Here is a 115,343-nt window from a genome sequence, read left to right on the forward strand (position 1 = left end):
TCACCCGTTGCCGCATCCCGCCGGAGAACTCGTGCGGATACTGCTCTGCCCGGCGGGCCGGCTGCGGGATGCCGACCCGGTCCAGCATCTCGACGGCGCGCCGCCACGCCGCCCGCCGACCCGCCTCCCGATGGTGCACCCGGTACGCCTCGGCGATCTGCCGGCCGACGGGATAATAGGGATGCAGGGCGGAGAGCGGATCCTGAAAGATCATCGCCACGTCCCGGCCGCGCAGCCGGCGACACTCGGCCTCGGGCATCCCGACCACGTTCCGCCCACCGACCAGGATCTCGCCGCTGATCTCCGTACGCCTCGGGTCGTGCAGGCCGAGCACGGCCAGGCTGGTGACGCTCTTGCCCGAGCCCGACTCGCCGACGATGCCGAGCGTGCGGCCCCGCCGCACGGCGAAGGAGAGCCCGTCGACCGCGTGCACGACCCCGTCCTCGGTGCGGAACCGCACCCGCAGATCCCGCACCCGCAGGTACGGGTCGGCCTCCGGGGTCGGGTCGGCCTCCGGGGCTGGGCCGGCCTCCGGGCTGCCGGACGACGCTGCCGTTTCCGCCGTTCCCACCAGCGCCCTCCTTCTCCTGCTCCGTCACCCGTTCCGCCGCTCACCGCCCCGGTTGATCTGCGCCAACCCGAGGGAGCGTGAAGGTAACCTACAGCAGAGTTTGGAGGCTGAAAATAAGCTCCATGTGTCGATCTCCGACCCGCCGGGCTCCCCCGGCCGGCGGTCCGGCACATCACCCCTATTCAAGTAGCTCCGGTCCGCCCCTGTCGACCCCGCCCGGCTCCCCGGCACCGTCCCGATCGCCGCGGATCCGGCCGGCGATCCGGCGTACGTCGTCGAGGGTCTTCGGGCCGGACGGCGCCGTCGCCACCGCGTCCTCGAAGAGGGTCACCGCCGCCCACTCCTCCGCCGGGCAGCCGTCAGGAGCACAGGCGGGACACGTACCGGCCCAGTGCGCCGCCAGGAGGCGGCGCGCCACGTCCAGGATCTCGGCCGACCCGCCACCCTCAGCGGGCATGGCGGCGCAGCACGTCGAGCCGGACCATCAGTTCGACGCAGGGCGGATGCGGCTCGACGGACTCCCACGAGCAGGTCGGATGGTCGTGCCCGGTGACCCAGACCCAGAGGTGGCCACCGTCCTCCCGAGTCACGCCAGCATGGACCTTCGTCACGGTCATGTCGCAGTACGCGGTGCAGGGCAGGTCGTGGAGGTGGTGCCAGTCCCCGGCCCGGAGCCGGAGCAGAACACCGGCCGGCAGTTCGGGGATCTCGGGCGGCGGGACGTGCGGCGGCTTCGTCATCGCGCCGTCACCGCTTCGGCCCCGGCACCCGCACCCACCGGCGACCGTCCCACCGGTAGTCATGCACCCGGCGCTGCCGCAACCAGATCCATCCTCGTGTCCTCGTCAACATCGCTCCTCCTTCGTCTCGAACGACAATGGCGCTGGTAGGCGGCCACCGATGTTCGGTAGTGGCGCGCCACAGCCAGCCAACTCCCCCGCAGCAGACGCCGGGAGAGCTCGAATGAGGACGAGTGGTGTAGCGACTCCACACTCCGTGTGAACAGCACACCGTTACCCTGTACTGGTCCTTTCGTAGAAGCGGGTGATGGATGGAGCCGAACATCCTGCTCAATGCGCTCATCCATGAGGCAGGCATGTCCCGTGCTGGTTTGGCGACCCGGATCAACCGGCTCGGACACAACAGCGGCAAGCCCACCCGCTACGATCACACGTCCGTAGGCCGATGGATGAAGGGGCAACGCCCACGCGGCTACGTTCCCGAGATCATTTGTGAGCTTCTCAGCGAGCGTCTGTCGCGACGGATCACCCTCGAAGACATCGGCATGGGGCGGCCGGACAGCACGCACGGTGCGCCGCTGTCGGGCTTCATCGCCCGCGCCACCGCACTCTGGCGCTCGGACCAGGAGGGCCGCGACCTTACCGACACACCGCTCATCGCCGGGCTGAACGCCGTCGCGCCCGTCTGGGAATGGGAGAACCCACCTGACGACACCGATGTATCGCGGCCGTCGGGTCCCCGCGTCGGAGCTGGAGATGTCACCATGCTCCGAACCGCCCGCCGACATTACGAATCGATGTATCGGCAAGTCGGAGGGGTCACCACCTGAGTTCGTGTGGTGAGGTTTCTGGTGGAGCACACCGTACCGCTACTGCACGGCTCCTACAGCGACCGGACAGGCCGCAACCTGTTCCGAGCAGCCGGCGGGCTGGCTGCCATCGCCGGGCTCTGCGGGTACGACTCTGACGCTCATGGCCTCGCACAGCGCTACTTCCATCAAGCGCTAAGGCTGGCCAAGGCGTCCAGCGATCGCCGGTTCGGCGGATACGTCGTCGCCCTGTTGGTCAACCAGGCGATGTTCCTGAGAGAGTACCGGCAGGCCATCGGGTTCGCCGAGGCAGGGCTCCGCAGCGCCGGCTCCCATATTTCTCCGGCGCTCAGGACCGATTTGTTCGTGATGAAGGCAAAAGCGTTCGCCGGCATGAAGGCCGTCAGGGACGCACACCACTGCATGGCGCTTGCCGAGCAGACGGCGACGCGGATCCGCCGAGAAGACGAGCCGCCGGAGACGGAGTACATGCAGCCCGGCCTCCTGGAGGCGCAGCTTGCCGAAGCGCTCATTAGCCTCGGAGACCTGGAACCGGCCCGGGAGTACGCCGAGGAGGCGGTCCGCCTGCGCACTCATGCGCGCGGTCGTGCCCACCGGCTGGCAACGCTCACGACGGTGGAACTCAAGCGTGGCGAGGTGGAACGGGCTGCGATGTCTGCTGTGCAGATGGTCGAGCTCGCCGTGGGCATGGAGTCCTGGCGGCTGCGCGACCGGCTCGGCCAGCTACGCGGGCGCCTCGCTCAACATCGCGCCGCCGTGGCGACGGAAGCTGTTGCCCGAATCGACGAGGCGTTGTCGATCTCGCTGTAGCCTGGCGAACCAGACAGACGAGAAGGGTGGTCGACGGCCGATGCGGTGGAAAAACCTTGGCGAGCACACCGTCTATGAAAACAAGTGGCTGACGGTCAACCTCGCGGACGTGGAACTGCCCAACGGCAAGCGCCTCGATCATTTTCTGATCCGGCAGCGCCCCGTCGCGCTCTGCGCCGCCGTCAACGATCGGCACGAAGTTCTGCTGTTGTGGCGGCACCGGTTCATCCCCGACACGTGGGGGTGGGAACTACCGGCCGGCGTAGTTGACGTCGACGAGACGGTCGAACAGGCGGCTGCCCGCGAGATGCTCGAAGAAACCGGCTGGCGGCCCGGGCGGCTGGAACGGCTCATCACGGTCGAGCCGTCCAACGGCCTGTCCGACGCGCAGCATCACGTGTACCTCGCCGACGGCGCCGAGTACGTGTGCGAACCCGAGGACGACTTCGAATCCGAGAAACGGGAATGGGTTCCGCTCGCCAGAATCCCCGACATGATCGCTAACGGTGAGATCCGCTCATCGAACACAGTCGCTGCTCTTCTCTTGCTCCACCACCGACTTCTGCCGCGGCTAACCCAGAAGAGCGACAACGGTATTGAGGACGACAGCGCGGCAGTGGCCGGCATACCCTGAATATTGCAGTGCCTCAGCGAGTGGCTTGAAGTTGGTGTCCGGACGTCGAAAACAAGCCATCGACGTCTTCCGCTGGCATACCAGCATCACGGGGAAGCCTGCATCGCAACTCCTCCGGGCACCCGGACGAGCCGGTACGAGCAGCTCTCCAGCGAACCCGGAAGAGACATCGTCGGCTAATCCTACCCTGTGGTGTTGCAGCACCGCGACCGACCGCGGTACGTAGCCTGCCAAACACGCCATCGAAGGTTAACTGACCATCGAGGCGCCACCTAAGCACCGGAAGATAGACGTGCCGCGTGGTAAACGGCACGCTCTTAGCTGAGCCAAGTCGGTCTTCAGGTTGTTGGATGTTCAAGCAGGCTGGGTGTTAGGTCCGTGATATTGGTGCATCGTTCAAACAGCACCGCGTCGCGTGAATCGTCGGCTGATCCTTGCTCGGAATGACTCGCCTACAGTAACTCTAGAGTTCCGGCCGCGCCCGGCGTCCTCGGTGCTTTATAATACATGGAAATTCTCGATCCGTCGATGACGGCGAATTTCCTGGCAACGTAACCGAACCTGAAAGATTCGAAAGGAATCCACACCTCGCATTTTCGTTCTCCGGCCAGCACTGGAATCCGAACCTCCCCCCAAGACGACTTGGTCCTTGGCGGTGCGCCGTCTACACGAACCATCGGCGTTAGCGTCTCGTAGATTGCGCGAGCGTCACTGTCGTAGCGAAGGTCCACAATCAGCTCGCCAAAGCCCGCCGGGATATCCGTTGCCATAGCACCTCTCTCAATTCCTTCGCCGGGGATTATTCGAACCTCACCGAGCATAGTACGTCCACCCCTTCGACCCTCACGATGTTGTAGTTTGGAGGTCACTCTGACGCCAAGTAACCCAACGAGAAACGCGACGGCCGATAGCCCAAGCCCACAGAAAAGCACCGCAACCGCGAGGATGCGCACAATTCCGGCCCACAGCGTCAAGATTAGGTTACCTGGACGCGCATAGGTACATTCTCGATGCTCGGGGAGCCGGCAGTATTCGACGATCTCAACCGACTTCGCCTTATCCTCGGGCGTCACGATAGACGCACTGACGGTCGTACGTACCGAGCGGCCATCGACAAGCTTTACTACAACGTCACACTCCCACCACATACCGACACCGTTTTTGGTCAATGGGCCCGCTTCCACGCAGTTGAGGACATCAGCCATACCCGTGGTGCGATACCCGGGACGCGTCACCATGTCACCGCTATAGAGGCTACGAACTGTAGTTAACGCAAGGGCGATCAACGACGTTACGGCGAGTACACCTACCCCGAAGAACAGGTAGACAGCGAGGGTCTTTACATATAATCCGAAGCCCTCCACAGGGACCCCCTCGCGGTCATCCAAACAAATTGGTCACGAAGCCTGAAAACACATTTTCTGGTCGAAACTTGATCTCATCGCCCACATTCCCAGGAAGGAATCCATTGATACCACCGGCAGCTGTTGCCGCAGGAGTTGCATCTTTCATGATACGCCCATAAAGACGGGCATCAGTAGTCGCTATTGCCTTGTGCATCTTCACAAGAGACTTCACTCCGGCCGGCGTAAATAGTTCACCGGTGTCCTTATTTGCAAGGTTCTTTGCCGTATTCCAGCCATTACGTCCAGCCGTGCCGATGACGTTTCGGCCCAAGTTCGTTGACGCTGCGAGCACACCTCTCTCAGCGATTTCGCTACCCATCCCTACGATGCTTTTGGCTAGTGTCACGTAATTGAGATCTTTTACGTGCCTTGGTGTTACTTCGTGGTGATTGACTCTGGCTCGTGGCGTTGACGCAGCAGCAGCGGGCTGAGCTGTCCAGTCTGGTCGGTGACCGGCGGGTGGACGCGGTGGTGGCGGGGCGGGCGCGGATGGTGTTGTGGCGCGACGAGGGCCACAGCGCGGAGGAGGTCGCGGCCTTGGCGGGGGTGTCGCGTCCGACGGTGAACACCTGGGTACGCCGCTACCACGCTCGTGGCGTGGCGGGTCTTGCCGATCGGCCCCGGCCGGGTAAGCCTGCCGAGGTTCCCGGCTCGGTGCGGGCGCGGATCCTCGCCCTGACCCGGATGACGCCACCGGCGGTGACTGGGCTGACGCACTGGTCGAGCCGGGAACTGGCGAACTACCTGGCCAGACACGAGAGCATTACGGTGTCGCACAACTTCATCGCCGACCTGTGGCGCCAGCATGGACTTGCCCCGCACCGGTCCGGCACCTTCAAGCTCTCCCGGGATCCGGCGTTCGCCGACAAGGTCGTCGACATCGTCGGCCTGTACCTGAACCCACCCGACGGAGCGGTCGTCCTCTGCGTCGATGAGAAGACACAGGTCCAAGCGTTGGACCGGACGCAGCCGCTGCTGCCGATCGACTTCGACCGCACTGAGAAACGCACCCACGACTACGTCCGGCACGGCACCACGAATCTCTTCGCCGCCCTCGACGCCGCCACCGGCCAGGTCACCGCCCGCTGCTTCCCGAAACGACGCGGCAGTGAGTTCCTGACCTTCATGAAGACCGTCGCCGCCGCCTACCCCGACCGCGAACTGCACGTGGTCGTGGACAACCTGTCCACCCACGCCACTGACGAGGTGAAAGCCTGGCTCGCCGCCAACCCTCGGATCGTCTTCCACTTCACCCCCACCGGCTCATCGTGGTTGAACATGATCGAGATCTGGTTCGGGATCATCACCCGGCAGGCGATCCGGCGCGGCACCTTCACCTCAGTCACCCGCCTGACCAGGGCGATCAACGACTACGTCACCGCGTGGAACATCGACGCGAAACCGTTCGTCTGGACCGCGACCCCCAGCGAGATCCTGGCCAAGGTCCGCTGGGTCCATACCGAGGTCCGCAAACTCCTCACCAACAACGACAAGTAAACGACCTCAATTACGCGACACTAGTGCACCCGCTCCCTTGGACACTATCGAACCTCCTACAGCTCCAAGCGCACCGCCGGCAGCACCAAAAACTGCCCCGCCAAGCGCTCCCAGCACAATATCTCCAACATCTCCGCCCTTCAGACCGGCTGTCAGACCTGCTCCGACCGCACCGGCGACGTGTTGGTCACCGAGCCCATCCCCCCGGAAGGCACCTCGATCCACTCGAACGTCCCGGTCAACGAGTCGCTCTTGTCTGCGTCCGGGAAGACCGCGGAGAAGGTGGGGCTCACCGTGCCCACGGTCAGCACGCCGGACGCCGGACAGACAACGCCGGCAACCTGCAGGCCGTTGGGCGGGCCGGGCTCGGTGTCGTAGTCCACATAGAGCTTCGCGTTGTTGGGGAAGAACTTTTCCACCTGTTCTGGGTTGACTCGCCGGAACCGTCCGAGGCCCGGGCGGTGAACCCGACCGTGATCGTCGACCATTTCTCGTTCGCAGCGGTCTGCAGCCGGCTGGTCACGGTCGATCCCGAAAAGTTCATGATCATGTCGGGTTGGATCGAGTCGCAGCCACCCGCCTCGTTCGCGTGGCCCCCGTGGTCGATCGATGACAGTGCGCCGATGACTGTACGGAGATCGAAGATCACGTGTAAAGAGCCCTTACAACTGGTAGTCACGAATCAGGCAAAGTTGTCCGACCATCGGAGGCCACCACGCATCGCAGCGTCCCGCCACCATGCGCCGGTCACCGGCGACATCGATTCCGACGAACCGGTCGTCGACGGTGCGGCGGTCCGGCTCGTCTGCGAGACCATCCCGCCGGCCGACGCCACCACCGACAAGGTGCTCAAGATGCACTACCACGCCACCGCCGGATTCTCCGCGCCGCGGAGATCCGGCCGGAAGGGCTGCTCGCCGGGCGCTGACCCGGACACCTCGCATAGGGTCGTCCCGTGATCGCCGTCCAATCCTGGCCGGACGGCGGATCGCAGATCGCGGACCGTGGACCGGGGCGAGCGCAGCGAGGAGATGTCGATGGCCGAGTTCGACGTGGCGACGGCGGCGGTGCAGGCCGCCCTCGACGCCGGGGCCCGGTACGCCGACGCGCGGGTGATGCACCAGCGGTACGAGTCGATGTCCGCCCGCAACGGCGAGATCGAGTCCGTCACCCAGGTCGAGAGTGCCGGAGTCGGCGTACGCGCACTGGTCGGCTCGGGGTGGGGCTTCTACGCCGTACCCGATCTCTCGGAGCCGGCGGCCCGGACGGCGGGTGAGCGGGCCGCGCGGATCGCCGCCGCGAGTGGCCGGGTCGCCGGTCCCGGCAGCAGCCTGCTGTCGGTGCCGGCCAGCACCGGGTCGTGGAGTTCGCCGTGTGCCGTCGACCCGCTCGCGGTGCCGCTGTCGGACAAGGGTGACCTGCTGGTCGGGGCCACCGGCACGTCCCGGGAGCACGGCGCCGACCTGGCCGAGGGGATCTACCAGATCTGGGACACCCGCAAGTGGTTCGTCTCCAGCGAGGGGCACCGGATCGACCAGCACATCCGGGAGTCCGGTGCCGGGATCTCGGCGACGGTGATCGGCGACGGCGAGACGCAGCGCCGCTCCTACCCCAGCTACCGGGGGCAGTACGGCAGCCAGGGCTGGGAGCTGGTCGACTCCCTCGACCTCGGCGCGCACGCCGCCCGGATCGCCGAGGAGGCCCGGGAGCTGGTCACCGCGCCGCTCTGCCCGGCCGGCGAGACCACGCTGATCCTCGGCGGCGAGCAGATGGCGTTGCAGATCCACGAGTCGGTCGGGCACGCCATCGAACTCGACCGGATCCTCGGCTGGGAGGCCGCCTTCGCCGGCACCTCCTGGCTCGACCTCGACCAGCTCGGCGCGCTGCGCTACGGCTCCGAGCTGATGAACGTCACCATCGATCCGACCATCCCGGGCGCGCTGGGCAGCTTCGGCTTCGACGACGAGGGGACCCCGGCGGCCAAGCGTGACGCGGTCCGCGAGGGGCGCTGGGTCGGCACGCTGGCCGGACGGGACTCCGCCGCCGTCGCCGGGCTGGACTACGCCGGCAGCGTCCGGGCCGACGGCTGGGCCCGGCTGCCGATGGTCCGGATGACGAACGTCGGGCTGGAGCCCGGCCCGCACACCCTGGACGAGATGATCGCGGCGACCGACGACGGCGTACTGATGGACCTGAACCGATCCTGGTCGATCGATGACAAGCGGCTCAACTTCCAGTTCGGCTGCGAGATCGGCTGGGAGGTCAGGAACGGACGGCGGGGCCGGATGCTGCGCAACCCCACCTACACCGGGATCGGGCCGCAGTTCTGGCGCTCGATGGACATGCTCTCCTCGGAGACCGTGGCCTGGGGTACGCCGAACTGCGGCAAGGGCCAGCCCGGACAAGTCGGTCATACCGGGCATCCCGCCGCGCCCGCGCGGTTCACCAAGGTCCGGGTCGGGGTCCGAGGATGACGGCGGCGAGGCAATGGAGGCAGTGATGAGAAGCCCACTCGATCTCGCCGGTCGGGTCGTCGACCTGGTCCGGCAGGTCGCCGGGCCGGGCGCGGAGGCCGAGGCCGGCGCCGAGCACGCCGAGCTGGCGCTGACCCGGTTCGCCAACTCCTTCATCCACCAGAACATGGCCGACGTCGCCACGGTGGTGCGGCTGCGGCTGCACCTGGACGGGCGTACCGCCACCGGGGTCTCGACGGTGGTCACCGACGAGGGGCTGCGTGGACTGGTCGAACGTACCGTCTCGGCGGTCCGGCACTGCCCGCCCGACCCGGGCTGGCCGGGGCTGACCCCGCCGTCCACGATCGACGGTGCCGGCAACGGCAGCGGCAGCGGCGTCAACGGCAGCGGCGTCAACGGCAGCAGCGGCAGCGGCAGCGGCAGCGGCAGCGGCAGCGGCTACTGGGACGGCAACTGGGACGAGGCGACCGCTGCCGCCGGTCCGGAGCAGCGGGCCGAGCGGGTCCGGGAGTTCGTCGAGGCGGCCGGCGGGCTGGAGACGGCGGGCTACTGCCGCAGCGGGCGCCGGGAGGCCGCCTTCGCCAACACCGCCGGGCACGCGGTGCGCGGGCGCAGCACCGAGGCGGCGATGGACGGGATCGCCCGGTGCGGCGGCGCCGACGGGGTCGCCCGGCTCGGCTCGTACCGCCTCGCCGACCTGACCGGCGGCGTGCTCGGTGCGCGGGCGTCGGTGAAGGCGCGGGCCGGGGTCGCTCCCGTCGAACTGCCGCCGGGGCGCTACGAGGTCGTACTCGAGCCGACCGCCGCCGTCGACCTGCTGCAGAACTTTTCGTTGTACGGCTTCAACGGCAAGGCGTACAACGAGCAGCGCTCGTTCGCCGTACCGGGGGCGGAACAGTTCGACCGGTCGGTCACGCTGCTGGACGACGCGCTGGCCGGGCCGGCGATGCCGTTCGACGCGGAGGGGACGGCGCGGAGCCGGGTCGCACTTGTCGAGGAGGGTGTCACCCGGAGCGTCGCGCACGACCGGCGGACCGCCGCCGAGGCCGGCACCGCCTCCACCGGGCATGCCGTGCCGGCCGGCCCGGTCGCCGGGGCGTTCCCGCTGTATCTGGGGCTCACCCCCGCGCCGTCGCCGGAGGGCACGCCGAGGGCGGCCGAGGCCTCCGGGCCGGCGGTCGACGCGGACACCGCCGCCCTGGTCGCCGAGGTACGCCGTGGACTGCTCGTCACCGACTTCTGGTACACCCGGGTCCTCGACCCGAAGAGCCTGGTCGTCACCGGACTGACCCGCAACGGCGTGTGGCTGGTCGAGGATGGTGAGGTCGCCGCCGCCGTGCAGAATTTCCGGTTCACCCAGTCGTATCCGCAGGCGCTCGCCCCCGGCGCGGTACTCGGGATCGGCCGGCACGCCGCGCTGCAGTCACAGACCTTCAGCAACGCCTGGTGGTCGGCGCCGCCGCTCCGGCTGGCCTCGTGGAACTTCACCGGCGGCGCCTCCGGCTGACCGGTGCCCGACCCGCCGAGTTGACAGACGGGTCGGGCGGGGATGCCCAGATCGCTTCGCGGTGCTTCACTGTGTGGCGTGACGGACGACGCGAGCACCCCCGCCGCCGACGACACGACGAGCGGCGCCCACCGGTCCGTGTCCGACCCGGCGGCACCGCAGCCCGAACCGGCGGCCCGGCAGCCCGACCCGGCCGCGCAGCGACGGCGGCGGCGGCTGACCATCGCCGTCATCGCCGGTGCGGCGGTCGTCGTCCTGCTGGTCTGCGGCTGCCTCGGCGCCTTCGCCGCCGGCCTGGGCCGGTTCACCCGGGAGTCCGACCGGGAGCGGACCGCGCAGGCGCGGGCCGAGTCCGCCTGCCGGGACCTGGAGAAGCGGCTCAACCGGTTGCTCCCGCCCGGCGCCACCGACAGCCCGGGACAGCGGGCGGCGGCGATCCGGGACGAGAACGCCGCGGTCCGGCCGTTCCTCTCCGACGTCGAGCGGCTGCGCGGCTGGTGGGACGCGGACCCGGACGACGACGAGCGGCGCGGTCGTGGCCAGTACTGGCAGCAGTTGGTCGATGCCCGGAGCAGCTACGCGGATGCCCTCGACCGGCAGGTGACCAACGGCGAGCCGGCGTTCTTCCTGGCGCCGCGCGATGCGCTCGGCCGGCCGGTGGTGGACCGGTTGCAGCACGGGCCGGAGGAGTGTGCCGCCTCCGCCAGGCGACTCGCCGCCCCCGATCTCTGAGCCGTGCCCGATCTCTGAGCCGTGCCCCGGGTGGCCCCGCCCGCACGACGGGGCGGGTCGCGCAGAGTGAAGTTCTGCACAACCGCACGACTATCCGCGGGCAGGACTTTCGTAATCGGCAGGAAACCCGCGAGACTCCCTTGCGCATGTGCCGGTAAGCGTGCGGCGTAACGTGTGCACCGACGCGGACGCAGGTAGCGCGGCTGCGGGTCCCCCCTGCCCCCGCGCGCCCCGCCGGAACACCATCCGTGCCCGTCAGCCAGACCGGGCCCCGTCAGGGAGACATAGATGACTACGAGGACGGCCCCACCTCCGGCCGGACTGCCGGGGAGCGTGCGCCAGCGCGCGTCCATCGCGGCAAGAACCCTGCGTACCGACCGCTGGTGGTTCGCACCACTGATCACGGTGATCGGACTCGGCGCCTGGGTCACGTACGCGACGGTGCGGGTATTCATGCACGACCTCTACTGGGTCCCGGACTACCACTACCTGACCCCGTTCTACTCGCCGTGCGTGACGGAGGCCTGCATTCCGGAGGCGGCGCACCTCGGCCGGGTGCTGCCCGGCTGGTGGATCATCCCGGATGCCGCGCTGACCCTGCCGTTCCTGCTGCTGTTCCGGCTCACCTGCTATTACTACCGCAAGGCCTACTACCGGTCGTTCTGGCTCTCGCCGCCGGCCTGCGCCGTCCCGGACGGGCACAAGACCTACACCGGGGAGACCCGCTTCCCGCTGCTCGGGCAGAACCTGCACCGCTACACCTTCTACGCCGCCGTGATCATCTCGCTGATCAACAGCTACGACGCGATCCTCGCCTTCCACAGCCCGGAGGGCTTCGGTTTCGGCCTCGGCAACCTGGTCCTGCTCGGCAACGTCGTGATGCTCTGGGCGTACACGCTCTCCTGCCACTCCTGCCGACACATCGCGGGCGGCCGGCTCAAGCACTTCTCCGCGCATCCGGTGCGCTACCGGTTCTGGACGTTCGTCTCCAAGCTCAACGTCCGGCACATGCAGCTCGCCTGGATCACCCTGGGCACGCTGGCGCTCACCGACTTCTACGTCATGGCACTCTCCGCCGGCTGGTTCGACGACCTGCGGTTCATCAACTAAAGGGCCTCTGACATGACTACCCGAATCGAACGACACCACTACGACGTCGTCGTCATCGGTGCCGGTGGCGCCGGCCTCCGGGCGGCGATCGAGGCCCGGCTCGCCGGCAAACGGACCGCGATCATCTCGAAGTCGCTCTTCGGCAAGGCGCACACCGTGATGGCCGAGGGCGGTGCCGCCGCCGCGATGGGGAACGTGAACCCCCGGGACAACTGGCAGGTGCACTTCCGGGACACCATGCGGGGCGGCAAGTTCCTCAACAACTTCCGGATGGCCGAGCTGCACGCCAAGGAGTCGCCGCAGCGGATCTGGGAGCTGGAGACGTACGGTGCGCTCTTCGACCGCACCAGGGACGGCAAGATCTCGCAGCGCAACTTCGGCGGCCACGAGTACCCGCGCCTCGCGCACGTCGGCGACCGGACCGGGCTGGAACTGATCCGCACCCTGCAACAGAAGATCGTCTCGTTGCAGCAGGAGGACAAGAAGGCGCACGGCGACTACGACGCCCGGATCAAGGTCTTCGCCGAGACCACCATCACCGAGCTGCTGCTCGACGGCGACCGGGTCGCCGGTGCCTTCGGCTACTACCGGGAGTCCGGCGAGTTCGTCCTCTTCGAGGCCCCGGCGGTGGTGCTGGCGACCGGCGGGGTCGGCCGTTCCTACAAGGTGACCTCGAACTCCTGGGAGTACACCGGGGACGGGCACGCGCTCGCGCTGCGGGCCGGCGCCACGCTGATCAACATGGAGTTCCTCCAGTTCCACCCGACCGGCATGGTCTGGCCGCCCTCGGTGAAGGGCATCCTGGTCACCGAGTCGGTCCGGGGCGACGGCGGGGTGCTGAAGAACTCCGAGGGCAAGCGGTTCATGTTCGACTACGTCCCCGACGTCTTCCGCAAGCAGTACGCGGAGACCGAGGAGGAGGCGGACCGCTGGTACACCGACCCGGACAACAACCGGCGCCCGCCGGAGCTGCTGCCCCGGGACGAGGTCGCCCGCGCGATCAACGCCGAGGTGAAGGCCGGTCGCGGTACGCCGGCCGGCGGCGTCTACCTGGACATCGCCAGCCGACTGCCGGCGGAGGAGATCCGTCGCCGGCTTCCCTCGATGTACCACCAGTTCAAGGAGCTGGCCGACGTCGACATCACCGCCGAGCCGATGGAGGTCGGCCCGACCTGCCACTACGTGATGGGTGGCGTCGAGGTCGACCCGGACAGCGGTGCGGCGGCCGGGCACGTGCAGGGGCTCTTCGCCGCCGGTGAGGTCTCCGGCGGTATGCACGGCTCCAACCGGCTCGGCGGCAACTCCCTGTCGGACCTGCTGGTCTTCGGCAAGCGGGCCGGCGAGCACGCCTCGGCGTACGCGGCGGCGCTGCCCGCCCGTCCCAAGGTGGCGGCGGCGGACGTGGAGGCCGCGGTGGACCGGGCGCTGGCCCCGCTGGAGCGCGAGGGCGGGGAAAACCCGTACACGTTGCAGCAGGACCTCCAGGCGGTGATGGGCGACCTGGTCGGCATCATCCGGCGCAAGGGTGAGCTGGAGGAGTCGCTCGTCAAGCTCGCCGACCTGCGCGACCGGGTGACCCGGGTGGCGGTGGCCGGCGGCCGTCGCTACAACCCCGGCTGGCACCTGGCGCTCGACCTGCGCAACATGCTGGTGGTCTCGGAGTGCACCGCGCGGGCCGCGCTGGAGCGCGAGGAGTCCCGGGGCGGCCACACCCGGGAGGACTTCCCGACGATGGCGCCGCAGTGGCGCACGGTCAACCTGGTCTGCTCGCTCGACGGCGACAAGGTGCGGCTGGAGCAGAAGCCGCTGCCGAAGATCCGGGCCGAGCTGATCCAGCTCTTCGACCGCGCCGAGCTGGCCAAGTACCTGACCGACGAGGAGCTGGCGGACTTCGACGCCCTCACCGCAGAGGCGCACGCTGAGGAGGCGGCCAAGTAATGGCGACACAGGACGCGCCGGGCACCACGGGCGCCACGACCGGCAAGGCCGGCACGACCCGGCACTTCAGGGTCTGGCGGGGCGACGAGTCCGGCGGTGAGCTGACCGACTACCAGGTGCAGGTGAACGAGGGTGAGGTGGTCCTCGACGTCATCCACCGGTTGCAGGCGACCGAGGCGCCGGACCTGGCCTGCCGGTGGAACTGCAAGGCCGGCAAGTGCGGCTCCTGCTCGATGGAGATCAACGGCATGCCCCGGCTGGGCTGCATGACCCGGATGTCCACGTTCGAGGAGAACGAGACGATCACGGTCACGCCGCTGCGTACCTTCCCGATCATCCGGGACCTGGTCACGGACGTCTCCTACAACTACGCCAAGGCGCGGGAGACGCCGGCCTTCGCCCCGCCGGAGGAGCTGGCGCCGGGCGAGTACCGGATGCAGCAGCTCGACGTCGGGCGGTCGCAGGAGTTCCGGAAGTGCATCGAGTGCTTCCTGTGCCAGAACACCTGCCACGTGGTGCGGGACCACGAGGAGAACAAGCCGGCCTTCTCCGGGCCGCGCTACTTCATCCGCGCCGCCGAGCTGGACATGCATCCGCTGGACACGAAGACCGACCGCAAGGAGTACGCCCAGGCGTCGCAGGGGCTCGGCTACTGCAACATCACCAAGTGCTGCACCGAGGTCTGCCCGGAGCACATCAAGATCACCGACAACGCGATCATCCCAATGAAGGAACGCGTGGTCGACCGGCGGTACGATCCAGTTGTGTGGCTGGGTAGCAAGATCTTCCGTCGTGGGCAGCAGCAGGACGGGGCCGCAGCGGCCCAGCCCCCGCGCGACCCCGATGAGCTGGGCAGGGTGCACTCGACCGCGGGCGGATCGCACGAGCCGGAGGCCGAGGCCGGCGCGGAGCACGGCGTGCACTGGGGCCGCCAGGTCCCGCACCCCACGGCGCCACCGGTGGATTCCCGGGGCCGGCTGCCGATCAGCGAGTTCACCTTCGACCGGGCGGCCGCACCGTCGCCGTTCGGCGAGGACGTGACGTTCCCGCTGCCGGCCGAGGGCCTCAACTACAGCCACCCGAAGCAGCCTCAGAACGACGACTGAGCCGTCCGTGTCGTGTTGCGGGTCGGGGTTGCCGGACGGCGATCCCGACCCGCACGTGCGGCTGCCGGCCTTTGCCCTCTCCTCGGCAGCAGGACGGTCAAGACGGCCGCCGCACGGTCAGCACGGGACGCAGCGCGGCCACGATCGGCTCGTCGGCCGGCAGCCACGGCACGCTGTCCAGCTCCTCCGGGCTCAGCCAGCGGAGCTCGGCATGTTCCAGCGGCTGTGGCTCGCCGGCGACGAGCCGGGCGAGATAGACCCGCAGCACCGAGCTGCCATGCCCCATCGGGACGTCCCGGCCGATCCGCTCGCCGATCTCGACGCGTACGCCCAGCTCCTCGGCGCACTCCCGGACCAGTGCCGCCACCTCCGACTCGCCGGATTCGACCTTGCCGCCCGGAAACTCCCACCGGCCGGCGGCCTCCGGAGGGTGAGATCGCGCACAGGCCAACACCCTTCCGGCGGCGACGATGGCGGCACCCACCACGACCTTCGGCGCCCGGCCACGGGGCCCGGAAAACCCCCCAGTCGCCCCATCACGGTCGTTACCGTTCGCCCTATCGGTCCGCACGAGGGTCCAGCGTGCCAGATCAATCGGGTTTTCGGGTAGCTGAGCCGGCCCCACCGGCCAATAGAAGACGGAAGGGTGGACGTGGACACACCCGCCGGCCGGAGACAGACTAGGGAGCACCGACCAAGACACGGGATGGCGACGATTTGGCCACAAGCCGGCAACGACGCCTGGGAGGTTTGGCGATGCGCGCTCTGTGGGGTGGCCGGATGGACCGCGACTACCTGAGCGACGCACTCACCCTACTGGGCGACTGGACCCGCGAGGGTCAGCAGATCAAGAGAACCCTCATCCTCGACGACACGCAGCACGCGGCGCTCACCGAGCGGATAAAGATCATCGCGGACGCGTTGCACCTCCGCCCCGAGATCCGCCGGCTGGACGGCTATACCCAGATCAGGATTGGCCCCCGTGACGACAGCGCGATCACGGAGGGCGAGGTAACCCTCGCCGCCCGTATCGAGGATGTCTACCGCGCCGTTACCGCCGCTCCGAACTGAGCTTCGCCGGACCGAGACCGGCCGCCGGCGGTGCTGCTGGACCGGGCTCCGCTGGCGGAGCCCTTCTACCCTCGGATCATGGCCAACGTCACCTATGACCGTCGCGAGCAGCTCAAGCAGATCGAGAGCGGCCTCCTCGACGGAGAGCAGGTCATCGCCGTCTACGACGCCATCGGCGCCGGCACCGGATTCATCGGCCTGACCGACCGGCGTGTGATCATCCAGGACAAGTCCTTCATCGGCAAGAAGTTCGCGATCACCAGCATCCCGTACTCGAAAATCACCAGCGTGAGCGTGGTCAGCAACAAGTCCTGGGGCGGCTCGTTCTTCTCCACCGGGGCCATCGCGATCAACGTCGGCACCCACACCTACGAGGTCGAGTTCCGGGGCGACCAGAAGAGCCACCACGTGCACAACGTGATCCTGCACTACATCTCGTGACCGCCGGTCGGGCACCGAACCGTCAGTCGCGTGCCCCGTCGTACGCCTGACGCGCCGTGAGGACGTCGTCGAGCCGGCCCTCGACCCAGCGGGCCAGCCCCGACACCTGCTCGGCGACCTCCCGGCCGAGCGGCGTCAGCGAGTAGTCCACCCGGGGCGGGATCACCGGCCTGGCTGCGCGGTGCACGAAGCCGTCGCGCTCCAGGGTCTGCAGGGTCTGCGCGAGCATCTTCTCGCTCACCCCTCCGACGTGCCGACGCAGCTCACTGAAACGGTAGGAGCGGTGCAGGAGTGCGGAGAGCACCAGCACACCCCAGCGGCTCGTGACGTGTTCGAGCACGCCCCGGGAGGGACAGTCCGCGCGGTTGACGTCGGGCAGGGGTGCGCCCGCACCCGCTCCGGTCGAGATCCGGGATCCGGACGCTGCACTGACACTCACACCAGTACCTTACCCAGAAGTGCGTACTCCCCGCCAGATAGGTACTGGAGATAAAGTTAGCTACGAGCCCAGGAGCTGGGCATATGCCATGACGGCAACCGTGTCACCAACGGAGGAAGCACTCGATGAGCATCGTCATCACCGGGGCCACCGGCCAGCTCGGCCGCTTGATCATCGCGGACCTGCTCGGTGCCGGCGTACCGGCGGGCGGGATCACGGCGGTCGCGCGCAGCAAGGAGAAGGCCGCCGACCTGGTGGCCCAGGGCATCGGGCTGCACGTCGCCGACTACGACGAGCCGGAGAGCTTCGCCGGGGCGTTCCGACCCGAGGACCGGGTACTGCTGATCTCCGCCACCGACGCCGGCCGGCGCGTGCCGCAGCACGCCGCGGTGATCGACGCGGCCCGGGACGCCGGCGTCGCCCAGCTGGGCTACGTCAGCGTCTTCGGCGGGCCGGCGGCCGACTTCCGGCTCGCCGACGACCACCGGGAGACCGAGCGGTTGATCGTCGCCTCGGGCCTGCCCCACACGTTCCTGCGCAACAACTGGTATTCGGAGATGTACGCCGTCAACGAGATCCCGGGCATCCTGGCGCAGGGAGCCATCGTCACCAACGTCGCCCCGGGGAGCCGGATCGCCACCGCCACCCGTGCCGACTATGCGGCGGCGGCCGCCGCCGTGCTGCGCGAGGACGGGCACCTCGGCCGGGCGTACGAGCTGAGCGGCGACACGGCGTGGACGTTCGAGGAGTTCGCCGAGGAGGTGTCCCGGCAGAGCGGCCGCACGATCGTGCACAGGTCGATCGACCCGGCCGAACGGGCGGCGATGCTGATCGGCTTCGGCGTGCCGGCGCCCTTTGCCGAGGTGCTGGTCGACGTGGACGACGCGATCAGCCGCGGCCGGCTCGCCGGCACGCCCGGCGACCTGTCCCGGCTCGCCGGCCGCCCGACGACCCCGATCGCGGACACGATCGCCGAAGGGCTGGCCGCCGCCCAGACCGCCTGAGCCGCATCGGCCGGCCCCGGAGAGCGTGCCGCGAGACGCGCGCTCTCCGCGGCCGGTGACGGCGACTAGCTGAGATCGGCGCAGACGTCCTGGGCGATCCGGTAGGCGCCGGAGATCGTGCGGAAGTTGTCGGCGCTGATGTCGAGGCGCCAGGCGACGCCGTCGACGACGTAGAGGCCGCCGGGCAGGTTGCTGCGGCCCTCACGGATGCCGAGCAGGAGCGGGCCGTGGAGCCGATAGGTCAGCGCCCCGTCGTCGTGGTGGGTGATCAGACTGCTCGAGCTCGCGTCGCCCTCGACGGTCGCCCCGGTGGAGACGTTGGTCAGCCGGTAGACCAGCGGCCCGACGGCGGCCTCGGTCCGGGCCGTACCGTCCGGTGTGGTGGTGAGGGTCCGGTAGTACACCTTGTCCACAATGGGCTCGCCGTGCACACCGAAATCACAGGTCAGTCCGGCCGGGTAGTCGAACGGCGGGCTGGGCACGTGCACCCAGCCGGAACCGCCCGGCCTGGCGGCCCGTGCGGGTGCGCCGAGCGTGAGGGCGATCAGGACGCCCGCCACGACGGCACCGAACAGTCGGCGCATTGGTTACCTCCTCGTCGAGTACCTGACGCAGGAACGCGATGTGCCTCGACGGAGGTTGCCCGGAACCGGATCTTCGGCCGCTGGAGGCCCCGCCTACCGGCCTACAGCCCGATGGCCCGGATCCGCTGCCCGCACAGCTTGACCATGTCGTCGACATCGGAGGTGTGGAGCGGAATCAGACGTTGAACCTGAACTCGACCACGTCGCCGTCCTGCATGACGTAGTCCTTGCCCTCGATCCGGACCCGGCCGGCGGCCTTGGCCGCCGCCATCGAGCCGGCGGCGACCAGGTCGTCGTAGGAGACGACCTCCGCCTTGATGAAGCCGCGCTGGAAGTCCGAGTGGATCACACCGGCGGCCTCCGGCGCGGTCGCCCCGACCGGGATGGTCCAGGCCCGCGCCTCCTTCGGCCCGGCCGTCAGGTACGTCTGCAGCCCCAGCGTGCGGAAGCCCACCCGGATGAGCTGGTCGAGGCCGGGCTCGGACTGCCCGATCGACTCCAGCAGCTCCCGGGCCTCGTCCGGGGGCAGGTCGGTCAGCTCCGACTCGACCTTCGCGTCCATGAAGATCGCCTCGGCCGGCGCGACAAGCTGGCGCAGCTCGTCCAGCAGATCCGCATTGCCCAGCTCCGCCTCGTCGACGTTGAAGACGTACAGGAAGGGCTTGGTGGTCAGCAGGTGCAGCTCGCGCAGCTCGGCCACCTCGATCCCGGCGTTCGCCGCGCCCGTGTAGAGGGTGACCCCGGTGTCGAGCAGCTCGGCCGCCTTCTTCGCGGCGGTGACGGCGGCGGCCCGGTCCTTGCGGACCTTCGCCTCCTTCTCCAGCCGGGGCAGGGCCTTCTCGATGGTCTGGAGGTCGGCCAGGATCAGTTCGGTGTTGATCGTCTCGATGTCGTCGCCGGGCGAGACCTTGCCGTCGACGTGCACGACGTTCGGGTCGGAGAAGACCCGCACGACCTGACAGATCGCGGCGGCGTCCCGGATGTTGGCCAGGAACGCGTTACCCCGACCCTGCCCCTTCGACGCGCCCCGGACCAATCCGGCGATGTCGACGAAGGAGACCGGCGCAGGGATGATCTTCTGCGAGCCGTGGATCTGGGCGAGCCTGCCCAGCCGTTCGTCCGGCAGGCCGACCACCCCGACGTTCGGCTCGATGGTGGCGAACGGGTAGTTCGCGGCCAGCACGTCGTTCTTGGTGAGCGCGTTGAACAGGGTGCTCTTGCCGACGTTGGGCAGGCCGACGATGCCGATGGTCAGTGAAGTCATGCGAACGCGACTGCCTCTCTCGTAGCCTCCCGCGATCCGGTGTACCCCACCGGCCCGGCCCGGGGTGAAGTCTACGGACGCACCCCGACCGCCGCCGCGACGGGCGAGACCCGTACAGCCAGGTCCGATTTCCGCGAGTCAACGGGGCCGCCACGCGGCACCATCGAGGGCATGGAGCTGGACTTCGAACGGTGCTACCGGGCGGTCGACAGCCGGGACCAGCGCTTTGACGGCTGGTTCTACACCGGCGTCACCACCACCGGCATCTACTGCCGGCCGTCCTGTCCGGCGACGACCCCCAAGCGGGAGAACGTCCGGTTCTTTCCCTCCTCCGCCGCCGCACAGCGGGCCGGGCTTCGCGCCTGCCGGCGCTGCCGGCCCGACGCCGCACCCGGATCGCCCGCCTGGAACGTCCGGGCCGACGTCGTCGGCCGGGCGATGCGGCTGATCGGGGACGGGGTGGTCGACCGGGAGGGTGTGCCGGGACTCGCCGGCCGGCTCGGCTACACCGAGCGGCACCTCAACCGGATGCTCGTCGCCGAGGTGGGCGCCGGGCCGCTCGCGCTGGCCCGGGCCCAGCGCGCGCAGACCGCCCGGATCCTGATCGAGACCACCGACCTCGGCCTGGCCGAGATCGCGTTCGCCGCCGGCTTCGGCAGCGTGCGGCAGTTCAACGACACGATCCGCGAGGTGTACGCGGTGGCACCGTCCCAACTGCGCGAGACCGCCGGCCGCTCGACCGGCACCCGACCCCGCCGCTCGGGCAGCCGGCCGGCCGGACCGGTGGACCCCGCCGCCCCGCCGCCCGGCCCCGCCGGCACCGGCACGGCGGAAACCAACGGCAGCGCCGGGACGAACAACATGCAGAGGACGAACAGCACAGCGGGGACGATTGCGCTGCGGCTCGCCTACCGGGCGCCGTTGCACGCCGAGGCGCTGCTCGACTTCCTCGCCCTGCGGGCGGTCCCGGGCGTCGAGCGGGTCGAGGCCGGGTCGTACCGCCGTGGCCTGCGGCTGCCGCACGGACCGGCCGAGATCACCATGACGCCGGTGCCCGGATACGTTGCCGCCACTCTCCGGCTGGCGGACCTGCGCGACCTGGCCCCGGCGGTCGCCCGCTGCCGCCGGCTCTTCGACCTGGACGCCGACCCCGAGGCGGTCGACGCGGTGCTGGGCGCCGATCCGGCGTTCGCCGACGCGGTGGCGAAGGAGCCGGGGATCCGGGTGCCGCGTGCGGTGGACGGCTTCGAGATGGCTGTCCGGGCCGTCGTCGGCCAGCAGGTCTCGGTCGCCGGCGCCCGCACCGTGCTGGCCCGACTCGTCGCCGCCGCCGGTCCGGCGACCGCCGCACGGGCGCATGCGGACGGCTCCTCCTCCCCCGGCGAGGCCGAGTCGTCCCTCGGCGGGGTCGAGCAGGGGCGCGGCACCCGGCCGTTCCCCTCCGCCGAGGAGGTGCTGGCGCTGCCGGACACGGCGTTCGGCATGCCGGCCGCCCGGCGTACCACGATCCGGGCCCTGGCCGAGGCGGTCGCCGCCGGTGGTCTCGATCTCGACCCCGGCGCGGACCGGGCGGAGCTGGTCGAGCGGCTCACCCGGCTGCCCGGGATCGGAGCCTGGACCGCCGGCTACGTCGCGATCCGGGCGCTCGGCGACCCCGACGTCTTCCTCCCCACCGACCTCGGCGTACGCCGCGGCGCGGCAACCCTCGGCCTGCCGGACGACCCGGCCGGTCTCGACGCGTACGCCGGCCGCTGGCAGCCCTGGCGGTCGTATGCGGTGACCAGACTATGGAGAGCGTGAGCTGAACGATGGAGAACGCAGTGAACGAGATGTTGAGCAGCCGGATCGAGACACCGACCGGCCCGCTGACCGTGCTCGCCGACCCGGACGGGATGGTGTACGCGGCCGGCTTCACCACGGAGAGCGCCGAGCTGCTCGCCCTGGTGCACCCCCGGTTACGCGGCCCGGTGCGGGACCGGACCGATCTCGGCCCGATCACCTCGGCCGTCCACTCCTATTTGGACGGCGACCTTGCCGCGATCGACGCGGTGCCGGTCCGGCAACACACCGACGGCGCGTTCCTCGCGCACGCCTGGGAGACGTTGCGGCAGGTGAAGCCGGGAGAGCCGATCACCTACACCGAGTTCGCCGAGCTTTCCGGCCGGCCCCGGGCGGTCCGGGCAGCCGCGATGGCCTGTGCGCAGAACGCGGCGGCACTCTTCGTACCCTGCCACCGGGTGCTGCGCACGGACGGCGGCCTCGGCGGCTACCGGTGGGGGCTGCCGGTGAAGACCTGGCTGATCGCGCACGAACGCCGGTCGGACCCCGGCCGGGACGAGGCGCGCGCCGCCGCCCGTTAGGCCGGCGCCCGCCGGGACGGCGCCGCGCCGATACGCGCCGTGGGTGCCCGCGCCGGCGCGCGCCACGACCGGGTGTGCCCGCGCGCCCGGTCACGGGTTACGCGTGACGTGGCGCGGGTGACACGGCGAAATATACTGACGTCCACCGATCAGGCGCCGCGCCGGTCCCCGAGACAGCAGAGTCCCGGCACGGACCGATCGGTCGGTCCATCTCGCCGGGAGCCACCATGACCCTGCTGCTCACCCTGGTAGCGATCGTTCCCGCCGGCCTCGTCGTCTGGGCCCGGCACCGGGCCCGGGAAGCACTGCACGGATGGCTGCCGCAGGTCCGGCGACGGCAGTGGCGACCGGCATCCACCGGAGATCCCCTCGCCGATCTCGGCCCGTACGAGATGGCCTATCTGATGGGCGGTTCCGGGCATGCCGTCGACACGGCGCTCGTCGCACTGCACCGCAGACGGTCGGTACGGATCTCCCGGGAGGGGGTGGTCAGCGCCGTCAGCGGCGAGCCACGCCCGTCCAAGCCGCTGGAACAGGCCATAGTGGACCGCCTCGCGACCGGATCGCAGCCGGCGCGGTCCGCGTCAGACCTGCGGTCGGCGCTCCGGCACACGCCCGAGGTGCTCGACATCCACCGGCGGTTGGAACGCCTCGGCATGCTGACCCCGGAGGACGCCGTCGCGCCGACCAGCAGGCGGCTCGCCGCGCTGCTCACCGCGTCGATCGCCGCCATCGTCCTCCCGTGGCTGCTGGCGGTGGTCTCCTTTCCGGTCGACGCGTGGCCCGCCCTCGGCGCGGCCCTGCTCGGTACGGTCGTCGGCGGGCTCGGCATCAACACCTACCTGGATGGCCGGCTGGCGCTTGAGGAGATCGGTGATCGCGGCGGCTGGCGTGGCGAGAAGTTTCCGTCCCACCGCGTCGCCCCGGCGCTCCGGGACGCCCTGCTGCGGAGGTCCGACGAGATCCGCCGTGGTCCGCAGCGGCGCCGCGCCCTCGTGCCGGTCGCGCTCGCCGTGGCGCTCGGCGGGCTGGTCACGCTCGGCGATTCCACCATCGAGAACGCGCTCCGCCCACCCGCGCCCGAGGGCAGTGGCACCGGCGCCGGGTGCGGCGGGTGCGGTGGCGGCTGCGGCTGCGGCGGCTGAACCCGGGCAGGCTGGCGTGCGGGCGGGAGCAGGGAGGTCGACGAGGATGTTGGGCATCGGGATCGGCTGGCGACCCGAGATCGACCTCACCGTGGAGCGACTGCCGGGGGTCGACTTCGTCGAGGTGATCGCCGAGCGGTTGCACCCGCCCCGGCTGCCGGAATCGCTCCGGCTGCTGCACGCCCGGGGCGTACCCGTCGTGCCGCACGGCGTGGGCCTCGGCCTCGGCGGCGCGGAGCCACCCGGGCGGGACCGGCTCGCCCACCTGGCCGCCTGTGCCGAGATGCTGGGATCGCCGCTGGTCAGCGAGCATGTCGCGGTGGTCCGGGCGGCCGGGGTCGAGGCAGAACACCTGCTGCCGGTGCCCCGCACCCGGGACTGCCTGGAGGTGCTGGTGGCGAACGTCCGGCTCGCCCAGGCGGCGCTGCCGGTACCGCTGGCGTTGGAGAACGTGGCGGCGCTGTTCGGGTGGCCCGACGACGAACTCACCGAAGGCGAGTTCCTGGCCGAGTTGGTCGGCCGGACCGGCGTACGGCTGCTCGTCGACGTGGCCAACCTGCACACCAACCGGCACAACCAGGCGGCCGATCCGCTCAGGACCCTGGCCGCGCTCCCGGCGGACGCCCTGGCGTACGTGCACGTGGCGGGCGGATACTCGCGGGACGGCATCTGGCACGACACGCACACCCGGGCGCCGTCGGAGGAGATCTACCGGCTGCTCGCCGAGCTGTGCGCGCTGGCCCGGCCACCCGGGGTGCTGCTGGAGTGGGACGGGGACTATCCCCGCGACCAGGTACTCGCCGACACCCTCGCCCGGATCCGGCGGGTGGTCGAGGACGGCTCTGCCGCGCACCCGCGCACCCTTGCCCCCGCCCCGGCCCCCGCCCCGGCCCCGGGGCCAGCGGGCGGACTGGACGCGGCCCGCACCCGGCTCGGCGATCGGTACGCCGGACTGCTCCGCGCGCTGGTACTGGCCGCACCGGCGCCGCCCGGCTTCGACACCGCGCGCCTCGGGGTGCAGGCCGAGCGGCTGGCGGCACGCCGCCGTCACCACCACCAGGACCGACGCCACGACCACGACCACTGACCAAGCGACCACGACCACTGATCAGGCGATTACGGGTGCTGACCAGGCGATTACGGGTGCTGATCAGCGGGTCAGCGGCGGTCCGGCAGGTGAGGGCGACGGGCGGCGGCAGGTGACAACAACACGACTCAGTCGTCGCCGGTATTTGCCGATACCGTCAGGGGATGGTGCCGGATCGTGACGACGAGCCCACGGTCCGGGACCGCCCGGGGCTCCGACTGGCCGCCCGGTTGCGGGTGCGTCCGCCACGCAGCCTGTCGCGGCCCGTCCGACGCGTTGCCGGGCGGCCGATCCGGCTGCCCGGCGGCACGCTGCCCCGCAACTCCTTGCCCCGCAACCCGCTGCCCCGCAACCTCTGGCGGCTCCGGCGCTACCTCCGGCCATACCGTGGACAACTGGTCTGGCTGCTCCTCGCGGCGTTCGCGGCGACCGGGGCGGGCATCTGCGTACCGCTGGTGGTGCAGCGGGCGGTGGACGGCCCGATCGCGGACCGCGACCCCAGCGGGCTGCTCCGGTTGGGCGGGCTGGCGCTGCTGCTCGGCCTCGCCGAAGCCGCGTTGATCTTCATCCGGCGGTGGACCCAGTCCTCCTCGGCGGTGGGGATGGAGGCCACCATCCGGGACGAGATCTACGCCCACCTGCAACGTCTGCACATCGGCTTCCACGACCGCTGGCAGTCCGGCCAGTTGCTGTCCCGGGTGACCAGCGACCTGTCGGTGATCCGGCGCTTCCTCTCCTTCGGTCTGCTCTTCCTCGTCGTCAACGTCACCACCTACCTCGCGGTGGTGACCCTGCTGATCGTGCTGCACCCCGGCCTCGGCCTGCTGGTCGCGGCGGGCGCGGTGCCGCTCTTCCTGGCGAGCCGGCGGTTCACCCGGGCGTACCTGCTCGCGGCGCGACGGCTCCAGGACGAGCAGGGCGACCTGGCCACGCTGATCGAGGAGTCCGCGCAGGGCGTGCGCACCATCAGGGCGTTCGGCCGGCGGCCGGAGATGACCCGCCGGTTCGCGGCCGGCACCCGTACGCTGCACGACACCGCCACCGGCAAGGGCCGGCTGCTCGCCCGCACCTCCGCCCAGTTCGACCTGGTGCCGAACCTGATCCTCGGCGCGGTGCTGGTCGCCGGCGCGGTGGCCGTCGCGGAGGGCTCGCTCAGCATCGGCGAACTGGTCGCCTTCGTCAGCCTGCAACTGATGCTCATCTGGCCGATCGAGTCACTCGCCTGGATCATCGCCAACGCCCAGGAGGCGATGACGGCCTCCGATCGCATCTTCGAGGTGCTCGACACCCGCCCGGCGGTCGTCGACCGGCCCGGCGCGGTGGCCCTGACTCCGGCCGGCAGCGCCGGCCGGAGCGGTGCGCTCCGCTTCGACGGGGTCTGCTTCGGCTATCCGCAGGGTCCGCCGGTGCTGCGCGGGGTCGACCTCGAGGTGGAGCCCGGCGAGACGGTGGCCATCGTCGGCGCCACCGGCTGTGGCAAGACCACCCTGCTGTCGCTGGTGCCGCGCCTGCACGACGTCACCGCCGGCCGGATCACCCTGGACGGGCGGGATATCCGGGACATCCGCCTCGACTCGCTCCGGAGCCGGGTCGGGGTCGCCTTCGAGGAACCCACGCTCTTCTCGATGTCCGTCAGGGAAAACCTCACCCTCGGCCGGGCGGACGCCGACGACGACGAGGTACGCGCGGCGCTCGCCGTGGCACAGGCCGATTTCGTGTACGACCTGCCGTGGGGCCTCGACACCCGGATCGGCGAGCAGGGCCTCTCCCTCTCCGGCGGGCAGCGGCAGCGGCTGGCGCTGGCCCGGGCGGTGCTCGGCCGGCCCGGGGTGCTGGTGCTCGACGACCCGCTGTCTGCGCTGGACGTGCAGACCGAGGCGCTTGTCGAACGGGCGCTGGCCCGGGTGCTCCGGGACACCACCGCGCTCGTGGTGGTGCACCGGCCGTCGACCGTCGCCCTCGCGGACCGGGTGGCGCTGCTCGCCGACGGGCGGATCGCCGCCGTCGGCACCCACGCCGAACTGCTCCGCGACGTGCCCGCGTACCGGTCGGTCCTCGCCGCCGAGGCCGAGGAGACCGGGCCCGCCGAGGACATGGAGCCCGTGGGTGTCATGGAGCCCGTGGGCGTCATGAAGTCCGCCACGGCCACCGGTGCGGCCGACGCGGAGGATGCGGCCGAGCTGGCCGGCGGCCGAGGGCTCGTCCGGTCATGACGGCAGGCGGCTCACCCGACCACGCGACGGTCGGCCCGGATCTGGCCCGATGGCGGGGGACCGCCGCCGACCCGGAGGCGGACCGTACCGCCGCCGAGACCGGCACCGTGCAGGGGCTCGCCCGGCTGCGCTCCCGCAGCCGCGCCCTGCTCCGCTCGCTGATCCGGCCGCACCGTCGGCTGATCGGTGTGGCGGTGGCCCTGCTGCTGCTCCAGAACGCGGCCGGGATGGCCGGGCCGTACCTGGTGATGCTCGGCATCGACCGGGCCATCGGACCGCTCCGGGCCGGCGACGCCGGTCCGCTGGTCGCCGTGGCGGCCGCATTCGCGCTCGCCGCCGCCGCCGAGTACGCCGGCAAGCGCGGCTTCCTGACCCTCTCCACCCGGATCGGCCAGGCCATCCTGCTCGACCTGCGCCGCCGGGTCTACGACCACTTCCTACGCCTGTCGGTCAGCTTCCACGAGAGATACACCTCGGGCCGGCTGGTGGCCCGGCTGACCAGCGACATGGACTCGATAGCCGAACTGGTCGACGGCGGCATCGACGACCTCGTGCTCGCCGTGCTCTCCATCGTCTCGGTGGCCGGCGTACTGCTCTGGTTGGATCCGCCGCTGGCCGCCGTCACCCTGCTCGCCTTCCCGTTCCTGTTCTGGCTCTCCCGCTGGTTCGCCCGCGCCTCCGCGTACGCCTACCGGCGCACCCGGGAGACCGTCGCAGTGCTGATCATCCACTTCGTCGAGTCGCTCGGCGGGATCCGGGCCGTACAGGCGTTCCGCCGCGAGCCGCGCAACCAGCAGATCTTCACCGCCCTCAACGACGACCACCGGCGGGCCAACCTGCGGGCGTTCCGGCTGATCTCCACCTACTCCCCGGGCATCAAGGTGATCGGCAACGTCACCATCGCGGTGGTGCTGGCCTACGGCGGGATGCGCGTGCTGGACGGGCACGCCGAGATCGGCGTACTCGCCGCGTTCCTGCTCTACCTGCGCCGCTTCTTCGAGCCGATGCAGGAGCTGAGCCAGTTCTACAACGCACTCCAGTCCGCCACCGCGGCGCTCGAGAAGCTGGCCGGGGTGCTCGACGAGCGTCCGGGGGTACCGGAACCGGTCCGACCCCGGACGCTGCCGGCCGGCCCGGTCCGAGGCGCCGTCGACCTGCGGGCGGTGGCCTTCGGCTACCGCTCCGGCACCCCCGTGCTGCCGGAGCTGACCCTGTCGATCCCGGCCGGCCAGACCGTGGCGCTGGTCGGCGCGACCGGGGCCGGCAAGTCGACGGTGGCGAAGCTGGTGGCCCGGTTCTACGACCCGACCCGGGGCACCGTCGCCCTCGACGGCGTCGACCTACGCGACATCGCCGACGCCGAACTGCGTCGCGCGGTCGTCATGGTCACCCAGGAGAACCACCTCTTCACCGGCTCGGTGGCGGAGAACATCCGGTTCGGCCGGCCGGACGCGGACGACGCCGCCGTGATGGCTGCGGCGCAGGCGATCGGGGCGCACGACTTCATCGCCGCGCTGCCCGCCGGCTACGCGACCGACGTACACCGGCGCGGGGGGCGGCTCTCCGCCGGGCAGCGGCAGCTCGTCGCCTTCGCCCGCGCATTCCTGGCCGACCCGGCGGTGCTGATCCTCGACGAGGCCACCTCGTCGCTGGACATCCCGAGCGAGCGGCTGGTGCAGCGGGCACTGCGGACCATCCTGGCCGACCGGACCGCGATCGTCATCGCGCACCGGCTCTCCACCGTGGAGATCGCCGACCGGGTGCTGGTGCTCGACGGCGGCCGGGTGGTCGAAGACGGGCCGCCGGAGCTGCTCGTCGCCCGGGGTGGCCGCTACGCGACCCTGCACCGGCAGTGGTGCGACTCCCTGCTCCAGGGCACCACCGAACTCCAGGGCACCACCGAACTTCAGGGCACCACCGAACTTCAGGGCACCACCGACCCTGCCCGCCGGAGCCGGCACGGCGAGCCCGTCCAGCCCTGAGTCCCGAGCGTGGTCTCCTGGCACCCAGCACCGAGCCGCCAGGACCGTCAGCCCAGCCGAGGCAGCAGCAGGCGGGCGACGTCCAGGGCACGGCTCGCCGGTGACCGGGCGCCCGGGGTCCAGTCCTCCGCCGTCCAGACGTCCGAGAGCACCGCCATCACGAAGCCCCAGCCGACGACCCGGTCGATCGGCATCGCCAGCAGGTCGGCGAGCTGCTCGACCCGCGCCGGGACCAGCGCGGTCAGCGCCGGATCCCGGTCCTCCGGCTCCGGGTTGTAGAGCAGCGCACCGATCTCGAACCCCGGATCGCCGACCACCCCGTGCGGGTCGATCGCCAGCCACGGCTCGCGCTCCGCACACAGGATGTTGTCGTGGTGCAGGTCGCCGTGCAGCACCACCCGCCCGGGTGCCGAGGCGCAGAGTTCACGCATCAGGCCGCCGGCCCGGCGTACGAGGTCGGCCGGCAGCGGCCCGCCGTCACCGTGCGCCGCCAGATACCCGTCGAAGCCCACGGCGTAGCCGACCAGGTCGGGAAGCGGGCAGTCCGGTGGCGGGGGCACAGCGAGCCGCCGTAGCACCCGCGCCGCCACGGCGGTCGCCTCGTCGTCCCGGCCGGGCACCAGGTCCCGCAGCCGGCCGCCCGGCTCGGCCCGCTCCAGCAGCAGGGCACCGCGATCCAGGTCGGCGCGGAGCAGGCGTACGGCGCCCTGGCCGGCGAACGCGGCCAGCGCCGCCGCCTCGGTACGCAGCGACTCCCCACTCGGCACCCCCAGCTTCAGCACCGCCGGCCGGCCGTCGGCACCGGTCACCGCGACGACGAAGTGGTACGACAGCTCGTACTGCTCGCCGACGGTCAGCTCCCAGTCGGCGGCGAGCTCCGCGAGCGCCCGGGGCAGCTCGGCGAGCCAGCGGGCGCCGGCCGCCCCCCACACCTGCACCGCGTTGCGGGCCAGCGCATCGCTGATCACGACATCCACCCACCCAGTCTGCGTGGCCGGTCCACCGCCCCGGAAACCCGGCGGCCGGGCGGCCCGCCCGGCGTACCATCGGCCAATGACGGATACCGAGCGGTACCAGCGCGCCGGGATCCCCGAGCGGCCGAGCCTGGACGGGCTGGCCGAGAAGTGGGCCGGACGCTGGCAGGAGGAGGGGACGTACGCCTTCGACCGGACGAAGAACCGGTCGGACGTGTACGCGATCGACACCCCGCCGCCGACCGTATCCGGTGAACTGCACATGGGGCACGTCTTCTCGTACACCCACACCGACACCGTGGCCCGGTTCCAGCGGATGCGCGGCCGGACCGTCTTCTATCCGATGGGCTGGGACGACAACGGGCTGCCGACCGAGCGCCGGGTGCAGAACGTCTACGGGGTCGCCTGCGACCCGAGCCTGCCGTACGACCCCCGGTGGCAGCCGCCGCAGCGGCCGGTCGACGAGGCGGCCCGCCGGCAGCCCGTCTCGATCTCGCGGCGCAACTTCGTGGAGCTCTGCGCCTCGCTGACCGCCGAGGACGAGCAGGTCTACGAGGGGCTGTGGCGGCGGCTCGGGCTCTCGGTGGACTGGTCGTTGACGTACACCACCATCGGCCGGACCGCCCGGGCCACCGCGCAGCGGGCCTTCCTGCGCAACCTGGCCCGGGGTGAGGCGTACAGCGCCGAGGCGCCGGCGCTCTGGGACGTCGGCTTCGGCACGGCGGTGGCCCAGGCGGAGCTGGAGGACCGGGAGCGGCCGGGTGCCTACCACCGGCTCCGCTTCGAGGTGCTGGCCTCCGGGCCGGGCAGCGCCGGCACCCCGGTCGGCCCGGGGCCGGGCCGCGACGACCGGTACGTGCGGATCGAGACCACCCGGCCCGAGCTGCTGCCGGCCTGCGTGGCGCTGGTCTGCCACCCCGACGACGCGCGCTACGCCGACCTGGTCGGCGGCACGGTCCGCACCCCGCTCTTCGGCACCGAGGTGACCGTCTACGCCCACCCGCTGGCCGACCCGGCCAAGGGCACCGGGCTCGTGATGACCTGCACCTTCGGTGACCTGGCCGACGTGACCTGGTGGCGGGAGCTGCGGCTGCCGGCCCGGGTGGTGATCGGCCGGGACGGTCGGCTGCTCCCCGAGCCACCGCCCGGGGTCGCCCCGGCCCCGTACGCCGAACTCGCCGACCTGCGGGTCAATGCGGCTCGGCGGCGGATCGTGGAGCTGCTGACGGCCTCCGGTGACCTGCTCGGCGAGCCGACGCCGGTGACCCACCCGGTGAAGTTCTACGAGAAGGGCGACAGCCCGCTGGAGATCATCTCGACCCGGCAGTGGTATCTGCGCAACGGCGGCCGGGACGTCGAGCTGCGGGCCGCCCTGCTCGACCGGGGTCGCGAGCTGAACTGGGTGCCGGCGCACATGCGGCACCGCTACGAACACTGGGTGGGCGGGCTGACCGGCGACTGGCTGATCAGCCGGCAGCGCTATTTCGGGGTGCCGTTCCCGGTCTGGTACCGGCTCGACGACACTGGCGAGCCGGACCACGCCCAGCCTCTCACGCCCGACGAGTCGGCGCTTCCCGTCGACCCCAGCACCGACGTGCCGCCCGGTTACACCGAGGCGCAGCGCGGCAGGCCGGGCGGGTTCACCGCCGACCCGGACGTGATGGACACCTGGGCCACCTCGTCGCTCACCCCGCAGATCGTCGGCGGCTGGCTCGACGACCCCGACCTCTACGCCCGGGTCTTCCCGATGGACCTGCGACCGCAGGGGCAGGAGATCATCCGTACCTGGTTGTTCTCCACGGTGGTGCGCGCGCACCTGGAGGCCGGGGTGCTGCCCTGGCGCGACGCGGTGCTCTCCGGCTGGATCCTCGACCCCGACCGCAAGAAGATGTCGAAGTCCAGGGGAAACGTGCAGACCCCGATGGCGCTGCTGGAGGAGCACGGTCCGGACGCGGTCCGCTACTGGGCGGCGAACGGGCGGCCCGGCACCGACCTGGCGTTCGATCCAGGTCAGATCCGGGTCGGCCGCCGGCTCGCCACCAAGCTGCTCAACGCCTCCAGGTTCGCGCTCGGTCTCGGCGCCGGCGACGCCCTGCGTGCGCCGGCCGGCGAGCCGCTGGACCGGTCGATGCTCGCGGCCCTGTGCGGCGTGGTCGCCGACGCCACCGCCGCCTTCGAGCGGTACGACCACACCGAGGCGTTGCAGGTCACCGAGGCGTTCTTCTGGCGCTTCTGCGACGACTACATCGAGTTGGTGAAGGAGCGTGCCTACGGCGAGGGTCCGGGGGCCGAGTCGGCCCGTGCCGCGCTCGCCGCCGCCCTCTCGGTGCAGTTGCGGCTCTTCGCCCCGGTCCTGCCGTACGTCACCGAGGAGGTCTGGTCGTGGTGGCGGTACGGCTCGGTGCACCGCGCGCCCTGGCCGACGACGTACGAGATCAAGCGGGTCGCCGCCGAGGGTGACCCGGCGTTGCTGGAGCTGGCCGGCGCCGCGCTGACCCAGGTGCGCCGGGCGAAGTCGGAGCGAAAGCTGTCGATGCGCACGGAGGTGCCGCTGGCCGAGGCGCTCGGCCCGGCGGCGATGCTGGAGCAGCTCGCCACGATCGCGGGTGACCTGAAGGCGGCGGGCCGGATCGGCAAGCTCGACCTCCTTCCCGACCGTACCCCGGAGCTCGTCATCGCCTGCGCCTTCTGATCGCGGCGGGGGCGGTGCACGGGCCAGGAGACTTCCCCTGGCGGAAATCTTCTGAGATCGTCTCTCCAGGTGTTCAGAAGTTTCACCCTGGGAGGTCGGATGCGTTTCCGCGTGGCAACTCTCGGCACGGTCGGCGTGATGCTGGCGGCCACGGTCCTGGTCCCGGCCTCACCGGCCGCCGCCGCGCCCACCTTCCGGGTGCCGTTCCCCTGCAACCAGACCTGGTCCGGCCAGACCCGGACCAACCACAGCCCGCAGTACGCCATCGACTTCAACCGGGCCAACGACCAGGGCGACCCGGTCAAGGCCAGCGCCCCCGGCACGGTCGACGTGGTCGCCAACCTCGGCGACACCAGCTACGGCAGGTACGTCCGGATCAACCACGGCAACGGCTACACCACCTACTACGCCCACCTGAGCGGCTTCAACACCTCGGTCGGGGCCAGCGTCGGCTACGGCAAGACCATCGGCTACGTCGGCACCTCCGGCGGCTCGACCGGGCCACACCTGCACTACGAGCAGCGGCACAACGGCAGCGCCGTCAAGGCCCGGTTCAACGGCAACCTGGCCCTCTATTTCGGCACGAAGAACTACACCCGGACGGTCGGCTGCTAGCTCGCCACGCGTCAGCGCTGATCGCCGCATCAGCGCTGGCCGCTGCATCAGCGCTGGCCGCTGCATCAGCGCTGGTCTGCCCGCCAGCCGGCGGCAACGAGTCCGGCCCGCAGTTGGCCGGCCACCTCGGCCGGCCGGCCGCGCACCGCCGAGGCGGTGAAGCGCAGGATTCGGTCCCCGGCGATCCAGATGTCGTTCTGCCGGCGCAGGTCGGCCTCCCAGTGCCGGGCATCCATGTGGTGCGCGCCGTCGACCTCGACGTGCAGCCGCCACTGCCGCCAGTACGCGTCCAGATAGCGGACGCGTCCGCTGGCATCGACCCGCCGTTGCTGGAGGTCCGGAGGAGGCAGCCGGAACCTGCGGCAGAGCGCCACGAAGTCGAGCTCCGAGAGCGCCTGGGCACCGCCGGAGATGTCGTCGAGGGTGCGCAGGAGCAGGAGCCGGCGTCGCAGTCTCGGCAGCTCGGTCACCACCGCACGGATCTCCTCGGCCGTCGTACGCCGCTGCTGGCAGCCGGCGGCAAGGATGGTCCGCGCCTCGTCGTCCGAGCGCGCCCAGCCCGCCCCGTCGGCCAGGGCCCGCGCCACCGTCGTACGCATCGGCCGGCCGACCTGCAGGTGCGACTCGGGCAGGGTCGTGGTGCGGTGCACCAGCACGGCCGGCATGTCCAGCGGTAGCCGGCGCAGGATGTCGGGCGCCTTCCGGGCAGCCGGGATGAGCACGTGCAGTGGCTCCCGACGGAGTCCTCGTACGCCGGCTTCGGTGGCGGCGGTGGCCCCGGCGAGTACGGCACCGCTGCCGGCGGCGAGCACCGCCACCCACAACTGCTGGTCGCGGGTGAGTCGGCCGTTGCCGGTCAGCAACACGTTGCGGCTGATCGAACGCCATCGGCCCGAGCTGACCAGCCCCCGAACCGTCCCCCGGCTCAGCAGCTCCGTCGCCTGCCGGCCGGTCAGCACGCCGGCCTGCTCGAAAGCCAGCCAGTCGAGCTCGGCCGCCCCGTCGCCGGGCAATCCGCCCAACCCGACCACACCAACCGGAGTCCTCCCCCACACCACCACCCCACCCACCCTGCCCAGCCCACCCTCCCCAAGCAATCCCACACCCCTCCACCTGTGGACAACCCCGGATTCCCCAAGATCTTCGGTAAGTTATGGCGCGCCCCGAACCACAGATTTCCAAGATCCTGGAACTGTCCGGCCCGGGGTCGTGTGTGATGGGTGGTTTGTGATAGATCTGTGTGTAAGCCGGTTACGGGTGCGGACCACCCTTTGAGGCCCACGTCGGGACAGAGCCCTTCGTCACCACCTGGAAGCTCCCTCCACGGCCACGCTCCACCAGGCCGTCGACTTGGAGCAATGACTCCCCGAGTCCTTTCGAGAGGTGACCCGTGTCCCGTCCCGCCCGCGAGCCCGCGCACCCGACCCTCCGCCAACAGTGGCTCGCCCACCAGCTCCGCGAGCTGCGCCAGCAACGCGGGCTCACCCTCGAGGAGGCGGCGGCCTACCTCGGGTACGACCGCTCCTACCTGGCCCGCTGCGAACGCTCCGAGTGGCCCTTCAAACGCGACATCGTCCTCGGTCTGCTCGACTGCTATCAGGTGTGGGATCCGGACAAGCGCGCCCGGCTGCTCCGCGAGCAGGAGGAGGCTTGGCGGGTCGATATCTTCGACACCGACTTCACCGGCTCGATCTACGACAGCTCCGGTGTCAACCTGACCTGGCTCGAAGAACGCGCCGAGCTGATCTGCACGTATGTCACCCAGATCCTCCCCGGCCTGCTCCAGAGCAGGGACTACGCCGCAGCGGTGATGCGACTGTATGACGCTTCCGATGACCCGGTCGACCGGTGGGTCGAACGGAGAATGACCCGGCAGCAGATCCTCAGCCGGGCGAAGCCGGCGCGGCTCTCCGCCGTCATTGACGAGTCCGCCCTACGTCACCCGATCGGCGGCCCCACGGTCATGCGCCGCCAGCTCGCAGCCCTCGTCAAGGCAGGCGGTGAACGAAACGTCGAGATCCGCGTCCTACCGCCGACGGCTGTGCGACCGGAGGGTGCCTGGGGCCAGTTCATGGTGCTCCAGTTACCCGAGCCGCATCCGTCGGTCGGCTACCTGGAAAATGTCGGAGGCCGGTTCTACTTCGAGTCGCCCAAGAGCAAGCGATTCATAACCGCCTACCATCGGCTTCGGGAGGCCGCCCTGTCGCCGGGCGAGTCGGCGGAGCTGATCGCGGCGGTCGCGGAGGAGTGGGCATGAGCACCATCAAGGCCGCCTGGCACATCAGCTCGAAGAGTGACGCCTCCGCGACCAGTTGCGTGGAGGCGGGGCCGCTGGTGGATGGGTCGGGGCGGGTCGCGGTGCGGCACAGTCATCACCCGGACGGGCCGGTGATCGTCTACGCCCGCGCCGAGTGGGACGCCTTCCTGGCCGGCGCCAAGGACGGTGAGTTCGATTTCCGATAGCAACGCCCTTCCGATCAACGCCTCGACGTGGTCCAGCCGACGGCGGTGAACCGGGCCGCGTCGGTGCCCTCGCCGGAGAAGAGCAGGCCGTTGGTGCCGACCACCAGCAGATTGTCGACGTAGACGCCCCGGCCCCGGGAGCTGACGTCGGTGGCGTAGCTCCAGCGCAGGTCGGTGGCGCCGGCCGGCAGCTCGGCGAGCGCCTGCCACCAGCGCCGGCCCCCGTAGCCGGTGACCGAACCCTCGGCGGTCCACCGCCCGCCCGGCCCGAGCAGGGTCACGTCGACCGGCGCCCAGGTCTCGCCGCCGTCGGCCGAGGTCTGGAAGTGCAGCACGTCGTAGCGCGGCTCGGTGTCGTACCAGAGGTGGAAGCTGGCAACCGCCGTGCGGCCGGCGGCGCGGCGCAGTGGCGCGGTGAGGGTGACGCCGCCGCCGTCGCGGTCGTCCGCGCGCCAGGCGGTGCCGCCCAACGGCGGCCGGACCGGGATCGCGTTCGCCAGGTCGGCGGCGAGCGCCCGCCGGGCCACGTTGTTGCTGCCCCAGTTCCGGTCCGGGTGCACCCGGTTGGTCAGCAGGACCAGGAAGGTGTGCGACAGCGGGTCGATCACGATCGAGGTGCCGGTGAAACCGGTGTGCCCGAAGGTGACCGGCGAGGCGAGCCCGCCCATGTACCAGTGCTTGTTCAGCTCCAGGCCCAGCCCTCGGTCGCTCTCCGGATAGCGGGCCTCCAAACCGGCGTTGTAGTTGACAAGCATGTCCCGCACGGTCGACTCGCGGAGGATCCGGGCGCCCCGGTATTCGCCGCCGTTCAGCAGCATCTGGCAGAAGATGGCCAGGTCGGCGGCGGTGGAGAAGAGGCCGGCGTGCCCGGCCACCCCACCGAGGGACCAGGCGTTCTCGTCGTGCACCTCGCCCCAGACCATGCCCCGGTCGGCGTACGGCTGGTATTCGGTGGCGGCGATCCGATGCCGCAGCGCCGCCGCCGGGTTGTAGCCGGTGTCGCGCATCCGCAGCGGCCCGGTCACCTCGGCGGCGACGAGCTGCTCCAGCGGGCGGCCGGTCACCCGCTCCACGAGTACGCCGAGCGCGATCAGCCCCAGGTCGGAGTAGACATACTGGTTGCCGGGGCTGGCACCGGAGGCGAACGGGGTGGCCAGGGCCGCCGCCTCCCGCTCCTCCGGGGTCGGATAGCTGCTCCACAGTGGCGCGAAGGCGGGCAGCCCACCGGTGTGGGTGAGCAGCATCCGTACCGTCACCGCCTCCTTGCCACCGGCGGCGAACTCGGGCAGGTAGTCGGCGACCGGTGCGTCGAGGTCGACGGCGCCGCGCTCGACCTGGCGCAGCGCCACCACCGTGGTGAAGAGCTTGGAGATCGAGGCGAGGTCGAAGATGGTGTCCTTGCGCATCGGAATCTGCTGGTCGGCCGGCAGCTCGACGCCGACCCGCTCCGGCGTCGGGCCCACGGACGCGTACCTGACCGCCGTGCCGACGGCCTCGTGCGCGACCACCACGCCGTCCTTGGCGGCGAGCAGCACCGCACCGGCGTACGTCGGAAAGCTCGGGTGGTCCGGGGTTGGCGCGAGGTACGCCTCGGCGTCGGCGCGCAGTCGATCGACATACTCGGGTAGCAGGCCGACCTGCTGGGGCCGGCCGCTCCGCAGGATGTGCCGGGTGAAGCGGACGTCCTCCGGGTCGACGGTCGGCGGCCCGGACTGCCGACCCGCCACCTCCCGAGCAGCCGACACCGGCTGACCCACCCTCGGCCTGGTCGACGCCCGCCCGACCTTCGGGCCCGCCAGCGCCTGCCCGACCTTCGGGCCCGCCAGCGCCTGCCCGACCTTCGGGCCCGCCAGCGCCTGCCCGACCTTCGGACCGGCGGTGGCCGGGGACGGCGCGACGAGCGCCGGCGCCAGCAGCAGCGTCGTGGCCAGCAGCAGCGTCGTGGCCAGCAGCAGCGTCGTGGCCAGCGCGGGCACGCCGGTCGGGCTCCCCGCCGCCCCACGCTCCGGGGCGCCACCGCCGAGCCCGATCGGGCCGATCCTCCGCCGACGCATCGGCACACCTCCCCGCATCGATGCCAGGTACCGACAAGCATGAAGCTTTCCTTCGCCTCTGGCAATAACAGGGAAGTTTCTTGCCTCGCACCGTGCGGGGCCACTAGCTTATGTAGACGAATCGATCCATGGAGGCGCCATGCGAGCCCGGCTACTGGCCTCGACCGTCGCGACCGCCCTACTCGTCGCCGGTGGCGCCGGTGGCGCCGGCACGCCCGCCCAGGCCGCACCGCCGCAGGCGGCGATCCCCCCGGCGTCGTGGGCCAACACAGCCACGGTGGATCGACTGGTCGCCCGGATGAGCCTGCCGGAAAAGGTCGGCCAGCTCTTCGCCACCTACGTCTACGGCGGGTCCGCCACCGCGCCGAGCGCGTCCGACGCCGCCGCCAACCGCCAGGCGTACGGCGTCGACACCGGGGCCGAGGTGGTCGCCAAGTACCACCTCGGCGGGGTCATCTACTTCACCTGGTCGCACAACCTCGACTCGGTCCGGCAGATCGCCACCCTCTCCAACGGGCTACAGGCGAGCGCCGCCGCCAGCGGCCCCCGCATCCCGCTACTCATCTCCACCGACCAGGAACACGGCGTCGTGCAGCGGATGCCGGCACCGGCCACCCTCTTCCCCGGCAACATGGCGCTGGGCGCCGGGCGGAGCCTGGTCGACGCGTACACGGCGGCCCGGATCACCGGGCGGGAGCTGCGGGCGGTCGGCATCCGGCAGGCCTGGGCACCGTCGGCCGACGTCAACGTCAACCCGGCCAACCCGGTGATCGGGGTACGCTCCTTCGGCTCCGACCCGTTGCTGGTGGCCGGGATGACCGCCGCGCAGGTGGTCGGCTTCCAGCAGGGCGCCGGGGTGAGCGTCGCGGCGAAGCACTTCCCCGGGCACGGCGACACCCACGACGACAGCCACACCGCGCTGCCCGTGATCGAGCACACCCGCGCCGAGTGGCAGCGGCTCGACGCGCCGCCGTTCCGGGCCGCCGTCGCCGCCGGGGTGGACACGGTCATGACGGCGCACATCGTCGTACCGTCGCTGGACCCCTCCGGCGATCCCGCCACGCTCTCCGCGCCGATCCTCACCGGACTGCTCCGCGAGCAGCTCGGTTTCCGGGGCGTGGTGGTGACCGACTCGCTCGGCATGGCCGGGGTACGCCAGAAGTACGGCGACGAACGCGTACCGGTGCTCGCCCTCAAGGCCGGCGCCGACCTGCTGCTCATGCCGCCGGACCTGGATCTCGCGGTCACCTCCGTGCTGGCCGCCGTCGCCTCCGGCGAGCTTCCCGAGGCCCGGATCGACCAGTCGGTGCGCCGGATCCTCACCCTCAAGCAGCGCCGGGGCCTCCTTGACGGCGTGCCAACGGTCGACCCGGCCGCCGCCGAGCGGACCGTCGGGCAGCCCGCCCACCAGGCCGCACTCCGGGAGATCACCGACCGCACCGTCACCGCGCTGCGCAACGACGCCAGGCTGCTGCCGCTGCCCCGCGCCGACCGGTCGGTCCTGGTCACCGGCTGGAACTCCAGCGCCTTCGACAACGTCGGCGCCCTCGCCGCCGCGCTGGCCGCCCGGGGCAACCGCAGCACCGCACTGCCGACCGGGCTGCCCAACGACGCGAAGATCGCCGAGGCGGTGGCGGCGGCCGAGGCCAGCGACCTGACCGTGGTGCTGACCCAGAAGGCCTTCGACACCACGGTCACCGACCCGAACGCCCGGCAGCAGAAACTGGTGCACGCGCTCGCCGCCACCGGCCGGCCGGTGCTGGTGGTCGCCGTCCGGGACGCGTACGACCTCGGGCACTTCGACGACGTGCCGACCCAGCTCGCCACCTTCGCCTACACGAAGGCGTCGATGGAGGCGCTGGCCCGGGTACTCACCGGCGAGGTGGCACCGCGCGGCAGGCTTCCGGTCGGCGTACCCGATCCGGCCGACCCGGCGACGGACCGCTACCCGTACGGACACGGCCTCACCTGGCGGCTCCCCCGCTAGTGCGTTGTCCATGAACGTTTGCCGGGTCTGAGTGGGTCAGGCGGCCTTGAGCCGGGGCCGTCCCCAGCGGTGTTGTCGTTCGCTGCGGACGCGGGCTCGTTCGCGGCGTTGGGCGGCGAGGACGTCGGGGTGGCGGGCGTTGGCGTTGCGCCAGCGCAGGTATTGCTGCAGCTTGCGGGTCAGGACGGTGTGGTTGGGGTGGTTCGAGTTCGCCATGGTGAACGTGCGCAGCGGTCCGAACTGCGCCTCGATCGGGTTGGCCCAGGACGCGCTGGTCGGCGTGAGACACAGCTCGACCTTGTTCCGGGCCGCCCAGGCCCGGATCGTCGGGGTCTTGTTCGCCGACAGGTTGTCCAGGATGACGTAGATCGGTGCGCCGTCCGGCCGCGTCCTGCGGATCGATTTCAGCGCGGACAGGGTGTGATCGGCGCCTTTGCGTCGCCGGTTCACACCCCAGAGCTGGTCGTCGCCGAGGCTGTAACAGCCGTGGAAGTAGCGGATGCCGTGCGTGCGGTGGTAGGTCGCCGGCAGCCGGTCCGGATGCGACCGCCGTGCCCAGCCGCGGCCGTGGTGCGGGCGGATCGACAGCGGCCCGAACTGGTCGAAGGCGAAACACCGGTTCGGGAACCTGGTGGTCACTTCCTCGATCCGGTCGAGTTTGGCATCGAAGTCCGGGTCCTTGGATTCCTTCCAGGTGCGGGTCCGCTGCCAGCTGACCTCGTTACGGCGCAGGATCTGCCGCAGCCGTTCCCTGCCTACGTTCACGGTCCGGGCAGCGTCGGTGGCGAGGTAGTCGGCGAGTTTGCGCAGGCTCCAGCAGGTGAAGGGCCGCCCGAGCGTGCTCGGGCGGGCCTTGGCCGTCGCGACGATGAACGCGATGTCGTCGTCACTGATCAGGCGGGGACGGCCTCCCGCCCACTGAGGGTCCAGTGCGCGAAGACCGATCTCGTTGAACGCGTGGATCACGTCACGGACGGTGTCCTCGTGCCCGGCGATCAGGTTCGCGATCGCCGGCACCGGTGTCCCGGACGCCGACGCCATGATGATCAGCGCCCGGCGCACCCGGACCGAATCATGCTTACCCCGGCGGACCAGTTGTTGCAGCTTGCGGCCCTCTTCCTGCGTCAGCCGCCGTGCCCTGACCGGCTCAGCCAAGCCGTCACCTCACTCTCAACAGCCAATATCACCGCCGTTGAGAGTGAGGCTTCGAAGACGACTACCGACGGACATGTCCCGGTGTGTCGCCGATCCGGTGAACGTTCATGGACAACGCACTAGCGTCGCCGGGCGGGGTTCAGAACGGCCAGTCGCGCAGGAAACGCAGCCCCAGCAGGAAGGCGACCACCGCCGGGCCGACCGCCAGGGTGACCGCCTGGGCCCGGTACGCGATCCGGTGCCGGAGCAGTTCCATCCCGTTGGCCAGGATGATCACCCCGGCGACCATCATGAACCCGCCCCACCAGCCGATCGAGCCGAAGTCGAGCACGTCGTTGACGAGCAGCAGGAAGGTCACCCCGAGCGCGGCGGCGTCCAGCGCCAGCAGCGCGACCGTGCGGTGGAAGGCCCGGGGCAGCGGATCCGGCGATCGCCAGAGATAGGTGCCGGCCACCGCCAGCGCCGGCAGCGTGATCATGAACGGCCAACCCCTGCCCATCACCCCGAGCATCAGCAGCGCCCCGACGGTGAAGACGAGCCCACCGACGCAGGCCAGCAGGTATCCGACGAAGCCGCGCCCGCCGCCGCGGACCAGCAGCGGCACACCGGAGGCCGCGATCAACGCCCCGGGTACCAGGACGAAGCCCGCCCACCAGTGGAACCGGTCGATCGACTGTGCGGTGGTGGTCACCGCCACCACCCCGAGCCCCGCCCCGGCCAGACCCGCCAGCCAGCTCCCGGCGGCCTGCGGCCGGCGCCCTCCCACGGTCTCCACGTCAACGCTCACAGGTGACGACTCTGCCGGCTCGCCGCGGCCGGGACCATCCCGTCAGCCCTACCATCCGCCGGACGGTTAGCCGGACGACCGCCACGATCGCGGAACAAGACGGGCCGGAGGCTAGAAATCGCCGCCGCCGAAGTCACCACCACCGAAGCCGCCACCGAAATCACCGCCGAAGTCGCCGCCGCCGAAGTCACCGCCGCCCGCGCCGCCGAAGTCGCCGCCGCCCGCGTCGCCCGCGCCGCCGAGGTCCGAACCGTCGGCGAAGCCCTCCTGATAGCCGGCGTCGTAGCCGTAGCCGGGGTCGGCGAACGCGGGCGAAAAGAGCGCGTCGGCGATCAGCATGCCGCCCAGCACCCCGGCGCCGGCCGCGAGGCCGGTCTTCCACCACGGGGTCGAGTACCAGCCCGCCGGCACCGGCCGGCCGCGCATCCGACCACCCGGGTAGTAGTAGGGCGTCGCCGCTCCCGGATTCGGGCCGGCCCGGAACGTCTCGCCCTGCACCTGCACCTCCCGTGGCACGGTGACCGCGCCGACGCCCCGGGCGGCGGCCAGCGGCGGCAGCTCCGGCCCGGGATCGATGCCGAGCGCCACCCGGGCCGCCCGGACGTACGCCAGCCCCTCCAGCGCAGTCTCCCGGGCCAACTCGTACTGCCGGGTCGTGCTCGCCTGTTGGAGCTGGCTGCCGGCGGCGTTGTAGCGCTCCCCGGCGTCGGCCAGCGCCTGCCGGACCGCCGGCTCGTCCCCGTGCAGGTGCATCAACTGCCCGCCCAGCCGCTCGTACCAGCGCCCCGCCTCGGCCCGCGCGTCGGCCAACTCCCGGGCCCGCCGGGCCGCACTTTCTCGTCGCCACCAGAGCAGACCGGCACCGAGCAGCAACACCAGCAGGAGGAACCAGATCACCTCGGCCATCACCCCACGGTACCCAGCCCGGGCGAGGGACCGCGCCGGCCGGCCGGGCGCCTGGCATGCTCTGTGAGGTGGACCTCTCGACCCTCGCGGTGGTGATCGTCTGCCTCGTCGCGGGCGGGGCGATCGGCTGGCTCGCCGCGACCGCCCGGTCGGGCGCGCAGATCGCCCGGCTCGACGCGACCCTGCGGGCCACCCGGGACGGCGAGAGCCGGCTGGAGCAGTCGATGCGGGCGCTCTCCTACGAGGCGACCGCCCAGTCGCAGGAGGCGGTGGCCCGGGCGGTGGCGCCGCTACACGAGACCCTGCGCCGCTACGAGCAGCGGGTCGCCGAGCTGGAGCACGACCGGGTGGACGCGTACGCGGAGCTGCGCGAGCAGGTGCGCTCGATGACGGCGGTCTCCGGCGAGCTGCGCACCGAGACCAAGCAACTCGTCGCGGCACTGCGCGCACCCCAGGTACGCGGCCGGTGGGGCGAACACCAGCTCCGCCGGGTGGTCGAGGCGGCCGGGATGCTGGAACACTGCGACTTCTCCGAGCAGGTCACGGCAAGCACCGACCAGCAGGGCGTCCGCCCCGACCTGGTGGTCCGGCTGCACGGCGGCCGCTCCGTGGTGGTGGATGCGAAGGCGCCCTTCGACGCGTACCTGACCGCGATGGAGGCGCGCGACGAGCACGGCCGGGACCGGCACCTGGATGCGCACGCCCGGCACCTGCGGGCACACGTCGACGCGCTCGCCGCCAAGTCCTACTGGGCCGCCTTCGACCAGGCCCCCGAGTTCGTGGTGCTCTTCGTGCCGGCGGACCCGTTCCTCGACGTGGCGCTGCAGCGCGACCCGACGCTGCTGGAGCACGCCTTCGCCCGCAACGTGGTGCTGGCCACCCCGGCCACCCTGGTGGCGCTGCTGCGTACCGTCGCGTACTCGTGGCGGCAGGAGGCGCTGGCCCGCAACGCGGTGGCGGTGCACGCGCTCGCCCGCGAGCTGTACGGCCGGCTCGGCACCCTCGGCGAGCACGTGTCAAAGCTGGGCGGCGCGCTCGGCGGGGCGGTGACCGCGTACAACCGCGCGGTCGGCTCGCTGGAGGCCCGGGTGCTGGTCAGCGCGCGTAAGCTCGCCGAGCTGGGGGTGGCCGGCGACGACCTGCCGGCGCCGCCGCAGGTCGAGGCCGCCCCCCGCCAGCCGCAGGCCCCCGAACTGCTCGACACCTGAAAGGAAGGGCCCCCGCTTATCGTTTTCTGTTGTAGCGGGGGCCCTTCCTAACGCCTCGGCCGTGAGACGCCTCGGCCGTGAGTGTCCGGTTCGGACCTCCGATCGGCCGGCCATCGACGCCGATCCGCGCCGGTGCCCCGCCGACCGGCTCGTTCAGGTCACGGGGAGGTCACAACGCGCAAGTCCATAGTGACAGGCACGCGTGCGGAGACCGAGGATTCCGGTCACGTGTGCCCTGCGTTGCCGGGCCCTCTTCCTCGCGGAGGACATGAACGTGAGCAGATCCCACATCTGGCGTCGACGGACATGTGCCGGGGCACTCGCCTCGGTGCTGACCCTCAGCGGCCTGACCCTGGCCAACGCCACCCCGGCGAGCGCCGATCCGACCGCCGCCCCCGAGACGCTGAAGACCGATCCCACCGACACCCTCGGTCCGCGCGACCTGGAACTGCTCGCCGAGGCGAAGTCCCGCGACGAGGCCCGGGTGACGCTGCTCATTGCGGCCGACAGGGGCCGGTCGGCCTCGGTCGTGACCGGGCTGCGGAAACTCGGCGGTGTCGTCGCCAAGCGGGCCGACGAGGTCGGCTACCTCCGGGCGAGCGTGCCGACCTCGGCCGTGCCGGCCGCCGCGTCGCTGCCCGGCATCACCGCGGTCGACCTGGACGACACGATCAAGATGCCGGACCCGGAGCCGACCCCCACCCCGGCGCAGGCAAGGGCGCGGGCGCAGGCCAGGGCGGCGGTGGCGGGTCCCGGTGCCGACACCCCGGCCCGGAACCCGTACATGCCGACGCACGAGATCGGTGCGGTGGACTTCAAGGCCGCCCATCCGAGCTGGGACGGTCGGGGCGTCACCATCGGCATCATGGACACCGGGGTCGACCTGGACCACCCGGCGCTACAGACCACCTCCACCGGCGAGCGCAAGATCGTCGACTGGTTCACCGCCACCGACCCGCTTTTCGACGGCGACGCGACCTGGCGCATCATGCGCGACGAGGTGACCGGCCCGAGTTTCAGCTACGCGGGCGCCACCTGGACGGCGCCGGCCGGGACGTACCGGATCAACCGCTTCTCGGAATCGATCACCGGGGGCAGCGAGCCGGGCGGTGACGTCAACCGGGACGGTGACACCACCGACCAGTTCGGCATCCTCTACGACCCCACCAGCCACGACATCCGGGTCGACGTCAACCAGAACCGGGACTTCACCGACGACGCGGTCATGCGCCCGTACGCGCAGCGCTACGACGTCGGCCACTTCGGCACCGACAAGCCGGAGACCCCGGTACGCGAGCAGACCCCGTTCGTGGTCGAGTTCCGCGAGGACGTGGACACCACCCCGGCCGGCCTGCCCGGGGCGTACGACTTCGTCAACATCGGCCTGGTCGAGGACGCGCACGGTTCACACGTCGCCGGCATCACCGCCGCCAACGACATGTTCGGCAACCGTGACCTGGATGGCGGGGCGCCCGGCGCCAAGCTGGTCTCCGGCCGCGCCTGCACCTGGGGCGGCGGCTGCACCTTCGCCGCGCTCACCGACGGCATCGTCGAGATGGTGATCAACCGTGACGTGGACGTCATAAACGTCTCGATCGGCGGTCTCGGGCCGCTGAACGACGGCAGCGACCTGCGGGCCGAGCTCTACGGCCGGATCATCAACGAACTCGGCGTGCAGCTCGTCTTCTCGGCCGGCAACTCCGGCCCAGGCGTCAACACCATCGGCGACCCGTCCACGGTCACCGACATCGTCAGCGTGGCCGCCGGGATCAGCCAGGAGAGCTACCTGGCGAACTACGGTTCCGAGACCCGTACGCCGTACCAGCTGCTCTACTTCTCCTCGCGCGGGCCACGCGAGGACGGCGGTTTCAAGCCGAACATCACCGCTCCGGGCTCGGCGATCTCCACCACCCCGCTCTGGCTGCCGGGCAACCCGGTGCCGGAGGCGGGCTACCCGCTGCCGCCCGGCTACCAGATGATCAACGGCACCTCGATGTCCGCCCCGCAGGTGACCGGCGGTCTCGCGCTGCTGCTCTCGGCCGCCAAGGCGAACCGCAAGCTGGTCACCACGGCCGCGCTGCGCCGGGCGATCTACTCGTCGGCGTCCTGGATCGACGGCGTGCCCGCGCACGGCCAGGGCAACGGCCAGCTCGACGTCCCGGCCGCCTGGCAACTGCTGGCCGGCGCCGCGATCGAGACCCGCGGCTACACCGTCGACGCGCCGGTCTGCACCCCGCTCTCGGACCTGCTGGCCACCCCCGACCGGGGCACCGGGATCTACAACCGGTGCGCCATCGGCGACGGTGGGCAGCGGCCGGGCGTGGTGAAGACCTACAAGGTGAAGCTCACCCGGACCAGCGGGCCGAAGGGTACGGTCCGGCACGCGCTGCGGCTCGTCGGCGACGCCGGCAGGGTCTTCCGCAAGGTGCCGAAGCACGTCGACCTGCCGCTGGGCAGGACCGTCGCCTTCACCGTCGAGGCAAAGGCGGGCGTCGGGGTGCACAGCGCGATCATCGAGGTCGACGATCCGGCGACCCCGGCGGTGGACTTCGAGTTCATGAACGCCGTCACCATCGCCGAGGTGCCGAAGAAGAAGGACTTCTCCTTCTCGGCCGGCGGCAACGTCGACCGCAACCTCTTCCGGACCTACTTCGTCACCGTGCCGGAGGGTGCCGGGTCGTTGCAGGTCAACCTCTCCGGCATCGCCCCCGGCTCGCAGACCCGGTTCATCGCGATCAACCCGTGGGGCATCCCGATGGACAGCACCGCCAGCACGGCCTGCTTCACCAACTTCTCCGACGCCGCCGCGTGCAAGCCGGAGGAGCGGTCGTACGACAACCCGATCCCGGGCATCTGGGAGATCGAGGTGGAGTCGCGGCGTACGTCGCCGCTGCTGGGCAACCCGTACCAGCTTCAGGCCCGGATCCAGGGCGTCGAGGTCGACCCGGCCGTGACCGAGCTGCCCAGCGTGGTCGCCGGAGAGCCGACCCCGGTCAGCTGGGAGGTGAGCAACTTCTTCGGTCCGGTCGTGGTCACCGGCACGGGCGGGCCGCTCGGCAGCACGCTCGCGAACCGGCCGAGCATCGGCCACCACGAGACCCTGGTCTACGAGGTGACGGTGCCGGCCGGGGCCAGCCGGTTCGACGTGGCGATCGGCAACACCAGCGACGTCAGCGCCGACCTCGACCTCTACGTCTACAAGGACGGTGTCCGGGTGGCGTACGACGCCGACGGGGACTCGGAGGAGTCCGTCTCGCTGACCAACCCGGCGGCGGGGACCTACGAGATCGAGATCGACGGGTACTCGGTGCCGGCCGGCAGCACCGAGTTCGACTACCGGGACGTGTACTTCTCGGCCGCCCTCGGCAACCTGTCGGTACCGGCGAACTACGACGCGCTGCCGTACCGGGGCGCGACCACCATCACCGGGTCGGTGACCGCGCGGGAGGTCCCGCCGGCCGGGCGGCAGCTCTCCGGCGAGCTGCGGGTGGTCACCGTCGAGGGCGCCGTGGTCGGCACCGCCCTGGTGACGATCGGCGAGGTGAACTGAGTCCGCGATCGGCGTGACCGAGACGGGGCCCGTCCCAGCCTGGGGCGGGCCCCGTTCCGTCGTCCGCACCGGGCGATTCGCGGTCACCCGGACGGCGCCGGGCCGGCAGGGTCAGTCGCGGGTCGCGATCCGCACCATGAACGGGGTGCCCTGCTGGCAGGTGGTCATCAGGCCGGCACGTACCTCGCCGGTCACCGTCACCCGCGCACCGGGGACGAGCACCTCCCGGGGCCCGCCGACCAGCAGGTAGTTCTCCAGTAGCACGCAGTTGGGCTCGACGCCGGCCCGGACGGTGCCACTCAGCGTGGTCGTACCGCTGGGCGGCGCCCCGCCGTGCGGAGGGCGGGTCGGAGTGACCGCCGTCGGATTGCCGGGGACCGTCGGGCCGGGGCCGCTCGAGCCGCCGGGGGTCGGGCCGGTGGCGGTCGGATCCGGCTGGGCGCTGGGAGTCACCGGGCTTCCCTCCGGTCCGTCGGACGGCGTCGAGCCGGAGTCCGCGCATGCGCCGAGGGCCAGCCCACCGGCGAGTACGACTCCGGCGATCCACCGCATCCGCATGCTGTGTTGGACGCCCACGACTCCTCGATCGTTCCGTGTCACGCCGCCCCGGCCGGTCAGCCGTTGGCGCCGCTCGCCGCGAGTGATTCCGCCCCGGCCTGCCCTGCGTCGGCCTGCTCCGCCCCGGCCTGCCCCGCGTCGGCCTGCTTCGCCGCCGCCCTGGCAGCCGCCGCCTTCATGTCACGCCTGAGTTCCTGTGGCAGGGAGAAGGTCAGCCGCTCCTCCGCCGTGGTCACCTCGGTGACGTCGGTGAAGCCGCGCGCGGCGAGGTGATCGAGCACCTCCATGACCAGGTCGTCGGGGACACTCGCCCCGGAGGTGAGGCCGACCGTGCCCGCCCCGGCCAGCCAGTCGTCGGAGATCTCCGAGGCGTAGTCGACCAGGTGGCCGGCGCGGGCGCCCGCGTCCACCGCCACCTCGACCAGCCGGACCGAGTTCGACGAGTTGCGGGAGCCGACCACGATCACCACGTCGCAGTCGGCGGCGATCTCCTTCATCACGTGCTGCCGGTTCTGGGTGGCGTAGCAGATGTCGTCGCTCGGCGGAGACTGGAGCAGTGGCAGCCGGCGCTTGAGCCGGGCCACGGTCTCCATCGTCTCGTCCACCGACAGCGTCGTCTGGGAGAGCCAGACCACCTTCGACGGGTCCCGTACGGTGATCTTGTCGGCATCCTCCGGGCCGTCCACGAGCTGGATGTGCGCGGGTGCCTCTCCCGAGGTACCGATCACCTCTTCGTGCCCCTCGTGACCGATGAGCAGAATGTCGTAATCGTCCGCCGCGAACCGCCGGGCCTCGTGGTGCACCTTGGTGACCAGCGGGCAGGTGGCGTCGATCGCCCGCAGGGAGCGGGTCTTCGCCTGCTCGTAGACCTCCGGCGCCACCCCGTGCGCGGAGAAGATCACGATGGAACCCTCCGGCACCTCCTCGTTCTCCTCCACGAAGATCGCACCCTGCTGCTCCAGGGTGGAGACCACGTGCTTGTTGTGCACGATCTGCTTGCGGACGTAGATCGGCGCGCCGTAGAGCTTGAGGGCCTCCTGCACGGTCTGCACCGCGCGATCGACGCCGGCACAGTAGCCGCGGGGCCTGGCCAACAGGACACGCTTACCGGTCTGGGATGTCTCCTGAGCCTCGGTCACCCGCCCAGTCTACGTTCCGCCGGGGATTCCGCCCGCGTGGCAGTTCCGCCGCGGGACGGCGGCGCCGGGGTGGACGGCGGCGGCCGTAGGCTGGCCGGATGACCGAGGCCGGGATTCCCCGCAGTACGCCTGACGAGCCCTGGCCGGTCCGGGTGGTCAGCCAGAAGCTGAGCGCCTGGATCGGCAAGCTGGGCTGGGTGTGGGTGGACGGCCAGGTAGCGCAGCTCAGCCGCCGCCCCGGGGCGTCGACCGTCTTCCTCACCCTCCGCGACCCGTCGGCCGACCTCAGCCTCACCGTCACCACCAACCGGGACGTGCTGGACGCCGGCGCTCCGGAGCTGGCCGAGGGAGCCCGGGTACTGCTGCACGCCAAGCCCGAGTTCTATGCCGCTCGAGGCACGCTCAGCCTGCGGGCCGACGAGATCCGGCAGGTGGGGCTGGGTGAGCTGCTGGCCCGGCTGGAGAAGCTGAAGAAGCTGCTCGCCGCCGAAGGGCTCTTCGACCGGGCCCGCAAGCGCCGGCCGCCCTTCCTGCCCGGCCGGATCGGGCTGATCACCGGCCGCGCCTCGGCGGCCGAGCGCGACGTGCTGACGAACGCCCGGCGCCGCTGGCCGGCGGTGCAGTTCCGGACCGTCAACGTGGCGGTGCAGGGGCCGACCGCCGTACCGCAGATCATCGACGCGCTCAAGGTGCTCGACGCCGACCCGGGCATCGACGTGATCGTGCTGGCCCGGGGTGGCGGCGGCGTCGAGGACCTGCTCCCCTTCTCCGACGAGGCGCTGTGCCGGGCGGTCTTCGGCTGCCGGACCCCGGTGGTCAGCGCGATCGGGCACGAGACCGACGCCCCTCTGGTCGACTACGTCGCCGACCTGCGCGCCTCGACACCGACCGACGCCGCCAAGCGGATCGTGCCGGATCTCGGCGAGGAGAGCCGGCTGATCCGGATGGCCCGGGACCGGCTCGACCGGGCGATGATCGGACTCGTCGACCGGGAGGCGCACCGGCTCGACGCGTGGCGCTCCCGGCCGGCGCTCGCCCGGCCGGAGGTCCTGCTCGACCAGCGGAGCGCCGACGTGACCGCGCTGCGGGACCGGGCCGCCCGGTGCGTGCAGCACCGGCTCGGCACGGCAACCGGCGAGCTGCGGCACACCCTGGCGCGGCTCCGGGCGCTCTCGCCGGCCGCCACCCTGCACCGGGGGTACGCCATCGTGCAGCGCGCCGACGGTCATGTCGTACGCGCAGCAGGCGACGTGGTCGCCGGTGACCGGCTGCGGATTCGCCTCGCCGAGGGTGGGCTGGCCGCCGTCGTCGAACCGTAGCCGGCGCACGGGCGCATGCGGGTCCGCCTCGGCGCGGGTGTGCTGAGATGGGGGCACCATGACTGACGAACGTGTGAACGGTCCGGGCGACGGACTCAGTTACGAGCAGGCCCGGGCCGAGCTGGCCTCGGTCGTCGAACGGCTGGAGGCCGGTGGCACCTCGCTGGAGGAGTCGTTGGCGCTCTGGGAGCGGGGCGAGCGGCTGGCCGAGATCTGCCAGGGCTGGCTCGACGGGGCCCGGCAACGGATCGACACCGTCCGCCAGGCCCGCGAGTCCGCGCCGGGCTGACCCCCGCCGGCCCACCCGGCTCGAGTCGACCCACCGGTTCGAGTCGACCCCGGCCAACCCGACCTGCGGGGTTCAGCACCCCTGCCGCTCGCCGCCTCGACCGGTGCTCACTTCTCGACCGGTGCTCACTTGTTGAACAGCTCGTACGTCTCCGGAGACGCCTCCACCACCTCGCTGGCCGGCGGCGCGGTGGCCGGGCTCGCCGCACCGTAGTCGGAGTAGCTGACCGTGAGTTCGTGCGCGGTGCCGCCGGCCACCGCCGGGAGCTTGATGGTCATCGTGGAGAGCCGGCCCTCCGCATCGAGCTTCGCCTCGAACGGCAACTTCGTCGCCTCGGCGCCGAGCAGCTGGACCGAGTCCTCGTTGATCATGCCGGCGCCGGTCGCCCTGGTCAGGTCGATGGTGCCGGTGTACGTGCCCTCGCCGGTCTTCTGCACGTCGACGACCGCCTTGGTCAGCGCCTCGCTGCCGGCCGGGTCGACATCCTTGAAGTTGAAGCCGAGGCCGGCCGTGCCCTTGATCTTGGACTGGTCGAGATGCTGGTATTTGCCGGAGTTCAGGCTCTCCAGCCCCGGCACACCCTCGGCACCGGTGATCTCGAGCTTCACCCAGCTGTCAGGCTCGAGGTAGATGATATCCATGTCCATGGAGAACTCGCCCTCGCCGGCCTTCATGTTCATCCGGGCGCTCTTGCTCGGCTTGTGTACGACGCCCTGGCCGTCGAGATCGGCACCCGTCATGCTGAACCTGAAGTTACCTTCGGTGATCTCCTTGGTCGACGCGAGCAGCGCCTCCTTGGCGTCCGCCGGCACCGCCGGCGCGCCGGAGCCCGATGTGCCCGGCTCGGCGCCATTGTCCGTGCAGGCCGTCAGAGCCGGCGCGAACAGGGCCACAGCAGCGAGCGTAGCGACGCCCCACCGTCGGATTGTCACTGTCGTTCCTCCCCAGAATGTGGCCCGGCAGGCATCGCGCGCCCACCAGGTGTCCAGGCACGCAGCGTACCGGCGGGGGACGGCTACCGCATGGCGACGACGATCCGCCGCAGCTCGCTCTCGGGTGCCTGGCCGACCACCAGCACGGTCCGGTCGGGCTCCAGCAGGACGAGTGCGGACTCGCCGGGGCGGGCCGTGTAGCGCTGCCAACTGCGCCCACCCAGCTCGACCACGCCTCGCGGCCGCCCGTCCCGGGTCAGCTCGGCCGCGAGGAGCCCGTCGGCGGGCAGACTACTCTGCACCAACTGCACCCCGTCGCCGTCCGGGCTCAGGTAACCGATCCGCAGGGTCGCGCCGGCGGCCTCCCGCCGGAAGTCGGCGGTGACGGTGCGCCAGCCCTCGCCCAGGCCGGCCGGCTCGCTGACCGGGAAGGCGGCGGCTGCCCTGGCCTGCTGCACCGCCGGCGCCGGATCGACCAGCACCGGCTGGTCCGCCCCGAGGACGAGCCGACCGAAACCGATCACGAGGGCGATCGGCACGAGCAGTACCAGTAGGGAGATCACGATGTCCCTGGTCGACCGCTGCGACCTGATCGCGGCCGGGACGACCTGATCGGCCACGGCTCGGGCGTCCGCGTCGGCCCGGGTCTCCGACTCGGCTCGGGCGTCCGCGTCGCCGGCAGGTTCGGCGAGCGTCTGGTTCTCCGGGGTACGGTCGGCGGGTTGGGCAGCGGAGTTCACCCCTCTATCTTGACAGCCCCCGTCCGGACAACCCTCCTGGTGCCGGTTACCGCGATCCGGGCCACCGACACCCCGAGCCGGCGTTAGGTTGACCAGCGTGTCAGGATTCTGACGAGGCCGGCGGCGCGCCACGCTGTGCCGGGCCACCCCGCAGTGCCGCGAGGAGGAGCCGACATGACCAACACCAGGACCCGGGTGCCGCAGAACCTGGACCGCAACCTGGCCCTCGACCTCGTCCGGGTCACCGAGGCAGCGGCGATGGCCGCCGGCCGGTGGGTCGGCCGGGGCGACAAGGAGGGTGGCGACGGCGCGGCCGTCGATGCCATGCGCAAACTGATCAACTCGATCCCGATGCGCGGAGTCGTGGTGATCGGCGAGGGCGAGAAGGACAACGCCCCGATGCTCTTCAACGGCGAGCAGGTCGGCGACGGCACCGGACCGGAGGTCGACGTCGCGGTGGACCCGATTGACGGGACCACGCTGATGAGCAAGGGGATGCCGAACGCCCTGGCCGTGCTGGCGGTCGCGGAACGCGGCGCCATGTTCGACCCGAGCGCCGTCTTCTACATGGAGAAGCTGGCCGTCGGGCCGGTCTACGCGGACGCCGTCGACATCAACGCCGGAGCCGTCGAGAACCTGCGCCGGATCGCCAAGGTCAAGGGCACCGACATCTCCGACGTGACGGTCTGCGTGCTCGACCGCCCCCGGCACAGGGAGCTGGTGCAGCAGATCCGCCGGGCCGGCGCCGGCATCCAGTTCATCTCCGACGGCGACATCGCCGGTGCCATCGCCGCCGCCCGGGGAGAGTCCGGAGTCGACGTGCTGATGGGCATCGGCGGCACCCCGGAGGGCATCACCGCCGCGTGCGCGCTGAAGTGCATGGGCGGGGTGATGCAGGCAAAGCTCTGGCCCCGCGACGACGAGGAGCGGGAGAAGGCGATCGCCGCCGGGCACGACCTGGACCGGGTACTCAGCACCGACGACCTGGTGACCGGGGACAACGCCTTCTTCGTCGCCACCGGGATCACCTCCGGCGATTTGCTGCGCGGGGTCCGCTACCGGGCCGGTGGCGCGTACACCCAGTCGATCGTCATGCGCTCGAAGAGCGGCACCATCCGGGTGATCGACTCGTACCACCGGCTGGAGAAGCTGGCGCTCTATTCGGCGGTCGACTTCGACGGCCGACCCCTGGCCGAGCAGGAGTGACCGGGGTCGGGCCCGGGGCAGCCCACGACCCGGGTCAGCCCGCGTCGGAGGAGTGACCGGGGAAGAGGTGCGCGGCCGGGTCGATGATCACGGCCGCGTTGTTCACCGCCGTCGCGGCCTCGCCGAAGCCGGTGGCGATCAGCCGGACCTTGCCCGGATATTCGGTGATGTCACCGGCGGAGAAGACCCGGGGCAGGTTGGTCAGCATGGTGCTGTCGACGCGGATGTGCCGCCTGTCGAGGGCCAGTCCCCACTCGGTGAGCGGGCCGAGGTCGGCGGTGAAGCCCAACGCGGCGACCACGGTGTCGACCGGGACCGTCTCGGTGGTGCCGCCCTTCACCACGATGTCGGCACCGGTCACCGCACCATCACCGTGCAACCGCGTCACCTCGGCGTTGACCACGATGCGGACCGGCAGGTCGCGTACCCGGTCGACGGTGGCGGCGTGCGCCCGGAACCTCTCCCGCCGGTGCACCAGGGTGACCGACCGGGCCAGCGGGTGCAGCGCGAGCGCCCAGTCGAACGCCGAGTCGCCGCCACCGACGATCAGCACGTCCTGCCCGGCGAGCTCGGCGAGCTGCGGTACGAAGAAGACGATGCCGCTGCCCACGAAGTTCTCCGCCGCGGGCAGCGGTCGGGGGGTGAAGCTGCCCAACCCGGCGGTGATGATGATCGCGCCGCAGCGCAGCATGTCGCCGTTGGCCAGGCTCAGCACCGGCCTGTCCTCCAGGTACGACAGCTTCTCGGCGCGTACCCCGAGCAGGTATTCCGGGCCGAAGGCGTCCGCCTGGGTGACCAGGTTGGCGACCAGGTCGCGCCCCTTGATGGAGGGGAACCCGGCAACATCGTAGATCATCTTTTCCGGGTACATCGCGGTGATCTGCCCACCCGGCTCGGGAAGCACGTCGACGAGCGCGACCGAGAGCCCTCGGAACCCGGCGTAGTAGGCGGCGAAGAGCCCGGTGGGGCCGGCCCCGATTATCGCGACATCGACCTCACGCATGTGCTCACCGTCGCTCTCCGACCACGGGCTGATCAACAGCTCTGCTGATCCGACCGTAGGCGGACAGCACGCATCGAAGCAATAGCCGTCCCACCGCCGGGTGGCCCCCTGGTCAGGGCAGGGTCAGGGTCGACTCCGACCGGTACGGGTCGTCGTCGCGGGGACGTCGCCGCCGGAAGATCACCGCGGCCACCAAGCCGCCGAGCAGGCCGAAGAGGTGTCCCTGCCAGGAGATCGGCTCGTCGGTGGGTAGCACCCCGAGCAGTTGCCAGCCGTAGAGGAGCCCGACCAGCAGCACGACGCCGAAGTTCCACCAGCTCCGTTCGACGATGCCGCGCATGAAGAGCAGGCCGAGATAGCCGAAGATCACTCCGCTGGCCCCGACCACGATGGTCCGGGGCGATCCGGTGATCCACACCCCGAGCCCGCTGACAAACATGATCAGGAGGGTGGAGTAGAGGAACCGCCGCGCTCCGGTGGCCAGCACGAAGGTGCCGAGGAGGATCAACGGGATGCTGTTGCTGTAGAGGTGGTCGAAGCCGTGGTGCAGGAACGGCCCGAAGAAGATGCCGTCGAGCCCGGCGATACTCCGGGGCATGATCCCGGCGGCGGTGTCGAATCCGGCGTTCAGCCAGACGTCGAGCGCCTCGATCACGAAGAGCACCGGCACCACGGCGCACATCGCCACGAAGGCACGGCCGAGTGCCGCGTAGAAGGCTTCGGTACCGAACCGGTTCGGGTCGTTACCGCGGGACAACGGATCGAACGTCACCCTGACGTTGCTATCAGCTTCCGCGGGCAACCGCCACCGAAGCAGGTCGAGAGGGCACGGCGACGGAGCGGGGTCGGGGGCCGAGAGGGCGGGCCCGGACCGGTGTCGGTCGGTCCGGGCCCGCCCCGCGCGGGCGTTCGGCTCAGTAGAAGCCCTCGTTCTGGAAGTACGTCCAGGCGCCGCACGGCGTGTCGTAGCGGCCCTTGATGTAGCTCAGCCCCCACTTGATCTGGGTCGCCGGGCTGGTCTTCCAGTCACTGCCAGCCGAGGCCATCTTGCTGCCCGGCAGTGCCTGCGGGATGCCGTAGGCGCCGGTCGACCTGTTCTCGGCCTTGTGGTTCCAGCCACTCTCCTTGGTGAAGAGCTTGTCCAGGCAGGGCATCTCGTCGAGCGCGAAGCCCCGGTCCAGGAGCAGGGCACATCCGATCTTGCGGTTACCGCTGTATTCGTTGCACGAAGCGGGGATCGGCCCGGTGTAGGGCTTCGTCGCCTCCTCCGCCTCCTCCCTCTCCTGCTTCTCGCGTTCGCGCTTGCGGCTGGCGGCCTCCTCCGCCTTCCTGGCGCGCTCCGCTGCCGCCTTGGCGACCTGGGCCGCCTTGCGCGCGGCCTCCGCCTCGGCGGCCCGCTGCTCGGCCGTGGCCCGCAGGTGCGCCGCATGCCGCTCACGGATCAGATCCCACTCGGCCTGCTGCGCGTCGAACGCCGCCTCGGCCTCGATGCTGTGTTGCTGCGCTTTCCGGTCTTCACCGAGGTAGTAACCGCCGCCGACGCCCCCCAGAAGCAGGGCGACGGCGACTCCCCGGACACCGAACCGGCTCCACAGCCGACTCACAGGTGGTCCTCTCGTCGGGGACAGGGACGCGGCGCCGCCCGGACCGGATGGCCCCGGGCGTGGGCGCTCGAAGGACACGATTGCGCAAGCTGGGACCGCGGGGAAACGAGTGGCAACCTTTGTGAATTGAGTCACGCCGCTAACCGCCCTAAAAGCCCCTAAACCTCCCAGAGGGTACCAGGTGGGCATCGGATCTTAAATCGACGGCCGCCCCACCTCGAGCCCCGCCTTCACGGCGCCGGGCCGCCTGCGCCCCACCCTGGGCTGCAAAAAATCAGCTTGGAAAGGGCACAGTTGGGCCAGACCCATTTTTCCACACGTCGTCGACAAACGACCCGCAGCGGACCAGCGGAGTCCGGACGAACACGGCCCATTGCGGCCTTCCACCTCACGACGGGACACACTCCAGGGGTCGCACCTCTCGGGCAAGAAGGATTGCTTTCATCCCGCCGGAACGGGGTAGAGTTTTTGGCCGTGCGCATGTTTAAATAGATGCCTATCGTTCCTGCCGAAAGGCGACAGCCATGCGCCACCGTGGATTAGTTCGTTGTCGTCTCGATTCGCCGACGACTGCGGTTCCTACGTGAACACCCAGGTCGGCGACCGACCCGCAAGCTGGTGAACCCCGCCCGAGAACAGCGGAAGCACTGGTCCGGGCGAGCGACGGCCTGGAGCCTGGTCGGTCAGTGCCCTGACCCGACGCCAGGGCCGGCGGGCAGCACCTTTGCGTGCTGGATTTGTCGCGGTTCAGAACACCTGGGCAGATTCGCAAACGCCGAGTAAATGGTCTATGGCCAGGTCACCCTGACCATGCCCGCGAACCCGAATGGGGATTTGCAGATGGCCAACTTGCGGGGTTACCTGGACTCTCTGGGTGCCACTAATCGAGTGCTGATCCCGGCGGATATCGACACGGTGCTGCGGTCGGTGGATCAGGTGATGGTCCGGCCAGGGACACCGATCACGCTCGACGGCCGAATCGTGGTCAACCCGGCGCTGCCCGGTTTCCTCAGTTTCACCATCGCTACCGGCCGCCCCGTGGTGGTGACTGTGCTCGGAAACCAGACCAACTGGAGCGTGGACATCGCCCTGCTGGGCACGGCGGACCCGCTGTTCCACCTACCGACCAGGCCGGCGCTCGCGCCCGCGGAGCCGCGTTCGGGCGGCACGGGCGCGGGCCGGCAGGAGTGGCTGGAGCCGGTGGCCGGACAGCTGCGGGTGGACGGCGAACTGGTCGTACGGGTGACGGGCGTCGCGGATCAGGCAGCGCGGGTGCGGTTGCTGCCCAAGGGGTTGGCCGAGAACGAACTGATCACGGTGCGACTCAACCCGCCGGCGATGCTCTTCGGCACCACCGGCGTCGGGATGTCGCTCACCGACGGCGTCATCCTGATCGACGACAACCCGACGGTGTCCCCGCCCGGCCAGGATCCGGCGTGGCGTGGCCTGTCGATTCCGGAGCTGAAGTTGTATGTGCCGCGGGGCGTTCCGCTCGCCGGCGGCACCACGGTCACCGCCAGCCTGTCGATGACCAGGCCGGCGGGAGTGGATGCGACGGCCACCGTACGGCTGCCGGCCGCCGATGGCCGCCCCGAGCTGATCGCCACGGCGGAGTGGCGAGACCCGGCCGCGACCGGGCTCGGTGATCTGATTCCGACGCTCATCGACATCGTGGCGTTTCTGCCGATCGACGGCATGACCGTGCCCGCCGTGGGCGAGGAACTGACCCTCGGCGGCGGTGCCCCAACCCGGATCCGGGTCCGCTACAGCCGCGATCCCCGGCAGAACCCGGTCGTCGTCGGGTTCACCGCGGCCCTCGAGTCCGACGGTGACCAGGGGCTGATCTCCGTACGCGCCACGCCGCAGTCGTCCGTGGCGCCCAAGGCGGTCGTCACCGCCGCGGCGCTGGCCACCGCGGTCATGGCCGACGCGCCGAAGCCGCCACCACGACCCGGTGACGACGGCAGCGGCGCGCTGGTGCACGGCCTGCTCGTCGCCGCGCTCGGACTCAGCACCGTGCTCACCCAGCAGGGTCAGGTCGTCGTACACGGGGTCACCATCGGCTACTCCACGGACTCGGTGTTCGACTTCACCGTCGACTACAGCGCCGACATCGTCGTCAAGCCGCTCACCGTCGGCGGCGGCAACGGGTTCGGGGTGAGCATGGACCCGGCCCGCCCGATGCGGGTGCGCTTCCACGGAGTGCGGCTGCGGGTCGACATGAACGCCACCGGGCTGGACCGCTACACCCTCGACTACCACTCGGCGCGGGTGGATGTCGAGGACCCGGGTGGCTGGCAGGTCGATCACCTCGGGTCGCTGTTCGACGTGCTGGGCACCCGGTCGGGCAAGGGCTCGACGTGGTTCGAGGTGGACCTGTCCTTCGCGCTGGACCTCGGACCGGTACGGGTCGAGGGCGCCACCATCCGGGCCACCGTGAACGGCGGCTCGCTCGACGTCACCCTGCGCGGCCTGGCGGTGACGCTTGCCTTCCCGGGCGCGGGCGGTGGTCTGGACGTCATCGAGGGAAGGGGCCAGCTCAAGATCCTGTCAGATGCCGCGACCGGCCGCCCGATCACCGACATCCGGTTGGCTGCGAGCATTCCGCCGCTCAACCTCGCCGCCGACGCGTACCTGATGACCGCCGACCACGGCCCCGACGGCAACCAGATCCTGGTCGTGTTCGGCATCGACCTGCCCGGACCGGTGCCCCTGGGACCGACCGGCCTCGGCGTGTTCGGCTTCACGGGTGTCTTCGGCGCCAACACCGCGATCGCGCTGCCACCCGGCGACGACATCGTCGCCCAGCAGTTGTCCTGGGACCCGCGCCGGAACGGACACACCCGGTTCGATCCGGGCAGCACGACGCTGGGCATCGGCGTCGTGCTGGGCACCGTACCCGACCTGGGATTCACCTTCTCCGCTCGGGCGATGTTCGCGTTGAGCGTGCCCGATGTGGCGATCAACGCCAGCCTCAAGGGCAGCCTGTTCGCCCCGAGGGCACAGCTCGGCGAGGTCGGGTCCCCGCCGGACGGCGACCTGATCAACTACCTGGGCATGCTGGCATACGGCGACGACGGGCTCACCATGGGGCTGCGCGGCAGTTACCGCGTACCGGTGCTGCTCGAGCTGACCGTGCCCATCGGCGCGCACTTCCCCAGGCACGGCAAGAACTGGTTCCTGCGGGTCGGCGGCGACGACAAGCACGGTCGGGGCGCCCCGGTGCTGTTGACCATCCTGCCGGACATCCTCGACGAGCACGCCTGGGCGTTTCTCATGATCGACGGCGCCGGCCTGCCCGACCTGTTCGAGGATGGCCGCGGCCTCGACGGCTTCGCCGTCGGAATGGGTGCCAGCTGGCACCGGAACCTGCGGTTCGGTCCGCTGGGTCTGGAGATGTCCGCGTCGCTCGTCGCCGGGATCGGGACCATGCCGTATCCCGACGAGCGGGGGCAGTCCCCGATCATCGCCGCCGAGGGCCGGCTGGCCGGCTCCCTGGACCTCGGGCCGGTGTCGGTCGCCGCGAGTACCACGCTGAAGGTGCAGGTCGGGCCGGGCGTCCGCTACCTGGTCGACTTCCACGTCTGCGGCGAGGTGGACCTGTGCTTCTTCTCCATCGGCGGCTGCGTGGACTTCCACCTCGGCGACGAGCCCGGCCCGCCGCCGGTCCCGATGGTCAGCCCGCTGACCGGGGTCGCGTTGATGGACCGCAACGGTCGTACGGTCGCCGAGGCGACCACCCACCCCGACGATGCGCCGGTGGTGTGGCCGGACGTGGTCCCGACGCTGGCCTTCACCGTCGGCACGCCATCCGAGACGTACTCCATCGGGCCGTTCCGGATCGTCGACACGTTCTCCGGCAGCGGTGAGGTCGGCACCGCCGACCTGCGGTACCGGTACCTGCTGAGACAGCTGTCCATGGTCAGCGTCACGGACGACGGCGAGGTACCGGTGCCGAACACCCCGGACGCCACCTGGTGGATCCCGGCCGTCGACCAGAAGTCGCCCAACCCGCTGACCACCGCACGGCATCTCAGCCTGCTCTCCACCGACCCGGTTCCGTGGATCCAGACCCTGGCCGACGGCGGTGAGAACCTGCCGGAGGATCCACTCGTTCCACTGCGCGACCTGTGCGGACCGGCGGTTCTCGCCCAGGCCGGATGGCTGCTCGGCACCGATGCCAGAGGCACCGCTGCCGGCTGGGAGATACCGCCGGAGGCGCTGACCGCCAACCGATTCCGCTCGCGGCTCTCCACGCGGGTGGCGGTCACCCTGGACGGCGAGCCGCTGCGGGCGTCCTGGTTCGCCTCGGGCGGGCTGCCCGCCCCGATGCATTCCGGCGGCCCTCGGCGGATCTCCGGAGGAGTGTCCACACCGGACCGGAGCTTTTCCGGCGGGCTGGTCCTGCCACACCCGCTCCAGGGCGAGTGGCGGGAGGCGACCGGCGCGCCGATGCGCGCACTCGCACAGTTCACCCTCGACGGCGAGATCTCCCAGCTGCGGCTCTGGCTCCGGGTGCGGGCGACCACGACGGAGGACACGATCCGGGTGCTCTCGTTGACCTCCAGCACCGAGTGGACCCGCGTGCAGACCCTCAACCCGGACGCCAGTCACCGTGTCTACTGCTACACCCCGCCGTCGGGCCTGACCGATCGCGGCTTCCGGCTGTTCTACCACGCGCGCAGCCGGGTCGAGGTGCTGGGCGTACGCGGGATGACCTCCGTGGCACAGGACGCGGCGACCGCCGTCGACACGGGCCGGTGGCAGGCGGCCACCTCGGGCGTCGTGGCGTCCTACCGACCGCTGGACGACGCCACCAACCTGCTGTTACCCGACACCCTCTACAAGATCACCAACACGGTCGTGGTGCACGCTCCTCAGCAGCCCGAGCCGACGGTCCTGCCGAGCACGGACTACTACTTCCGCACCGCGCCGGAAACCGGTACGACAACGGCGCCGCCACAGTTCGCCGCGAGCGCCTTCGCGCCGATCTTCCGGGCCGTCGACCGGTTCGACCCGAGCTACCTCGAGCGGTACCTGCTGGGCTACGTGCCCGGCGACGGCACCCGGTTCTGGTACCACAAGGATCCGGTCGCGGCGAGCTTCAGCCGCAACCACGTCACCGCGCTGGCCCGCCGCTACGAGTACGACTCGCTGCTCCGGCTGCGCCGTACCGACACCCCGCCCGAGGCCGCTCCACCGCCCGACCCGGTCACCGCGCGGCTGGTCGCGCTGATCGGGGCCTGGCAACTCCCCCGGGCCGACCAGCGGCTACACGCGCTCGCGCTGGCTTCGAGCGGGGCGTGCCGCCGCCCGGCTGTCGGGGCGTCGCTCGTGCCCGAGGCATCGCTTCAGCCGCGCGCGACCTACGACCTGGCCGCCTGGTTCCGCAAGCGCGGACAGACCAGCGGTGGCGTGGGGCTGCCCGGTGCGGTGTTCACCACCTCCCGCTACGCCTCCCCCCTCGAACAGTTCGCCGACCTGGGCCTCGTGGACACCGGAACCCCCGGCACGGCGGGGGACCTGGCCGTGGCGGCACCCACGACGCTGCCTCCGCCCGGCGCCGGCGACGGTCTGCTCGCCCGCGTGCTGCGCGAGCTCGGCCTCGACCTGCGCCCGGCGCCCCGGGCCAGGACGAGCGCGCTGTGGATCCGCAGTGGCTCCGGTTGGCTGCTCTCCGGGGTGCTGCTGGAGTCGCCGGAACCGCTGGAGCGGCTGGACATGGGTCGGGAACCCGGCGCCGACGGGGACGCCCCGCCACGGGTCCGGCTGTTGCCGCTGAGCGCCCCGAACGTCTTCGGCCAGGTCTGGCGGGACAGTTCCGGCTGCCGCGTGCTGCTGCGTACGGTCTCTCCCGCGGTGCCCGCCTACGGACTGCGGCTCGGCATCGAGGAGAACCGGCCCCTCGCCACCGGTGGCACCAGCAGGGTGACCACGTACCTGACCGGCTCGTGCCACACCACACCCCGCTTCGCCGAGGAGATCTGATGTCCGACAAGGGATTCTCGCGTCGCAGCCTGCTCGGCGGGGCGGTGGCCAGCGGCGTGGCGTCGGTGGTGCCCGGAAGCCCTGCCGCCGCCCAGCGACCCGACATGGCGGTCACGGCCGTCGGCCAGTCGACGGTGGCACCGGCACAGCTGCTGCGCGCCTCGGCGATCACCACGGCGGGCGACCCCTGGCTGCCCGACGGCACGCACCTGCGGGTCAATCTCGCGCCCCGCCTGGGGTTTCCGCTGCATCCACTCACCGCGTTCCGCATCGACGTCGTGCCGGTCTACACCCGACCGGACAAGCTCGAGTCGTCGAGGACCCACGTCTGGCTGAACGCCGACCTCTCCGTCGCCGCCACCGGCGGCGGGATCCGGCACACCAGTGCCAGTGACATGCACTACCTGGTGGTCCACGGATGGCAGTGGACGTTCCGGGCGGTCCGCTGCTGCTTCGTCCGGCTGCTGACCCAGTCGGGCAGCGCCTTCCGGGTCGACGTGCTGGACCCGGCGACCGAGCTGCCGGACGCCGAACCCAGGGTGCTGGCCAGCCGCGGCGCGGCGCCGTACGAGTTCGGCGGTACCGACATCACCCTGCTGCGTGTCAGCGGTGTGGGCGCGATCGACCTGGTCGAGATCGTCAGCACCGAGTCGCCGTACATCACGATCGACCCCGCCCAGGCGGTCTCCTTCGGCCTGCCGCGCGGCGCCGGTCCGTGGTATGTACCCGACCCGACCACCGATCCGGCGACCGCGGCCCGGACGAGGGTCGAGCAGGGCGCGGCCAAGCGGATGGGCCCGCCGGACCGGCCCGACGGCGCGGTCACCGCACTGGCCCCGGCCGACGAGGTGAACCGGGTACAGGCCCTGTCCAGCGCACCGTCGGGTCTCGACTACTGGCTGGATCGGTGCTTCACCGACCCGGCGACGCCGCCGATCGACACCGCTGTCAGCCTCGCCGGTGGCCCGGTCCCCGCCGCCGCCGGTTCGATCTCGCCGCTCGCCGCCCTGCTCGCCTCGGCAGTCGATCCGGCCGTCGCCCGGCACCTCGGGCTGGCCACCCGGGTGGATCCGCCGACCAGCTCGGCGGTCTGCACACTGTGGATGGTCGCCGGCCTGTGGCTGCTGCCGCTGGACCGGCCACACGACGGTGGCACGCTACGCTCGCTCATCAGCGGTTTCCCGCCACCGGCCACCGTCGTGTCCGCGCTGTACAACCGGTATTCCGGCCTGTCGGCGCTGGTCGCCCAACGGCTGACCCAGTTGCGGGCGGCCCATCCCGCCGACGGTTGGACCGCGGTACCGCTGATGGTGCCGGCCGTCGCGGCCAAGGCCACACCGGACCGGCCCGCCCCGCCACGCACGCTCGCCCTGCCGCAGAGCACCTGGCGGGTGACCACCGGCCAGCGGCTCTGGACCCAACAGATCCCCCTGATGGGGCCGGCGGCCGGCGGCATGCTCGGCCTGGCCAGGCTGACCCCGGGCAGCCCGGTCTCGCTGCACGGCACGATCCGGGTCGGAGCGGTGAACCGGGCACGTGCCATGGTCGCCCACTGGGACAGGCACAACGACAACGCGGGCTCGGTCACCGACCTCGCGGTGCCCGGCCAGTCCGCGTCCTGGGGGCTGTGGCGGGCCGACGAGTTCGGTAGGTGGAGCGACCGGACGGTGGTCAGCGGGCAGGCACCACCCACGGCCGGACCGCCCACGCCCACCGTGGAAGCCGGGTTCCAACCCGCTGCCCCGCACGGCGGGCTCCAGCCACGGTCGCCCGGGGCACTGCGGATCCGGATCGGTGTGCCCGGTCGCACCCTGCCGGGCCGGTTGCCCTCCCGGGACGTGGTCGGCCCCGGCGGGGCGCCGGTGACGTTCGCCCTGCTGACGGTGGACGGCGTGGAACAGTCCGCGGTACCGGTACCGGCGGGCGCGTCATCGGTCGTCGCGACCGTCGCGGTACGCGAGTTCGGCGTGGGCGAGACGGCGGCGATCCCCGTGATCGCCAGCCTGGTGGACGCGGCCGGTCAGACGTCCGAGCCCGCCCAGGTCGAGCGGACGGTGCACGACCCACGGGCCTACGCCCCGCTGCACGTCGCGCCGACCCTGCTGTTCGCCACCGAGCAGGACCCGATGGGCGACAGCGAGGTCGGCCTCGAGTGGAGTGGCGGCGCGTGGGGATACCGGGTGTACCTGGGCGACGAACGCAGGCTGGGCGGCACGGGCAGCGGCCAGCGGTGTGGGCGGGCGGCCGAGGTCTGGGCACGGTCGGGCGACCTGACCGACCGGCGCCGGTTCAGTCTGGTCACACCGAAACCACTGCGGGCCGCCTCGGACGGCGTGGTGCGCTTCACCCACCGGTTGCCCGGGTCGCTGCGCAATGTCCAGTTCGTCCGGGTGGTGCCCGTGACCAGCGCCGGCGTCGAAACCGCATTCGAGACCTGCGGACTGACGCCGGTCGCGGTGCCCGTACCGGACCGGCCGCCGGCGCCGGTCGTGCGGGTACGACCGCGCACGGACGGCCGCGTGGACGTCACCATCACCATCACCGGGCTACGCGACGACCTGCTCGCCGGGCTGACCGAGCCGCCACAGGCCCGGCTGCGCCGTGGTCGCCTCGCCACCAGCGACCCGGAGTACGTCCCCGTCGTGCAGACCGGGATCCCGCTCACCCGCGACGCCGACGGGGCCTGGTCGGCCACCGTCGTCGACGGCCCCGCCGCGGGCTTCCCCGGGTACGTCCGGCTGACCTGGCTGGCCGAGGTCCGGTACCCGGCCGAACCGCACCTGCCCGCGGGCACCCTGCCCGCCGACAGCGAGATCCAGCTCATCGCGGGCGGCCGACCGGGCCCACAGGTGTCCGGCTGGGGCCCGACCTCACCACCCGCAAGCACACTGCTCACCCCCGAAACCCAGCTCGTGCCCCGGGCCACGGTCTGGTGGGGCACGTACGCCGAGATCGTCGTAACCAACACACCGTCTTCCCACCGGCACGCGATCGCACCGCACCGACTCGAGATCCACCGGGTCTACCCGCCCGGGTCGTACCCGAGCGTCGCCCTGCCGCCCGTACCGATCACCGGCCCGACGACCGTGGTGCGCGACACCGCCATCAGCCCACGCCCGCTCAGATACGCGGTTATAATCATCGACCCGATCAACCGGTCCACACCGCCCGTGTACGTCCAGTAGCCAGCTTCGTCGGCTGGGTCGGCTCCGGCGTTGGAGTACTAGAGCGGAATATCCTCCAGGAGGTCGGTGACCACCTCGGCGATCGGGGACCGTTCGGACCGGGTCAGGGTGACGTGCGCGAAGATGGGATGCCCCTTCAGCGCCTCGATCACCGCCGTCACGCCGTCGTGCCGGCCGACCCGCAGGTTGTCCCGCTGGGCGACGTCGTGGGTCAGCACCACCCGGGAGCCCTGCCCCACCCTGGACAGCACGGTGAGCAGTACGCCGCGCTCCAGCGACTGCGCCTCGTCGACGATGACGAAGGCGTCGTGCAGGCTGCGGCCCCGGATGTGGGTCAGTGGCAGCACCTCCAGCATCCCCCGGGAGAGCACCTCGTCCATGACGTTCTCGTGCACCACCGCGCCGAGGGTGTCGAAGACCGCCTGGGCCCAGGGCGACATCTTCTCCGCCTCCGAACCGGGCAGATAGCCGAGTTCCTGGCCACCGACCGCGTAGAGCGGGCGGAAGACGATGACCTTCCGGTGCCGGCGGCGCTCCATCACCGCCTCCAACCCGGCGCAGAGGGCCAGCGCGGACTTGCCGGTGCCGGCGCGCCCGCCGAGCGAGACGATCCCGATCGACTCGTCCAGCAGGAGGTCGAGTGCCACCCGCTGCTCGGCCGAACGGCCACGCAGTCCGAACGCCTCCCGGTCACCGCGGACCAGGCGTACGGTCTTGTCCGGCAGCACCCGGCCGAGCGCGGAGCCACGCGGCGAATGCAGCACCAGGCCGGTGTGCGTGGGCAGGCCGGCCGCGACATCGAGGTCCAGCGCCGCGCCCTCGTAGAGCTGGTTGACCTGCTCCTCGCCCAGCTCCAGCTCCGACATGCCCGTCCAGGTCGGATCGCTGGCCTGGCCGTGCCGGTACTCGTCGGCGGTCAGCCCGACGGACGCCGCCTTGACCCGCAGCGGCATGTCCTTGCTGACCAGCGTGACCTCCCGTCCCTCGGCGGCCAGGTTGAGCGCCACCGAGAGGATCCGGGTGTCGTTGGACTCGGTGCGGAACCCCGGCGGCAGCACCGCGTCGTCGGCGTGGTTCAGCTCCACCCGCAACGTGCCGCCCGAGTCGTTGGCCGGCACCGGCTGGTCCAGCCGACCGTGCTTCACCCGCAACTCGTCGAGCAACCGCAGCGACTGCCGGGCGAACCAGCCCAGTTCCGGATGGTGGCGCTTTCCCTCCAGTTCAGAGATGACCACGAGCGGCACGACCACCTCGTGTTCGGCGAACCGGTGGAAGGCGCCGGGGTCGGAGAGCAGTACGGAGGTGTCCAGCACGTAGGCGCGGCGCTCTGGTGCGGGCTCCGCACTGGCAGCCGGCTCGGACGTCCGGGTGCGGCGGGCGCTCCTGGCCCGGGCCGGGGTCCTGGTGGCGGCCGGGTTCTGGTCGTCGGCCCGAGGGGTGGTACGGCGATTCGTCACAGGCCTGCTCCGGCGGGCGTGCACCCGTCCACCCGCGTTCCGCCTCGTCCGGTGCCCGGAGACACGGGGTCGGATGCGGGCCCCGTGGCGCGTGCAATTCGCAGAGTCCGGGCCGGCCGGCTGGCTCGGGACGGCCCCGCGCCATGCGTAGACGCTAACCGGGAGACGCCGGCTTGGGCTAGGGCACGGACCTGTGCGACTTCGCACGGCGTCCGGCGGCGGACCGGCCGGGATGCATGCCCCCTGCGCGCATCCCGGCCGGTGGGATCACCGTCACCGGTCTGACGTGATCCCGACGGTGCCGGCCCTCGGCGGGCCTGCGCACCGTGCTCGCGGGTGACCGCTCACCCCACCTCGCCGCCGGTCAGATGTTCCGACCGGCGAGGGCGTCGGTGGAGTGCCGTCCGCCGTTGGTCGCGGTCCCCGCGAAAGAGGCGCCCGTATACGTCGTTCCCTGACCTACGACGGTGTGGGCGGTATGCGGTGTGCTGGGTGATGGCACCGCCAACACCGAGGCGATGGCCGCCTGCGCCTCCCTACGCCGACGGTTCCAGGCCCCCCGGTCCCCGTCGAAGTACCCCTGCCGGTAACCGAAGCGGTATCCCAGCCGGTAACTGAGCTGGCCGTGCAGCCGCCCTGCCGCGTAGCTGGCCGAGGTGAGCAGGAGCAGGGCGAAGATCACGAAGAAGGGACTCACGCCGTCTCCCCGCTCCGCCCGCAGTCGCCATGGGTTCGGGGCCTGAGCCGGCCGGTTCGCTCGCAACTCTCGCTCACGCAGTCTCCTCGCTCCGCTCGTCGATGCCTGGACTTCCCTTGCCGGGCCGGCCGGCCCGTCCGCTCCGGTCTCCCCCGGCTCTGCCCCGGTCTTCCCCCGGTCGCAGCCCCTCTCCGCTCCCGGGCGCGGCCGTCACGTCTCCTCCTGGTCCAGGGTCGGGTCGGAGACGAGCAACCGGTCGAGATCGTCCGTGCTCACCTCCTCGACCAGTTCGACACTGATCCGGCAGCCGTCCAGGACGACCTCGGCGACCGAGGCCCGCCGGACCTCGCCACCGGCGTCGTAGACCCGGACGCTCAGCTCCGGACATCCGAGATGGGCGCGCCACGAGTTCCACTCCGCGCGGTCGCCGACGTTCAGCGAGAGGTAGCGGCAGCCGCGCGCCAGGTAGAGCCGCCACGGCGCACTGAGACCGGCGGCGACGCCGTCGGCGATCAGACCGAATGCCTGGGCCCGGGTTGCTAGTTCGGTCACCGGACTCCTCCTGTCACGAAGGCGTGGCCTTCGTGAGCACGAAACGTCTCAAGCACGAGACACACGGTAGGACGTACCGTACGCGTGACAGTATCAGCTTTTCGTCTGATTACCCCCCACACCTACGTACACCTATTGTTGCCACGTGATGCCCCTCAACACAAGCAAGAACACCGCGTGCCGGGAAAGTGAGCCGTTGTCACGCACGCAGTACACGCTGGCCACAGTCCCCCCGGAGTCGGACCGCTGGCCGTACCGTCACCAGGTGCCGGACCGCGCCCACGGACGGAAGATCGCGTTCGCTGCCTTCGTACGCAAGGCACTGGACGACGCCCGCGCGACCCGCGCCTGGACCGGCACCGAGGTCTCCCGGCGCACCGGCGTGTCCCGCCAGACCATCAACCGCTGGGTACGCGGCGAGTGGGCCAGTGACCCCGAGGCCGAGCGGGTGGTGGCGTTCTGCGACGGCCTAGGGCTGGACCCGACCGTCGCCTTCGGAGTGCTCGGCTGGGACCGGACCACCTCGCCCCGGCCGGCTCCCAGCGCCCCGCCGATGGACCCGGACGTCGAGGCGCTGCTGCGCCGGCTGGTCGACCCTAACGTCTCGGACGCGGAAAAGTTCCACATTCGGGAGACCATCCGCTATCTAGCGTATCGTCCGCCTCTGCCCCGGGATGCCCGAAAAGGTCGAAGGCAAGTTGGGTAGTTACTCAGATGGCGCAACTTAGCGCATGAGTCCCATCCAATCAGCTCCAGGAACCAATCAGTCGCGCTAACGTGCCTCTTCGTACTGCTTGGGCTCGTCGTCGGCGGGGGGACGGGACAAGGCCGAATTCAGCCCTGCGGGACAGAAGGAGGGTCAGCCATGACCCTGAAGTGGATGGCTGTCGTTGTCGCGGCGGTCTCCCTGACCTTGTGCGTGACTGCGAACGTCGTGGTCGGGGCGGCACACGGCGGCGACGGCGTGCCGTTCCTGGTGAACGCGCTCGCCATCACCACCGCCGGCACCGCCACCGTCCTGGCCGTCGTAGCCGATCTCCACGAACGACTCAACGCGCGCATCACCGCACTCACCGATTACCTCACCTCCCGGATGAACGAGCTCGACAAGAACACCGGGGACCACAACGCCGGCTTCGTCGAGGGCTACCTGCTGAGCCGTGGCCACGACTCGGCGGTGGTGCCGATCGGACCCCGACTACACGGCCGCCGAGCCATGCTCGGCGGCGACGACTGAGATCATCAAGGCCGTAACTCCGGCGGGTCGCCACCGCGACGCACGAGGTTGCCGCCTCGACGTGAGTGATGTTCGCCTCAACCCGAAGCAACGACGAGCGGGGTTGCCGCCTCGCCGGGTGAGACGTTTTCGCTTCGACGTCTGTGGTGGCAACCCGCCGGGGTACGCTGACGCCCGTGCGGCCGATCAACGCGGGTAGCGAGCCCCCGACCCGTTCCCTGACCGCCGAGCAGGCATGGCGGGCAACCGCCGAGCGGGCCGGCAGTTGCGTCCTCTTCTTCGACTTCGACGGCACCCTCGCCCCGGTCCGGGACGATCCGACGACCGTCGAGCCGGCGCCGAAGGCGCTCGCCGCGATCTCCGCCCTCACCGAGGTGGTGCAGCGGGTGGCGATCGTCTCGGCCCGGCCGGTCGAGTTCCTCCGGGAGCGCTTCGCCAGCACTCCCGGGGTGGACATCTACGGGCTCTACGGGCTGGAGCACCAGCTCGCCTCCGGAGAGATCATCACCGAGGAAGCCGCCCTGCCGTTCGTGCCCACCATGGCCGAACTCGCCGACCGTGCCCGGGCGGCACTACCGGACGGGACGCTTGTGGAATACAAGCGGCTCTCCGTCGCCCTGCACTACCGCACCGCGCCGCACCTCGCCGCGGAGGTCGAGGCCTGGGGCCGGGAGCAGGCGGAGCGGCTCGGCCTGCGGGTCCAGGTCGGTCGGATGGTGCTGGAGCTCAAGCCGCCCGTCGACCGGGACAAGGGGATGGTGATCGACGAGGCGGTCCGGGACGCCGGCTGTGCGTGGTATTTCGGCGACGACGTCTCGGACATCAAGGCGTTCGCGGCGTTGCGGGCGCGCGAGGCGGCCGATCCGGACTTCTTCGGGGTCTGCGTCGCCGTCGCCAACCCCGAGACCGGTGACGAGGTCTCCACCGCCGCCGACCTGGACATCGAGTCTCCGGAAGCCCTCGGCGACTTCCTCACCGAGGCCCTGCACCGGCTGACCTGACGGCTGACGGCCGGCGCGCCCCACACCGAACGCCCCGATCTCCGCCGCGCGCCCGCCGCGCGCCGCTCGCCGAAACCCTGCCGGCCATGCCGAAACTCCGCCGGCCATGCGCCGTGGGCGCCGCCCCTGGCCACGAGCCGCAGGGACGCCGCCCGGCTATGCGCCGTAGCGGCGCTGTCGGGTCGCGTACGACCGGAGCGCGCGCAGGAAGTCGACGTGCCGGAAATCCGGCCAGTTCAACTCGCAGAAGTAGAACTCGGAGTGGGCGGACTGCCAGAGCAGGAAGCCGGAGAGGCGCTGCTCGCCGCTGGTCCGGATGACCAGGTCCGGGTCGGGCTGCCCCCGGGTGTAGAGGTGCTCGGCGATGTGGTCGACGTCGAGCACCTCGGCGAGCTCCTCCAGGGTGCCGCCGGCCGCCGCGTGCTCGTGGAGCAGAGAGCGGACCGCGTCGGCGATCTCCCGCCGGCCACCGTAACCGACCGCGATGTTCACCTGCGCCCCGCCACTGCGGTCCTGGGTGCGCTCCTCGGCCGACTTGAGCGCGATGGCGGTCTGCGCCGGCAGCAGGTCGAGTGCGCCGACCATCCGCAGCCGCCAGGGGTTGCCCTCCTCGGCGAGCTCGACCACCAGGTCCTCGATGATCTGCACCAGCGGGTCCAGTTCGCTGGCCGGACGGCGCAGATTGTCGGTGGCGAGCAGGTAGAGCGTGACATGGCCGATGCCGGCCTGGTCGCACCAGCCCAGCAGATGTTTGATCTTGGCTGCGCCGACCCGGTGCCCGTCGTTGGGGTCGACGTACCCCATCTCCCTGGCCCAGCGCCGGTTGCCGTCGCACATCACTCCGACATGTTTCGGCACGGGCTTACCGGCGAGCTTTGCCGTCAGACGCCGCTCATACACCGAGTAGATCAGGTCGCGCAGACTCATCCCCTGCAGCGTACCGATCAGAAGCGCCGATGGAAGTGCCGGCCGGCCGAGCCGACCACCGCGCCGGCCACCCTGGTCATCGTCCGGGCGTCCAGCCGACCGTCGCCCAGCCCTAGCGCGACCAGGACCCGGAAGACCTCGACGTCCCGGTCCGCGGCCCGGACCACGCCGTCGACGACCGCCGCCCGCCGGGCCAGCCAGCTCACCGCCGAACTGTCCCGCAGGTGCCGCCCCAGCCGGTGCCGCAGCGCGGCGGCGTACCGGTCGGCCGCGGCGTGCGGCGCCGTGGCGGCGGCCGCTCCGGCCAGCGCCCCGGAGAGCACCGCATAGAAGATGCCCTCACCGGTGAACGGGTTGATCAGCGACAACGCGTCCCCGGCGAGCACGATCCGACCCCGGCCCGGCGCCGGGCGGCGGGTGGAGAGGGGCAGGTGGTGCGCCCGCAGCTCGGTGACCGTCCCCGGTTCGAGCTCGGGCAGCAGCGCGGCGAGCCGCTCCAGCAGCTCCGCCCGGCGCAACGGCCGGCCGGCCAGCACCTCCCCGTACCCGACGTTCGCCCGGCCGTCGCCGATCGGGAACGACCAGGCGTACCCCGGCCAGTGCGCGGCCGAGGTGACGATCCGCTGCTCGGCCGGGCCGGAGGCGTCCGGGGCGTATCCCCGGATCGCCAGCGCCAGATGGCCGTCCGGGTTGGCGCCGTGGCCCAGCGCCCGCCGGACGACCGAGCCGGCGCCGTCGGTACCAACCACGGCCCGGGCGGCGATCCTGCCGTCGAGCACCACGCGGTCGCCGGAGTGCTCGATCCGCCGCACCACGTGCCGGCGCAGCTCCGCGCCGGCCGCCCGCGCCGCCGCCACCAGCCGGGCGTCGAAGACCCGGCGGGGCACCGTGTACGCCGGCCGCGGCAGCCGCCGCGCCACGTGGCCGCCGCCGGGCGCCACCAGTCGCAGCGCCGGCACCGGCCGGTAGCCGGCCACCGCGTCGGCAACACCCAGTTCTTCGAGTACGTCGAGCGCGTGCGCCGCGATCCCGTCCCCGCACGCCTTGTCCCGGGGAAAGTCGGCCCGGTCCAGCAGCAGCACGTCCGCGCCCGCCCGGCGGGCCGCCAGCGCGGCGCTGGCCCCGGCCGGCCCGGCACCCACCACCGCGACATCGACCGTCTCCACCGCAGCTCACCTCGACCCGGACGGGCCGCGGCGGCGGCGGGGCCGTACGGCGCGCTGCCGTCCCGGGCAGCCCGGCTGCCCCGGCGCAGCACACAGAGAGCGAGCGCGGCGTGGGGCGACGGTGGCCGCGGCGAGCAGCCAGATCAGCACGCGGACGGCGGGCGGCCGTCGGAGCTTCGTCGCCGCGACCGCTGTCATACCGTCGATAATGCCCGACGGCCGTGCAAGGAAGGGCCCCCGCTTATCGCTTTCTGTTGTACAGGGGGCCCTTCCTAACGCCTCAGCGCCGGTCGACGCCGACCCGGACCGCCTCGTCGTCGAGGCGGGCCCGCAGCGCGTCGAGCTCGGCCCAGAGCACGCCCGGCAGCTTGTCGCCGAACTTCTCGAACCACTCGGTGATCATCGGCAGCTCGTCGCGCCACTCCTCGACGTCGACCCGGGTGGCGATCCGCAGGTCCTCCGGGCTCATGTCGAGCCCCTCGACGTCGAGCGCGCCGGGAGCCGGTACGAAGCCGATCGGTGTCTCCACCGCCTCGGCCCGGCCCTCCAGTCGCTCGACGATCCACTTCAACACCCGGGAGTTCTCGCCGAAGCCCGGCCAGATGAAGTCACCGTCGGCGTTCTTGCGGAACCAGTTCACGTAGTAGATCTTCGGCAGCTTCGACTCGTCGCCGTCGGTGCCCTTACCCATCTCGATCCAGTGCCGGAAGTAGTCGCCGCCGTGGTAGCCGATGAACGGCAACATCGCCATCGGGTCCCGGCGGACGACGCCGACCTGACCGGAGGCGGCGGCGGTGGTCTCCGAGGAGAGCGTCGCACCCAGGTAGACGCCGTGTACCCAGTCCCGGGCCTCGGTGACCAGCGGGATCGTGTCCCTGCGCCGCCCGCCGAAGAGGATCGCGTCGATCGGTACGCCGTTCGGGTCGTTGAACTCGTCCGCCACGATCGGACACTGCAGCAGGGGCGTGCAGAACCGGCTGTTGGCGTGCGAGGAGAGCTCGCCGCTCTCCGGCGTCCAGTCCCGCCCCTTCCAGTCGATGAGGTGGGCCGGCGGCTGCTCGCTCATCCCCTCCCACCAGATGTCCCCGTCGTCGGTCAGCCCGACGTTGGTGAAGATGGAGTTGCCCCGGTCGATCGTGCGCATCGCGTTGGCGTTGGTGTCCCAGCCGGTGCCGGGCGCCACCCCGAAGAGCCCGTACTCGGGGTTGACCGCGTAGAGCCGGCCGTCGGGGCCGAACTTCATCCAGGCGATGTCGTCGCCGATGGTCTCGACCGTCCAGCCGGGGATGCTCGGCTCCAGCATCGCGAGGTTGGTCTTGCCGCAGGCGGACGGGAAGGCGCCGGCGATGTACTTCACCGTCCCCTCCGGCGAGGTCAGCTTCATGATGAGCATGTGCTCGGCGAGCCAGCCCTCGTCCCGGGCCATCACGCTGGCGATCCGCAGCGAGTAGCACTTCTTGCCGAGCAGCGAGTTGCCGCCGTAGCCGGAGCCGAAGGACCAGATCTCCCGGGTCTCCGGAAAGTGCGAGATGTACTTGGTGTCGTTGCACGGCCACGCCACGTCCGGCTGTCCCGGCTCGAGCGGGGCGCCGATGGAGTGCAACGCGTGCACGAAGTCCGCGTCCTCGCCCATCCCGGCCAGCACCGCCGTGCCCATCCGGGTCATGATGCGCATGGAGGCGACCACGTACGGACTGTCGGTGATCTCGACACCGAACATGGGCTTTTCCGCCTCGAGCGGCCCCATGCAGAACGGAATGACGTACATGGTGCGGCCGCGCATCGAACCCCGGTAGAGGTCGGTCATGATGCGCTTCATCTCGGCCGGGGCCATCCAGTTGTTGGTCGGCCCGGCGTCGGCCTCGTCGACCGAGCAGATGAAGGTGCGGTCCTCGGCCCGAGCCACGTCGTTGGGGTCGGTACGCCCCCAGAAGGAGTTGGGCTTCCGGTTAGGATCGAGCCGCACCAGCGTGCCGGCGTCGACCAGTTCGTCGGTGAGGCGCCGCCATTCCTCCTCCGAACCGTCGGCCCAGACGACCTGGTCGGGGCTGGTGAGTTCGGCTACCTCTTTGACCCAGGCGAGTAGTTTCGGATGGCTTGTCGGAGCTTGATCGAGACCCCGGATAGTAGCCGGAGCGGCCATGAGTTCTCTCCTTTGGTCGACGCTGACCGATTACAGGGCGCACGGTGCCGACAGGGCCGGCGGCCGCGTCGCCTTGTGAAAGCCTGGGATTTCCGTCAGCGTAAACCGATCGAGCGTTCGGGGCAGCGAGACTGGTTGTGAAGAACTGCACAAGATGCGGTCCCGCTGCCGCAAGGCGATTCTTTACTCGCTCCCATGCGCAGTTTCACGCAAATCCTTCAGCGCAATCGCTATGGGTCACGACATCCTCACTGTTGACCCCCCACACCAGATGACCCGGTGGTCACATGCGAAACCTGCCCGTCATGACGCTGTGCAGTCCGCCCTGCACGGCTCGGCAGTCCGCCCTGCACGGCTCGCAGCACTCGCCTCGGGGGCCGGCGATACCGCCCCGCCGGCCCGCGAGTCGCCGCCAGCGGCCGGTGAGGACGGCCGGCACCCGGTAGGCTCGAGTCGTGTCTTCGACCGCCACCGGCGAACAGCCCTCTCCGCCGGGCACGCGACGCGGTTTGTTTCGCAGCCTTCTGGACCGGTTCGGTCACCTCGTCCATGAGCTGGGCAAGTTCGGCACGGTCGGCGCAGTCGCCTTCGTGGTCGACTTCGCGCTGTTCAACTTCGCCAACGCGAGCCTCGGCTGGGAGACCCTCACCGCCAAGACGTTCTCGACGGTCATCGCCGCGACCGTCGCGTTCGTCGGCAACCGGTTCTGGACGTGGCGTCACCGGGAACGCTCCGGGATGGCCCGGGAGTACTCGCTGTACTTCTTCTTCAACGCCGTCGGCCTCGGCATCGGGCTCGCCTGCCTGGCGATCAGCCACTACGGGCTCGGCAGCATCTGGCCGGGCGTCTTCAAGTCGCTCGTCGCGGACAACATCGCGGCCAACTTTGTCGGCGCCGCGCTGGGCACCTTCTTCCGGTTCTGGTCCTACCGCCGCTTCGTCTTCGTCGGGCCGGCGGCCGCCGACGCACCGGACGTGATTACCCACAGTCACAAGAGGCAGTGACCGACAACCTGCCCCGTACGGTCGGCGCACCCTGCGCCCGCGTCTGCCCTAAGGTGGTCGAATGCGTTTCGCCCGTCTGTTGCCCGAACGGTGGCAGAGGTTCCTGCGTGAGGTGCTGAAATTCGGTGCCGTCGGGGGCCTGAACGCCGCGATCAACTACGCGGTGTTCAATGCACTTGCGCTCACCGTGTTCGCCGACGGGCAGCTGAAGGCGAATGTCGTCGCGACGGTCGTCGCGACCGTTTCGTCCTACCTGATGAACCGGCACTGGACCTATCGGGACCGGCCGAAATCGGCGATGCGCCGCGAATACGCCCTCTTCTTCCTCTTCAACGCCGCCGGCCTCCTCATCGAGCTGGGCGTTCTCGCGGTGGCCAAGTACGGGCTCGGGATCAGCGGTCTGTTGGCGCTCAACGTCGCCAAGACGGTCGGCGTCGGGCTGGCGACGGTCTTCCGGTTCTGGTCGTACCGCACCTTTGTCTTCCGCAAGTCCCCGAAGCTGGCCGCCGCCACAACGGCACGGGCGGCCACAACGGCACGGGCGGCCACAACGGCAGCGGCCGTTCCTGCTGTGCCGTCCGCGTCCGGTGCAGCCGCTGTCGGCGACCGCGTGGTGCGGAAGACCACCGGACCGGGGATGCACTCCGGGCCGGGCACCGAGTCAGGGCCGGATGGCGACTACCTGGCCGAACTCGACCCGGTGGCCGAACTTGCCGAAGCGGTCAGTGAGCTTGCCAATTCCGGGGACGCGGATCTCCGGTTCGCCGAGAACATGGAGGCCGCCTTCGACGACGATGCCTTCGACGACGATGCCCTGGAGACCGAGTTTGCCGCCGAGCTGAACGCCGCCCCACGGCGTTCGTCGGCCCGTTGAGCACGGTCGTGAGCCGGTCGGGTACCGGTGCGCCGGCCGAGCTGTTTTTCGAGGACCTCACACCTGGCCGCACCTTCGACCTCGGGGTGACCGTCGTGGACGGCCACGAGATGGTCGACTTCGCCCGGCGCTTCGACCCGCAGTGGTACCACGTCGACGACGAGCTGGCCCGGCGCAGCCACCACGGTGGGTTGATCGCCAGCGGCTTCTTCACCGTCAGCCTCTTCATGCGGGCGTACGTCGACCACGTGCTGGCCCGGGCCGCCGGAGACGCCTCGCCGGGCCTGGAGGAGTTGCGCTGGCTGGCCCCCGTACGCGCCGGTGACCGGCTGGCGACCCGGCTGACCGTACTCGGCAGCAAGCCGTCCGCGGCCCGGCCCGGCTTCGGGACGGTCACGCTGACCGCGAGCATGGACCGGCTGGACTCCCGGGGGCAGCCGGAACGCGAGGTACTGCGGACCCGGTTCCGGGGTTGGTTCCTGATGCGAGAGCCGACGCCGGCAGATTGACACTCGCCCGACCGGGCCCCTCATGCCGTACGCCGAGGGGCCCCGCCGTAGTTCACTTCGACTGTTCGCGCAGCGGCTTGCCCTCGGCCGCGTCCGCCATGATCTCCCGCATCTCGTCGTCACCCAGCGAGTGCTTGTCGTGGTTGGCCTCGACAATCTCGTAGAGCAGCGTCTGCACCCGCTCCACACCCGGGATGTCCTCCAGCACCGACTGGCCACGCTCACCGGCCGACTCGATGGTCAGCGTGCCGCAGCCGAGGAGCCGCTCGAGGAACCTCTGGTTCATGGAGTGGTCGTTGATGCGGCCGAGCGGAATGTCCCGGCGGTCGCGGGAGAAGACGCCCTTCTGCAACAACACCCGCTCGTTGGTGAACAGGTAGTGCGTGGTCCGCCAGACCAGATACGGCCACAGGCTCAGCCAGACCACCAGGACCAGCGCGGCCGCCGCGATCACGTAGCCGCCGATGGTGCCCGCGCCGGTCGACGGCAGCAGGACGAGGCCGGCGACCACCGCCGCAACGGCCAGGACCAGCACCACGACCGGTCGGATCAACGCCTTCCAGTGCGGGTGCAGGTGCGCTACGACGTGCTCGTCCTGGGTGAGCACGTCCTCAGGGAAAGCCACCCCAACCTCCTCGTCCAGATCGGAATATCCGCGGTGACCGTAGCGCCCACGTGCCACCGTGGCGGCATCAGGATCCGCACCGTGGCGGCGTCCGGGATCCGCACCGCAGCGACGTCCGGGATCCGCACCGTGGCAGCGGAGGTGTCGCGGGTCAGCGGAGGTGCAGGACGTCCCCGGCGGCGACCCGGCGCTCGCCGTCCACGGTGGCGAGCACCAGTTGCCCGTCCGGATCAAGGGTGCTGGCCGTGCCGGTGAACTCGTCGCCGGCCGGCAGCAGCACGCGTACCTCGCGACCGAGGGTGGCGCAGTACCGCACGTACGCTTCGTGCAGCCCGCAGGCCAGCGCGTCACCGCCGGCGACCCGCCAACGCCCGTACCAGCGGGCGACGCCGCGCAACAGCGCCCGCAGTAACGGGTCGCGGTCGGTGGCCGCCGCACCGGCCAGTTGCAGCGAGGTGGCGGGGAGTCCGGTCGGGTTGACCGGCAGCTCGTCTGCGCGGAGTGTCACGTTCACCCCTACCCCGAGTACCACCGCCGGCGCCGCGCCGCCGGCGCCGTTGACCCCTTCGGCGAGGATGCCGGCACACTTCGCCTCCCCACCCGCCAAGCGGTCAGCGCCACCACCAGCCGGGCGATCAGCTCCCTTTTTTGCCGGTCCACTCGCCGCAGCAGGATCACCGGCGGGCCGGACCAGGAGGTCGTTCGGCCACTTCAGGGCAGAGTCCAGTTCGGCGAGGAGTGCCACCGCCTCCACAAGCGCGACACCGGCGAGCAGCGGTAGCCAGCCGTACCGGGGCGGTGGAACGGCCGGCCAGTCCCGTTCCGGCCTGGCGTTCCCCGGCCGCAGCAGGACACTGACGGCGAGCCCGGCCCGGGCCGGCGACTCCCAGCTCCGCCCGCGCCGCCCCCGCCCGGCGGTCTGCCGCTCGGCGACCACGATCAGTCCCTCCGGCTCGCCGGTCCGGGCCGCCTCGGCCGCGTCGGCGTTGGTGGACGCAGTCTCGCCGTGCAGCACCAGCCGGGTCCAGAGACTCTCCGACGTAATCAGGGCCTGCTGCAACCGCCGCGCGTGCAGCGGCGGGCGGTCCAGGTCGGTGTACGGCGATCCCGGCATCAGGCCAGCGTACGGGCATCACGGCCGTGACAAGGCGTCGGCCAAGGCCAGCGGGCCGGCCGGACCGGCGAGCCCGGCGAGCCCGGCGGGGCGGGATGCACCGCTTGACCCGCCGGTCCTGTCCGACCCGCCGGTCCTGTCCGACCCGCCGGTCCTGTCCGACCCGCCGGTCCTGTCCGACCAGCCGGTCCTGTCCGACCAGCCGGTCCTGTCCGACCAGCCGGTCCTGTCCGACCAGCCGGTCCTGTCCGACCAGCCGCGGAGTGGCATGGCACACCCGCCGTGACCGGGCACTGACCGGATACCGGCCGTCGTTAGGATCGCGGACGTGACTGGGCAGCCGAGTACCACCGACATCGACCCGCACACCACCGCCGGCCGGCTGGCCGACCTCGACCGGCGGGTGGACGAGGCGGTGCACGCCGGATCGGCGCGGGCGGTGGAGAAGCAGCACGCCCGGGGGAAGAAGACCGCCCGGGAACGAATCGACCTGCTGCTCGACCCGGGTTCCTTCGTCGAGCTGGACGAGCTGGCCCGGCACCGGTCGACCAACTTCGGGCTGGACCGCACCCGGCCGTACGGGGACGGCGTGGTGACCGGCTACGGCACCATCGACGGTCGGCAGGTTTGCGTCTTCGCCCAGGACTTCACCGTCTTCGGCGGCTCCCTCGGCGAGGTGTTCGGCGAGAAGATCGTCAAGGTGATGGATCTGGCGATGAAGATCGGCTGCCCGGTGATCGGCATCAACGACTCCGGTGGCGCCCGGATCCAGGAAGGTGTGGTCAGCCTCGGCCTCTACGGGGAGATCTTCTTCCGCAACGTCCGTGCGTCCGGCGTGATCCCGCAGATCTCGCTGGTGATGGGTCCCTGCGCGGGCGGTGCCGTCTACTCACCGGCTGTCACGGACTTCACCGTGATGGTCGACCAGACCTCGCACATGTTCATCACCGGGCCCGACGTGATCAGGACGGTGACCGGCGAGGACGTCGCGATGGAAGAGCTGGGCGGGGCCCGGACCCACAACACCAGGAGCGGTAACGCGCACTACCTCGCCGCCGACGAGGACGACGCGGTCGACTACGTGAAGGCGCTGTTGTCGTACCTGCCGAGCAACAACCTCGACGAGCCGCCGGTTGTCGGCGCGCCGGGCGACCTGGAGGTCACCGACGCCGACCGGGAGTTGGACACCCTCATTCCGGACTCGGCGAACCAGCCGTACGACATCCGCGAGGTGATCGAGCATGTCGTCGACGAGGGCGAGTTCCTGGAGGTCCACCCGCTCTACGCGCAGAACATCGTGGTCGGGTTCGGCCGGGTCGAGGGCCGACCGGTCGGGGTGGTGGCGAACCAGCCGATGCACTTCGCCGGGTGCCTGGACATCGCCGCCTCGGAGAAGGCCGCCCGGTTCGTCCGCACCTGCGACGCCTTCAACCTCCCGGTGCTCACCTTCGTGGACGTGCCCGGCTTCCTGCCCGGCACCGGGCAGGAGTGGGACGGCATCATCCGGCGCGGCGCCAAGCTGATCTACGCGTACGCCGAGGCGACCGTCCCCAAGGTCACCGTGATCACCCGAAAGGCCTACGGCGGAGCGTACGATGTGATGGGCTCCAAGCATCTCGGTGCGGACCTCAACTTTGCCTGGCCGACCGCGCAGATCGCCGTGATGGGGGCGCAGGGCGCGGTGAACATCCTCTACCGCTCCGAGCTGGCCGCCGCCGACGATCCGGCCGCCGCCCGGGCCGAGAAGATTCAGGAGTACGAGGACACCCTCGCCAATCCGTACGTCGCGGCCGAGCGCGGCTATGTCGACGCGGTGATCCGGCCGGCGGAGACCCGCGGTCAGATCGTCCGGGCGCTGCGGATCCTGCGTACCAAGCGGGAGACGCTACCGGCGAAGAAGCACGGCAACATCCCGCTCTGACGGGTCCGGCACACCGATTACGGCGAGGGCGGCCGATCGGTCCCGAGCCGATCGGTCCCGAGCCGATCGGTCCCGAGCCGATCGGTCCCGAGCGGCCTGCTTCAGCAGCCGGCCCCAGCCGCAGACTTCAGCAGCGCGGATTGGCGGCCGTGCAGAGTCGGGCGGCGGCGGCTCGGACCAGCGCCTGACCCTGCGCCGGATCCGCCGACTCGTCGACCCGGTCCACCCTGGCGACCAGGTCGGCGACCCGGACCACGCCGACCAGCCGGCTGGCGGGACCGTCCACCACCGCCGAGGTGTCCTCCCTGCGGATCGTGGTCTGCCAGTCCAGCAGCACCGACTCGTCCCCGGCGAAGCCCTCGGCCAGCACCCGCCAGCGGTGCACCGCGGCCACGGCCAGCCGCTCGCCGTCGATCTCGATCGCGCCCGCAGAGACGTACTCGGCGCAGACGTCGGGGACGGCCCGGGCATCCGCGAAGACCTGCCGGGCCGCGTCGGGGACGAGCCGGAAAACCTCCTCGTGTACGACCGCCGCCCCGCTGTGCGGGTCACCGGGTACGGCCGGCCGCTGCTGTACGGTGTGCCGACGGATCATCCGGGCCAGCCCGACGTAACGGGCCCGGGTGGCGTACCCGGAGCAGCTGAGCGGCACGGTCGGATCGATCACCTCCACCACCTCGTCCGGCCGCACCTCGACCCGGTCGACCACCAGTCCCGGCCCGACCTCCGCCGGCTGCAGCAGCGCCGACGGCGGGATCTCGACCAGGCCCGGCAATGACGGTGCCGGAGTCGACGAGCTGGCCGGAGTCGACGAGTTGGCCGGAGTCGATGAGTTGGCCGGAGTCGATGAGTTGGCCGCTGACGGTCCCGCGACCGGCGACGGCTGCGGACCGTACCGTCCGACGGCCACGACCGAGCCGACCGCGACCACGGCGACCACCGCAGTCGTCCCGACCACCGACCGGATCCGGTTGCGGCGCCGCCCCCGGGCCCGAATCTCCTCAGGCGCGAGCCAGCGCACCGCGGCGGTCTCCTGGCCGATCCGGCCGGCGAGTTCCGTCGCCTCTCCCTTCCCCGCCCCGGCCGACGACTCCGACGACGAGGCGAGGGCGTGCTCCGCTTCCCGTTCCGGTTCGGGAGCTCGGCTGCTGGGCATCGGCTCAGGCATCGGTGGCCTCCTCCAGATCTGTGACCGTCAACAGCCCGGCCAGTGCGGCCCGGCCCCGGGCGAGCCTTGCCTTCACGGTGCCGACCGGTGCGCCGGTCTCCCGGGCCACGTCGGCGACCGGCAGACCGAGCAGGTAGTACAGGGCGATCGCGATCCGTTGCTCCTCCGGCAGCCGGCGCAGCGCGGCGACCACCTCCACCGTCTCGGTACCCGGTGCCGGGGTGTCGGCCAGCACCCCGTGCCGCAGGTACGCCCGGGCCCGGCTGCGCAGGCTGCGCCAGCGGCTGATCGCCACCCGTACCGCCACCACCCGCACCCACGCCTCCGGGTCGGCGTACCCGCGCACCCGCGACCAGCGCTGCCACGCCCGGATGTACGCCTCCTGCACCGCGTCCTGTGCCTCGGCCAGGTCACCGGTGAGCAGATAGACGTACCCGAGCAGCCGTTGCCGACTCCCCCGGTAGAACTCGTCGAAGTCGTCAACCTCGTCGACGTCGGGCACCTGCACCTCCCCTGGCGGACATAGCCAATACGCCTGGGCCCCGACGTGTGGTTGCAGCCTCCCTGCGCCCAGTTCGGCTTTCCGTGGGTCAGCTCGTCGGGTTGGCCACGTCGCGAGGCTGGTCGGTCAGGCCGGCGACGGGAAAGGCGCCGGCCGGGATGCGTTCCCGTACCGCCCGGCGCATCGCCACCTGCACCGCGCCGTTGACCGGGGTCGGCACGCCGTGCATCCGGCCGAGCAACACGATTTCGCCGTTGAGATAGTCCGTCTCGGCCGAACCGGCGTCCCGGGCCAGGCTCTGCCAGGTCGAGCCGCCCTGCCGGCGCTGCCCGGCCACCGGCACCGGCTCCACCCGGTCGCCGCGCTCGGCGGCCTCCTCCTCTGCCGAGGTGTGCGGGATACCGGCGGCGGCGAGTACCGCCTCGCCCTCGGTGCGTACCGCCGCGAGCAGGTCGGCCTGGACCGCCCGCCGACCGTCCGCGCCCTCCTCCGGCCCGGTCCGCCCGTCGGCCTCGAGACCGGCCGGCGTGCCGAAGAGTGCCTGGACGGCGTTGCCGAGGTTGCGCAGCAGCTTGCCGTACTTCCAGCGCATGACGTCGTCGCGGACCGGTGCGAGCAGGCGGGACGCGGTCAGGTCCGCGCTGATCCGGTGGGCCAGGTCGTCCGAACCGTGCGGGAAGGTGCCGAGGTGCAGCATTCCGGAGTACGGGTGCCCGCTGGCGATCACCCGCCCCGGTTCCAGATGCGTCGCCGGCAGCCAGACGCAGACCGGATAGACCCGTGCGAAGAGCCGGGCGGCGGCACGCTCGTTGGCGACGCCGTTCTGCGCGGTGAGCAGCGGCAGTCGTTGTGCCGCCGTACCGCCGCCGAGGACGGGCAGGTCGGCCCAGCTCCGCAGCGCGGCCTCGGTGTCCTGGGACTTCACGGTCAGCACCAGCACGGTGTCCGGGGTCAGCGGCGGCTCACCGGCAGCGGGCTCCCCGACGGCGGGGAGGCGGGCGACGTGTTCCCCGTCCGGGGTGCCCAGGGTCAGCCCGTGCTCGCGGATCGCGGCGAGATGCGCCCCTCGGGCGGCGAGCGTCACGTCCCGCCCAGCCTCGCTCAGTCGAACTCCGATGGTTCCGCCGACCGCGCCCGCACCGATGATCACATAACGCATGCCGCTGTTCTCACCCTCCTGCTGCTGCTCAGCCGGGCAGGCTGGCGGAGTTCAGTATCGGGCCGGCCAGCAGGGCGGCGCCGGCCAGCAGTGCGATCAGGTTGACCGCGCCGAAGATCCCGACCCAGGCCAGCCCGGGTATCCCGGTCAGCCAGGCGAGCTGGTCGGCGTCCGACTGCGGCAGTTGACCCCGCCGACGCAGCGTCTGTAGCTCGCCCACCGGGCGTACCCCGCCAAGCAGCAGGAACCACACCCCGGTGTACGCGAACGCGGCCTGCACCTCCGGCGACGCCCGCAGGGACACCACGAGTACGACCCCGGTGGTGACCACGATCGACACGATGCCGAAGACGTTGCGGATCATCACCAGCATGGCGAGCAGGAGCGCGACGGCGACCCAGAGCAGCAGGGTGATCCGGTTGCCGCCGAGCACCCAGGCGCCGGCCAGCCCGACGAGTGAGGGTGCGAGATAGCCGGCCAGCAGCGTGAAGACCATCCCCGGCCCGGTCGGTCGTCCCGACGACAGGGTCAGCCCGGAGGTGTCCGAGTGCAGCCGGATGCCCTGCAACCGCCGCCCGGTCAGTACGGCGGCCAGCGCGTGCCCGCCCTCGTGGGCGATGGTGATGGCATTGCGACCGATCCGCCACGGCACCCGGGTGAGCACCACGGCGAGCGCGACCAGCCCGGTGATCAGGACCAGCAACGGGGGTGGGTCGGGCTGCGCTCCGAGGAGCCGGTCCCAGAAGTCTGTCACGCCGTCCACTGACACCCGCGCGAGCCTAGCTCACGTCCCGCCACCAGCCCGGCCCGGCTACTCCTTGCTCTCGGCGACGAAGACCCCGACGCCCGGGACTCCCTTGACGACGCCGGTTGCCTTCAGCCAGTTGATCGCACCACGAACCACGGTGATCGAGACGCCATACTCGGCGCGCAGGTCGGCGGCGCTGGGAATCTGGTCACCAGGCTTCAACTCGCCCGTGGCGATTTTACGGGTGAGGTCATCAATGATCTTTTGAGTCTTTGAGGTTGTCACCGATACTCCCTGGTCCGCAGGAGCATTCGATCACGCGGCCTTATGCCAGCACAAGCCTAAGGATGCACAAGGATGCATCAAGGGTTGCCTAGGGCATCTAGATGCCATATGTTCGGTTGGCCGATTTCTCTGGTCCGCAACTGGTGGAGTCGGTCCCCCCCCCGTTACCTTTTTGATCGTCCCCATCCGGGGACTGCTCGGTCGCTCGGTCCGGTATGACTTTCTGCCCCTGTCGTACGCATGATCCGGGGGGTGTTGTCGCCGGGCCGGGTGGCGTCGGCGGACCGCTGATAGGGACCCGGCCACCCCGTCCGTGGGGTAGGTCTCTCCGTAACGTGGATGCCGGCAGTCCGGCGCTGTGACCAGCGGCCGAGCCAGGACATCGCGGTGAGGAGGGCAGGCTGTGCACGACGGGTTCGGCGTCTTCATCGGACTCGATGTGGGCAAGGAAGGACACCACGCGGTCGCGTTGAACCGTGAGGGCAAGCGGCTGCACGACGCGACCCTGCCCAACACCGAGACCGGGCTGCGGAAACTGTTCGACAAACTCGCCCGCCACGGCCGGATCCTGGCCGTGGTCGACCAGCCCGCCTCGATCGGTGCGCTGCCTGTCGCGGTCGCCCGCGCCGGCGGCCACCAAGTGGCCTACCTGCCCGGTCTGGTCATGCGCCGGCTGGCCGACCTGCACCCCGGCACCGCGAAGACCGACGCCCGCGACGCCTACGTCATCGCCGACGCCGCCCGCACCCTGCCCCACACCCTGCGTCGGGTCGACACCGGCGACGAGACCCTGGCCGAACTGGAGGTGATGGTCGGCTACGACGACGACCTCGCCAGCGAGGTCACCCGCGTGGCCAACCGCATCCGGGGCCTGCTCACCCAGATCCACCCACCCCTGGAACGCGTCCTGGGACCGAAGCTGCAGCACCCCGCAGTACTCGAGGCGCTCTCGCGGTGCGGCGGACCCACCGGTCTGCGCAAGGCCGGCCGGGCGAAACTCACCGAGATCGTCAAGGCCCGCGCGCCGCGCATGGGCACCCGCCTGGTCGAGCAGATCTTCGCCGCACTCGACGCGCAGACCGTCGTGGTCCCGGGCACCACCGCCGCCGAGACCGTCCTTCCCCGACTCGCCGACAACCTGCGTGACCTGCTGCGACAACGCGACCAGGTCGCCGAACAGGTCGAAGGGATGCTCGATACGCACCCTCTTGCCCCGGTCCTGACGTCGATGCCCGGCATCGGCGTCAGGACCGCAGCCCGAATCCTGCTCGAAGTCGGCGACGGCAGCTCGTTCCCCACCCCCGGCCATCTGGCCGCGTACGCCGGCCTGGCCCCGGTCACCCGCCGCTCCGGCACCAGCATCCGCGGTGAACACCCACCCAAGGGTGGCAACAAGCAGCTGAAACGCGCGTTCTTCCTGTCCGCGTTCGCCGCTCTCGCCGACCCGCTCAGCCGCGCCTACTACGACCGCAAACGCGCTGAGGGCAAGAAACACAACGCCGCCCTCATCTGCCTCGCCCGCCGCCGCGTCGACGTCCTCCACGCCATGCTCCGCACCCAGCGGCCATACCAGCCCAAAACGGCGGACGAACCCCGCCTCGCTGCTTGACACAACCCATAGGGACACCCCCCCCGCGCGGCGGCTCGTCTCCCGTTGACAGCCGGCGAGCCGCCGCGCGTCCCGCAACCGCCGGAGGTCCGCATTGGAACGCGACCGATCCATGGCAATCGTCGAACGACACCGGCCCGCGCCGCTCTGGCGGATGCTCGGGATGTGGCGGTGCGCGGCATGCCGGCGCCGGTGGCCCTGCCCGCGCTACCGGGACGCCCGCAGCAGCCTCCTGGCCAACAACCGGCACGACGTCGCACAGCTGACGAGGCGGCCGAACAGCCGGTGGCCACCCCCGTGACACCGTTTCAACGAGTCGTGTTCAACGAGTCGTGAAACACAAGACCCTCCCGTCCCACCGCACTCTCCGACGGGCAGGCCCAAGAAGATCTTGGCAAGTTATGGTTCGCGGCGAACCATAACTTGCCAAGAATCTCGAGTGCTCTTCGTGGGCGCGGCGCGGCCACTCTTCTCCACACCGTGTCGATCGGGGCAGGCACCACGTGAGCCAGTCGGCGATACGGGTTAGCGGCAGCGGGACCTGTCATCACCTGTGCGGTCGATAACTGATCCGGCTGCCGCTATCGTCGTCGCCCGACTTTCAGCGAAGTCGTGGGGCAGAACCGGCCCTCGCCCGCGCCGCTGCCGGTACGGCCATCTGAGCGGGCATCGCGGCCCGGTCCGGCACGCCTCGCCGCAACAGCAGCCACGCACCGATGGTACCGACGGCCACGGTCACGACGCTCGCGAGCACGATCAGCGCGACCACTCCGATGCTCGCCACCAGCAGGGCGAGATCGCCGATCGCGACAAGCATCCAGAGCGCGATACTCGGCTTCGTCGCACGATGTCGGGAACGCATCAGTCGTACCTCCTTCCGTCGGGATCATCACTACCCCGACGGAGGGGCGGCCATGCGTGTCAATCCCGGACCGGTCAATCCCGGACCGGCCGGAACCCGTCCGCGACGATCTGGAAGTTCGGCAGGTTCTCTTCCCACTCGTCCGTCGGAGCGTCCCACCGGATCGCGTACGCCTTGTCGGGCGCCGTGACGAAGCCCCGGTTACGGACGTGCATCCGTATCCCGTTCACGGTCTCCAGCCACTCCCAGTCCGCGCACTTGTCCCAGTAGTCGACCGCGTGAATCTCGCCGACCCGCTCGTAGTCGACGGTGTTGGCCCGCCGGTGCGCCTCCTTGCTCCGCCAGTCGGCCACCGGGTCGGGCTCCGGATCGTTCGTCTGGTCGATGAGCATCTGGCGCGGCCCGTCCGGATCCCGGAACCAGACCCGGACCTGGTCGGCTCCCGAGCCCCACTTCTCCCGGGTCTCCCGCCATCCCCTCGGCACGGGTACGGAGAAGCCGGTCGAATCCTTGTGCAGGATCCAGCCCGCCGGCACCTGTGGTTGACCCGGCTCCCCGTCCGGAGTCGACGGCGGCTGGGCCGGCGCCTCGGTCGGTGCCGCCTCGGTCGGGGTCGGCGCCGCGCTCGTGGCCTCGGCCGGTGGAGTAGCGGCAGGTTGACTGGTCGGAGCCGAACCAGAACGGTCCTCGCCGCCCTCGTCCGACCCCTGGTTGGCCAGCGGCACGATCACGGCGACCGCGAGCAGGAGCAGCACGATCAGGCCACCGAGCAGCCACACCCGCCGGTTGCCTGCCGCCAGCGCGGCCAGCGGGCCACGATCGTCCCGCCGGTCGTCCTCGTACCCGTCGGGGCCGGCCGGGACGGCTGCCCGACCCGCCGGCTGCGCCTCCGACGGGACCGCGTCCGGCGCCTTCGGCTGCAGCGCAGTCGGCGCCGGCTCCGGCGTCCCGGCCGCCGCGTCGGACTCGGCGGGCGCCGGCCCCGCCGCCGCTACTGCCTCGTCGGCCGACTCTCCCGGTACGACGACGACCGTCGGCTCGGCGGGCGGCCGCTCAGGCTCCGAAGTCTCCGCCTCGGGCACAGCCCCCGCCTCGGGCACAGCCCCCGCCGCAGCCGGCTCGTCCTCCGTCGCCGCTGGTGCGGGCAGCTTTGTCGTCTCCGCCGCCGGAGGGGCGCCGGGCAGTTTCGTGGTCTCGGAAGGTGCCGGGGCGGCCGGCAGCTTCGTCGTCTCCCCGCCCGGCGACGAAGCTGGCGATGACTCGCCCGACGTACCCGGCGAGCCCGACGTATCCGGCAGCTTCGTCGTCTCCGCGGCCGGAGCCACCGGCGGAGACGCGGCCGGTGTCGGCGGTGGTGTCGGAGTGGACTGCCGGGGCGCCGGCAACGGCACGATCCGGGTACGCGGCTCGCCCGGCCCACGGGGGCCGTGCGGCCCCGGCCGTCGTACCCCTTCCAGCAGTGACATCCCGGAGGGCCGGCGCCGACCCGCCGCGCGACGGAGCAACCGCTCCGCGGTCTCGGCGTTGATGCGGCTCGTCGGGTCCTTCTGCAACAGCCCCGACAGCACTGCCTTGAGCGGACCGGCCCGGCGCGACGTCGGCGCCGGCTCGGTGGCGAGCGCCGCCAGCGTCGCGATCGCGGACGGCCGAGCGAACGGCGACTGCCCCTCCACGGCCGCGTAGAGTGTCGCGCCCAGCGACCAGAGGTCGCCCTCCGGCCCGGCGGTGCCGTCCCGGGCCCGCTCCGGCGCGATGTAGGCGGGCGACCCCAGCACCAGGCCGGTACGGGTCACGTTCGGGTCACCCGGCACGGTCGCCAGTCCGAAGTCGGTGAGCACCACCCGGCCCTCGTCGCCGAGCAGGACGTTGCCGGGCTTGACGTCACGGTGCATGACCCCGGCCCGGTGCGCGGCCTTCAGCGCGCCGAGCACTCCCAGACCGATCTCGGCTGCCCGGGTCGGCGACACCGGTCCGTCGCTGGCCAGCACGTCCTGCAACGATCGCGACGGGACATACTCCATGACGATCCACGGATCACCATCGGTACGGAGTACATCGAAGACTCGAACGACGTTCGCGTGGTTGAGCCGGGCGATCGCCCGCGCCTCGCGGAGCGAACGCTCGCGCATCTCCCGACGCTCGTCCTCGGTCAGCCCAGGCGGCGGGACCAACTCCTTGATCGCGACGTCTCGGTGCAGGACCTCGTCACGCGCCTTCCAGACACGACCCATCCCGCCCTGGCCGAGCGGCTCGACAAGCCGGTAGCGGTCAGCGATGAGTTGCGGAGGCGCACTGGACACCCGTGGACGGTACCCAACGGCAACAACAGTCACACCCTCGGCACGCCTATCTGGGACCGGCGCCGATCGACCAGGTCGTACCCTCGGTGCCATGGCTGACGAAGAACCGCTGCTCCGGGTGGTCCGAGGCACTCCCACCGCCGAGGAGTTGGCGGCGCTGGTAGGGGCGATCCTCCTTCGCGGCCGACCAGCCACATCGGTCCAAGCCACCACCGCCTCGACCTGGGTCCTGCACAGCCGCCCGGGCACGACGTCACCGTCGGGCATACCGGCCCACATCGGTCGCGACGCCTGGCGGATCTCCGGTCTTCCTCGGTAAACCGCTCCAGACCGCCCAACGGGGCTGCCCAGGTACGCCTGCAACCACTAACCTTGATATGGGGCAGTACGTAGCACCTGGGGAGAAGACGTGATACCAGAGGAAGACCTCGGCCCTGCCTGGCTGCGCGACTACGGCGGCACGATCGAGGCCGACATCCAGCGGATGGAAGAGTTCGCCCAGCAGCTCCTGGGCGAGGTGCAGCGGAACTACGTCCCGCACATGGAACAGGTCCAGTCGGACATGCTGCCCGAGCTACCCCAGCCCCGCGACGGCTTCGCCGAGCTGGTGTCGTTCTTCGACGCGCACCGCAACATCCAACAGGACACGTCGAACCGCATCTGGGAGGTCGGCGACGGCACGGGCGGGCTGGCTACCGCCGCCGACACGGTCAGCAAGCGGTACGGAGACTCTGACGCGTTCTCACATGCCCGCGTGGGCGTCGTCGAGACCGAACTGGATAAGACCGCCGCTGCGGCACCGCCACCGCTTGATTCAGAGAGCGCAGAGGTGCCACAGAGCGGCACAGAAAACACGGGGAGCCCGAATGCTTGATGACGATGGCGGGGGGCGGAGCAACCAGATCGCTGGTACGACCAACTGGACATCCCACGACGTCCGGCAGATCTGGGAACTGGTGTCCAACCAACAGACGGATACTCACTGGCAGCATGTCAGCGGCTGGCGCAAGACTTTCGAGCTCAGCTTGCTGCACCTGGGAAGATTGCAGCTGTACCGTGAGAACCTTATCGAGGCATGGCCACCGGAGAAGAGCGAGGCTTCGAGGGCGTACGTAGCCCGACTTGACTTCCTCATCGAGACGGTACAGGGCGTCTACGATACGGCCGTCGCCAACCATCAGACCTTCATGGGGGCGACTCAGGCGATCTGGGAGTCACGCAGGGACCTTGAGGAGATTCACAAGGAATACCTTGCGAAGGAGCAGGCCAAACAGGAGTACGACGCTGCGCTTACGGCGAACAATGGACGTCCCCCCGAGGGGAAGCAGCCCACGACGCAGAGCGACCTGGAGGACCTGAACTGGCGCGCTCGCCACATCATGTACGGGCTGAGCAGCGAACTCGCCACCGCCCAAATGCAACTGCGACAACCCCCGGTGTACAAGACTCCAGCTGGCTCGAAGGACGATCCCAGTAGCGGGGGCGGTAGCAGTGTGATGGGAAGTTCGGGGCCGCCGGTCCTTCCGCCCGTTGTACCGATGCCATCGGGTGGTGGCGCCAGCTACACACCTCCCCCAACTCCGGCCGTTCAAACCGTCGTTCCAACAACAAATCCCCCTGTCGCCGGTCCAATCCTCGGGGGCACTGGACCGATTGCGCCTCCGGCAGTACCGCCAACACCTCCAAGCGTCGTTCCGCCCCCGCCGCCGACCACCGGGCCCGGCCTGCCGACGCCTCCGATCCCACCCACCCTGCCGCCCGGAACCAAGCCGCCGGGAATCAGGCCTCCTGGGTATCCCTCCACCGTGCCGCCGACAAATGGCTTCAACAAGGTAGGGCTTGGCCCGAACACTGGTCCAAATCTACGAGCAATGCCACCGGGCGGAATGATCGGCGGGGTGCCTGGAGCAGGTCTGGCGCAGCCCACCACCGGGGCTGGAGCAGCTCGACGCATCAATCCGGTTGGTGGCGTCATCGGCAGTGGGTCAGGCGCTACGCCGATCGGCGGCCCAGGCCAGCGATCTGCCGTAGGCACGGGTCGTGGATCGACCGGTAGCCAGGCGTTCGGCCTGGGTCCCTCGGGGCGTTCAGGCGGCCAGAGCCGCAATGAGGAGAGTGGTCGGAATTGGGATCCCGACAATCCGTGGGAGACGGAAGAGGGAGTCGCACCGGTAATGATGCCCACCCGCGATAATAGCAGGGCCGACCCTGGCCCAGCGATCGGCCACAACCGGTGATCCCTCGCAGCATCCGTGCGGCCGTGGCGCTCATCTGCGCCACGGCCGTCGCCGTTTTTCCAGCCACGATCTCCAAGGCGGACCAGACACGTAACAATCAATGGCATCTTAGGTACCTAAAGGTTAGCGAGGCACATGAACTCAGCCAAGGGGAAGGAGTTACTGTTGCCGTCATCGATACGGGCGTGGACCCTCATCCCGATCTTCGGAACAATCTCCTATCAGGTACTGTTACAGGAGGCGGCGGCTCAGGAAATGGGCGCCAAGACAGCGACCCGGGGGGACACGGAACTGGGATGGCCGGCCTGATAGCCGCTCACGGACGCGGAGGTAACGGCGCATTAGGGATAGCACCTAAAGCTAAACTCCTTCCGATACGAAACGGAAAAAGAGATCACGAGACTGATGACACGGCCGAAGCAATCGAATGGGCAGTATCGAAGAACGTCGACATAATCAGCGTCTCCTCAGGGGGAGGATCTTCACCTCGCCTAAATGCAGCATTGAGAGCAGCGTTCGAGGCCGATATAATCGTTGTCGCAGCCGCAGGCAACAGACCCGGCGACTTCCTGATACAGTTCCCGGCCGCGACAGAGGGAGTCGTCGCAGTTGGCGCGATCGACCAAAGGGGAGAACACGCCGATATATCGGTTACCGGCAAGAGGCTCTCCCTCACTGCGCCCGGAGTCGACATTTACAGCACTTCGGTGGATGGACGCTACCGGAGCGGTACTGGCACCTCCCCCTCGACGGCGATCGTTGCTGGGGCGGCGGCGCTCGTACGGAGTAAGTTCCCGGAGCTGTCGGCGGAGGAGGTCGTCCACCGCTTGACCGCTACCGCCGATGACAAGGGTGCACCGGGTCGGGACGAGGAGTACGGCTACGGCGTACTCAACCTGGTCAAGGCGCTGACGGCCGACGTACCGCCGCTGGAGCGGGGCGCTGAGCCGAGCGCGAGCGCCGATCCGGACCCCACCCAGAGTCAACCGGCCGCCGCTCCGGAGCAGGAGGACAAGGCGAACAGCTCGACGGTCCTGGTCGGCGTCCTGGCTGCTCTCGTCGTCCTCGGCCTGCTGGTCGTCCTCGCCGTGGTGTTGCTGGCTCGTCGACGGCAACAGCCAAGAAGCTGACGGCAACAGCCGAGAAGCTCCTGGGTTGGGATCCGGCCCGTTCGCAGGGAGCTTGCCCCAGACCGGGTAGCGTAGGCCGCCGTGCGTACGACAAGCCCGCTGCGCGTGGTGCTCGCCTCGGCGAGTCCGGCCCGACGCAAGCTTCTGCAGGCCGCCGGCATCGAGCCCGAGGTGCTCGTCAGTGGTGTTGACGAGTCACAGGTGGACCATTCGACCCCGGAAGCGCTGAGCCTCACGCTGGCGCAGCTCAAGACGCAGACCGTGGCCGGGCGGATCACCACGGACGCGGGCCACGGCGCCTCCACGGGCACGGGCACGGGCAATGGTCTCTCCACAGGCCCGGCGATCTCACCCAGCGCGCCACAGCCGCGTACGCTCGTGCTCGGCTGTGACTCGGTGCTCGCCTTCGACGGGGAGATTCTTGGCAAGCCGGCCGACGCGGACGAGGCGGTCAGGCGCTGGCGTGCCATGCGGGGCAGGAGCGGCGTACTGCACACCGGGCACTGCCTGATCGACCTGCCGAGTGGGCGCGAGGTGGCGCGGGTCGCCGCCACCACGGTGCACTTCGCGGCGATCAGCGACGACGAGATCGCCGCGTACGTCGCGACGGGTGAGCCGTTGCAGGTTGCCGGGGCGTTCACCATCGACGGGCTCGGCGGCCCGTTCGTCGAGCGGGTGCAGGGCGATCCGGGCACGGTGATCGGGCTGTCGCTGCCCCTGTTCCGCGCCATGCTCGGCGAAGTCGATCTGCGCATCACCGACCTGTGGACAGCAGCGGCACACGTCCCCGACGGCCAACACTGACAGACCCGGCGGCAGACGCTGACAAACAGCTACCCCGGCCGGCGACCATGCAATAGCGTCGAGCGGTGTCGACGAAGTCAATCACGCTCACCGACGAACTGCACGCATACATCGTGGCGCACGCGTCACCGCTGGACGCCCTGACCCGGGAACTGATCGACGAGACGGTGGCCCTGTTGCCCGCCGACGCCGAGATGCAGATCGCACCGGAGCAGGCCGGGCTGCTCACCCTGCTGACCCGCCTGGTGAACGCCCGGCAGGCGGTCGAGGTAGGCACCTTCACCGGGCTTTCCTCGTTGGCGATCGCCCGTGGCCTGGCGTCCGGCGGGCGGTTGACCTGCTTTGACATCTCGGAGGAGTACACCGCGGTCGCCCGGCGCTACTGGGCGCGGGCCGGAGTCGACGACCGGATCGAGCTGCGGATCGGTCCGGCCGCCGAAACCCTGCGGTCCCTGTCGGCGGAGCCCCACCTCGATCTCGCCTTCATCGATGCTGACAAGACGAGCTATCCGGTCTACTGGGCCGAGTTGGTGCCGCGGATGCGTGCCGGCGGGCTGATCGTGGTGGACAACGTGCTGCGCGGCGGCCGTGTCCTGGCCCCGGAGTCCGTGGCCGACCGGGCGATAGCCGACTTCAATGAGGCAGTATGCGAGGACGAGCGGGTCGAGCCGGTGATGTTGCCGGTCGCCGACGGGCTCACCCTGGCCCGCCGCCGCTGACCGATGCTGACCGGCGCTGACCGACGCCGGTCAGCGTCGATCGATCGACGCTGACCGGCGACTTCCCGCCGTACCCGGTCAGAGGTCACCGGACGCTGCGGGCGAACTCCCGCGCGGCCCAGACCACGGCGAGCACCGTGATGACCGCCATCACCGACAGCCCCTGCCAGACCGCGTCGTTGCCGAGGTCTCCGGCGAAGAGGGCCCGGGCGCCATCGACCGCCCAGGAGAAGGGGTTCCAGTCGGCGATCCCCTGCAACCAGCCGGGCGCGAAGCTCAGCGGCAGCAGGATCCCGGAGAGCAGCAGGACCGGTTGGGCGATGGTGTTCATCAGCGGCGCGAGCGCGTCCTCGCTCTTCACCACCAGTGCGATCCCGTACGACAGTGCCGACGTCATCAGCGCGATCAGGGCCAGCAGCAGGTAGGCGAGCAGGAGGTCCCCGATGAACACCGAGAGCCCGAAGGCCAGCGCCAGCAGGGTGATGATGACCGCCTGGGCGATCAGGGAGACCACGTCGCGCAGCGACCGGCCGAGCAGCAGGGCGAGCCGGCTGATCGGGGTGACCCGGGAGCGCTCGATCACTCCGGCCCGCAGCTCGGCGATCAGACCGAAGCCCTGGAACAGGCCGCCGAAGATGGCGAGCAGCACGAGCAGGCCGGGCACGAAGATCCGGTACGCCTCGGCGTCGCTCGACGCCTGAAGCGCGGGCTTGAGCAGCGGTGCGAAGAGCAGGAGGTACATCACCGGCTGGAAGACGCCGACGAAGAGCCAGACGGGCTGGCGGACCAGCAGCAGGAACTGCCGCTGGAAGATCAACCAGGTGTCGCGGGCGAGTTTCATTGCAGGTCTCCTGTAGGAGGCGAAAGGGGCGGCGCGGCGAGCGGTCAGGACTCGCGCAGAGAGCGGCCGGTCTTGGTGAGGAACACGTCGTCGAGGCTGGGCCGGTGCAGTTCGATCGAGTCGAGCGCGATGCCGGCGGCGTCGAGTGCCCGGAGGATCCGGGGCATGTCCCGGGCACCGTCGTTGACGTAGAGCCGCAGCCCGCCCTCGTCGGGAGTTTCCCGCCTGGTGACGTACGGCTCGGTCTCCAGCACCTTGCCGGCCTTCTGCGCCGACGGCGTGGCGACCAGCACCACGTCGCCGGAGATCTCGCGCTTCAGCTCCGCCGGTGTCCCCTCGGCCACCACCTCGCCGTGGTCCATGATGGCGATCCGGTCGCAGAGCGCATCCGCCTCGTCGAGGTAGTGCGTGGTAATGAAGATCGTCATTCCCTCTGCGCGCAGCCGGCGGATCTCGTCCCACATGTGTGCCCGGCTCTGCGGGTCGAGCCCGGTGGTCGGCTCGTCCAGGAAAACGATCTTCGGCTCGTGGATGATCCCGAGCGCGATGTCGACCCGGCGGCGCTGGCCGCCGGAGTAGGTCTTGCACTTGCGGTCGGCATACTCGGTGAGCTGGAACGCGTCAAGGGCTCGGGCGGCCCGCCGGTGCGCCTCGGCCTTGCCGATGCCGTACATCCGGGCCTGTAGCACGAGTTCCTCCCGGGCGGTCGACTCGTCCCAGGTGCTGCCGCCCTGTGCCACGTATCCGATCCGGCGCCGCACCTCGCCGGGGTTCCTCCGCAGGTCGACGCCGGCGATGTTGGCGTCGCCGCCGTCCGGTTCGATCAGCGTGGCGAGCATCCGCAGGGTGGTGGTCTTGCCCGCGCCGTTCGGGCCGAGGAAGCCGAAGATCTCGCCCTCCGCGACCACGAGATCGACGCCACGGACCGCGTCGACGGACTTCTTCTCCCTGCCCTGTCGGGAGCGGAACGACTTCCGCAGCCCTTTTGTCTCGATCATGCCTGCTCCTGGTCAGCCGGACCGGTATGCCCACCGGCCCCATCCCCCCGGGGCACGCCGGAAGGCGCCCACGGCAACGCTTCCGGCAGGCTAACGCGATATAGCTTATCTAGTCAACGTTGATTATTACGCGTCCGTCGACGCCGCCGTCACCCGACGCCGCCGTCACCCGACGCCGCCGTCACCCGACGTCGCCGTCACCCGACGTCGCCGTCACCCGACGTCGCCCCCGTCATCCGACGTCGCCCCGTCACCCGGCGCGGCCTCAGGGTCGGTCCACCTGCTTTCGTTGACGAGCGTGTCAAACCGCTCCCAGCCGGGAACCTCGGGGAAGCCCTCGGGCAGGTACGGCACCCCGGCGTCGATCAGGTCGGCGATCCGCTCGCACCAGCCGATCTCACCCTCCGCCCTGGCGATGGTCAGCTGCCACATCCAGGTGACGTGGACCGGCTTGCCCCGCTTCATCCAGTCGGACTCCACGGCCGACCGCAGGCTGTCGTTACCCGCCCGCAGCAGCCGGGCCCGGTTGCGCAGGGCGGCCGAGGCCTCGTCGCGGGGCAGCGCCGGCAGGAACGAGAAGGCGGCGAAGAACGGGTCGGCCACCTCGCCGAGGCTCCACCAGTTGCCGCGGAGCAGATTCTGGAACTCGTCCTCACCCTTCGGCGTGACCTCGTAGGTCACCCGCGCCGGTCTGGCGCCGACCTGCTCGGTCGCCACCTCCCGCAGCAGCCCCTCCTCGGTGAGCTTGCGCAGCGCGTGGTAGATCGAACCGGGCTGGACGTTTGCCCACCTGTCCGCGTTCCAGCTCAGCAGTTCGCGACGTACGTCATAGCCGTGCACCGGTTGCATCCACCGGACCAGGCCGAGAATCATCATTCGGGTAGCCGACACACCATAAAGCGTAATAACCAAACTTGACTAACTCCCAACGCCATCCCGTGGCCCGGGTCACCCGCCTCGGGCACCAGCCCGTTGGAGCCCCGGAGCCGCGACCACCCCGCCGGACGGGCGTACGGTTCCGGTCGTCGACAATGTTCCTGGCAACCTGAGGAGGAGCAACCGAGTGCGCAAGGTACTGATTGCCAACCGGGGCGAGATCGCCGTCCGGGTCGTCCGCGCCTGCCGGGACGCCGGACTCGGCAGCGTCGCCGTCTACGCCGACTCCGACCGCGACGCGCTGCACGCCGTCCTCGCCGACGAGGCGTACGCGCTCGGTGGCGAGACGGCGACCGAGACGTACCTGCGGATCGACAAGCTGCTCGACGTGGCCGCGCGCTCGGGCGCAGACGCCGTACACCCGGGTTACGGGTTTCTCTCCGAGAACGCGGACTTCGCGGCGGCGGTGATCGACGCCGGCCTCACCTGGATCGGGCCGAGCCCGCAGGCGATCCGCGACCTCGGCGACAAGGTGACCGCCCGGCACATCGCGCAGCGGGCCGGCGCTCCCCTGGTGCCCGGCACCGCCGAGCCGGTCGGCGGGCCGGACGAGGTGCTCGCCTTCGCGGTCGAACACGGCCTGCCGGTGGCGATCAAGGCGGCGTTCGGCGGCGGCGGCCGGGGCCTGAAGGTGGCCCGGACGATGGAGGAGATCCCGGCGCTCTTCGAGTCGGCGACCCGGGAGGCGGTGGCCGCGTTCGGCCGGGGCGAGTGCTTCGTCGAGCGCTACCTGGACCGTCCCCGGCACGTCGAGGCGCAGGTCCTCGCCGACCGGCACGGCAACGTCGTGGTGGTCGGCACCCGGGACTGCTCACTGCAGCGCCGGCACCAGAAGCTCGTCGAGGAGGCGCCGGCCCCGTTCCTCAGCGACGAGCAGCGGGCGCAGATCCACGCCAGCGCGAAGGCGATCTGCCGGGAGGCCGACTACCACGGCGCTGGCACGGTGGAATACCTGGTCGGCGCGGACGGCACCATCTCGTTCCTGGAGGTGAACACGCGGCTCCAGGTGGAGCATCCGGTCACGGAGGAGACCTCCGGTATCGACCTCGTCCGGGAGCAGTTCCGGATCGCGGCCGGCGAGCGGCTCCGGTTCGACGCCGACCCCGTCCCCCGTGGACACTCGATCGAGTTCCGGATCAACGGCGAGGACCCGGGCCGGAACTTCCTGCCGGCGCCGGGCACCGTGACCGCGCTGCGGCTCCCCTCCGGCCCGGGCGTGCGGGTGGACGCCGGCATCGTCGCGGGCGACGTCATCGGCGGCAACTTCGACTCGCTGCTTGCCAAGGTGATCGTCACCGGGGAGACCCGTACCGAGGCGCTGGAGCGGGCCCGGCGGGCGCTCGACGAGATGGTGGTGGACGGGATGGCCACCGCGCTGCCGTTCCACAGGCTGGTCGTCCGGGATCCGGCCTTCACCGCCGAGCCGTTCGCCGTGCACACCCGGTGGATCGAGACCGAGTTCGACAACACCGTGCCGCCGTTCACGGGCGCCGCGCCGGCCGGCTACCCGACCGGCGGCCCGGCCGCCGGCGACGGTCGTGAGACCGTCGTGGTCGAGGTCGCCGGCAAGCGGCTCGAGGTCAGCCTCCCCGCCGGCTTCGGCGGGGGTACGCCCACAGCCGCCGGCCACGGCGGAGGTACGGGACCAGCCGCCGGCCAGGGTGCGTCGGGTGCCGCCGCCCGCCGGCCCGCCCGGCGCGGCTCCCGCTCCGGCGGGGCGGGTGGAGCCGGCGGTGACGCCCTGACCTCACCCATGCAGGGCACGATCGTCAAGATCGCGGTTGCCGACGGCGACACCGTCGCGGAGGGCGACCTGGTCGTGGTGATGGAGGCGATGAAGATGGAGCAGCCACTGCACGCGCACCGGGCCGGCGTGGTGAGCGGGTTCACCGCCGAGATCGGCGCGGTGCTCACCGCCGGCGCCGTCATCTGTGTCATCAGCTGAGCCGGGGGTGTGGGGAAGCGAGGTTAGGAAGGGCCCCCGCATCTACAGAAAACGATAAGCGGGGGCCCTTCCTTGCACTCGGGCATGATGGCCGGGTGCGGTTCATCAACGGCGCGAAGCCCGCGCAGGACCTGACCTACGACGACGTCTTCCTGGCGCCGGTCCGGTCGGCGGTGGAGTCCCGGCTCGACGTCGACCTGTCGAGCGCCGACGGTACCGGGACCACCATCCCGATCGTGGTGTCGAACATGACGGCGGTGGCAGGGCGGCGGATGGCGGAGACGGTGGCCCGGCGCGGTGCCCTCGCCGTGCTGCCGCAGGACATCCCGATCGAGGTGGTCGCCGAGGTGATCGGCTGGGTCAAGCAGCGGCATCTGGTGCACGACACCGCCATCACGCTCGGCCCGACGGACACCGTCGGGGATGCCATCCACCTGCTGCCCAAGCGCTCGCACGGCGCGGTGGTGGTGGTCGACCCGGCCGGGCGACCGGTCGGCGTGGTGACCGAGGCCGACACCGTGGGGGTGGACCGGTTCACGCAGCTACGCGAGGTGATGTCCACCGAGTTGCACACCGTGCCGGCCGAGGCGGATCCGCGGACCGGGTTCGACCGGCTGTCCCGGGGGCGCCGCCGGCTCGCCCCGGTGGTCGATGTCGAGGGCCGACTGGTCGGGGTGCTGACCCGACAGGGCGCGCTGCGGGCCACGCTCTACCGGCCGGCGCTGGACGGCAAGGGCCGGCTGCGGATCGCCGCCGCGATCGGGATCAACGGCGACGTCGCCGCGAAGGCTGCCGCGCTCTTCGACGCCGGGGTCGACACCCTGGTGGTGGACACCGCACACGGCCACCAGGAACGGATGCTCCGCGCCCTGCGGGCGGTACGCGCACTCGATCCGCCGGTACCGGTGGCCGCCGGCAACGTGGTGACGGCCGAGGGCGTACGGGACCTGGTCGAGGCGGGTGCGGACATCGTCAAGGTCGGTGTCGGGCCGGGGGCGATGTGCACGACCCGGATGATGACCGGGGTCGGCCGGCCGCAGTTCTCCGCCGTACTCGACTGTGTCTCCGCCGCCCGGGAGCTGGGCCGGCACGTCTGGGCCGACGGCGGGGTACGGCATCCGCGCGACGTCGCCCTGGCACTGGCCGCCGGGGCGTCCAACGTGATGATCGGCACCTGGTTCGCCGGCACCTACGAGTCACCCGGTGACCTCTACACCGATGCCGACGGCCGACGCTACAAGGAGAGCTTCGGCATGGCGTCGGCGCGGGCGGTCAGCGCGCGTACCGCCGAGGACAGCGCCTACGACCAGGCGCGGAAGGCGGTCTTCGAGGAGGGGATCTCCAGCGCCCGGATGTATCTCGACGCGACCCGGCCGGGCGTGGAGGATCTGATCGACGAGGTCGTCGCCGGGGTACGCAGCGCCTGCACCTATGCCGGGGCACCCGACCTCGCCGCGTTCCACGCCAACGCGGTGATCGGGGTGCAGAGCGCCGCCGGTTACGCCGAGGGGATGCCGCTGCCGACCAACTGGTGACGCCACCGGCGAGGTGACGGGGGCTCGGCCGGGTGCGGGGTGACGGGGGTCGGCCGGGTGCGGGGTGACGGGGGCTCGGCCGGGTGCGGGGTGACGGGGGCTCGGCCGGGTGCGGGGTGACGGGGCTCAGTCGGGCCCGGGTGACGAGGTTCGGTCGGGTGCGGCGAAGAGGCGCCGGATCACTCTCCGGGCGGCGGCCTCCGGGTCGTCGCCGACCTGGTCGGTCGGGAGCGCCCCGCCGAGCCACAGGGTCGCGAAGCCGTGCACGATCGACCAGGCGGCCAGCGCGGCGTTGCCGGCCTCGTCGCCGGTCGGTGCCGCCGGCAGCCCGGCGACGCCGGCACGGAGCGCCGCGCCGGCCCGTTGCCGGGCGGCGGCGAGGGCGCTGTCGTCGCGGTGCAGGAGTTCCGTCCGGAACATCACCTCGAAGTGGGCCCGGTGCCGCACCGCGAACCCGACGTAGCCGACGCCGGTTTCGAGCAGGGTGCCGCCGGACTCCTCGCGCACCCGGGCCAGCGTCTCGGCGAGCATCTCGAAGCCCTCGGTGGCGAACGCGGTGAGCAGCCCGGCCTTGTCGCCGAAGTGGTGTGCCGGGGCGGCGTGCGAGACGCCGGCCCGGCGGGCGAGGTCGCGCAGGCTGAGCGCGGCGGGGCCGGACTCCTCGATCGCGGTCGCGGCAGCGGCGAGCAAAGCCCGGCGCAGGTCTCCGTGGTGGTACTGCCGGCCGGCGGCAGTGGACTCGCTCATACCGGCCAGCATATCTTGCCATTGACAAGATGCGCCTTCAGGAGGGAATCTTGTCAGCGACAAGTTGCCCCTCCCGAAATCCGAAGGACGAGCCCATGGCCCCGATGATCGCCCTGCTCGCCGGTACGCTCCTCGCCCGCCTCGCCGGGCTGCTCGGCGCCGACGTCCTGGACGGCTGGCAGCCCGCGCTCCGGGTCGGTCTGGCGCTGATGTTCCTGCTCACCGGCTCCGCCCACTTCACCGCCGGCCGCCGCCACGACCTCGTCGCGATGGTTCCGCCGGCGCTGCCCCGGCCGGAGCTGCTGGTCACGGCGACCGGGATCCTCGAGCTGGCCGGCGTGGTCGGGCTCCTCGTCCCGGCCACCGCCCGGTGGACCGCTCTCGGGCTGGCGCTGCTGATGGTCGCGATGTTCCCGGCCAACGTCTCCGCCGCCCGTCGCGGACTGACCCTGGCCGGCCGCCCGGTCACCCGGCTCGGCATCCGGGCGGCACAGCAGGTGCTCTACGTCGCCGCCGCGCTGCTGGTGGTCCTGCTACCGGGGTGAGCGCGCGGGCCACGTCCCGCCCGGGAGTGAGTGCACGGGCCGGGCCTCACGGCAGCAGCTCCGCCGAGTGGCTGGCCACCACCCCGGCGATCAGGCGCAGCGCGTCCGGCGCCGCCAGCGGGTCGATCCCCCGGCCGTCCCGCAGCCGTAGCGCCACCTCGCCCGCCGACACCTCCCGGGCGCCGAGCACCGCCGCGTACGGCACCCGGCGCAGGGCGGCGTCCCTGATCCGGGCGCCGAGGGAGCCGTCGCCGACCATCTCCGCCCGCAGCCCGGCAGAGACACAGTCCCGGCGGAACGCCTCCGCCGCGGCCGCCTGCTCCGGGCCGACCGGCAGCACCCGGACCTGGACCGGCGCGTACCAGGCCGGGAACGCCCCGGCATGCACCTCGATCAGATACGCGAAGAGCCGCTCCATGCTGCCGACCAGGCTCCGGTGCAGCATCACCGGGCGGGCACGCCGGCCCCGGGCGTCGGTGTAGGAGAGGTCGAACCGCTCCGGCTTGTCGAAGTCGAGCTGGATGGTGGAGAGGGTCGACTCCCGGCCGGCGGCGTCCCGTACCTGGATGTCGATCTTCGGTCCGTAGAACGCCGCCTCCCCGGCCGCCTCGACGTACGGCAGCCCGGCCAGCGCCGCCCGGAGCAGTTCCTCGGCGCGCCGCCACATCCCGTCCTCGCCCACGTACTTCTCGCCCGGTCCGCGCAGCGACAGCCGGAACCCCGCCGGGCGTACCCCGAGCGCGGCATGTGCGACGCGGATCAGCTCCAGCACCTCGGCGACCTCGGCGCCGACCTGCTCCGGTGCGCAGAAGTTGTGCGCGTCGTTGAGCGAGATCGCGCGTACCCGGTTGAGGCCGCCGAGCACGCCGGAGCGCTCCGGCCGGTACATCCCGCCCAGCTCGCCGATGCGCAGCGGCAGCTCCCGGTAGGACCGCCCCCGCGCCCGGTAGACCAGGGCGTGGTGCGGGCAGAGCGCCGGACGCAGCACGAACTCGTCGTCGGCGGAGAGCCGCAGCACCGGGAACATGTCGTCGGCGAAATAGCCGAGATGCCCGGAGAGCTCGAAGAGTTCCCGCCTGCCGAGCGGCGGCGAATAGACGTGCTGGTAGCCGGCCCGGCGTTCCAGCTCGCGGACGTACTCCTCGACGCTGTGCCGGGCGGCGGCGCCGGCCGGCAGCCAGATCGGCAGACCGGCGCCGGAGAGCGGATCGGCGTGGAAGAGCTCCAGTTCGCGGCCGAGCCTGCGGTGGTCGGGCATGGTGCGGTGGTCGGGCATCTCGGTCTCCCGGATCGGTACGCCTCCGGCGGCGACTCCGCCCGGCAGGATGCCGGTCCGAGGTCACGACGGGGCCCCGGGGCGGATTGCCCCGGGGCCGGTCGGACGGAACGTCAGCGCGGCACGCCGGGCTCTCCCGGCGTCGTCGTCTCCCGCATCGCGCTGCACATGGCGGTCACCGTACCGCCGCCGGCTCCGCCCCGCAGCCGATTTCCGCCGGCCTCAACGCAGCCGGGTGATGGCCACCTCGACGCCCTGGCCGGTGTTGGCCGGGCCGGAGTAGACGCCCTTGAGCGGCGGCACGTCACCGTACTCCCGGCCCCGGCCGACCACCACGTGCCGCTCGCCGACCGGTATCCCGTTGGTGGGGTCGAAGGCCGTCCACCGGCCCACCCACCACTCCACCCAGGCGTGGCTCTGCCCGACGACGCTCTCCCCGATCGCGGCGTCCGGCGCGGGGTGCAGGTAGCCGGAGACGTAGCGGGCCGGGATGCCGACGGTGCGCAGCAGTCCCACCACCAGGTGACTGATGTCCTGGCAGACGCCCTTGCGCTGCCGCCAGGCCTGCACGGCGCCGGTCTGTACGTCGGTGGCGCCGGAGGCGTACTCGACCTCGTCCCTGACCTGTTCGCAGAGGGCCGTCGCGGCGGCGTGCGGGGTTGGCTGGGCGGCCCGGACGGACTCGGCCAGCTCGGTGAGTTCCGAGTCCAGCGCCGTACGCGGGGTCGGCAGCAGCAGCTCGTACCAGCGGTCCATGTTCTCCGGCCCGCGCAGGTCGGCCCAGCCCACTCCGTCGGTGGCGGCCAACTGGTCGCCCGGCCCGGTCGTCTCCACCGTGGAGACGGCGGTCACCTGCAGCGACTCGTGCGCGTTGTGCACGTCGAAGGCGGTCACCACGGTCCCCCAGTAGTCCTCGTACCGGTAGGTCCGGGCCGACGGCCACACCTCCACCCGCGCCTCCAGCACCGCCTGGCGGGCCTCGTTGCGCGGCGACATCCGCGCCTCGTTGTAGGACGAGGCGACCGCACCCGCGTAGGTGAAGCCGGTCCTGTGCCTGATCTTCAACCGCCAGCTTCCCACCGTCATCGCGTCCCCTGTCCTCCCGTCCGGTCCCGCCCGCCCGACGGCCCGCTCCCGGCCGGCCCGTGCGACCCGCCCGTCGGACCTTTCCCGCCCGACACGGTCACGACACCGCCTCCGGGAGCCAGGCGACCGCCGAGGTCTGCCGGAAGTAACGCCGGGAGACCGCGTCGTTCACCTGGGAGCAGGTGCGCTCCAGGCCGCCCAGCACCACGGCGAGGTCGCCGATCAGCTCGTCGGCGGCCCGGAACTCCAGGCCGGTCCGGGCCCGGCCGATGATCCGCTGGGCGTCGGTGGCGACGCCGGTGCGGCCCGACTGCCCGGGCCCGCCGGCCGGCTCCAGCTCGTGCAGGCACGACTCGGCCCGGGAGAGCGCGGCAAAGACCGAGCGGGGGAAGAGGCGGTCGAGCAGCAGGAACTCGGCGGCGTACCGGTCGTCGAGCGAGCCGCGGTAGGTGCGCAGGAACGTCTCCCAGGCACCGCAGGAGCGCAGCAGGGTCAGCCAGGACGGGATGCTGCCGCCGGCACGTACGTGCGTGGAGAGCAGCCGGGCGGTCATGTCGACCCGTTCGACGCTGCGGCCGAGTACCAGGAAGAGCCAGCCCTCGTCCCGGCTCATGGTGGCGTCGGTCAGCCCGGCCATCACCGCGCAGCGCTCCCGGACCCACCGGAAGAAGGCGTGTACGCCCTGCTGCTCCGCCCGCCGCCGGACCGCCGGCAGGCCGTGCCAGGTCGAGTTGAGGCACTCCCACATGTCGGCCGAGATGGTTTCCCGGGCGCCCCGGGCGTTCTCCCGGGCAGCGGCGAGCGCCCCGACCACCGAGCTCGGGTTCTCCTCGTCCAGGCCGAGCACCCCGACCACCCGGGCCGCGGTGACCGGCTGCTCCAGCCGCCCGAAGCCCATCACGGTGAGCAGGGAGCGGCAGGCGGTCGCCTCGTCGACCCACGGGTCGGCGACCATCCGATGCAGGTGCACGTCGAGGATCCGGGCGGTGTCCTCGGCCCGCTCGACGTAGCGGCCGATCCAGTAGAGCGACTCGGCGATCCGGCTCAGCACCCCGACCACCCCGGTGCGGCGGCGCTCTCCCGGCCGGACTGCTGCTGTTGCTGCTGCTGCGCGCTGACCAGGCCGGCGTCCGGCCCGGGGTCCGGGCTACGCGGCGCCGGGACCGGTGGCGCGAGCGGGCTCTCCGGGTTGGTCGGCTCGATCCCGGTGGCCAGGTCGACCGCGCTGAGCCCGGCGGGCGGCTCGGCGAGTACCCAGGTGTCCTTCGACCCCCCGCCCTGGCTGGAGTTGACCACCAGCGCCCCCTCCGGGAGGGCCACCCGGGTCAGCCCGCCAGGCAGCACCGTGACCCGCTGCCCGTCGTTGACCGCGAACGGCCGCAGGTCCACGTGCCGGGCCCGCAGCCGGTTGTCGATCAGGGTCGGCACCATGGAGAGCGCCACCTCGCGCTGGGCGATCCAGCCGCGTGGGTCGACGGTGATCCGGTGCCGCAGCTCGGCGAGTTCCTCCTCGCTGGCCTGGGAGCCGATCACGATGCCCATCCCGCCCGAGCCGTCGACCGGCTTGAGCACGAGCTCGGGGAGGCGGTCGAGGACGTGGTCTCGCACGTCCGGGTCCTCGAGCCGGTACGTCTCCACGTTGGACAGGATCGGCTGCTCGGCCAGGTAGTAGCGGATCAGCTCCGGGACGTACGAGTAGAGCAGCTTGTCGTCCGCGACCCCGTTGCCGACCGCGTTGGCGACGGTGACCCGGCCGGCCCGGGCCGCGTTGAGCAGCCCGGCGACCCCGAGCACGGAGTCGGCCCGGAAGTGCACCGGGTCGAGGAACTCGTCGTCGATGCGCCGGTAGATGACGTCGACCCGCTGCTCGCCGGCGGTGGTGCGCATGGCGATCTCGTTACCCACGCAGACGAGGTCCCGACCCTCGACCAGTTCGACGCCCATCTCGCGGGCCAGCAGCGCGTGCTCGAAGTAGGCGGAGTTGTGCACACCCGGGGTCAGCACCACCACCGTCGGGTCGGTGACCCCGACCGGTGCCGCCGCGCGCAGCGCCCGCAGCAACTGCCCCGGGTACGACTCGACCGGCTGGATCCGGGTGGCGGCGAAGACCTCCGGCAGCACGTGCGCCATGGCCCGCCGGTTCTCCATCACGTAGCTGACCCCGGACGGGACCCGGACGTTGTCCTCCAGCACCCGGAAGTCGCCGCGTTCGTCGCGGACCAGGTCGACCCCGGCGACGTGGATGCGTACGCCGTTGTGCGGGACGATGCCGGCGGCCTCGCGGTGGAAGTGCGCGCTGGTCACCACGACCCGGCGCGGCACCACGCCGTCGGCCAGCACCTGGCCGGCGCCGTAGATGTCGGCGAGGAACGCCTCCAGCGCCTTCACCCGCTGGGCGACCCCGGCCTCGACCACCCGCCACTCGTCGGCGGCGATGATCCGGGGGACGATGTCGAGCGGGAAGGGCCGCTCGACGCCCTTGAGCGCGAAGGTGATCCCCTGGTCGAGGAAGGCCCGGGCGAGCACGTCGGCCCGGACCCGGAGCTCGACGCTGGAGAGCGGTTGCAGGGTGGCGTGCAGCGCCTCGTACGCGTCCCGAGGCATCCCGGGCGCGCCGAACATCTCGTCCCAGCCGGGGCCGAGGCGGTAGTCCTCGAACAAGTCCGCCATGGCCCGACGTTACGCCGATCTCGTTGCGCCCGCGTAACACGGAGACCCCGGATGATCGCTCAAATCGGGCAGTTCTCCTGGTCAGTGGAGCCGTTGACGCTCTCCATCAAACGAGGTCTGTCGATGTATCAATCGGTTGCGGGCGTCCGCTGTCCGATTCGGGACTGAAACCTGCTCGGCTTCCGGCGCGTGTTCGCCATTGTTCGACCACCTAGTTCGCCATTGTTCGACCACCTAGGGAGAGGCAGAAATGACCGAGATCTCACGACGGACCGTCCTGCGTGGAGTCGCCGTCACGACCGCAGCCGCCGCACTCACGTCCGGGTACGCCGTCGCGGCGTCCGCCGTGCCCGCGCCGGCCGCGCCCGCGCCCGCCGTATCCGCCGCACCCGGCGGCACCTGCGCGATGCGGACCCTGCCGGTGCCGGCGGAGACCTACCGCAGCGACGTCACCGCGATGGACCCGTCGGGCCGCTTCGTTCTCGGCTCGGCGATAGTACGCCAGGCCACCGACACCTACCCGGTGCTGCTCTGGGACCGGGGCCGGCTCACCAGCTTCGACCCGCCGGCGCCGGGCGGCAGTCCGGTCGACGTCAACCGGCACGGCGTCGCGATCGGCAACGGGCCGCGCGACGTGCCGTCGCCGCCGTGGCGGTACCGCGACGGGCGGGGTGAACTGCTGCCGGTGATCGACCCGGCCGACGACACCACAGTGGTGGCCGTCAACTCCCGGGGCGACATCGTCGGCATGGGTCTCACCCCGACCAACCAGCGGTACGGGCTGCTCTGGCCGGCAGGGCGGCCGGGCGCCGTCCAGGTGATCAACACTCCGTCGCCGTACTCGGTGATCACCGGCTTCACCGACGGCGGCACCGTCGTCGGCCGCACGGACGAGGTGGAGACCACCTCGTGGCTGCGGACACCGTCCGGCGCGCTGCGCCCGCTGAGCGGACCGGACGGGGACACCTGGGTGACCGTCCGGGCCGCGAGCGGGCGCTGGGCAGTCGGCCAGGGCCTGCAGGGCGGTGCCAACGCCGGGCTGCGGTGGGATCTGCGGACCGGCCGGTACACCGTGCTCGACCCGCAGCTCACCCACGACCAGACCGACGTCAACGCGCGCGGCACGGTACTCGGCGGAAGCCTGCTACAGCGCGGTGACACCGTGCTGACGCTGCCGTCTCCCGCACCCGACCACGTCGTCGGCGGTCGCGCCATCGCCGACAACGGCACGGTCGCCGGCTTCCACAACCCCAGGGTGCCCGACGGGGTGCGGGCGGTGCTCTGGACCGGCTGCTAGGCCGGGACGGCCCGAGGTGGGCCGCCGACGCGGGACCCGTCGGCGGCCCGGTGCCGAACCGCTTCGACCACGCCGGGAACGGGGGACCCGGCGGTCGCGGCTCGCGCGCCGCCAACGGTACGCCGGCAACGACGGACACACCGCCCCGTCACACTCCGTGACATCGACCGGATCCCCCGGTGCGGTCACTCCAGCTCGTGCAGCATCAACTGGCGGGCGGCCTCCGTGATCGACCCGGAGAGCGACGGATAGATGGTGAAGGTCATCGCGAGCTGGTCGACGGTGAGGTTGTTCTCCACCGCCATCGTGATCGGCAGGATCAGCTCGCTCGCCTTCGGCGCCACCACCACCCCGCCGACGACCTGGCCGCTGGCCGGACGGCAGAAGAGCTTCACGAAGCCGTCCTGCTGGTCGGCCATCTTGGCGCGGGCGTTGCCGGCCAGCGGCAGCATCACCTGGCGGGCCGGCACCCTGCCCGAGTCCACCTCGTTCTGCGACACCCCGACGGTGGCCAGCTCGGGGTCGGTGAAGACGTTGGCGGCGACGGTACGCAGCCGCAGCGGCGAGACCGCGTCGCCGAGCGCGTGCCACATGGCGATCCGGCCCTGCATCGCGGCCACGCTGGCCAGCGGCAGCACCCCGGTGCAGTCGCCGGCGGCGTAGATGCCGGGCACGTTGGTCCGGGAGACCCGGTCGGTGCTGACGTAGCCGCCCGGTGCGACCGTCACGCCGTACTCGGTCAGGCCGAGGTCGGCGGTGTTCGGTACCGAACCGACCGCCATCAGCGCGTGCGAGCCGTACACCGTCCGGCCGTCGGCGAGCGCCACCTCGACCCCGTCGTCGGTGCGGCGGACCGCGTTCGCCCGACTGTTGTTGAGAATCTCCATCCCCCGGGCCCGGAAGACCTGCTCGATGGCGCTCGCCGCGTCCGGGTCCTCGTGCGGCATCACCCGGTCGCGGCTGGAGACCAGAGTCACCTCGACCCCCATCGCCAGGTACGCGCTGGCGAACTCCGCCCCGGTGACGCCGGAGCCGATCACGATCAGCCGTTCCGGCAGCTCGGGCAGGTCGTAGACCTGGCGCCAGGTCAGGATCCGCGCACCGTCCGGGACCGCACTCGGCAGCACCCGGGGGTTGGCGCCGGTGGCGATCAGCACCGTCGAGGCGTCCATCGAGTAGGTGGAGTCCCCATCCGACGGGGTGACCAGCACCCGGTGGGTGTGACCGAGCGTGTCCTCGCCGAGCCGCGCCCGGCCGGAGACGAAGGTCACGCCGGCCTTGATGAGCTTTGCGTGGATGTCGGCGGACTGGGCGAGCGCGAGCCGCTTGACCCGGCCGTGCACGGTCGGTGCGTCGACCGTGATCGCCTCCAGCCCGTCCGAGTGCACCCCGAACTCCTCGGTGTCCCGATATCCGGTCACCACCTCGGAGCTCGCGATGAAAGTCTTCGACGGCACGCAGTCGTGCAGCACGCAGGCGCCACCCGCGCCGTCGGTCTCGACGATCGTGACGTCGGCGTCCAACTGGGCCGCGACCAGCGCCGCCTCGTAGCCGGCCGGCCCACCGCCGATGATGACAATCCGGCTCACAGTGCTCGCCCTCCGTCGATGCCCGTAGTGACAATCTTGTCCAGAACCCGTCCGACACGCACCGTCGTATTCTCCCCCACCCCTCCGTCCGGCTATCGTCATCGCCGTGCGTCATTACGCCGCGTACGGCTCAAACCTCGACCCCGCCCGGATGCGGGCCTACTGCCCGCACTCGCCGATGGTGGGCACCGGCTGGCTGGAAGGCTGGCGGCTCACCTTCGCCGGTGAGGGGGTGCTCGGTTGGGAGGGTGCCGTCACCACCATCGTCGAGTCGCCCGGCGATCGCGTCTTCGTCGCACTCTACGACGTACACCCGTGGGACGCCGCCCAACTCGACGAGGTCGAGGGGGTGGCCTCCGGCACCTACCGGAAGCTGCACGTCCGGGTGGTCACCCTGGACGGCGAGATCACCGCCTGGGTGTACGTCTTCGCCGGCTACGAGGGCGGGCTGCCGACCGCCTGGTACCTGTCGGAGATCGCCAACGCGGCGGAGAAGGCCGGCGCGCCCGACGACTACGTGGCCGAGTTGCGTTCCCGCCCGACCGGCACCGCCTCGACCTGACCGGAAGCCCTGCCAGGTCGCACGAGCGGGCCGGGAAGCCCTGCCAGGTCGCACGAGCGGGCCGGGAAGCCCTGCTAGGCCGGCGGCGGGCAGGGGATCTCCACCGTCACCAGGGTCGGGCCACCGACCGGACTGCGCACCGCGAGTACGCCGTCGAAGGCGCCCAGCCGACGCCGTACGCCGCGCAGCCCGCTGCCCCGCTCCGGATCGGCGCCGCCCCGGCCGTCGTCGAGGACGGTGATCCGCAACACCTCACCGGTGTGCGTGACGTCGATCTCGACCGTGCCGGCTCCGGCGTGCCGGACGGCGTTCGCCAGCGCCTCCAGCACGCAGAAGTACGCCGCCGACTCCACCGGCGGGTCGAGCCGGCCGGAAAGCTGCCCGGTGACGCGTACCGGGAGCGGGCTGTCCAGCGCCACCGCCCGCAGCGCGTCCGGCAGGCCCCGCTCGGCGAGCACCGGTGGATGGATGCCACGGACCAGGTCGCGCAGCTCGGTCAGGGCGGTCGCCGAGGCCTGCCGGGCCTGCGCCACCAACGCCCGCGCGGCGGTCGGGTCCTCCTCGATCAGCCGCTCGATCCCGGCCAGGCTGAGCCCGACCGCGACCAGCCGGGCCTGCGCACCGTCGTGCAGGTCCCGCTCGATCCGGCGCAGTTCGGCCGCCTGGGTGTCGACGGCGTCGGCCCGGGTCTCGGTCAGGCGGCGTACCCGCAGCGCCAGCTCGGCCGAGCTGGTGGGCGCGAGCAGCAGCCGGTCGTACCGCAGGCGCAGCCGGAGCAGGCCCGGGGCGAGCAGCATGCCGGCACCGGCCAGCGCCAGGCCGAGCGGCGCACTGACCCAGCCGGGTATCCCGGCGAGGCCGGGCACCAGGTAGGTGACGCCGTACCAGACGTACCAGGGCGTGACCCACTCCCCGGCGAAGAGGCCGAGCGGCACTCCCCAGGGCACCCACCAGAGTGGCTGCGCCACCAGTCCGAAGAGGCCCACCGAGATCAGCGCGGCCGGCACCAGCCCGAGCAGTCCGGGCACCGGGTTGGTCGCCATCCAGAGCTGGTCCCGCCAGAACGCCGGATCGGTGAAGAGCCAGGAGTAGCCCTGGACCCGGACCGCCATCTCCCGGTCGTCGTGGAGGGCCCGGCCGACCCGGTAGCGTCCGTCCTCGTCCGGCCGGGGCGGCTCCGGATACGGCCGGTACGGCTCCCGGATCACCGCCCCGGTCCAGGTGCCGGCGTACCGGCGGTAGCGGCTGACCAGCGGCCGGGTCAGCTTCGACACCTGCGGCGACAGCCCGCCCCAGGCGACGACGAGGGCCGCCAGGTTCAGCAGGAAGCCACCGAGGGCCGCGAAGCCGAGCCCGGTCAGCCCGGCACCGTGCCAGGCCGCCCTCGACCACCGACCGGTCCGGCCGGCCAGTCCGGAGCGGTGCCACCAGGACTGCTCCGGCGGCTGGAGCAGCAGCCGGCTCCACCGGGCGTGCAGCCGCAGCGCCAGGGGTGCGACGAGGAAGCCGAGCGCCAGCAGCACCAGCCCCAGCGGCAGTGCCAGCAGGGGCGACAGGGGCGACAGGGGCGGCAGCGCCAGCAGGGGTGGCAGCGCCAGCAGGGGTGGCAGCGCCAGCAGGGGCGGTGGCTCCCCGAGCCCGGGAAGCGTGCCGCCGGTCAGCCCGAGGGCACCGAGCCAGAGGCCGGTGCCGGCCAGGACCGGCGGGACCAGGGTGGCGAAACCGCCGGTGAAGGGCGTCAGATGCAGCCAGCTCCACTCGCGGAGCAGCGCCGGGTCCTCGCCGCGCCAGGTCAGCTCGCTCAGGTACGCCGGCAGCCGCGGCGAGCGGTAGAGCTGGTTGTCGTGCACGTACCATCCGTCTGCCCGGCGCTGCGGCACCGGCGGTCCCGGGCGGCCCGCCTCCGGCACCGGGATGCCGCCCCACTCCCCGGCCAGCCGCCGGCCGAGATCGGCCAGCCGCTTGGCGCCCCGGGCCGCCGGCAGGTACGGCACCACCAGGGTGGCCGCCACGACGAGTAGCACGGACATCGCCAGGCCGACCAGGCCCAGCCCGGTCTGGGCGAGGCTGCGGACGAACGCGAGGCCGTACCGGCGCGACATGCCTCCAGTCTGGCCGTAGGGCGGGCGGCGCGGACTGCCGCCAGACACCGCGCCGGGGTGTGGTTTCCTGCACCCCCGCCGGGCAGGTGGACGCATTCCGGGTGACCCACACGCTTCCTAGCGTTTGTCCCATGCCAGTCATCGAGGTCAGCAACCTGCGGAAGCGGTACGGCGACCAGGTCGCCGTCCACGACGTCTCCTTCGAGGTACGTCCCGGAGAGATCTTCGGGATAGTCGGGCCCAACGGCTCCGGCAAGACCACCACCGTCGAGTGCCTGACCGGGCTGCGCCGAGCCGACGGCGGGACGGTCCGCGTCCTCGGCCTGGATCCGGCCCGGGAGCGCGCCGAGCTACGCCACCAGGTCGGCATCCAGCTACAGGAGAGCCACCTGCCGGACCGGCTCAAGGTCTGGGAGGCACTCGACCTGTACAGCTCGTTCTACGCCGAGCCGGCGGACTGGCGTGCGCTGATGGACGAGCTGGGGCTGACCGCGAAGCGGAACACCGCCTTCGCCAAGCTCTCCGGCGGGCAGAAGCAGCGGCTCTCGGTCGCGCTCGCCCTGGTCGGCAACCCGCGGATCGCGGTACTCGACGAGCTGACCACCGGACTGGACCCGCAGGCCCGCCGGGACGCCTGGCAGCTTGTCCGGGACGTCCGGGACCGGGGTGTGACCGTCGTGCTGGTCACCCACTTCATGGACGAGGCCGAGCGGCTCTGCGACCGGCTGGCCGTGCTCCGCTCCGGCGAGGTGGTCGCGATCGACACCCCGGCCGAGCTGGTCGCCCGGGCCGACGTGCCCGGTGTCGAGCGGCCCACCCTGGAGGACGCCGTCCTCGCCCTGACCAGCCCCAACTGACCGTCGGCCCTCCCCGAAGGAGCGAGAGAACGATGAACGGCACCGCACCTCCCGAGACCGTCTCCCCCGGCGCCGGCAGCCGGGTGGCCCGGCGCCGCACCGCGGGCCGGAGCACCCGCAAGCTGATCGCCACCGAGGCGAAGCTCTTCGCCCGCGAACCCGTCGGCGCCTTCTTCACGGTGGTCTTTCCGGCCGCCCTGGTGCTGATCCTCGGCAGCGCCATGCCGGGCTTCACCGAACCGAGCGCCGACATCGGTGGCCGCCGGCCGATCGAGTTCTACCTGCCGATCACCCTGGCGCTGGCGATCGGCACCGTGGCCCTGGTCAGCCTGCTGAACACGCTCGCCGCCGACCGCGAGAAGGGCGTCCTGCGCCGGCTCTCCACCACGCCGGCCCCGCCGGCGCGGCTGCTGGTGGCGCAACTGGTGGTGAACGTGACCGCGCTGCTCGTCGGCTGCGGGTTGGCGCTGGTCGCCGCCGGGCTGGCCTTCGGCGTACGGGCCCGACCTGACGTACCGGGACTGCTGGTCGCCTTCGGGCTCGGCTCGGCCTCGATGGTGGCGCTGGCCCTGCTCGTCGCCGCCCTCACCCCGACGAGCCGGGCCGCGATGGGCATCGGCAGCCTGGTCTACTACCCGATGCTCTTCGCCGCCGGGGTCTGGACGCCCGGTCCCCTGATGCCGGACACGGTCCGCCGGGTCGCTGACTTCACCCCGCTCGGCGCCGCCTCACAGGCGCTCCAGGACGCCTGGGGCGGTGACTGGCCGCAACCGCTGCACCTGGCGGTGCTGGTCGGGTCGACCGCGATCCTCGGCGGGCTGGCCGCCAAGCTCTTCCGCTGGTCCTGACCGCAGAGCCGCTCTCGCGACCACCCTTCCGCGTCCCCGGCCGCCATCCGGGCTGGGGACCCGCACCCCGGCCGGCCAGGTCGGCAGGCCCCGCCGGCCCGGGTCGGCCGGCTCGGTCAATCCGGGTCGGCCGGCTCGGTCAATCCGGGTCGGCAGGCCCGCCGGCCCGGGTCGGCCGGCTCGGTCAGTCCGGATCGGCCGGCTCGGTCAATCCGGGTGGGGCGGTGACATCCGCGCCCCGGTCAGCGCGGCCCCGAGCAGGCTGACCAGCTCCACGCGCTCCGCCGCGTCGAGCACCCCGAACGCCTGGGCGACGATCCGGTCGGTGACCGACTCGGCCCACAGCCGCCGCCGCACCAGCGGCCCCACCGGCGGATACGGCGGCGACCAGCCGTACGCGATCGCCCCGGACTCGCCCTCGGGCCCTGCCAGGATGATCTCCATCGCCGTCATGCCGGCGGCGCGGAGCGCCATCAGGCTGGCCCCGGAGTAGTACTCGAAGAGCAGGTGCAGCAGCACCGCCGCGCGGGCGCCCGGGGCGGCGTCCGCCGGCACCGGCATCCCCCGCCAGGCCGCGAAGAGCGGCATCCCGGTGGCGTCGGCCGCCACCACGACCGGCTCGATCAACTCGATCATCCGGCCGACCGGCGGGAACTTGGCCAGATAGTCGATCCCCCAGCGGCAGCACTCGGCCCGGCTGACCTCGGCCACGGCGCTCGGCGTGGCCACCCGGACGGCCATCTCCCAGCCGTCGGAGACCGCCTCGGGCGAGAGGATGCCGATCGCCGCGGCCACGGTCTCGGTCCGGACGTCGCCGAGCACCGCACCGCGACCGGTCACCAGGAACGCCCACCCGGAGATGCCCATCTGACGCGCCCGGCGCAGCGTACGCGGACACTCGATGAACGCGCTGCCCAACTTCAGCACCGTCGGCCTGGCCGCGCCGGCGGCCTGCTCGGGGGTCAACGCCCCGGTCCTCGGGTCCGGATCACGGGTTCCGCTCGCACCACCCGGTCGAGTCTGCCTGGCGGACTCCCTTTTCGGCAGTCCTGACCACCGATCCGGCGCGCCGGAGCCCGGGGCGCCGGAGCCCGGGGCGCCGGAGCCCGGGGCGCCGGAGCCACCGCGCCGCCGGCCGCCCTGCGCGGCCCCGGCCGTGTCGGGCCTGCCGGCACCCCGGCCCCGTCCTTCCCCGGCTCCAGGACGCCCGGCCTACCATGCGCCGTCACCGTCCTGCGCCGTCTCCGACGCCTCGGCTGCGGCCTGCACCTCGCCGAGCCGACGCCGGGCGGCGACCGCTCCCCGCTCGGCGGCCCGCCGGGCCAGCTTCAGCCGGGTGACCTCCTGTTCGGCGGCGGCCCGCCGACGTTCCAGTTCGGCCAGTTCGGACTCGATCGCGGTGAGCTCCGCGACGCCGCCCCGCTCGGCCGTTACGGCCGCTGCCACCTCCGCCTCGGCCC

97 protein-coding genes and 6 pseudogenes (2 of these 103 cut by a window edge) are annotated in these 115,343 nt (G+C 71.2%); 53 read left to right on the forward strand and 50 right to left on the reverse strand.

Features of this window, described 5'->3' with window-relative positions; translation table 11 throughout:
- The 3 genes from ACN28C_RS00760 to ACN28C_RS00770 form a co-directional block, all read right to left on the reverse strand.
- Positions 1-571: the 5' portion of an ABC transporter ATP-binding protein gene (locus tag ACN28C_RS00760; RefSeq protein WP_422771699.1), read on the reverse strand. It extends 542 nt beyond the left edge of the window; the window shows 571 of its 1,113 coding nt (coding positions 1-571); it begins with the start codon at positions 569-571; the stop codon falls past the left edge of the window.
- A 178-nt stretch (positions 572-749) separates the two neighbouring features.
- Complete coding sequence (locus ACN28C_RS00765) at positions 750-1,028, reverse strand: hypothetical protein (RefSeq protein ID WP_422771700.1); 279 nt, start codon at positions 1,026-1,028, stop codon at positions 750-752.
- Entirely contained in the window at positions 1,018-1,311 is a 294-nt protein-coding gene (locus ACN28C_RS00770; RefSeq protein ID WP_421497079.1) for a hypothetical protein, read from the reverse strand. The genes ACN28C_RS00765 and ACN28C_RS00770 overlap by 11 nt, the downstream gene beginning before the upstream one ends.
- 311 nt (positions 1,312-1,622) lie before the next feature.
- Here ACN28C_RS00770 and ACN28C_RS00775 point away from each other — a divergent pair, with 311 nt between their 5' ends.
- From ACN28C_RS00775 to ACN28C_RS00785, 3 genes are read left to right on the forward strand one after another with little or no spacing between them, the layout of a single operon-like run.
- A complete protein-coding gene (locus tag ACN28C_RS00775) occupies positions 1,623-2,141 on the forward strand; it encodes a hypothetical protein (protein ID WP_422771701.1) in 519 nt (172 codons plus the stop codon).
- Positions 2,142-2,162: 21 nt separating this feature from the next.
- Positions 2,163-2,951, forward strand: coding sequence for a hypothetical protein (locus tag ACN28C_RS00780; RefSeq protein ID WP_422771702.1), 789 nt, complete (start codon positions 2,163-2,165; stop codon positions 2,949-2,951).
- A 40-nt stretch (positions 2,952-2,991) separates the two neighbouring features.
- Positions 2,992-3,585, forward strand: a complete 594-nt coding sequence (locus ACN28C_RS00785; RefSeq protein WP_422771703.1) for an NUDIX hydrolase — start codon at positions 2,992-2,994, stop codon at positions 3,583-3,585.
- Positions 3,586-4,037: 452 nt separating this feature from the next.
- Here the strand turns inward: ACN28C_RS00785 and ACN28C_RS00790 are convergent, their stop codons facing one another.
- Both ACN28C_RS00790 and ACN28C_RS00795 read right to left on the reverse strand, forming a co-directional pair.
- Positions 4,038-4,949 carry a DUF6346 domain-containing protein gene (locus tag ACN28C_RS00790; protein WP_422771704.1) on the reverse strand — a complete coding sequence of 304 codons (912 nt, stop codon included), beginning with the start codon at positions 4,947-4,949 and terminating at the stop codon, positions 4,038-4,040.
- 16 nt (positions 4,950-4,965) lie between these two features.
- A complete protein-coding gene (locus ACN28C_RS00795; protein ID WP_422771705.1) occupies positions 4,966-5,310 on the reverse strand; it encodes a hypothetical protein in 345 nt (114 codons plus the stop codon).
- A gap of 83 nt (positions 5,311-5,393) precedes the next feature.
- Between ACN28C_RS00795 and ACN28C_RS00800 the strand changes: the two genes are divergently transcribed.
- Positions 5,394-6,488, forward strand: coding sequence for an IS630 family transposase (locus ACN28C_RS00800; RefSeq protein ID WP_422771706.1), 1,095 nt, complete (start codon positions 5,394-5,396; stop codon positions 6,486-6,488).
- 167 nt (positions 6,489-6,655) lie between these two features.
- On the opposite strand, the pseudogene ACN28C_RS00805 reads toward ACN28C_RS00800, so the two are convergent.
- A pseudogene (locus ACN28C_RS00805) lies at positions 6,656-7,083 on the reverse strand (LamG domain-containing protein); the annotation flags it as partial.
- 97 nt (positions 7,084-7,180) lie between these two features.
- Between ACN28C_RS00805 and ACN28C_RS00810 the strand changes: the two are divergent.
- The 8 genes and pseudogenes from ACN28C_RS00810 to ACN28C_RS00845 form a co-directional block, all read left to right on the forward strand.
- Positions 7,181-7,447, forward strand: a complete 267-nt coding sequence (locus ACN28C_RS00810) for a hypothetical protein (RefSeq protein WP_422771707.1) — start codon at positions 7,181-7,183, stop codon at positions 7,445-7,447.
- Between the two features lie 78 nt (positions 7,448-7,525).
- The gene (locus ACN28C_RS00815) at positions 7,526-8,962 is read left to right on the forward strand and encodes a TldD/PmbA family protein (RefSeq protein WP_422771708.1); all 1,437 of its coding nucleotides are present in this window, start codon (positions 7,526-7,528) and stop codon (positions 8,960-8,962) included.
- Between the two features lie 25 nt (positions 8,963-8,987).
- Complete coding sequence (locus ACN28C_RS00820) at positions 8,988-10,469, forward strand: TldD/PmbA family protein (protein ID WP_422771709.1); 1,482 nt, start codon at positions 8,988-8,990, stop codon at positions 10,467-10,469.
- A gap of 78 nt (positions 10,470-10,547) precedes the next feature.
- Positions 10,548-11,201, forward strand: a complete 654-nt coding sequence (locus tag ACN28C_RS00825; RefSeq protein WP_422771710.1) for a hypothetical protein — start codon at positions 10,548-10,550, stop codon at positions 11,199-11,201.
- A 288-nt stretch (positions 11,202-11,489) separates the two neighbouring features.
- Positions 11,490-12,311 (forward strand): hypothetical protein, encoded by an 822-nt coding sequence (locus ACN28C_RS00830; protein WP_422771711.1) that lies wholly within the window; start codon positions 11,490-11,492, stop codon positions 12,309-12,311.
- 12 nt (positions 12,312-12,323) lie between these two features.
- Positions 12,324-14,249 carry a fumarate reductase/succinate dehydrogenase flavoprotein subunit gene (locus ACN28C_RS00835; protein WP_422771712.1) on the forward strand — a complete coding sequence of 642 codons (1,926 nt, stop codon included), beginning with the start codon at positions 12,324-12,326 and terminating at the stop codon, positions 14,247-14,249.
- Positions 14,249-15,049, forward strand: a pseudogene (locus ACN28C_RS00840) (succinate dehydrogenase/fumarate reductase iron-sulfur subunit); the annotation flags it as partial. The gene ACN28C_RS00835 and the pseudogene ACN28C_RS00840, both read left to right, overlap by 1 nt.
- A gap of 54 nt (positions 15,050-15,103) precedes the next feature.
- Positions 15,104-15,355: pseudogene (locus ACN28C_RS00845) on the forward strand (succinate dehydrogenase/fumarate reductase iron-sulfur subunit); the annotation flags it as partial.
- A gap of 97 nt (positions 15,356-15,452) precedes the next feature.
- Here the strand turns inward: ACN28C_RS00845 and ACN28C_RS00850 are convergent.
- Positions 15,453-15,842: a (deoxy)nucleoside triphosphate pyrophosphohydrolase gene (locus ACN28C_RS00850; RefSeq protein WP_422771713.1), complete on the reverse strand. Its 390-nt coding sequence runs from the start codon at positions 15,840-15,842 to the stop codon at positions 15,453-15,455.
- Positions 15,843-16,111: 269 nt separating this feature from the next.
- Between ACN28C_RS00850 and ACN28C_RS00855 the strand changes: the two genes are divergently transcribed.
- Positions 16,112-16,426 (forward strand): 4a-hydroxytetrahydrobiopterin dehydratase, encoded by a 315-nt coding sequence (locus ACN28C_RS00855; protein ID WP_422771714.1) that lies wholly within the window; start codon positions 16,112-16,114, stop codon positions 16,424-16,426.
- Between the two features lie 78 nt (positions 16,427-16,504).
- The gene (locus ACN28C_RS00860; protein ID WP_422771715.1) at positions 16,505-16,867 is read left to right on the forward strand and encodes a PH domain-containing protein; all 363 of its coding nucleotides are present in this window, start codon (positions 16,505-16,507) and stop codon (positions 16,865-16,867) included.
- Positions 16,868-16,889: 22 nt separating this feature from the next.
- Here the strand turns inward: ACN28C_RS00860 and ACN28C_RS00865 are convergent, their stop codons facing one another.
- Entirely contained in the window at positions 16,890-17,276 is a 387-nt protein-coding gene (locus ACN28C_RS00865; RefSeq protein ID WP_422774919.1) for a winged helix-turn-helix transcriptional regulator, read from the reverse strand.
- Positions 17,277-17,431: 155 nt separating this feature from the next.
- On the opposite strand from ACN28C_RS00865, the gene ACN28C_RS00870 reads away from it, so the two are divergent.
- Positions 17,432-18,310, forward strand: a complete 879-nt coding sequence (locus ACN28C_RS00870) for an SDR family oxidoreductase (protein WP_422771716.1) — start codon at positions 17,432-17,434, stop codon at positions 18,308-18,310.
- A gap of 65 nt (positions 18,311-18,375) precedes the next feature.
- On the opposite strand, the gene ACN28C_RS00875 is transcribed toward ACN28C_RS00870, so the two are convergent.
- Positions 18,376-18,894 (reverse strand): hypothetical protein, encoded by a 519-nt coding sequence (locus ACN28C_RS00875; protein WP_422771717.1) that lies wholly within the window; start codon positions 18,892-18,894, stop codon positions 18,376-18,378.
- A 175-nt stretch (positions 18,895-19,069) separates the two neighbouring features.
- The gene (ychF, locus tag ACN28C_RS00880) at positions 19,070-20,158 is read right to left on the reverse strand and encodes a redox-regulated ATPase YchF (protein ID WP_422771718.1); all 1,089 of its coding nucleotides are present in this window, start codon (positions 20,156-20,158) and stop codon (positions 19,070-19,072) included.
- A gap of 171 nt (positions 20,159-20,329) precedes the next feature.
- Between ychF and ACN28C_RS00885 the strand changes: the two are divergent.
- The 6 genes and pseudogenes from ACN28C_RS00885 to ACN28C_RS00910 form a co-directional block, all read left to right on the forward strand.
- Positions 20,330-21,476, forward strand: a pseudogene (locus tag ACN28C_RS00885) (bifunctional transcriptional activator/DNA repair enzyme AdaA); the annotation flags it as partial.
- 511 nt (positions 21,477-21,987) lie between these two features.
- Complete coding sequence (locus ACN28C_RS00890; RefSeq protein ID WP_422774920.1) at positions 21,988-22,518, forward strand: methylated-DNA--[protein]-cysteine S-methyltransferase; 531 nt, start codon at positions 21,988-21,990, stop codon at positions 22,516-22,518.
- A gap of 227 nt (positions 22,519-22,745) precedes the next feature.
- Entirely contained in the window at positions 22,746-23,663 is a 918-nt protein-coding gene (locus ACN28C_RS00895) for a TIGR04222 domain-containing membrane protein (RefSeq protein ID WP_422771719.1), read from the forward strand.
- 46 nt (positions 23,664-23,709) lie between these two features.
- Positions 23,710-24,750: a DUF692 domain-containing protein gene (locus ACN28C_RS00900; protein WP_422771720.1), complete on the forward strand. Its 1,041-nt coding sequence runs from the start codon at positions 23,710-23,712 to the stop codon at positions 24,748-24,750.
- Positions 24,751-24,914: 164 nt separating this feature from the next.
- Positions 24,915-26,963 (forward strand): ABC transporter ATP-binding protein, encoded by a 2,049-nt coding sequence (locus ACN28C_RS00905; protein ID WP_422771721.1) that lies wholly within the window; start codon positions 24,915-24,917, stop codon positions 26,961-26,963.
- Positions 26,960-28,831: pseudogene (locus ACN28C_RS00910) on the forward strand (ABC transporter ATP-binding protein); the annotation flags it as partial. The gene ACN28C_RS00905 and the pseudogene ACN28C_RS00910, both read left to right, overlap by 4 nt.
- Before the next feature lie 161 nt (positions 28,832-28,992).
- On the opposite strand, the gene ACN28C_RS00915 reads toward ACN28C_RS00910, so the two are convergent.
- Positions 28,993-29,922, reverse strand: a complete 930-nt coding sequence (locus tag ACN28C_RS00915; RefSeq protein ID WP_422771722.1) for an aminoglycoside phosphotransferase family protein — start codon at positions 29,920-29,922, stop codon at positions 28,993-28,995.
- A 76-nt stretch (positions 29,923-29,998) separates the two neighbouring features.
- Between ACN28C_RS00915 and valS the strand changes: the two genes are divergently transcribed.
- Both valS and ACN28C_RS00925 read left to right on the forward strand, forming a co-directional pair.
- Entirely contained in the window at positions 29,999-32,611 is a 2,613-nt protein-coding gene (gene valS, locus ACN28C_RS00920; RefSeq protein ID WP_422771723.1) for a valine--tRNA ligase, read from the forward strand.
- A 99-nt stretch (positions 32,612-32,710) separates the two neighbouring features.
- Positions 32,711-33,226, forward strand: coding sequence for a M23 family metallopeptidase (locus ACN28C_RS00925; RefSeq protein ID WP_422771724.1), 516 nt, complete (start codon positions 32,711-32,713; stop codon positions 33,224-33,226).
- Positions 33,227-33,291: 65 nt separating this feature from the next.
- Here the strand turns inward: ACN28C_RS00925 and ACN28C_RS00930 are convergent, their stop codons facing one another.
- Positions 33,292-34,329: a hypothetical protein gene (locus ACN28C_RS00930; protein ID WP_422771725.1), complete on the reverse strand. Its 1,038-nt coding sequence runs from the start codon at positions 34,327-34,329 to the stop codon at positions 33,292-33,294.
- A gap of 287 nt (positions 34,330-34,616) precedes the next feature.
- On the opposite strand from ACN28C_RS00930, the gene ACN28C_RS00935 reads away from it, so the two are divergent.
- Positions 34,617-35,483: a helix-turn-helix domain-containing protein gene (locus ACN28C_RS00935; protein ID WP_422771726.1), complete on the forward strand. Its 867-nt coding sequence runs from the start codon at positions 34,617-34,619 to the stop codon at positions 35,481-35,483.
- A complete protein-coding gene (locus ACN28C_RS00940; protein ID WP_422771727.1) occupies positions 35,474-35,689 on the forward strand; it encodes a DUF397 domain-containing protein in 216 nt (71 codons plus the stop codon). Before ACN28C_RS00935 ends, ACN28C_RS00940 begins: the two co-directional genes overlap by 10 nt.
- Positions 35,690-35,703: 14 nt before the next feature.
- Here the strand turns inward: ACN28C_RS00940 and ACN28C_RS00945 are convergent, their stop codons facing one another.
- Positions 35,704-37,743, reverse strand: coding sequence for a serine hydrolase (locus tag ACN28C_RS00945; RefSeq protein ID WP_422771728.1), 2,040 nt, complete (start codon positions 37,741-37,743; stop codon positions 35,704-35,706).
- Between the two features lie 139 nt (positions 37,744-37,882).
- Between ACN28C_RS00945 and ACN28C_RS00950 the strand changes: the two genes are divergently transcribed.
- On the forward strand, positions 37,883-39,730 hold the full coding sequence (locus tag ACN28C_RS00950; protein ID WP_422771729.1) for a glycoside hydrolase family 3 protein: 1,848 nt from the start codon (positions 37,883-37,885) through the stop codon (positions 39,728-39,730).
- Positions 39,731-39,766: 36 nt separating this feature from the next.
- On the opposite strand, the gene ACN28C_RS00955 is transcribed toward ACN28C_RS00950, so the two are convergent.
- The 3 genes from ACN28C_RS00955 to ACN28C_RS00965 form a co-directional block, all read right to left on the reverse strand.
- Positions 39,767-40,885, reverse strand: coding sequence for an IS630 family transposase (locus ACN28C_RS00955; RefSeq protein ID WP_422771730.1), 1,119 nt, complete (start codon positions 40,883-40,885; stop codon positions 39,767-39,769).
- 139 nt (positions 40,886-41,024) lie between these two features.
- Entirely contained in the window at positions 41,025-41,672 is a 648-nt protein-coding gene (locus tag ACN28C_RS00960; RefSeq protein ID WP_422771731.1) for a hypothetical protein, read from the reverse strand.
- Between the two features lie 111 nt (positions 41,673-41,783).
- A complete protein-coding gene (locus ACN28C_RS00965; RefSeq protein WP_422771732.1) occupies positions 41,784-42,578 on the reverse strand; it encodes a hypothetical protein in 795 nt (264 codons plus the stop codon).
- Between the two features lie 56 nt (positions 42,579-42,634).
- Here ACN28C_RS00965 and ACN28C_RS00970 point away from each other — a divergent pair, with 56 nt between their 5' ends.
- Positions 42,635-43,786, forward strand: a complete 1,152-nt coding sequence (locus tag ACN28C_RS00970) for a DNA recombination protein RmuC (protein ID WP_422771733.1) — start codon at positions 42,635-42,637, stop codon at positions 43,784-43,786.
- 268 nt (positions 43,787-44,054) lie between these two features.
- Positions 44,055-47,336 (forward strand): S8 family serine peptidase, encoded by a 3,282-nt coding sequence (locus ACN28C_RS00975; RefSeq protein WP_422771734.1) that lies wholly within the window; start codon positions 44,055-44,057, stop codon positions 47,334-47,336.
- 111 nt (positions 47,337-47,447) lie between these two features.
- Here the strand turns inward: ACN28C_RS00975 and ACN28C_RS00980 are convergent, their stop codons facing one another.
- On the reverse strand, positions 47,448-47,894 hold the full coding sequence (locus tag ACN28C_RS00980; RefSeq protein WP_422774921.1) for a hypothetical protein: 447 nt from the start codon (positions 47,892-47,894) through the stop codon (positions 47,448-47,450).
- Between the two features lie 155 nt (positions 47,895-48,049).
- A pseudogene (locus ACN28C_RS00985) lies at positions 48,050-49,033 on the reverse strand (4-hydroxy-3-methylbut-2-enyl diphosphate reductase); the annotation flags it as partial.
- Positions 49,034-49,131: 98 nt separating this feature from the next.
- Here ACN28C_RS00985 and xseA point away from each other — a divergent pair.
- Together xseA and ACN28C_RS00995 are read left to right on the forward strand one after the other, a co-directional pair.
- Complete coding sequence (xseA, locus tag ACN28C_RS00990; RefSeq protein WP_422771735.1) at positions 49,132-50,352, forward strand: exodeoxyribonuclease VII large subunit; 1,221 nt, start codon at positions 49,132-49,134, stop codon at positions 50,350-50,352.
- Positions 50,353-50,410: 58 nt separating this feature from the next.
- Positions 50,411-50,641, forward strand: a complete 231-nt coding sequence (locus tag ACN28C_RS00995) for an exodeoxyribonuclease VII small subunit (RefSeq protein WP_422771736.1) — start codon at positions 50,411-50,413, stop codon at positions 50,639-50,641.
- Between the two features lie 125 nt (positions 50,642-50,766).
- Here the strand turns inward: ACN28C_RS00995 and ACN28C_RS01000 are convergent, their stop codons facing one another.
- Positions 50,767-51,534, reverse strand: a complete 768-nt coding sequence (locus ACN28C_RS01000; protein ID WP_422771737.1) for a hypothetical protein — start codon at positions 51,532-51,534, stop codon at positions 50,767-50,769.
- A 122-nt stretch (positions 51,535-51,656) separates the two neighbouring features.
- The gene (locus tag ACN28C_RS01005) at positions 51,657-52,313 is read right to left on the reverse strand and encodes a DUF4245 domain-containing protein (RefSeq protein ID WP_422771738.1); all 657 of its coding nucleotides are present in this window, start codon (positions 52,311-52,313) and stop codon (positions 51,657-51,659) included.
- A gap of 174 nt (positions 52,314-52,487) precedes the next feature.
- Between ACN28C_RS01005 and glpX the strand changes: the two genes are divergently transcribed.
- The gene (gene glpX, locus ACN28C_RS01010; RefSeq protein WP_422771739.1) at positions 52,488-53,519 is read left to right on the forward strand and encodes a class II fructose-bisphosphatase; all 1,032 of its coding nucleotides are present in this window, start codon (positions 52,488-52,490) and stop codon (positions 53,517-53,519) included.
- Positions 53,520-53,553: 34 nt separating this feature from the next.
- Here glpX and ACN28C_RS01015 read toward each other — a convergent pair whose 3' ends face one another.
- From ACN28C_RS01015 to ACN28C_RS01025, 3 genes are all read right to left on the reverse strand, one after another.
- Positions 53,554-54,522, reverse strand: coding sequence for an NAD(P)/FAD-dependent oxidoreductase (locus ACN28C_RS01015; protein ID WP_422771740.1), 969 nt, complete (start codon positions 54,520-54,522; stop codon positions 53,554-53,556).
- Positions 54,523-54,634: 112 nt separating this feature from the next.
- Complete coding sequence (locus ACN28C_RS01020) at positions 54,635-55,294, reverse strand: rhomboid family intramembrane serine protease (RefSeq protein ID WP_422771741.1); 660 nt, start codon at positions 55,292-55,294, stop codon at positions 54,635-54,637.
- Between the two features lie 142 nt (positions 55,295-55,436).
- A complete protein-coding gene (locus tag ACN28C_RS01025) occupies positions 55,437-56,126 on the reverse strand; it encodes a lytic transglycosylase domain-containing protein (protein WP_422771742.1) in 690 nt (229 codons plus the stop codon).
- 840 nt (positions 56,127-56,966) lie between these two features.
- Here ACN28C_RS01025 and ACN28C_RS01030 point away from each other — a divergent pair.
- Together ACN28C_RS01030 and ACN28C_RS01035 are read left to right on the forward strand one after the other, a co-directional pair.
- On the forward strand, positions 56,967-62,114 hold the full coding sequence (locus tag ACN28C_RS01030; protein WP_422771743.1) for a hypothetical protein: 5,148 nt from the start codon (positions 56,967-56,969) through the stop codon (positions 62,112-62,114).
- A complete protein-coding gene (locus tag ACN28C_RS01035; RefSeq protein ID WP_422771744.1) occupies positions 62,114-65,299 on the forward strand; it encodes a hypothetical protein in 3,186 nt (1,061 codons plus the stop codon). The genes ACN28C_RS01030 and ACN28C_RS01035 overlap by 1 nt, the downstream gene beginning before the upstream one ends.
- A gap of 38 nt (positions 65,300-65,337) precedes the next feature.
- Here the strand turns inward: ACN28C_RS01035 and ACN28C_RS01040 are convergent, their stop codons facing one another.
- The 3 genes from ACN28C_RS01040 to ACN28C_RS01050 all read right to left on the reverse strand — a co-directional run bounded on the left by ACN28C_RS01040 (position 65,338) and on the right by ACN28C_RS01050 (position 68,005).
- The gene (locus ACN28C_RS01040) at positions 65,338-66,756 is read right to left on the reverse strand and encodes a PhoH family protein (RefSeq protein WP_422771745.1); all 1,419 of its coding nucleotides are present in this window, start codon (positions 66,754-66,756) and stop codon (positions 65,338-65,340) included.
- A 364-nt stretch (positions 66,757-67,120) separates the two neighbouring features.
- Positions 67,121-67,453, reverse strand: a complete 333-nt coding sequence (locus tag ACN28C_RS01045) for a hypothetical protein (protein ID WP_422771746.1) — start codon at positions 67,451-67,453, stop codon at positions 67,121-67,123.
- A gap of 210 nt (positions 67,454-67,663) precedes the next feature.
- Complete coding sequence (locus tag ACN28C_RS01050) at positions 67,664-68,005, reverse strand: hypothetical protein (protein ID WP_422771747.1); 342 nt, start codon at positions 68,003-68,005, stop codon at positions 67,664-67,666.
- 265 nt (positions 68,006-68,270) lie between these two features.
- On the opposite strand from ACN28C_RS01050, the gene ACN28C_RS01055 reads away from it, so the two are divergent.
- The 3 genes from ACN28C_RS01055 to otsB all read left to right on the forward strand — a co-directional run bounded on the left by ACN28C_RS01055 (position 68,271) and on the right by otsB (position 70,243).
- Entirely contained in the window at positions 68,271-68,711 is a 441-nt protein-coding gene (locus tag ACN28C_RS01055) for a helix-turn-helix domain-containing protein (RefSeq protein ID WP_422771748.1), read from the forward strand.
- A gap of 159 nt (positions 68,712-68,870) precedes the next feature.
- On the forward strand, positions 68,871-69,242 hold the full coding sequence (locus ACN28C_RS01060) for a hypothetical protein (protein WP_422771749.1): 372 nt from the start codon (positions 68,871-68,873) through the stop codon (positions 69,240-69,242).
- Positions 69,243-69,418: 176 nt separating this feature from the next.
- The gene (gene otsB / locus ACN28C_RS01065) at positions 69,419-70,243 is read left to right on the forward strand and encodes a trehalose-phosphatase (RefSeq protein WP_422771750.1); all 825 of its coding nucleotides are present in this window, start codon (positions 69,419-69,421) and stop codon (positions 70,241-70,243) included.
- A 156-nt stretch (positions 70,244-70,399) separates the two neighbouring features.
- On the opposite strand, the gene ACN28C_RS01070 is transcribed toward otsB, so the two are convergent.
- The 3 genes from ACN28C_RS01070 to ACN28C_RS01080 form a co-directional block, all read right to left on the reverse strand.
- Positions 70,400-71,170, reverse strand: a complete 771-nt coding sequence (locus tag ACN28C_RS01070) for an isoprenyl transferase (RefSeq protein WP_422771751.1) — start codon at positions 71,168-71,170, stop codon at positions 70,400-70,402.
- A gap of 17 nt (positions 71,171-71,187) precedes the next feature.
- Positions 71,188-72,336: an NAD(P)/FAD-dependent oxidoreductase gene (locus tag ACN28C_RS01075; RefSeq protein ID WP_422771752.1), complete on the reverse strand. Its 1,149-nt coding sequence runs from the start codon at positions 72,334-72,336 to the stop codon at positions 71,188-71,190.
- A 280-nt stretch (positions 72,337-72,616) separates the two neighbouring features.
- Positions 72,617-74,479, reverse strand: coding sequence for a phosphoenolpyruvate carboxykinase (GTP) (locus ACN28C_RS01080; protein WP_422771753.1), 1,863 nt, complete (start codon positions 74,477-74,479; stop codon positions 72,617-72,619).
- Between the two features lie 455 nt (positions 74,480-74,934).
- Here ACN28C_RS01080 and ACN28C_RS01085 point away from each other — a divergent pair, with 455 nt between their 5' ends.
- From ACN28C_RS01085 to ACN28C_RS01095, 3 genes are all read left to right on the forward strand, one after another.
- Entirely contained in the window at positions 74,935-75,483 is a 549-nt protein-coding gene (locus ACN28C_RS01085; protein WP_422771754.1) for a GtrA family protein, read from the forward strand.
- Between the two features lie 61 nt (positions 75,484-75,544).
- On the forward strand, positions 75,545-76,357 hold the full coding sequence (locus tag ACN28C_RS01090; protein WP_422771755.1) for a GtrA family protein: 813 nt from the start codon (positions 75,545-75,547) through the stop codon (positions 76,355-76,357).
- Between the two features lie 8 nt (positions 76,358-76,365).
- Positions 76,366-76,866, forward strand: coding sequence for a MaoC/PaaZ C-terminal domain-containing protein (locus ACN28C_RS01095; protein ID WP_422771756.1), 501 nt, complete (start codon positions 76,366-76,368; stop codon positions 76,864-76,866).
- Between the two features lie 52 nt (positions 76,867-76,918).
- On the opposite strand, the gene ACN28C_RS01100 is transcribed toward ACN28C_RS01095, so the two are convergent.
- Both ACN28C_RS01100 and ACN28C_RS01105 read right to left on the reverse strand, forming a co-directional pair.
- Positions 76,919-77,491, reverse strand: a complete 573-nt coding sequence (locus tag ACN28C_RS01100; protein ID WP_422771757.1) for a PH domain-containing protein — start codon at positions 77,489-77,491, stop codon at positions 76,919-76,921.
- 151 nt (positions 77,492-77,642) lie between these two features.
- Complete coding sequence (locus ACN28C_RS01105) at positions 77,643-78,605, reverse strand: biotin--[acetyl-CoA-carboxylase] ligase (protein ID WP_422771758.1); 963 nt, start codon at positions 78,603-78,605, stop codon at positions 77,643-77,645.
- A 328-nt stretch (positions 78,606-78,933) separates the two neighbouring features.
- On the opposite strand from ACN28C_RS01105, the gene ACN28C_RS01110 reads away from it, so the two are divergent.
- Positions 78,934-80,526, forward strand: a complete 1,593-nt coding sequence (locus tag ACN28C_RS01110; protein ID WP_422771759.1) for an acyl-CoA carboxylase subunit beta — start codon at positions 78,934-78,936, stop codon at positions 80,524-80,526.
- A gap of 127 nt (positions 80,527-80,653) precedes the next feature.
- Here the strand turns inward: ACN28C_RS01110 and ACN28C_RS01115 are convergent, their stop codons facing one another.
- The 5 genes from ACN28C_RS01115 to ACN28C_RS01135 all read right to left on the reverse strand — a co-directional run bounded on the left by ACN28C_RS01115 (position 80,654) and on the right by ACN28C_RS01135 (position 84,388).
- Positions 80,654-81,694 carry a hypothetical protein gene (locus tag ACN28C_RS01115; protein ID WP_422771760.1) on the reverse strand — a complete coding sequence of 347 codons (1,041 nt, stop codon included), beginning with the start codon at positions 81,692-81,694 and terminating at the stop codon, positions 80,654-80,656.
- Complete coding sequence (locus ACN28C_RS01120; protein ID WP_422771761.1) at positions 81,687-82,196, reverse strand: SigE family RNA polymerase sigma factor; 510 nt, start codon at positions 82,194-82,196, stop codon at positions 81,687-81,689. The genes ACN28C_RS01115 and ACN28C_RS01120 overlap by 8 nt, the downstream gene beginning before the upstream one ends.
- A gap of 88 nt (positions 82,197-82,284) precedes the next feature.
- A complete protein-coding gene (locus ACN28C_RS01125) occupies positions 82,285-83,355 on the reverse strand; it encodes a ketopantoate reductase family protein (RefSeq protein ID WP_422771762.1) in 1,071 nt (356 codons plus the stop codon).
- A gap of 28 nt (positions 83,356-83,383) precedes the next feature.
- Complete coding sequence (locus ACN28C_RS01130) at positions 83,384-84,124, reverse strand: M50 family metallopeptidase (protein WP_422771763.1); 741 nt, start codon at positions 84,122-84,124, stop codon at positions 83,384-83,386.
- A gap of 42 nt (positions 84,125-84,166) precedes the next feature.
- Complete coding sequence (locus ACN28C_RS01135; protein WP_422771764.1) at positions 84,167-84,388, reverse strand: winged helix-turn-helix domain-containing protein; 222 nt, start codon at positions 84,386-84,388, stop codon at positions 84,167-84,169.
- Between the two features lie 403 nt (positions 84,389-84,791).
- Between ACN28C_RS01135 and ACN28C_RS01140 the strand changes: the two genes are divergently transcribed.
- Positions 84,792-85,997, forward strand: coding sequence for an IS110 family transposase (locus tag ACN28C_RS01140; RefSeq protein WP_422769885.1), 1,206 nt, complete (start codon positions 84,792-84,794; stop codon positions 85,995-85,997).
- 601 nt (positions 85,998-86,598) lie between these two features.
- On the opposite strand, the gene ACN28C_RS01145 is transcribed toward ACN28C_RS01140, so the two are convergent.
- Positions 86,599-86,859, reverse strand: a complete 261-nt coding sequence (locus ACN28C_RS01145) for a hypothetical protein (RefSeq protein ID WP_422771765.1) — start codon at positions 86,857-86,859, stop codon at positions 86,599-86,601.
- Between the two features lie 74 nt (positions 86,860-86,933).
- Complete coding sequence (locus ACN28C_RS01150) at positions 86,934-89,159, reverse strand: protein kinase domain-containing protein (protein WP_422771766.1); 2,226 nt, start codon at positions 89,157-89,159, stop codon at positions 86,934-86,936.
- Between the two features lie 91 nt (positions 89,160-89,250).
- Between ACN28C_RS01150 and ACN28C_RS01155 the strand changes: the two genes are divergently transcribed.
- The 5 genes from ACN28C_RS01155 to ACN28C_RS01175 all read left to right on the forward strand — a co-directional run bounded on the left by ACN28C_RS01155 (position 89,251) and on the right by ACN28C_RS01175 (position 94,049).
- Positions 89,251-89,478 carry an acyl-CoA carboxylase subunit epsilon gene (locus ACN28C_RS01155; RefSeq protein WP_422771767.1) on the forward strand — a complete coding sequence of 76 codons (228 nt, stop codon included), beginning with the start codon at positions 89,251-89,253 and terminating at the stop codon, positions 89,476-89,478.
- 90 nt (positions 89,479-89,568) lie between these two features.
- Positions 89,569-90,033, forward strand: coding sequence for a hypothetical protein (locus ACN28C_RS01160; RefSeq protein ID WP_422771768.1), 465 nt, complete (start codon positions 89,569-89,571; stop codon positions 90,031-90,033).
- Between the two features lie 1,386 nt (positions 90,034-91,419).
- Complete coding sequence (mycP, locus tag ACN28C_RS01165; RefSeq protein WP_422771769.1) at positions 91,420-92,526, forward strand: type VII secretion-associated serine protease mycosin; 1,107 nt, start codon at positions 91,420-91,422, stop codon at positions 92,524-92,526.
- A gap of 81 nt (positions 92,527-92,607) precedes the next feature.
- Positions 92,608-93,330, forward strand: a complete 723-nt coding sequence (locus ACN28C_RS01170; RefSeq protein ID WP_422771770.1) for a Maf family protein — start codon at positions 92,608-92,610, stop codon at positions 93,328-93,330.
- A 65-nt stretch (positions 93,331-93,395) separates the two neighbouring features.
- Positions 93,396-94,049, forward strand: a complete 654-nt coding sequence (locus ACN28C_RS01175; protein WP_422771771.1) for an O-methyltransferase — start codon at positions 93,396-93,398, stop codon at positions 94,047-94,049.
- An 85-nt stretch (positions 94,050-94,134) separates the two neighbouring features.
- On the opposite strand, the gene ACN28C_RS01180 is transcribed toward ACN28C_RS01175, so the two are convergent.
- From ACN28C_RS01180 to ACN28C_RS01190, 3 genes are all read right to left on the reverse strand, one after another.
- Positions 94,135-94,890: an ABC transporter permease gene (locus tag ACN28C_RS01180; RefSeq protein WP_422771772.1), complete on the reverse strand. Its 756-nt coding sequence runs from the start codon at positions 94,888-94,890 to the stop codon at positions 94,135-94,137.
- Positions 94,891-94,934: 44 nt separating this feature from the next.
- Positions 94,935-95,888, reverse strand: coding sequence for an ATP-binding cassette domain-containing protein (locus tag ACN28C_RS01185; protein WP_422771773.1), 954 nt, complete (start codon positions 95,886-95,888; stop codon positions 94,935-94,937).
- Positions 95,889-96,101: 213 nt separating this feature from the next.
- Entirely contained in the window at positions 96,102-96,779 is a 678-nt protein-coding gene (locus ACN28C_RS01190; protein WP_422771774.1) for a PadR family transcriptional regulator, read from the reverse strand.
- A gap of 172 nt (positions 96,780-96,951) precedes the next feature.
- Between ACN28C_RS01190 and ACN28C_RS01195 the strand changes: the two genes are divergently transcribed.
- Both ACN28C_RS01195 and ACN28C_RS01200 read left to right on the forward strand, forming a co-directional pair.
- Positions 96,952-98,769: an acetyl/propionyl/methylcrotonyl-CoA carboxylase subunit alpha gene (locus ACN28C_RS01195; RefSeq protein ID WP_422771775.1), complete on the forward strand. Its 1,818-nt coding sequence runs from the start codon at positions 96,952-96,954 to the stop codon at positions 98,767-98,769.
- Between the two features lie 95 nt (positions 98,770-98,864).
- Positions 98,865-100,304 (forward strand): GuaB1 family IMP dehydrogenase-related protein, encoded by a 1,440-nt coding sequence (locus tag ACN28C_RS01200; RefSeq protein WP_422771776.1) that lies wholly within the window; start codon positions 98,865-98,867, stop codon positions 100,302-100,304.
- Positions 100,305-100,430: 126 nt separating this feature from the next.
- Here the strand turns inward: ACN28C_RS01200 and ACN28C_RS01205 are convergent, their stop codons facing one another.
- Positions 100,431-101,051, reverse strand: coding sequence for a TetR/AcrR family transcriptional regulator (locus ACN28C_RS01205; RefSeq protein ID WP_422771777.1), 621 nt, complete (start codon positions 101,049-101,051; stop codon positions 100,431-100,433).
- Positions 101,052-101,146: 95 nt separating this feature from the next.
- Here ACN28C_RS01205 and ACN28C_RS01210 point away from each other — a divergent pair, with 95 nt between their 5' ends.
- Positions 101,147-101,596 carry a DoxX family protein gene (locus tag ACN28C_RS01210; protein ID WP_422771778.1) on the forward strand — a complete coding sequence of 150 codons (450 nt, stop codon included), beginning with the start codon at positions 101,147-101,149 and terminating at the stop codon, positions 101,594-101,596.
- 46 nt (positions 101,597-101,642) lie between these two features.
- Here ACN28C_RS01210 and thrS read toward each other — a convergent pair whose 3' ends face one another.
- The 4 genes from thrS to ACN28C_RS01230 form a co-directional block, all read right to left on the reverse strand.
- A complete protein-coding gene (thrS, locus tag ACN28C_RS01215; protein ID WP_422774922.1) occupies positions 101,643-102,854 on the reverse strand; it encodes a threonine--tRNA ligase in 1,212 nt (403 codons plus the stop codon).
- Positions 102,855-103,094: 240 nt separating this feature from the next.
- The gene (locus ACN28C_RS01220) at positions 103,095-103,958 is read right to left on the reverse strand and encodes a transglutaminase family protein (RefSeq protein WP_422771779.1); all 864 of its coding nucleotides are present in this window, start codon (positions 103,956-103,958) and stop codon (positions 103,095-103,097) included.
- Between the two features lie 97 nt (positions 103,959-104,055).
- On the reverse strand, positions 104,056-105,009 hold the full coding sequence (locus tag ACN28C_RS01225; protein ID WP_422771780.1) for an alpha-E domain-containing protein: 954 nt from the start codon (positions 105,007-105,009) through the stop codon (positions 104,056-104,058).
- Positions 105,003-106,628 (reverse strand): circularly permuted type 2 ATP-grasp protein, encoded by a 1,626-nt coding sequence (locus ACN28C_RS01230; RefSeq protein ID WP_422771781.1) that lies wholly within the window; start codon positions 106,626-106,628, stop codon positions 105,003-105,005. The genes ACN28C_RS01225 and ACN28C_RS01230 overlap by 7 nt, the downstream gene beginning before the upstream one ends.
- A gap of 250 nt (positions 106,629-106,878) precedes the next feature.
- Between ACN28C_RS01230 and ACN28C_RS01235 the strand changes: the two genes are divergently transcribed.
- Positions 106,879-107,925, forward strand: coding sequence for a hypothetical protein (locus ACN28C_RS01235; RefSeq protein WP_422771782.1), 1,047 nt, complete (start codon positions 106,879-106,881; stop codon positions 107,923-107,925).
- Positions 107,926-108,110: 185 nt separating this feature from the next.
- On the opposite strand, the gene ACN28C_RS01240 is transcribed toward ACN28C_RS01235, so the two are convergent.
- Positions 108,111-109,514: an NAD(P)H-quinone dehydrogenase gene (locus tag ACN28C_RS01240; RefSeq protein WP_422771783.1), complete on the reverse strand. Its 1,404-nt coding sequence runs from the start codon at positions 109,512-109,514 to the stop codon at positions 108,111-108,113.
- A gap of 106 nt (positions 109,515-109,620) precedes the next feature.
- On the opposite strand from ACN28C_RS01240, the gene ACN28C_RS01245 reads away from it, so the two are divergent.
- Positions 109,621-110,076, forward strand: a complete 456-nt coding sequence (locus ACN28C_RS01245) for a gamma-glutamylcyclotransferase (RefSeq protein ID WP_421497006.1) — start codon at positions 109,621-109,623, stop codon at positions 110,074-110,076.
- Positions 110,077-110,150: 74 nt separating this feature from the next.
- On the opposite strand, the gene ACN28C_RS01250 is transcribed toward ACN28C_RS01245, so the two are convergent.
- Positions 110,151-112,178 (reverse strand): sensor histidine kinase, encoded by a 2,028-nt coding sequence (locus ACN28C_RS01250; RefSeq protein WP_422771784.1) that lies wholly within the window; start codon positions 112,176-112,178, stop codon positions 110,151-110,153.
- Between the two features lie 131 nt (positions 112,179-112,309).
- On the opposite strand from ACN28C_RS01250, the gene ACN28C_RS01255 reads away from it, so the two are divergent.
- Both ACN28C_RS01255 and ACN28C_RS01260 read left to right on the forward strand, forming a co-directional pair.
- Positions 112,310-113,035, forward strand: a complete 726-nt coding sequence (locus ACN28C_RS01255) for an ABC transporter ATP-binding protein (protein ID WP_422771785.1) — start codon at positions 112,310-112,312, stop codon at positions 113,033-113,035.
- Positions 113,036-113,067: 32 nt separating this feature from the next.
- Positions 113,068-113,883, forward strand: coding sequence for an ABC transporter permease (locus ACN28C_RS01260; RefSeq protein ID WP_422771786.1), 816 nt, complete (start codon positions 113,068-113,070; stop codon positions 113,881-113,883).
- A gap of 207 nt (positions 113,884-114,090) precedes the next feature.
- Here ACN28C_RS01260 and ACN28C_RS01265 read toward each other — a convergent pair whose 3' ends face one another.
- Together ACN28C_RS01265 and ACN28C_RS01270 are read right to left on the reverse strand one after the other, a co-directional pair.
- The gene (locus ACN28C_RS01265) at positions 114,091-114,849 is read right to left on the reverse strand and encodes an SCO6745 family protein (RefSeq protein WP_422771787.1); all 759 of its coding nucleotides are present in this window, start codon (positions 114,847-114,849) and stop codon (positions 114,091-114,093) included.
- 246 nt (positions 114,850-115,095) lie between these two features.
- Positions 115,096-115,343: the final stretch of a hypothetical protein gene (locus ACN28C_RS01270; protein WP_422771788.1), read on the reverse strand. 793 nt of this gene lie beyond the right edge of the window; only the last 248 of its 1,041 coding nucleotides appear in the window; its start codon lies beyond the right edge, outside the window; its stop codon occupies positions 115,096-115,098.

Source organism: Plantactinospora sp. WMMC1484 (assembly GCF_049315195.1).
In the GTDB taxonomy this organism is placed as follows: Bacteria; Actinomycetota; Actinomycetes; order Mycobacteriales; family Micromonosporaceae; genus Plantactinospora.

What these genes read in the sequence shown, in the direction of transcription:
- ACN28C_RS00765 (WP_422771700.1), bottom strand. Translation starts at nt 1,028, where the DNA reads ATGCCCGCTGAGGGTGGCGGGTCGGCCGAGATCCTGGACGTGGCGCGC.
- ACN28C_RS00770 (WP_421497079.1), bottom strand. Translation starts at nt 1,311, where the DNA reads ATGACGAAGCCGCCGCACGTCCCGCCGCCCGAGATCCCCGAACTGCCG.
- ACN28C_RS00775 (WP_422771701.1), top strand. Translation starts at nt 1,623, where the DNA reads ATGGAGCCGAACATCCTGCTCAATGCGCTCATCCATGAGGCAGGCATG.
- ACN28C_RS00785 (WP_422771703.1), top strand. Translation starts at nt 2,992, where the DNA reads ATGCGGTGGAAAAACCTTGGCGAGCACACCGTCTATGAAAACAAGTGG.
- ACN28C_RS00795 (WP_422771705.1), bottom strand. Translation starts at nt 5,310, where the DNA reads ATGGGTAGCGAAATCGCTGAGAGAGGTGTGCTCGCAGCGTCAACGAAC.
- ACN28C_RS00815 (WP_422771708.1), top strand. Translation starts at nt 7,526, where the DNA reads ATGGCCGAGTTCGACGTGGCGACGGCGGCGGTGCAGGCCGCCCTCGAC.
- ACN28C_RS00820 (WP_422771709.1), top strand. Translation starts at nt 8,988, where the DNA reads ATGAGAAGCCCACTCGATCTCGCCGGTCGGGTCGTCGACCTGGTCCGG.
- ACN28C_RS00830 (WP_422771711.1), top strand. Translation starts at nt 11,490, where the DNA reads ATGACTACGAGGACGGCCCCACCTCCGGCCGGACTGCCGGGGAGCGTG.
- ACN28C_RS00835 (WP_422771712.1), top strand. Translation starts at nt 12,324, where the DNA reads ATGACTACCCGAATCGAACGACACCACTACGACGTCGTCGTCATCGGT.
- ACN28C_RS00855 (WP_422771714.1), top strand. Translation starts at nt 16,112, where the DNA reads ATGCGCGCTCTGTGGGGTGGCCGGATGGACCGCGACTACCTGAGCGAC.
- ACN28C_RS00860 (WP_422771715.1), top strand. Translation starts at nt 16,505, where the DNA reads ATGGCCAACGTCACCTATGACCGTCGCGAGCAGCTCAAGCAGATCGAG.
- ACN28C_RS00870 (WP_422771716.1), top strand. Translation starts at nt 17,432, where the DNA reads ATGAGCATCGTCATCACCGGGGCCACCGGCCAGCTCGGCCGCTTGATC.
- ACN28C_RS00875 (WP_422771717.1), bottom strand. Translation starts at nt 18,894, where the DNA reads ATGCGCCGACTGTTCGGTGCCGTCGTGGCGGGCGTCCTGATCGCCCTC.
- ychF (WP_422771718.1), bottom strand. Translation starts at nt 20,158, where the DNA reads ATGACTTCACTGACCATCGGCATCGTCGGCCTGCCCAACGTCGGCAAG.
- ACN28C_RS00890 (WP_422774920.1), top strand. Translation starts at nt 21,988, where the DNA reads ATGTTGAGCAGCCGGATCGAGACACCGACCGGCCCGCTGACCGTGCTC.
- ACN28C_RS00895 (WP_422771719.1), top strand. Translation starts at nt 22,746, where the DNA reads ATGACCCTGCTGCTCACCCTGGTAGCGATCGTTCCCGCCGGCCTCGTC.
- ACN28C_RS00900 (WP_422771720.1), top strand. Translation starts at nt 23,710, where the DNA reads ATGTTGGGCATCGGGATCGGCTGGCGACCCGAGATCGACCTCACCGTG.
- ACN28C_RS00905 (WP_422771721.1), top strand. Translation starts at nt 24,915, where the DNA reads ATGGTGCCGGATCGTGACGACGAGCCCACGGTCCGGGACCGCCCGGGG.
- valS (WP_422771723.1), top strand. Translation starts at nt 29,999, where the DNA reads ATGACGGATACCGAGCGGTACCAGCGCGCCGGGATCCCCGAGCGGCCG.
- ACN28C_RS00925 (WP_422771724.1), top strand. Translation starts at nt 32,711, where the DNA reads ATGCGTTTCCGCGTGGCAACTCTCGGCACGGTCGGCGTGATGCTGGCG.
- ACN28C_RS00945 (WP_422771728.1), bottom strand. Translation starts at nt 37,743, where the DNA reads ATGCGTCGGCGGAGGATCGGCCCGATCGGGCTCGGCGGTGGCGCCCCG.
- ACN28C_RS00950 (WP_422771729.1), top strand. Translation starts at nt 37,883, where the DNA reads ATGCGAGCCCGGCTACTGGCCTCGACCGTCGCGACCGCCCTACTCGTC.
- ACN28C_RS00965 (WP_422771732.1), bottom strand. Translation starts at nt 42,578, where the DNA reads ATGGCCGAGGTGATCTGGTTCCTCCTGCTGGTGTTGCTGCTCGGTGCC.
- ACN28C_RS00970 (WP_422771733.1), top strand. Translation starts at nt 42,635, where the DNA reads ATGCTCTGTGAGGTGGACCTCTCGACCCTCGCGGTGGTGATCGTCTGC.
- ACN28C_RS00975 (WP_422771734.1), top strand. Translation starts at nt 44,055, where the DNA reads ATGAACGTGAGCAGATCCCACATCTGGCGTCGACGGACATGTGCCGGG.
- ACN28C_RS00980 (WP_422774921.1), bottom strand. Translation starts at nt 47,894, where the DNA reads ATGCGGATGCGGTGGATCGCCGGAGTCGTACTCGCCGGTGGGCTGGCC.
- xseA (WP_422771735.1), top strand. Translation starts at nt 49,132, where the DNA reads ATGACCGAGGCCGGGATTCCCCGCAGTACGCCTGACGAGCCCTGGCCG.
- ACN28C_RS00995 (WP_422771736.1), top strand. Translation starts at nt 50,411, where the DNA reads ATGACTGACGAACGTGTGAACGGTCCGGGCGACGGACTCAGTTACGAG.
- glpX (WP_422771739.1), top strand. Translation starts at nt 52,488, where the DNA reads ATGACCAACACCAGGACCCGGGTGCCGCAGAACCTGGACCGCAACCTG.
- ACN28C_RS01015 (WP_422771740.1), bottom strand. Translation starts at nt 54,522, where the DNA reads ATGCGTGAGGTCGATGTCGCGATAATCGGGGCCGGCCCCACCGGGCTC.
- ACN28C_RS01030 (WP_422771743.1), top strand. Translation starts at nt 56,967, where the DNA reads ATGGCCAACTTGCGGGGTTACCTGGACTCTCTGGGTGCCACTAATCGA.
- ACN28C_RS01035 (WP_422771744.1), top strand. Translation starts at nt 62,114, where the DNA reads ATGTCCGACAAGGGATTCTCGCGTCGCAGCCTGCTCGGCGGGGCGGTG.
- ACN28C_RS01060 (WP_422771749.1), top strand. Translation starts at nt 68,871, where the DNA reads ATGACCCTGAAGTGGATGGCTGTCGTTGTCGCGGCGGTCTCCCTGACC.
- ACN28C_RS01070 (WP_422771751.1), bottom strand. Translation starts at nt 71,170, where the DNA reads ATGAGTCTGCGCGACCTGATCTACTCGGTGTATGAGCGGCGTCTGACG.
- ACN28C_RS01080 (WP_422771753.1), bottom strand. Translation starts at nt 74,479, where the DNA reads ATGGCCGCTCCGGCTACTATCCGGGGTCTCGATCAAGCTCCGACAAGC.
- ACN28C_RS01090 (WP_422771755.1), top strand. Translation starts at nt 75,545, where the DNA reads ATGCGTTTCGCCCGTCTGTTGCCCGAACGGTGGCAGAGGTTCCTGCGT.
- ACN28C_RS01105 (WP_422771758.1), bottom strand. Translation starts at nt 78,605, where the DNA reads ATGCCGGGATCGCCGTACACCGACCTGGACCGCCCGCCGCTGCACGCG.
- ACN28C_RS01115 (WP_422771760.1), bottom strand. Translation starts at nt 81,694, where the DNA reads ATGCCTGAGCCGATGCCCAGCAGCCGAGCTCCCGAACCGGAACGGGAA.
- ACN28C_RS01125 (WP_422771762.1), bottom strand. Translation starts at nt 83,355, where the DNA reads ATGCGTTATGTGATCATCGGTGCGGGCGCGGTCGGCGGAACCATCGGA.
- ACN28C_RS01145 (WP_422771765.1), bottom strand. Translation starts at nt 86,859, where the DNA reads ATGCGTTCCCGACATCGTGCGACGAAGCCGAGTATCGCGCTCTGGATG.
- ACN28C_RS01155 (WP_422771767.1), top strand. Translation starts at nt 89,251, where the DNA reads ATGGCTGACGAAGAACCGCTGCTCCGGGTGGTCCGAGGCACTCCCACC.
- ACN28C_RS01180 (WP_422771772.1), bottom strand. Translation starts at nt 94,890, where the DNA reads ATGAAACTCGCCCGCGACACCTGGTTGATCTTCCAGCGGCAGTTCCTG.
- ACN28C_RS01185 (WP_422771773.1), bottom strand. Translation starts at nt 95,888, where the DNA reads ATGATCGAGACAAAAGGGCTGCGGAAGTCGTTCCGCTCCCGACAGGGC.
- ACN28C_RS01205 (WP_422771777.1), bottom strand. Translation starts at nt 101,051, where the DNA reads ATGAGCGAGTCCACTGCCGCCGGCCGGCAGTACCACCACGGAGACCTG.
- ACN28C_RS01210 (WP_422771778.1), top strand. Translation starts at nt 101,147, where the DNA reads ATGGCCCCGATGATCGCCCTGCTCGCCGGTACGCTCCTCGCCCGCCTC.
- thrS (WP_422774922.1), bottom strand. Translation starts at nt 102,854, where the DNA reads ATGCCCGACCACCGCAGGCTCGGCCGCGAACTGGAGCTCTTCCACGCC.
- ACN28C_RS01220 (WP_422771779.1), bottom strand. Translation starts at nt 103,958, where the DNA reads ATGACGGTGGGAAGCTGGCGGTTGAAGATCAGGCACAGGACCGGCTTC.
- ACN28C_RS01230 (WP_422771781.1), bottom strand. Translation starts at nt 106,628, where the DNA reads ATGGCGGACTTGTTCGAGGACTACCGCCTCGGCCCCGGCTGGGACGAG.
- ACN28C_RS01235 (WP_422771782.1), top strand. Translation starts at nt 106,879, where the DNA reads ATGACCGAGATCTCACGACGGACCGTCCTGCGTGGAGTCGCCGTCACG.
- ACN28C_RS01250 (WP_422771784.1), bottom strand. Translation starts at nt 112,178, where the DNA reads ATGTCGCGCCGGTACGGCCTCGCGTTCGTCCGCAGCCTCGCCCAGACC.
- ACN28C_RS01255 (WP_422771785.1), top strand. Translation starts at nt 112,310, where the DNA reads ATGCCAGTCATCGAGGTCAGCAACCTGCGGAAGCGGTACGGCGACCAG.
- ACN28C_RS01260 (WP_422771786.1), top strand. Translation starts at nt 113,068, where the DNA reads ATGAACGGCACCGCACCTCCCGAGACCGTCTCCCCCGGCGCCGGCAGC.